This is a genomic window from Alphaproteobacteria bacterium US3C007 (assembly GCA_034423775.1).
Lineage (GTDB): Bacteria > Pseudomonadota > Alphaproteobacteria > Rhodobacterales > Rhodobacteraceae > Thalassovivens > Thalassovivens spotae.
This window is the reverse complement of record CP139918.1, coordinates 2,249,191-2,364,533: the sequence shown is the minus strand read 5'-3', so window position 1 is coordinate 2,364,533 and position 115,343 is coordinate 2,249,191. Positions and strand designations below refer to the sequence as shown.

The window sequence follows — 115,343 nt, the reverse complement described above, 5'->3', positions numbered from 1 at the left end:
TATATCGTAACCGCGCACGCTTAAAAAACCGATCCAAAGCGCGCCGAAGCCAGGTTACAAAGGGGCAATATCTCCTGCCGCCCTCTGAGCATGGAACTCGGCTTCAAAACTCGCAAAACGACCAGCCGCAATAGCCGCACGCATATCGGCCATCAAATCCTGATAATATTGCAGATTATGCCAGGTGAGCAGCATCCCCGAAATCATTTCTTGCGAACGAAAAACATGATGAAGATACGCCCGCGAGTAATTCTTGCAGGCCGGGCAACTGCAGGCGCTGTCAAGCGGGCGCGGATCGTCCTGATGACGGGCGTTTTTGATATTCACCACGCCTTGGCGGGTAAAAGCTTGCCCCGTGCGCCCTGAGCGCGAGGGCAATACGCAATCCATCATATCGATGCCCCGTTTCACCGCGCCCACAATATCATCCGGTTTGCCGACCCCCATCAGATAGCGCGGCTTATCCTGCGGCAACATATCAGGGGCATAATCAAGCACCGAGAACATCGCCTCTTGACCTTCGCCAACCGCGAGCCCGCCAACCGCATAGCCATCAAACCCAATGGCCTTTAAAGCTTCGGCGCTTTCTGCACGCTGCTCAGGGAACACGCTGCCCTGCTGGATACCAAATAAAGCATGCCCCGGGCGATCCCCGAATGCCTCTTTGGAACGCGCCGCCCAGCGCATCGACAATTGCATGCTGTCTAAGGCGGTTTTCTCGTCCGCAGGAAAGGGCGTGCATTCATCAAAACACATCACAATATCGCTGCCCAAAAGGCGTTGGATATCCATCGAGCGTTCAGGAGTAATCTCGTGCTTGGATCCATCAACATGCGATTTGAAGGTAACGCCCCGCTCAGTCAGTTTGCGCAAACCAGCCAAAGACATCACTTGAAACCCGCCACTATCGGTAAGAATTGGGCGCTGCCAATTCATAAAATTGTGCAAGCCCCCCAAAGCATCCACCCGCTCGGCCCCCGGCCGCAGCATCAAATGATAGGTATTGCCAAGCAGAATATCTGCCCCCGTTGCCGCCACGCTTTCCGGCATCATCGCCTTCACCGTGGCCGCCGTGCCCACTGGCATGAAGGCAGGCGTGCGGATTTCGCCTCTCGGAGTCGAAATTTTTCCCGTCCGCGCTTTGCCATCGCTTGCCGCAACCGAATATGAAAACCGATCCGTCATTCTTCTACGTTACCACCTCTTACAGCCATTTGGCCCCAACACCCGCATCCAGCTTTTGGACACTTAGGCCGACCCAATTTTTCAGCCTTCTTAACAAACAAAGCCCACCGCTAATAGGGTGGGCTTTGATACAGATTATCGATAAAATCGAAAAAATCAGTTGTCCTCAAGCGCCTCGACTGCCGCTTGCAACGCATCCTTCGTTACCGTCTTTTCAGTAATTGTTGCTAGTTCAAACACATAATTCACAACTTTATCTTCAAAGATGGGCGCGCGCATCTGTTGCTGCATAGCTTGGTTTTGTTGCACAAATTCAAAAAACTGCCGCTCTTGGCCCGGATATTGTTGGGCCTGTTGCATGATGGCTTGCGACATTTCAGCATCGGTCACTTCGATGCTGGCTTTCATGCCGATATCGGCCAACAGCAAGCCAAGACGCACCCGGCGTTCGGCAAGCGTGTTATGTTCGGCAGTGGCCTCGACTTCGTCATGATCGTGCCCTTCGACCTCAGGGTTGTCTTCATGCCAAAGTTGATGCGCAATTTGTTTTGCCTCGGCTTCGACCAAGGAAGGTGGCAAATCGAAATCTACCATTTTATCAAGCGCGTCCAGCAGGCCCCGTTTGGTAATAGCCCGAGCCGCGCCGGCATATTCATTTTCGAGCCGCTCGGACACTTGGGTCTTCAACGCCTCTAGATCATCGGCTCCAAATTTAGTGGCCAGTTCGTCGTTTATTTCCGCAGCAACCGGCTCTTGCACCGATTTCACTGCGCATTTGAACAATGCGTCTTTGCCAGCCAAATTCTCGGCGCCATAATCGCCCGGGAACGTCACGTTAACGTCTAGTTCTTCACCGGCTTTCGCGCCCACAAGCTGATCTTCAAACCCTGGGATGAAGCTGTTTGAACCCAAAACCAAAGGATAATCTTCGGCAGAGCCACCTTCAAATTCTTCGCCATCCACCGAACCAACGAAATCAAATACCACTTGATCGCCATCTTTGGCTTTCGAGCCTTTTCTACGGTCTTTAAAATTCTGCGATGATGCGGCCAGGTTGCCCAACGCCTCATCGACGCTGTCCGCATCGGCTTTCGCCACCATACGCTCAAGCTCAACCGTTTTGAACTCAAGCTCGGGAATCGTTGGAAGCGCTTCATATTTCAGGTCGACGTGAACATCGTCGCCCTCTTTCCAATCTTCGTTTGACATTTTAACGTCAGGCTGAAGCGCCGGCCGTTCACCGCTATCATCAAAATGCTGGTTCATCGCGCCATCGATGCTTTCCTGCATCGCTTCGCCCAGCAACCGCTTTCCAAACTGCTTTTTCAGCAGCGCGAGCGGCACTTTGCCCTTCCGAAAGCCCTTCAATTCAACTTCGGGCTGCGCTTCTGCCAATTTCTCATTGACCTTCGCATCAAGCTCAGCGGCGCTTACCACGATTGAATATTCGCGTTTAAGGCCTTCTTTGAGGGTCTCAGTGACCTGCATATCTATCTTGTCCTTTTAATATTTGGTGCGGGTGGAGGGACTTGAACCCCCACGCCTCGCGGCGCTAGAACCTAAATCTAGTGCGTCTACCAATTTCGCCACACCCGCAGTATTTTAAGGCTTGATTATGACAAACCCTTGAATTGCGAAACCCTCTATCAAAACATTTAAACAGATGCGAGCAGAAAATGAGCCTTGGTAAGCGACAATCAATTTACAGCTTCAACGAGGGCGAAGATGGCCCATGTTTCAGCCCCCTCGCCGGATGCAGACTTGTCCAAACCAAGACGCACGGAGCTTTGCCGGAATTCATTCAGTTACGGATGGGCGATTCACTTTTGATTAAATTTTAATCACTTTGATTAATTTTTAACCTTTGACTGCCCGATCAGCCCGTCGACGGGCGTGATTGAACGCTCATAGGATTGAGTATGTCGCCGCTCTATGTTCCTAGCAAGCAAACCTATTAGGGAGGCGAACGTGAAAAAAATTGAAGCCATCATAAAACCCTTCAAGCTTGATGAAGTGAAAGAAGCCCTGCAAGATTTGGGCGTCCAAGGGCTGAGCGTGATCGAGGTGAAAGGCTTTGGCCGCCAAAAAGGCCATACGGAATTATACCGCGGAGCCGAATATGTTGTCGATTTCTTGCCCAAGGTGAAAATCGAAGTTGTTTTGGATGACGATCAAGTAGATGGGGCCATTGAAGCCATCGTCCAAGCTGCAAAGACCGATAAGATTGGTGACGGAAAGATATTCGTTAGCCCAATCGAGCAATCCATCCGCATCCGAACCGGTGAAACCGGCTCGGACGCGCTTTAAACCCACTCAAGACAAAAGGAATTAGTGGAATGAGTACTGAAAGCGTTCTCAAAACCATCGCAGATGAAGATATTGAATATGTAGATATTCGATTTACGGATCCGCGAGGCAAGCTGCAGCATGTAACTGTGATGTCGGATCAAGTCGATGCGGACTTCATTGAGGAAGGGTTCATGTTTGATGGCTCTTCGATCGCTGGATGGAAATCAATCGAAGCTTCAGATATGAAATTGATGATGGATACCAACAGCGCGTATGTCGACCCGTTCTATGCAGAAAAAACGCTTTGCGTTCACTGCTCTGTGGTTGAGCCCGATACCGGGGAAGCGTATGATCGTGACCCGCGTGGCACGGCAGAAAAAGCGGAAGCCTATCTGAAATCATCAGGAATTGGTGACGTGGCTTATTTTGGACCGGAAGCCGAGTTTTTCCTATTTGATGATGTGCGGTTTTCAAATTCAATCAACAAAGTATCGTATGAAGTCGATGCGCTAGACGCCTCATGGAACACAGATTCTGAATATGAAGCGGGCAATTCAGGCCATCGCCCTGGCGTTAAAGGCGGGTATTTCCCCGTCAATCCCATCGATGACGGGCAAGACATCCGCTCTGAAATGCTATCGACAATGAAGCGCCTCGGCATGAAAGTTGACAAGCATCACCACGAAGTGGCCAGCTGTCAGCACGAGCTGGGCTTGATTTTTGGCAGCCTCACAGAACAGGCAGACGAGCTGCAGAAATACAAATATGTGATCCACAATGTGGCCCAAGCCTATGGCAAATCAGCCACATTCATGCCGAAACCCATCGCGGGCGACAACGGAACTGGCATGCATTGCAACATGTCGATCTGGAAAGACGGCAAGCCACTCTTCGCAGGCGACAAATACGCAGATCTCAGCGATGAGGCCTTATATTTCATCGGCGGTATTTTGAAGCATGCCAAATCTTTGAATGCGTTTACGAACCCCTCAACCAACAGCTATAAGCGGTTAATTCCAGGCTTTGAGGCGCCAGTTCTGCGCGCTTATTCGGCCAGAAACCGTTCTGGCTGCGTTCGGATCCCATGGACAGAATCGCCAAAGGCGAAACGCGTTGAAGCGCGCTTCCCCGACCCTTCAGCCAACCCTTATCTGTGCTTTGCGGCCCTGCTGATGGCTGGCCTTGACGGCATTAAAAACAAAACGCATCCGGGCGAAGCGATGGATAAGAACCTGTATGATCTTCCAGCAGAAGAGCTGGCCGATATTCCAACAGTGTGCGGATCTTTGCGCGAAGCGATGGAAGAGCTGCAATCAGATCATGATTATTTATTGGCAGGTGACGTGTTCACAAAAGATCAAATCGACGGCTATATTGAGCTGAAGATGGAAGAGATCGAAACCTATGAGCACACGCCGCATCCGGTTGAATTCGGCATGTATTACAGCTGCTAAAATGATGAGTGTATAAGGTCAAGAAGGGCGTCTTTTTTGGCGCCCTTTTTATTTTCAGCGGAATGAAACCGCGCTTACGCTTTATCTGCCTGAAAGGTTTGATTTCGCAAAACAAACGTATGAATGCCAAACACCACGGCACCAGTTTTGGGCAAACGGCATAAGGTTTGGCGTTCGCTGCGAATATAAGGGCCTGCGCCTTCTGACACGCCGCTGCGCGGATCGGCTTCCATGCGTGGATGAAACAGGTCAGGCGCATCATAATGCAGGTAATTGCACCGCCAAAGCGGCCGGCCAACTTGAATTCCATTGAACAAACGCTGCACGCGCTTTGTTATATTGGCATCATAACTCGGCACGGGCACATGGATCCTGGATAAAGGATGCATGAATTTTTCAGCAAGCGTCCAACTGGCGGGAAAACATAATATGGCCCCCGTCAATAGATGTTCTGCACCGCGCGGCTGCAAAAGGCAAAAATCATTTTGCAACGCGCGCGCCAAAGTGGCCAGCGGATCCTGATCATCGATCAAGACCAAGCGACCATCGGGGCAAATAATCCTATCTTTGTGTCTCTCAAATCCCAAATGGGCAGTGGCAAACCCAAGCGCCATCCCCAGCAATTCTTGCGCTGCCGCGAAAGCTTCTGGGGCTAAACGCAACACTTTGTCGCGCTGGTGTTTAAGTAGAGTTTCCCGCAGCTGGATTTGGGCCGAATAAGCCTCATCCACGATCAACCACGCCTCCGGCGCCAAAGGGGAAATCCCCGGTAGGGCGCCGTGATGTGACACGTCATAAGGCAACTCATTTTGTAAAATCTCAGTCATAAGGAACAGTTTTTGCCAAAACTGCGCGCCCTGCAAGTCGCAAACGCACAAACGCGATGTCGTAATTGTTTTTGACCCATTTCAAACCATGATTCAACGTAATGCAGACATTCGTTTTATTTACGCGGGGCTGCAAATGGGAAAGGTTTATCGAGACGGGCGCAAAATTGATCCGGCGCGGGGGGCGGTTTTGGGCGATAATACGCCCAATGATCAAAATCGCGTTGAAATCGGCCCGACGCAACTGGCCTATCAGGAATGGCAGCGGGCCGGATTGATCCTGCCCGATCTGCAAGCCATGCGGCGCTATCGGTGGAACCGCCTCACTCAGCATATCGTGGATCGTGATTACGGCGGGTTACTGATCTTTGATCCCTTAAACATTCGCTATGCAACCGACAGCACCAACATGCAGCTTTGGAACAGCCATAACCCGTTTCGGGCTGTGTTGATTTGCGCAGATGGCTATATGGTGATCTGGGACTACAAAAACGCCCCGTTTTTATCTGAGTTTAACCCGCTGGTGCGCGAGCAGCGCGCTGGCGCTGATTTATTTTATTTTGACCGTGGCGATAAGGTTGATATCGCAGCCGATGCCTTTTCAAATGAAATACGGCAATTGATCAAGCAACACGGGGGTGGCAATCGCCGGTTGGCGGTGGATAAAATCATGCTGCATGGGCTGCGCGCGTTAGAGGCGCAGGGCTTTGAAATAATGGAAGGTGAAGAGCTCACCGAAAAAGCCCGCTCGATCAAAGGTCCGGATGAAATTTTGGCAATGCGCTGCGCCTCGCATTCCTGCGAAACCGCTATCGCGGTGATGGAAAACACCGCGCGCGCAGGGGTGGCACAGCGCCAAATGAGCGAGGATGATATCTGGGCGGTGCTGCATGCTGAGAATATCCGGCGAGGTGGTGAGTGGATTGAAACGCGCTTGCTCACATCGGGCCCGCGCACCAATCCTTGGTTTCAAGAATGCAGCGGACGGATTGTGCAAAATAACGAAATTCTCGCCTTTGATACAGATCTCATTGGATCCTACGGGATCTGCGTTGATATCAGCCGAACATGGTGGATCGGAGATCAGAACCCGCGCCCAGATATGATTTCTGCTATGCAGCACGCCCATGAGCATATCATGCAAAATATGCAAATGCTCAAACCCGGTGTCATGATACCAGCGCTAACGAAGAACGCCCATAAGCTGGCGCCAGAATATCAAAAGGGCAAATATAGCTGCCTGATGCATGGTGTCGGCCTTTGCGATGAATGGCCTTTGATTGCCTATGCTGACACCTTCGTCGAAGGGGCTTACGATTATCCACTTGAAGCGGGTATGGTGCTTTGCGTTGAAGCTTTGGTCAGCCCCGAGGGGGGCGATTTTTCGATTAAGCTGGAAGATCAAGTTTTGATCACACCTGAAGGCTTTGAGAACCTATCGGCCTACCCGTTTGACCCAAGACTGATGGGCATAGCCTAGACAACAGACCGGGCCGAGCCCCGCATTAAAGGCCCGCCTCGCGCGCAAAGCCGCCCCCTTGCCCCGACAAGAAAGCAGCTCTAAAAGAAGCCATCTTTTCTTCAAGCAAGGCTAAATTTTATGATCCCTCGTTACTCCCGCCCAGACATGGTTGCCATCTGGTCACCCGAAAGCAAATTTCGCATCTGGTATGAAATCGAAGCCCATGCCTGTCAGGCTATGGCAGATATTGGAGTGATCCCTCAAGCCAATGCGGATGCGGTTTGGCGGGCCAAAGATGTAGAATTTGATATCGCGCGTATTGATGAAATCGAAGCAGTTACGAAACATGATGTGATCGCATTTCTCACCCATCTGGCAGAGCATATCGGATCTGAAGAAGCCCGTTTCGTACATCAAGGAATGACCAGCTCAGATGTGTTGGACACCTGTCTCAACGTTCAATTGGTACGCGCGGCAGACCTTCTGATTGCGGATGTTCAAGCGCTTCTTGCAGCCCTGAAGCGGCGCGCTTACGAGCATAAAATGACCATCCGCATCGGGCGTAGCCATGGCATCCACGCCGAGCCTACCACGATGGGCCTGACCTTTGCGCGCTTCTACGCTGAAATGGATCGTAACCTTGAGCGGTTGCGCATCGCGCGCGCCGAAATTGCAACGGGCGCAATCTCTGGCGCTGTGGGTACATTTGCCAATATTGATCCGCAGGTGGAAGAGCATGTCTGCACGAAGCTGGGTCTGACACCAGAACCGATCAGCACGCAAGTGATCCCGCGCGATCGCCACGCAGCATTTTTTGCCGCTTTGGGCGTTGTCGGCAGCAGCATCGAGAACATCGCCACTGAAATTCGCCATATGCAGCGCACAGAAGTGCTTGAAGCGGAAGAGTTTTTCTCAAAGGGGCAAAAAGGCAGCTCTGCAATGCCGCATAAACGCAATCCTGTTTTAACGGAAAATCTCACCGGGTTGGCCCGTCTGGTGCGCATGGCCGTGGTGCCCGCGCTGGAAAACGTAACGCTTTGGCATGAACGTGATATTTCGCATAGCTCGGTCGAACGAAATATCGGACCAGACACAACGATCACCTTAGATTTCGCCCTGAACCGCTTGACACAAGTGATTGATAAATTGGTGATCTATCCAGATAACATGCTGGCCAATATGAATAAGTTCCGCGGTCTGGTGATGAGCCAACGGGTGCTTTTGGCGTTGACGCAAGCCGGCGTAAGCCGCGAAGATTCATATCGGTTGGTGCAACGCAACGCGATGAAGGTTTGGGAAGATAATAAAGATTTCAAAACCGAGCTCTTGGCGGATGATGAAGTGCGCGCCGCGCTGAGTGAGGCTGAGATAGAAGAAAAATTTGATCTGGGCTATCACACAAAGCACGTTGATACAATTTTCAACCGCGTATTTGGCGCCGGTTAAAGCCGCAATCAGTCAGGTTGCAAACGCTCTTGGTGCCCGCATTGATCGCAGGATTGGCGCGGGCCAAGCCCGAAACCGGTGGTAAACCGAGTATTTGAACACCGCGGGCTGCGCCAAATCTGTGAGTGGTGATTTGTGGTTTATGGCCGCAAAAGTTAGCGTTCCTTTCACGTTTTCCGGCTAAAACGGGTGCCTAACAATCGATGGGCGCCGCGTGTCAGAACCAACAACAGATAATTCTAACCCGGTGGCGGCGTCATCGCGGGTAATAAGTCAGGCTGAAAAAGCCGCGATCGTGGTCAGCGCGATGCTGCGCAGTGGCTTGGACATACCGGTCGATGACCTCAGTGTCGACGCCCAAGCACAATTGGCAAAAGAATTGGCTAATTTACAATTTGTTGAGCGCAATCTGTTAACAGAAGTGATTGAAGAATTCTCATCCGAAGTCACCTCGATCGGGTTAAATTTGCGCGGCGGTGCGGCGCAAACACTTAACCTGCTGGACGGCAAAATCAGCACTGAAACGGCAGAGCGGTTGCGCAAAGAAGCCGGCGTGCGCAAATTCTCAGACCCTTGGGATCGATTGAATATCAGCGACATCGATGAATTGATCGCCATAATCGAGGCAGAGAGCATAGAGGTCAGCGCAATTATTATTTCAAAGTTGGATGTGTCAAAAGCAGCGGCGCTGCTGGGGAAATTGCCCGGAAAACACGCACGCCAAATCAGCCATGCAATTTCAATGACCCATCATGTCACCCCGCAAGCCATTTCACGGATCGGTCAAAGCCTTTTGGCGCAGCTCGATAACCTTCCTGATCGCGCATTCGCGCTATCGCCGGAAGAGCGGGTGGGATCTATTTTAACCGCAACCACGCAAGTGCTGCGCGATGATGTTCTAGATGGTCTCGATGAAAGCGACCCCGCCTTTGCGCATCGGGTTCGGCAGGTGATGTTTGCCTTTAAAGACATTCACAAGCGGCTCCATCCCAGCGATATTTCCCAGATTACCCGCAGCATAAACACCATCGAGCTTGCAACCGCGCTGGCCTATGCACAAAAAACCGGGCCCAACGCCACGGCAACTTTTATCCTTGAAAACCTACCTCGGCGGATGGCCGAGAACCTATCGGACGATATCGCCCATATGAAGGCAATCCAATATGAACAAGGCGAGGCGGCTTTGAACGCGGTTGTCCAAGCCATCCAAGATTTGGTGACAAGCGGCGTCATCGCCTTTCGGCGCGAAGAGGAAGCCGCAATGTCCAGCGCTCAAACGCGATAATCGCGCAAGTTAAGCTTGCCCCTGCCAAGCGCTTTATGATTTACCCCCCACATGCACAGAGAATAGGGATCGCATGCCAGACAACCCAAAGCACACGGGCAGCTTGGCCGAATGGCTAACAGATTTGGCTATTCGGGTCTTGATCCGCTGCGCACGCACCCTGCCTCTGGCAACGCGATTGCAGTTTATGGGGTGGTTTATGCGCCGTGTTCTGGCCCCCCTCACAGGCTATCAAAAACGGGCTTTGGCCAATTTGGACTACATATATCCGGATAAACCTTCGGATGAAAAACTGAAGATTGCGCGGGGCGCTGCCGATAATGCAGGGCGAACATTTATCGAAAATTATGATATCCTTGCGCTTCGCAACCGCTTGGGACAGGCCAAGATCACCGGTCCAGGATTTGCCGCGGCTCTTGCGGCAAAAGACAGCGGCACGCCAGTTCTTTTTGTCACGGGCCATTACGGAAATTTCGAAGCGCCACGGGCAGCTTTGGTCGCCCAAGGGTTTCAAATTGGGGGCTTATACCGACCGATGGCCAACCCTTATTTCAACAAGCATTATGCCCAAAATATGCATGATTTATCAGGGCCGGTATTCGAGCAAGGCCGCAAAGGCACATTGGGCTTGCTGCGCCACATCCGCCAAGGCGGCATGGCGGTGTTATTATTTGATATTTACGATGGCGCCGGTGCGCCCCTGCCGTTTTTGGGAAAACCCGCGCCAACCGTTACGTCCGTGGCGGATATCGCGTTAAAAGCCCAAGCTGTGGTGATACCGTTTTTTGGCATACGGCGCGCCAATGGCGTTGATTTTGACATCGTGTTTGAAGAGCCCGTCGCGCCAGATGCGCCCATGCAAATGATGCAACAGATTACGCAGCGTTTGGAAAAGCGCATTGAAGAAGATCCCAAGCAATGGTTTTGGATCCACAGGCGCTGGAAGCCAGACCGTCAGCGTGCCCGCGCCGCGGCTAAGACAGCGCCGTGATTTGCCTGCTGCGCCACCACGACAACTTGCGTATCTGTGCGCCGTTGAAAGGTTTTTGACCATACCCCTTTGCCGTTCCAGACACCCAATGGCGTGATCTCAACCACCACATTTGAATAGGTCAACGTCTGCCCAGCATTCTCGCCCGCTTGGATCGCAACTTTTCCTTGTGGTTTATAATAAAATGCAAGCACATCTACAGGGCCGCCGGTTCCATCCACGTTGCTTTTAAGCGTCGCTGTAATAGCAAGCGACGCTTCAACCAATGTAAGCACCACGCGGCGGGGGGTTTGCGCGGCCCGCGCGACCGCATCCTTGATCGCTGTTGCGTTTGAACCAACAACATGATCTTGACCATTCACAATCACCTGTGGTGTGTAAACCGATTTACGCCCCGAGCGCTGCGCGTAGGTTTTTTGTCTGGTGGTAAATTGACGCTTGGCAAAACTGTCTTTCCAGCCAATATAATCCCAATAATCGACGTGCAATGAAAGCGTTAATAGATCTGAACGTTTGCTGAGAACATCGCGAAACAAAGCATCGGCGGCAGGGCAAGAGGAACACCCTTGCGAAGTAAACAGCTCGAGTAAAACGGCTGGCCTATCCTGTGCAACCGCAAAACCTGCGCAGGCCATCCACATCCCAAGCCAGAATTTCAACACTCTTGCGCGCAAAGCAGGCCCCTCTTTTCCAAATTCCACCCACTCAAAATACGGCAGATAAAATCAATTGACCATTGAAACTTGATAACAGCGGATCACCTTTGTGTTTAAATTTGTACACAATTGCATACAAACTATCTTTTGCCCCCTTGAACAGAAGTAAAACTTGGGTCAAAAGCACGGCAGCAAAGTGACCACACCGTCGCAGAAGGGGAAAGAAATGACCATCGTCGTAGGACATGACACCGCCAAAACGCGCAAAACACTCAGTATTAACGGGAAATCAATCTCTTATTACTCAATCCCGGCAGCCGAAAATGCTGGCTTGGGCCAATTTTCCAAACTGCCCGCAGCTTTAAAAGTTGTGTTGGAAAACATGCTGCGCTTCGAGGATGGCAAAACCGTGTCACTAGAAGATATAAAAGCCTTTTCAACATGGGGCGCGAATGGTGGTAAAAACCCGCGCGAAATAGCCTATCGCCCGGCCCGCGTTCTGATGCAGGATTTCACCGGTGTTCCAGCCGTTGTCGATTTGGCCGCGATGCGCGATGGATTGGTGGCTTTGGGCGGCGATGCAGAAAAAATTAATCCGCTGAACCCAGTTGATCTGGTTATCGACCATTCGGTGATGATTGATGAATTTGGCAATCCCCGCGCCTTTCAAATGAACGTGGATCGCGAATATGAACGCAATATGGAGCGTTATACCTTTTTGAAATGGGGCCAAAACGCGTTTAACAATTTCCGCGTTGTTCCCCCCGGAACGGGGATTTGCCATCAGGTAAACCTCGAATATCTGGCCCAAACCGTTTGGAGTGATACTGACCAAAACGGTGATGAAGTCGCCTATCCTGATACATTGGTGGGCACGGATAGCCATACCACGATGGTCAATGGCATGGCGGTGTTAGGCTGGGGTGTTGGCGGTATCGAAGCCGAAGCGGCGATGCTGGGACAGCCCGTCTCGATGCTGATCCCCGAAGTGGTTGGATTTGAATTAACCGGGGCTATGCTGGAAGGTACAACAGGCACTGATTTGGTTCTAAAAGTGGTGGAATTGCTGCGTGCGAAAGGCGTGGTTGGCAAATTTGTTGAGTTTTATGGCGAGGGCCTAAATCGCCTGCCGCTGGCGGATCGGGCAACGATTGCCAATATGGCACCAGAATATGGTGCCACCTGCGGCTTCTTCCCCATCGATGACGAAACTTTACGCTACCTGCGCAATACCGGGCGCGATGAGGATCGTATTGCTTTAGTGGAAGCCTATGCAAAGGAAAACGGGTTTTGGCGCGACGCGGAATACGCACCGATTTATACCGATACGTTGCATTTGGATATGGGCACGATTGTGCCCGCCATTTCAGGGCCCAAACGCCCACAAGATTTTGTGGCGCTGAACGCGGCAAAAGCCGCCTTTAGCTCTGAAATGAAAGACACGTTCCAGCGGCCGATGGATAAAGAAATTGCCGTTGAGGGCGAAGAGTATACCATGCGCTCTGGCAAAGTGGTTATTGCCTCAATCACCTCTTGCACCAACACCTCCAATCCTTACGTGATGATCGGAGCAGGATTGGTGGCCCGCAAAGCGGCGGCTTTGGGACTGAATCGCAAGCCTTGGGTGAAAACATCGCTCGCGCCTGGATCGCAAGTCGTGAGCGCCTATCTGGAAGCGGCAGATCTGCAAAAAGATCTGGATGCAGTTGGGTTTAACTTGGTGGGCTATGGCTGCGCCACCTGCATCGGCAATTCAGGCCCCTTGCAGCCTGAAATCAGCCAAGCCATTGCCGAAGGGGATCTGGTTGCAACTGCGGTCCTCTCAGGAAACCGAAATTTTGAGGGGCGTATTTCGCCAGATGTGCGCGCCAATTACTTGGCCTCACCGCCGCTTGTGGTCGCCTATGCGCTGGCCGGCACGATGGATATCGATTTATCAAGCGAGCCTTTGGGGCAAGATAAAAATGGCCAAGACGTCTTTTTGAAAGATATCTGGCCAAGCTCGCAAGAAGTTGCAGAGCTGGTCGAGCGCACGGTCACGCGTGAGGCCTTCCAATCCAAATATGCAGATGTGTTCAAGGGCGATGAAAAATGGCAGGGCGTAGATACGACGCAAAGCCAAACCTACGATTGGCCCGCCAGTTCAACCTATGTTCAGAACCCGCCCTATTTTCAGGGCATGAGCCCGGAACCAGGCGTGATTACGAATATTGAAAACGCCAAAGTACTTGCAATTTTGGGCGATATGATCACCACCGACCACATCAGTCCGGCGGGCTCGTTCAAAGACACCACCCCCGCCGGTCAATACCTGATCGAACGGCAGGTGCCCGTGCGCGAATTCAACAGCTATGGCTCGCGCCGGGGCAATCATGAAATCATGATGCGCGGCACATTTGCCAATATCCGGATCAAGAATGAAATGCTTGATGGGGTTGAGGGCGGATATACCAAAGGCCCCGATGGTGAGAAAAGCGCTATTTTTGATGCTGCGATGGAATATCAAAATAACGAAACCCCGCTGGTGGTGTTTGGCGGTGAACAATATGGCGCAGGATCAAGCCGCGACTGGGCGGCAAAAGGCACGGCCCTGCTCGGCGTAAAAGCCGTGATTGCGGAAAGCTTTGAGCGTATTCACCGCTCAAACCTGGTTGGTATGGGCGTTATTCCTTTAGAGTTCACCAACGGAGACACGCGCAAATCGCTGGGCTTAACCGGCGAAGAAACCGTTACAATCACAGGGTTGGACAGCGTTGAACCCTTGCAGGAATTACCCTGCCATATCACCTTCGCGGATGGCAGCGTGAAAGAAATTTCGTTGAAATGCCGGATCGATACCGCGATTGAAGTGGAATATATCGAGCATGGCGGCGTGCTGCATTACGTTCTGAGAAACTTGGCGAAAGCCGCTTAAATTTTGTCCGCGGCGGGGCCTTTAGCGCTGCCGCGGGTTTTCCTTGCAATAATCACTAATGACAGCGCGCAAGACCAGCCTCTTTTACTTTGCCTACGAAGTCGGCCGCTTTGGCGCAAACTGGCTTATTGACCCAGCGCCTGCTGCAAGGCGGGCACAAACCGCTGCGCATAATCGCTTCCGACCAAAGGCCCTGCAAAGCGGAACAGCACGGTGCCTTTTGCATCCAAAATAAAGGTTTCTGGCGGCGCGGTGACCCCCCAATCTATCGCAGTGCGCCCCGCAGGATCGAAGGCAACCGCGCGGAACGGATTACCGTCCTTGGCCAGATACGCGGCTGCATTCCCCGCGTCATCCTTGAAATTCACCCCTATTATTGGCATACCGGCCCCCGCCATTTCCAGCAGTTTGGGGTGTTCGGCGCGGCAAGGCGGGCACCAACTGGCCCAGAAATTCACCAAGGTTACGCCACCTGAAACCAGCTGGCTTTGTTCAAATTCTGGAAAATTCGATAAGCGCGCAGGCGTGATTGGCGGCGCAGCTTGGCCAATCAACGTCGAAAGCAAGCGGTTCGGGTCTTCTCGCTGCATTCCGGTGTAAAACAGCAGCGCCAATCCTAAGAAAATCAGCGGCGGCAGAAACAGCAACCAAGGGGTTTTACCCATCGCGCTGACTTTCAGCGGCCTCTAACTCGGCCAAAGCACGCGTATTTCTGCGCAATATTCCAAAGATCAAAAGCGCCAATATACCCAAAGACACCCCATAGGCAGATAACACTGCCGCTGCATATTTTCCAAGCTCCGGCATCACACTGCCTCCTGTCGCGCGCGCAGGGCTTGCGCCCGACGCAATCGAATTTCCGTACGCGTGCCCACCAACACCAAGGCCAAAAACAGCAGAACAAACCCCGCGATTGAAAACAGCAAAGGTTGGTAAAATACATCCGAGACATGCTTTTCTTTATCCAATGACAAAGATGCCCCTTGGTGCAATCCTTGGCTCCAAAAATTAACCGCATATCGGCTTAAAACCGCGAAGACGGATCCCACAATACACAAAACAGAGGTCAGATCAGCCGCGGTATCCGGGCGTTCAATCGCCCGCCACAGCGCCATATAGCCAAGGTAAAACAGGAATAAGGTTAAAAACGAGGTGAGCCGCGGATCCCAAGCCCAATACGTGCCCCACATCGGCTGGCCCCAGATTGCACCGGTGAATAAGGCGATCAACGTCATCGCCACGCCCACCGGCGCTGCCGCTTTGGCGGCCAAAGCGCTTACATGATGACGCCGGACCAACCAAATCAACGAGGCCACAAGCATCATGAACCACGCATTAATCGCCATCAAGGCAGAGGGTACGTGCAAATAAATTATCTTAACCGTCGAGCCTTGGCGATAATCATCCGGCGTGAAGAAAAACCCCCATACCAGCCCAATGCTCAAACAGGCCGCGGCCCCAATCGCAATAAATGGCAGTATTCGCGTTGAGGCACCCAAAAATTTTACGGGGTTCGCATATTCCCAAAGTGACATTTTATTTCCATCCTATCACGGCGGGCTTTATCCCTGTGACGCCGGCACAAGCCGACGGTTTCTGTTTCTTGGCGTTAGCGGCCTGAGAAACCTTAAGATAATTTCAAACCCGCTGCCAGACCCCAATATGAATATCTGATGGCGCATCAAAGCGGAATATTTCAGCAGCGCTGTTTCTTTTGCAAGCCCGCAAAACTATTCATATTGTCAACTTCACCGGCGCAGAATAGCCTAAGGAAAAAAGGAAATAACATGACAATCCGCAGTACAAATGGTCGCGGCCAGCTATATGGTTCTGTTCTGGACACGATCGGCAACACACCTTGCATTCGCATCAATAATTTGGCGCCCGAGGGCGTTACAATTTACGTAAAAGCCGAATTTTTTAACCCGGCAGGATCGGTAAAAGACCGTTTGGCGGTGAATATATTGGAAGCTGCAGAACGCGAAGGCCGGTTGCAACCAGGGCAAACAGTGGTAGAGGCCAGCAGCGGCAATACAGGCATCGGCCTTGCGATGGCCTGCGCCCAAAAGGGATATCCTTTGGTGGTTATCATGGCCGATAGCTTTTCAATTGAGCGACGCAAACTGATGCGCATGCTAGGTGCAAAAGTGGTGCTGACACCGCGAGCACAAAAAGCCATGGGCATGTATAATAAAGCCGCAGAGTTGGCCAAAGCCAATGGCTGGTTCTTAGCGCAGCAATTTGAAACCAAGGCCAACGCCGATATTCACGAGCACACCACCGCCCGCGAAATCATCGCTGATTTTGAAAATGAGCGACTGGATTATTTCGTAACGGGCTATGGCACGGGTGGCACGGTTTCGGGCGTGGCGCGCGGCTTGAGATCCGCCCGGCCCAAAACCAAGATTATCTTAACCGAGCCGGCAAATGCTGCCTTACTGGCCAGCGATATCGCGCAAGAGCGGCACGCAAATGGCGCGCCACAAAACGGCCATCCCGCCTGGGAGCCCCATCCCATTCAAGGCTGGACCCCCGATTTCATTCCACTTGTTCTGCAAGAAACCATAGATAAAAAATCATATGACCAATTGTTGCCCGTGAATGGCGCTGACGGGGTTGCCTGGGCACAAAAACTTGCCAAACAGGAAGGTATTCTTACCGGTATTTCAGGCGGCTCGACCTTCGCCATCACGATGCAAATTGCCCAAAGCGCCAAAGCGGGATCGGTGATTTTATGCATGCTGCCAGATACCGGCGAGCGCTATATGAGCACGCCGCTTTTTGAATCGATTGAAGCAGAAATGAACGCAGAAGAAGAAGCAATTTCCCGCTCTACCCCAACAGCGCAAATGGAGTAGCTAGGTCAAGCAGGTCAATCGGGCTTGCAAAGCCTGCCGGGACTTCCAAGCCTGCCGGGCAGCCTGCCCACGCAACGCGGCGTGGCAAGCTGCCGATAAACAGCTTGTGATTAGCGCAGATTGATACGCAAACACGCCGCCGCCGCGATCGGTAACAATGCCATCGAGACCAACGAAATACCCGCGAGCAGCAGCGCCGGCGTGGCAAGCGGAAGGCCCTCTACCCCGCGCCGCGCCACCTCTGCACCAAAAATCAACGTCGGGACGTAAAGCGGTAAAACCAAAAGTGACAAGAGCAGCCCGCCGCGTTTCAACCCTACGGTCAATGCTGCGCCAAAAGTGCCGATGATACTGAGCGCGGGCGTGCCCAGCAGCAACGAGCCCATCAACCAGGGAAACCCTGCAACCGGCAGATCCAACATCAAACCAAGCAGGGGCGCAATGAATGCCAGTGGCAAGCCGGTGGTCAGCCAATGCGCCAGGGCTTTAACAGCTGCAACGGCCTCTAAGGGAATGGGTGCGGTTGCCAGTAAATCCAAAGACCCATCTTCAAAATCCAAAGCAAAGATGCGATCGAGCGACAGCAAGCAGGCCAATAAAGCCCCAAGCCACAACAATCCGGCTGCCGCTTGCGACAGCAATGCCGGATTTGGCCCAAGCCCAAAGGCAACCAATAGAATCAAAATTAAGAAAAACGCCAAACCAAGCCCAAAACCGCCCCCGGCTCGGATTGATAGCCGAAGATCCCGCAGCAAAAGCGCCTTCATAAAAAAGCCTCATCTGCGCGTTCCAGCGCTGCGCCCTTGGCCTTGAACTGTGCCAAATCCAAGATTTGCGCCCGCGCATCCAAGCCCAGATCGATATGCGTGGCAATAACTGCCGCGCCCCCTGCCTGAAGATGCGCGCCAACCATAGCCGCAAATTGCCCCACCGCCTGTTGATCCAACGAAACGGTCGGCTCGTCTAATAACCACACGCGCCTTTTGGCAAGCCACAGCCGTGACAGCCCAAGGCGGCGTTTCTGCCCCGCGGATAAACTGCCTGCAAGGCGCGTCTGCAGCGCCTCTAATCCGAAAAGCCTCAGGCTATCCGTGATCGTCTGCGTTCCAAAAATATCTGCCCAAAAGCGTAGGTTTTCCGCAACCGATAATGTGGGCTTCAAACCATCCGTATGTCCGGCGTAAACAGCTGTGTCGGGATCCAAATGCACCTGCCCTGACAACACTGGCTGCAAACCAGCAAGGGCGCGCAACAAAGTTGTTTTTCCAAAGCCGTTTGGCGCTTTTAAAATTAAGGCGGCGCCCGGCTGAACAGCAAAGGCTATATGTTTCAACAACAGCTGACCACCACGCGCCACGCTGACATCTTCCACTCGCAAAATAGGATTTTCCGACACCGCCATGGCGCTTAAATCTGATCAGCGGCTTGATCGGCCTTATCCACGGGCAAAAGCGCGGCCGCAATGCGGCGCCCCTCGGACAATAAAATATTATATGTCCGGCAGGCCGACGGGCTGCTCATCACTTCAACCCCAATGCCAACCTCTTCCAAGGGCCTGCGAAAATCGGCCGGGATGTATGAGATTTCTGCCCCTGTCCCAACAAGCAGCACGTCTATTTGACCCGCCAGTGATAGAATTTGAACCACATCTTCGAAACCAGCCCAAGCGCTGGTGCCCGCGCCACTGAGCAAAAGCGCATCATGATGCACCTTGCCGCCAACGCGAAAAAAGCCCGGCCCATACCCATCAATCGGGCTGGCATCATTATAACTGATTTCATTTAACCGCATGGCGCGCCCCTATTCCCAAACTGGCATGCTATGTATGGCAGAAAATGCGATCAGACAAAAGGCTATGATGCGGTAGAGCTTTTCGTATTCGGGATTGAAAATCTTGGCTCCTGCCAAATTGCCCAAAGCGATGGGCGCGGCCAGCATCAGCCCGATGAGAATTGGAACAAACTGCAGATATGCGCCCAAAATCATCACCATCAAGATTAAAACATCAAACGAGAATAGATAAATCAACGTATTGGCCCGCACGCGATCCGCCGCATAAGGGCTGGCCATAAAATAAAAAATCATCGGCGGGCCAGGCAGCCCTGCCAATCCCCCCGTCGCGCCAGAAATAGCTCCCACCATATATAATAGCGGCTTGGGCAGGTTAGCAGGCAAACGCAGCCCACTTAAAAGCAAAGCCAATAAGGCAAGTGTCAAGCCCGAGACCAGATAACGAAATAAAATTGGCTCGCTGCGGCTGAGCACCCAAAGCGCCAGCGGCAGCACAAGCAGCATTGCTGAGATCAAGCGAAATAGATCGGCGCGCATCACCTTCTTGCTCGCGGCGCGCAATAATGGCAAAGGCCCGAATAAATCCATCACCGCCAAAATCGAGAGCGCCCAGATCGGTGATACAAATTGCCCTGCAACCGGAAGAAAAACCATCGCAGAACCAAACCCTGAAAAGCCACGGATCAAACCAGCCAGAAACGCGGCCAAGACCAGCCATATCAACCCATCTAACGCGACCGCCTCGGCGAGCCCGGCGGACAGCATTATTGGGGCACCTGTGTCCCTGCTTCAGCATTGGGTTTAGACCAATCGCGCTTTACCCCAAGGCGCAACAGCATCACAGAGGCCACGAATACCGAGCTGTAAGTGCCCACCAAAACGCCCCAGATCATCGCAAAAACGAACCCACGGATGACATCTCCGCCCAACACAAAAAGCGCGATCAGCGCTAGCAAAGTTGTGACAGAGGTCATCAATGTACGGCTCAGCGTTTCATTTATAGACAGGTTTAAAACGTCTTGCAGAACTTTTTTCTTATATTTACGCAGGTTCTCGCGCACGCGGTCAAACACCACCACCGTATCATTCAGTGAATATCCAACAATGGTGAGCAACGCCGCAATAATCGCCAAATCAAACTTGATCTGAACCACCGAAAATACCCCTATCGTGAGCAACACATCATGCACCAACGCCGCAACAGCGCCCAGCGCAAACTGCCACTCAAAGCGCAACCAAATATAAATCAACACCGCCACGATTGCTAAAATCACTGCCAAAGCGGCTGTTTGAACCAGCTCACCCGACACTTTTGGCCCCACGCTTTCAACCGAAACAAACGCAATATCAGGCGCTTCACCTTGCAACGCTGCCAAGGCATTTTGAATGATATCGGCAGACACGGATTCTTCGCCATCTTGGGCTTGGATGCGGATCATCGCCACGTTTTGATCATCTTGGAAACTGGGATCATAGACTTCAGAGATGGTAACATCGCCCAGGTTCAATTGTCCCAGGGCAGAGCGGTAGGCCGCAACATCTACCATTTGCGCGCTTTGGGTCCGGATCGTTGTGCCACCACGAAAATCGATTCCGAAATTCAATCCTTGCATCAAGAAAGAGATCAAAGAAACAATCAGTAAGATCGCAGACACCGCCAGCGACATTTTGGTTTTCCCGAAAAAATCCCAATTTGTATTTTTAGCAACGAGTCTTAGGCGCATTTTTACACCTCCAATGTTCTGGGTCGACGCCGCTCAAACCACATCACCACCAATAGGCGGGTCACGAAGATTGCGGTGAAGACAGAGGTCAAAATACCCAAGCCAAGCGTGATTGAGAAGCCACGTACCGGACCCGATCCCATCACGAACAAAATGACCGCTGTGATAAAGGTTGTAATATTTGCATCAATGATGGCGCTCAGGGCTTTTTCATAGCCCAATTCAATCGCACGCGCGGGGCCTTTGGCGGATACAAGTTCTTCTCGGATGCGCTCAAAGATCAAAACATTCGCATCTACCGCCATCCCAATGGTCAGCACGATACCCGCAATCCCGGGTAGGGTCAGCGTTGCGCCGACCAGGCTAAGAAGTCCGAAAATCAGACCCACATTCACGATCAAGGCCACATTGGCGAATAAGCCGAACAGCCCATAGCTGAGAACCATGAAGACCAGTACAGCCGCAAACGCAACGATACAAGCGATTTTACCAGCTCGAATACTATCGGCGCCAAGCTCGGGCCCAATCGTGCGTTCCTCTAAAAACTCCAACCCTGCGGGCAGCGCGCCTGCCCTTAATAGCACCGCCAAATTGGTACTTTCTTCAACGGAAAAATTACCCGTGATAATCCCAGAGCCTCCGGATATGTGACTTTGGATCGTTGGCGCACTGATCACTTCGCCGTCTAAAACGATCGCGAAAGGGCTACCAATATTGTCAGCCGTATAATCCCCAAAGCGGCGCCCGCCCGATGGATTGAAACGAAAATTTACCGCAGGACGTCCATTTTGATCAAAGCTAGGCTGCGCATCAACCAGATCTTCACCTGTCACAACAGGGGCCGCTTCAAGCACATAAAACTGGTCGGCATCGGTCAGATCGGGCAGCACCTCATTGCCATATCCTGGATCAACATCAGGATTGCCGCTGCGCGAGATCACCGGCTGGAAGGTCAGTTGCGCGGTTGTCCCAATCAAGTCTTTCAATTCTGACGCCGAGCCGATGCCCGGCACTTGAATTAGCACCCGCCGGGCCCCTTGGCGCTGGATAGTTGGTTCCCGCGTGCCCACTTCATCAACGCGGCGCCGGATGATTTCCAAAGCTTGCTGCAAGGTGCGCTGATCGGTGAGCGCACGCTCGGCCTCGGACAGAGTAACAATCACGGTATCGCCATCGCTGGTGACCTCAAGGTCACGCGCACCGGCATTGCTTAGAGAAACGACGGGTTTGCTCAGTGTCTCTACGGCAGAAACCGCATGGGCAATCTGTTCCGCTTGTGAGATTTTCACCCGCAATTGATCGGCGGCACCTTTTTGCAGACGGATCGTGCCGATCTTTGCCCTTTCAGCGCGCAACACATCGCGCAGTTCCGGCCACAGCGCTTTCATGCGGGCCGCATAGACATCCTCAACCTGAACTTCCGCCAAAAGATGCGCACCGCCGCGTAAATCAAGACCCAAATTCACCAAAGACGCGGGTAAAAAGCTTGGCCAGGCGAAGCTGTCTTGCGCGGACTCGGCAGATATCAACCCAGCTTTGGTATCATTATAGCCTTCAACACGGGTGTAAAACGCATTCGGGAGGGCAAGGAACAAACCGATAATGCAAAGCCCCCAAATAACGATCCGTTTCCACAGATCAATTTGTAACATAGTCGGTTCCCTCTAAACTTTTGCGATCGTCAAACGCTTTATCGGCGCTTAAGCGTCATTCGCGGGCTCTGTTTTGCTGCGCACATCGGCAAGCGTGCTTTGCACAACTCTGACCTTCACACCATCAGCAACTTCAACTTCGAGCTCATTGTCTTCTTTTACTTTTGTCACTTTTCCGATCAAGCCGCCTTGCGTGACCACTTGATCCCCGCGGCGCACGGCACCAACCATCGCCTGATGTTCTTTCACCTTCTTTTGCTGCGGGCGGATCAGCAGAAAATACATGATCGCAAAAATAAGAATTAACGGTACAAATTGAGCAATGGCGTCCATAATGATTTCCTGTCTGGCTGCGTGTTTGGCGGAACCTATGCGCTGGTCCAACGCTTTGCAAGGGATCGGCCCCGCATAAGCGCAAGAACTTGAACAAATACATCCTCAAACCCCTCTACACTTGGCCGCGCAACTGGTGCATAAGAGCGGGCACGCGAGTCACGAACCAAAGGAAGCCTGCCATGCACGATATTCGCACCATCCGTGAAAACCCCAGTGCGTTTGATGCCGCGCTTGCGCGCCGAGGCGATGCACCGGTTTCCTCAGACCTTTTGGCGCTTGACGAGGCGCGGCGCGCAAGAATTCAGGCCGCAGAGAGTGCACAGGCCGAGCAAAACAAAGCCTCAAAAGAGGTGGGCGCTGCAAAGGGCCGCGGCGATGACGCCGAATTTGAGCGCTTGCGGGCCTTGGTTGCCGCCAAAAAGGCCGAGGTTGCCGCGATGCAAAACGCGGCCAAAGATCTAGATGCGCAATTGACCGATCGCTTGGCCCGGATTGCCAATCTGCCCGCCGAGGATGTGCCCGAAGGCCGCGATGAAACCGCGAATGTTGAAATCGCTCGATGGGGCACGCCCACTGCGTTTTCTTTTGCGCCAAAAGAGCATTTCGATATCACCGCGGTTGCCGCAGCTATGGATTTTGAAACAGCGGCGAAAACCAGCGGTAGCCGGTTTGTGAACCTGTCAAAGGGCGTGGCGCGAATTCATCGCGCTCTGGCGCAATTCATGCTCGACACGCATGTGGATCAAAATGGGTTAACCGAAATGCAAACCCCGGTTCTGGTGCGCGATGACGCTATGTATGGCACGGATAAACTGCCCAAATTCGGGGAAGACAGCTATCAAACCACCAATGGCTGGTGGCTGATTCCCACCTCAGAGGTCACCTTAACCTATTCTGTCGCAGGCGATATATTAGATGAAAGTGCGTTGCCGATCCGGATGACAGCGCATACGGCTTGTTTCCGTTCTGAAGCGGGCAGCGCGGGCAAAGACACCTCTGGCATGCTGCGCCAACACCAGTTTGAAAAAGTAGAAATGGTGTCAATCACCCATCCAGAGAGGTCTGATGACGAGCAAAAACGGATGCTGCGCTGCGCCGAAGATCTTCTGGAACAGCTGAATATTCCCTATCGAACCATGCTGCTCTGCACTGGAGATATGGGGTTTGGCGCCAAGCGCACCTATGATATAGAGGCCTGGTTACCGGGGCAAAACACCTATCGCGAAATCAGCTCGATTTCGACGACCGGCGCGTTTCAAGCCCGGCGTATGAACGCAAGGTTCAAACCCGCCGAGGGCGGTAAACCAGCCTTTTTGCACACCTTAAATGGATCTGGACTGGCGGTGGGGCGCTGTTTGATTGCCGTGCTTGAAAATGGCCAGCAAAGCGATGGATCGGTAGCATTGCCGGCGGTGCTGCATCCCTATCTGGGCGGGAAAACAAGTCTAGGTGCTGAAGGCCAACTGATATAGGCGCCGCCAGCGCCAATCGCTACAAATGTTTTTTCAAGCGCGAGGGCGCAGATTTCTTGCGATCTTTATAGGGGTTTTTATCCGCCTGTGAGCGCAAAGTGAGCCGGATCGGCGTTCCGGGCATGTCAAAATCCACGCGCAACGCATTGACCAAATAGCGCGAATAACTTTCCGGCATTTTATCCGGATTCGAGCACATTACGATAAACCCCGGAGGGCGCGTTTTGGCCTGGGTCATATAGCGTAATTTGATCCGGCGCCCATTAGGTGCCGGGGGGGGATGCGCCTCTACCATGCCGCTTAACCAACGGTTAAGGTTCGCGGTGCTGACGCGGCGGTTCCAAACCCGGTGCGCGCTCATGATCGCAGCTTGCAAACGGTCTAAGCCTTTGCCTGTTTTGGCGGATACTGTGATCAAGGGGGCGCCGCGCAATTGAGGCAAAAGGCGCTCAAAGGAGTCTTTCAAATCTTTCAATTTTTGCTGCTTTTGATCTTCGATATCCCATTTGTTGATCGCCACGATCACCGCGCGGCCCTCGCGTTCTGCCAGATCTGCAATCCGCAAATCCTGCTGCTCAAAGGGAATCGCCGCATCCAATAAAACAACCACAACCTCAGCAAATTTCACCGCGCGCAATCCATCGCTCACAGATAGCTTTTCGACCTTATCCTGAACCTTCGCTTTTTTGCGCATGCCAGCGGTATCAAAGACCCGCGTCGGCACGCCGCCCCAAGCAATTTGTAGCGAAATCGCGTCGCGGGTGATGCCAGCCTCTGGGCCGGTTAACAAACGATCTTCTCCCAAAATCTGGTTAATGAGGGTGGATTTTCCAGCATTTGGACGCCCGACAACCGCCACTTGCAACGGCTTGCTCGCTGTGGGGGCGCGATACGCATCCTCAGCGTCAGATTCTTCGATATCAATATCCGTTTCGGCCGCCTCATCCTGCGCGCGCTCTTTGAAGTCATCGGCCAATGGCATCAAACATCTAAGCAGATCGGTCATCCCTTCGCCATGTTCAGCCGATAAGCGCAATGGCTCGCCAAGACCCAAAGCCCAAGCCTCAAGAACACCAGCATCTGCGGCAGAACCTTCGCCTTTATTGGCACCTAAAATCACATGTTTCGCGCGTTTTCGCAGGATATCGGCAAACATTTCATCGGTTTGGGTCACACCAACGCGCGCATCAATCATAAACAAACAGATATCCGCCATATCCACAGCGCGTTCGGTCAAGCGCCGCATACGGCCCTGTAAACTATCGTCGGTCACTTCTTCCAGACCCGCCGTGTCAATCACCGTAAAGCGCAGATCGGCAAGACGCGCTTCGCCTTCGCGCAAATCACGCGTGACCCCGGGTTGATCATCAACCAACGCCAACCGTTTGCCAACAAGGCGATTGAACAGCGTTGATTTACCGACATTGGGTCGGCCAACAATGGCAAGTGAAAAACTCATTTTTTGCTCCAAAAAGCGGCCTGAACGCTGTTACACCACCTAGTGGTTCAGCGATAGGCCCTTAACTTACCATCTCTGCACAAGATATACAGGATACCATCGGCAACAATCGGATTGGCCGTCGCGCCCGATCCAAGGCGGATGGCGCTGCGCTCGGCGCCGGTTTCGGGGTCAAATTGGCGTAACAACCCATCTCCCGAGGCAAGCAGCAACCGCCCACCGGCCAAAACCGGCCCGTGATGCGTCACCACATCTTTACTTTTTCTTTGCGCCAGTGACACAAAGCCAGGTAAATCAACCGACCAAACTTTTGAGCCATCGGTTGCATCCAACCGCATCAATTGACCTAAGTCATTCACAAAGAACAGCGAGCCTCCAGCCGGCCAAAGCGGCGATCTAGCGCCAAAAGGCGCTGTCCACAGGCGCGCACCACTATCAAGGCGCATCGCGGCAATCCGCCCCGAAGTGTTCGCTGCAAAAACTGTCGAACCACTGATCACCGGGCTTGTCGCGATATCATCAATCGTAGCCACCGCGCGGCCACTGCGCCCACCGGCCAAGGTCGCGTTCCAAAGGGTCAGGCCTCCGCCCCGAAAGGCAGCTTGTAAATCCCCCGCACCAAAGCCAAATACTACCAATTTTTCCGATATCGCAGGCCCCGTTGACCCGCTCATATTATTAACATCGTTCAGATGGTCCAATTGCCAGCGAATTCGCCCGGTTGCAGCTTCGATCGCCCAAGCCACCGAATCTTGGCTGACCAAATAGACAACGCCGTCAAAATAACTGGGCCGCCCATTGCCCGAGCCTTTGAGCTCTTGCTTCCACAGCGCGCTGCCGTTCTTGGGATCAAGCGCATGCAGCACCCCATACCCAGTGGACACAAAAACAACACCATCGCCATAAGCAATTCCGCCACCATCAGCATCGCCCGCGCGCTCAGAGGTCGGCGTCAAATCACGCGACCAAAGCCGGCGTCCGGCGGCGGATGTTGCGGTCAACACAGAGAGGCTGTCCAAGGTAAAAACGATGCCTTCGGCCACAATCGGATCTGCTGTGATCCGGTTTCGAGCCCGATCGCCGGTTCCAACACTAAGCGCCCAAAGCGGCTTTGGTGCCGCGGATAAGGCCGCATGAACAACCTGCGTAGATGGGCTTGCGTGGCCTTGCGGCCAAGCCACATTGTTTTTTTGCGTTGGCATCGCGAAGGCTTTGGGGGCCGCTAGGGCGCCGGCACCATCAGTTGCCGATGCCTCTGAGGTTAATATCGGCTCTCGCTTGCCCGGCAAGATGACCTCGCGGTCACTGCAGCCCGCCAACACAATGCTGCACAGAAGCGCTGACATTATACCGAACCTATGGCGGATTACCTGCATCACTGCTCGGCCACCAGTTTAACCGTCCAGTGCGTTAGGGTCTTGCCCCAACGCAACCATCAGTTGGCCTAACCGTTGCCGTAAATTCTGCGTCATCTCCGCATCCTGCAACAAATCTCTTAGCCGCTTTACGGCTGCAGTCTCGTCATTCTCTTGAAGATCCAACAACGCCAATTGCTCTTGCGCAAGCAGCCGCAAAGGATTGCCCGCAGCTGACAATTGCTCAAAACCAGAGCGGCGCGCTGATGCATCCAGTCCACTTCCTTCCAAAAGCAGCTGTTTGAACAGAGCCAAATCGCTATAGTCGCCCGAGATGCTTTCTTGGCCTATGAGTGCGGCCAAGACATCCGAGGCCGCGGCTGGATCTTGCATCATCACCAGCTCGCTCGCCCGAAACAGGCCCACAAGCGCTGAAACCGCGCTGCCTTCGGTTGCAATCTCGCCCAACGCGGCGCTCCGGCTTTCGCCCGTATCCGATTCCAGAGCCTGCAAAATCGCATCGCCCCGCTGCTGCGCAAGCGCCAGATCCGACGCGCGTCGATATTCGTTGAAAGCGGCCCCGCCGACAATAGCCAGAACCGCCACAATAGCAATCCAGCCATACCGGCGCAGCGCAGCATAGAGCCGGTCGCGACGGACCTCTTCGTTCACTTCATCGATAAAACTGTCGGTTTCACTCACAATATGCCTCTTTTTTCTTCACCGCCTCGTCTTACCTTGTCTTCTGGCAACTGCCAAGAGCGAAAGACGGGCGCAAACCTTGCAACATGTATAACAAAGGCCTATTTGCAATCAGAAGGTCTAAATACCGTGTTGCACAGGATATAAACCATGCATTGGCCCTTTTGAGTGTTCTGTATAAGTAGGAGTTTTTGAGTATGCGCGTGATATCATTATTATCCGCTATTATTGTAGCAGGGGCGCTATATCTGCTGGTTTTTGAGCGCGACGCGGTCATTAAAGTCTCAAAAGGGGCCCCAATTGAAACCTTGCTCGATGCAGCCCTTCCCACCGATCAGGCAGAGGTCAACGCCGCCAAGGTGACGCCCGGCGATGAGCTGACAAACATCGCTGAAACCCAACAGCCAGCCACCGCACAAGCGCAGCAAAAGGCGCAAGAGGGTGAAGAAGCCGAGCAGGATCTGGCAATCAAAGTGATTGCAATCAAATCCCAAGCCGTTGAATTAGACAGCGCGGTGATTTTACGCGGGCAAACCGAGGCGGCGCGGCAAGTCGAACTGCGCGCAGAAACCACGGGTCAAATAATTTCGGAGCCGTTACGCAAGGGCAGCCAAATAACCAAAGGCGATATTCTATGTCAACTGGCCCCCGGCACCCGCAACGCGCAGCTCACAGATGCAAAGGCACGGCTGGCCGAGGCGCGCGGCAAGGTTGCGGGCAATCAGGCGAACCTCACCGAAGCACAAGCCAAGCAGCAAGAAGCCGAAATCAACCTTAATGCGGCCGAAAAGCTATCAAAAGGCGGCTTTGCCTCGGAGACCCGTGTTGCGGCAGCAGAAGCCAGTATGCGCACAGCCGAAGCGCGCATCGCGGCAGCCAAGGCGGCGTTCAGCACCACCCGTTCTTTGATTGAAAGCGCCGAAGCTGGCGTGGCGGTCGCCGAGCAAGAGATTGATAAATTAACCTTAAAGGCCCCCTTTGAAGGCCTTCTTGAAACTGATAGTGCCGAGCTGGGCAGTCTGATGCAGCCCGGTGCCTTATGCGCCACGATCATCCAATTGGATCCTATCAAACTGGTCGGATATGTCCCCGAAACCGATATCGCCCGCGTTGCGCTGGGGGCCAAAGCGCGCAGCAAGCTGATTTCGGGTCAAGAGGTGGTAGGCGAAGTGAGCTTTGTATCGCGCTCGGCCGATACGCTCACCCGAACGTTTCGAATTGATATTGATGTTCCCAACCCAAACTTGTCCATAAGCGATGGCCAAACAGCGGAAATTATGGTGGCCTCAGAGGGGACAATGGCGCATTTACTGCCCCAATCTGCCTTGACGCTGAACGATGACGGGCGCCTAGGCGTACGCCTCATCGACGAAAAAAACCGGGCTGATTTCGCCCCCGTCACGTTGTTGCGCGATACCGCTGAAGGGGCTTGGTTGAAAGGCTTGCCAAATCAAGCAACGGTTATTCTGGTGGGCCAGGAATACGTGAATAGCGGCGTTCTTGTCGCGCCAAGCTATCGTGAGGCTCTTCAATGACCGGCCTCGTTGACTGGGCCGCTGAACGCGCCCGCATGATCCTTGCGATGATTGCGTTATCGCTGACGGCGGGCATTTTTGCCTATACCACATTGCCAAAAGAGGGCGAGCCCGACATCGAAATCCCTGTGCTGTTCGTTTCGGTGGTTTTTCCGGGCATTTCCGCCGCCGATAGTGAAGCGCTTTTGGTGCGGCCAATAGAAACCGAATTGGCGGACCTGGACGGGTTAAAAAGAATGACCGCAACCGCCGCGGAAAACTATGCCGGTGTGGCAATCGAATTCGAATTTGGCTGGGATAAAGCCAAAACCATGGCCGATGCCCGCGATGCGATGAATGCGGCGGAAGCTTTGTTTCCCGAAGGCGCCGAAAAATATTCGATCAATGAAATAAATTTTTCTGAATTTCCGATCATTATCGTGAATCTTACCGGCAATGTGCCAGAGCGCACGATGACGCGCATCGCCGAAGATCTACAGGAAGAGATCGAAGGTATGGATGCGGTTCTAGAGGCGGTGATCGCCGGAAATCGCAAGGAAATGATGGAAGTTGTGATCGATCCGTTGCGGTTAGAGGCCTATAATGTCACCGCGGGAGAGCTTATTTCGGTGGTCCGTAACAACAACCAATTGATCGCTGCGGGTGAAGTTGATACCGCGCAAGGTTCGTTTTCGGTCAAGATCCCCTCAAGCTTTGACGAGCCGCGCGATATTTACAATTTGCCCGTCAAAACCAATGGTGACCGCGTCATCACGCTGGGCGATTTGGCGGATATTCGTCTGACCTTTGAAGACCGCGTGGGAACCGCGCGCTATAACGGCGAAACAACCGTGGCGTTGCAAGTGGTGAAACGCAAAGGCTTTAATTTAATCAAAACTGCCGCGGCGATCCGCGCCCTGATTGAAGAAGCAGAGACTACCTGGCCCCCAGAGCTGCGCGCGGCGGTGGATATTGGTAGCTCAAACGATCAATCGCGCGTGGTGGCCAGCATGGTGTCGCAGCTTGAAGGCTCGGTGCTCACGGCCATCGCTTTGGTGATGATCGTGGTGCTGGCATCTTTGGGAACGCGGGCCGCGCTTTTGGTGGGCTTTGCAATACCCACATCGTTTCTACTCTGCTTCGTTCTGCTCGCGGTTATGGGCATTACGATCTCAAACATTGTGATGTTCGGCCTTATTTTGGCGGTGGGCATGCTGGTGGATGGGGCAATCGTCGTGGTGGAATATGCCGATAAGCGCATCACCGAAGGCGAAGGGCCAATGCGCGCCTATGTAGAGGCCGCCAAACGCATGTTCTGGCCGGTGGTCAGTTCAACCGCTACAACCTTATGCGCCTTTTTGCCAATGCTGTTTTGGCCGGGCGTTCCTGGACAATTCATGGGCATGTTACCCGTCACTTTGATCTTTGTTCTTTCAGCATCTTTGATCGTTGCCTTGGTCTATTTGCCGGTGGTCGGGGGGGTGTCAGGGCGTATGGGTCGCGGCTTTGATGGCGCGGCGGCGGTGCTGCGCGCGCGCCTGCCTTGGATCCTGCGCGCGGCTTTGGTGCCTGTGTGCATTTACGCGATGTTCCTTGGCGCGATGCAAACCGTCAATCCAGATTATCTTTTTGGGCTAGACGCGGCCAGTATGGGCGCCCTGGCAGCCTTGCCCGGAGCGCTTATGTTCCTTTTGGCGGCATTTGCCGCCTCGGTCGCCATGGGCGCCGCCAAAATTCACCGCGCAGCAAAAAAGGTACGCTCAGGCTATCGACGTACCAATTTTGGATTTTTGGTTAAGCTGATGGTCGCGAACCCGATAATGCCGCTGGTGATGATCTTCGGCGTGTTTTTCTTTGCCTTTTCGGTCTTTGAGTATTTTGGCGAAAACAATCGAGGGGTGGAATTTTTCGTCGAATCCGAACCCGAGCAAGCGATTGTTTATGTGAAGGCCCGCGGCAACCTGTCTTTACCCGAAAAAGACCGGATTCTCAAAGAAGCTGAAGCAATCGTTCTGGCCCATCCGGGGGTTGAATCGGTCTTTGCCTTCGCCGGGGCGGGTGGGTTAAATCAAAACACCTCGGGCGCTGAAAAGCCCAAAGACACGATTGCGCAAATTCAGCTTGAAACCATCCCATGGGAAAACCGCCGGGATCGCCCCGAGCTTGACGGCAATCTGATCATGAAAGAGCTGATAGCAGCGCTTGAAGAGCTGCCGGGCATCCAAATAGAAGTGCTCGGGATCGAACGCGGACCGGCCAGCAATAAACCGGTGCATTTGCGGCTTACGGGGGATAATTGGCCCGAATTGCTGCGCGTCACCCAAGAAATGCGAAACGTATTTGACCAAACCGAAGGGCTGACTTTGGTGGAAGACACGCGGCCCCTGCCCGGCATTGATTGGCAAATTGACGTCGATGTTGAAAAAGCAGGGCGCTATGGCGCCGATGTGGCCACGGTTGGGGCCATGGTGCAATTGGTCACCCGCGGAATTTTGCTAGATACGATGCGCGTGGAAACCAGCGATGAAGAAATTGAGATCCGCGTGCGCCTTCCCGAAAAAGACCGCGTGCTCAGCACGCTTGACGGTTTAAAATTGCGCACCCGAGAGGGATTGGTGCCCCTGTCGAATTTCATCACCCGCCAGCCGGTTCAAAAACTGGCTGAAATCAATCGCATTGATCAAAAAAGGTATTTTGACATCAAAGCCGGCGTACTGCCCGGATTGTCGCGCAGTGAAACGGACGCCGCTGGGGTTGAAAAAGACATTTTGATCAATGCCAATGAACGGATTGCTTTTCTTACCCGCTATTTAGAGGCCAACCCGCTTCCACCAGGTGTCAGTTGGGAATGGACCGGGGATCAAGAGGATGAAGCCGAAAGCCAAGCGTTTTTATCGAAAGCTTTCATCGCGGCTTTGGCCTTGATGTTCATTATTCTACTGGCGCAGTTCAATAGCTTTTTCAATTCGTTCATCGTGTTGCTGGCCGTGGTGTTATCAACGGTTGGCGTTCTGATTGGGATGCTGGTGATGCAGCAGGCCTTTTCGATCATCATGACCGGTACGGGAATCGTTGCCCTGGCGGGCATCGTTGTGAATAACAACATTGTTTTGATCGACACCTACCAAGAACTCTCTCGTTATATGCCGCGCATCGAAGCCATTATCAGAACCGCCGAACAGCGCATCAGACCTGTTTTGCTCACCACCATCACGACCATGGCCGGATTGGCGCCAATGATGTTTGGGCTGAGCCTTGATTTTATCAATGGCGGCTATTCTATCGACAGCCCGACCGCGCTTTGGTGGAAACAACTGGCCACGGCGGTGGTATTCGGGCTGGGTATCGCGACGGTTCTCACCTTGCTGCTTACCCCCTCTTTGTTGGCCGCGCGCTATTGGGTGGTTACCTATATCGTTTGGATCGCGCGGGCGCTGGCCGTGCTCGGCGTGTCACGGCAAGCCGATATTGCGCGCGACTGGGCGCTTAATCGCATGGCAAAACGCCTCAAACAACCAGAAATTATCTGGGATGACCTCATCGATACGCCCGTCGCCCAAAAGCTTAAAAAAACCGCGACCGGCAAATCAGCTGATGGATTGCAAGCCGCCGAGTAAGGCGGGCTGCACCTGAGCAAGGTGCCTTTAGCATTGCAAACGCCGCTGCTTGGGCAACCAAGCGCGCGTGATCAAGCGGGAACGCTATGTGCAGCTAATTGAGGTATTTTTCGCGCCAAGCCGGTGCGCCGAAATGCCATTCCGTCAGCTTACCCAGCAAAACCGACGCGTGCCTCCGCTCACCCAAGCAGCCTCACGCTTGGGCGCGTTGATCGCTGTCTTGCTCAGCGCTTTGCAACATCCATAAATCATAATAGCGGCCGGCTTTGGCAAGCAATGCCTCATGCCTGCCGGTTTCAACAACCACCCCATTCTCGAGCACAACAATCATATCGGCTTCGGCGACGGTTGACAGACGATGCGCAATCACAATCACCGTGCGTCCAAGGCCCGCTTGCGCCAAAGCGCCTTGAATTTCATGCTCAGTCTCGCTGTCTAACGCGCTTGTGGCTTCATCCAACAATAAAATAGGAGGGTTTTTCAAAAGCGTACGCGCGATCCCTACCCGTTGCTTTTCACCGCCCGACAGCTTCAGCCCGCGCTCTCCTACAACGGTATCATACCCCTCGGGCAAAGATTGGATAAACGCGTGAATCTGGGCATCGCGAGCGGCCTGCTCTACATCCGCGCGGCTGGCCCCATCGCGCCCATAGGCGATGTTGTATAGAATTGTATCATTGAACAGCACCGTGTCTTGCGGCACCACTCCGATCGCGTTTTGCAAACTGCTTTGCGTCACATCGCGCACATCTTGATTGTCGATGCTGAGCGCCCCCCCCGTGACATCGTAAAACCGAAATAAAAGTCGTCCAATGGTTGATTTTCCCGATCCGGATGAGCCCACGATTGCAACGGTCTGACCGGCTGGAATATCGAGCGACACATCGCGCAAAATTTGCCGACCCGCTTCATATGAAAATGCGATATTGCGCAGCGAAATGTTGCCCCCGGTGACCTTCAGATCAGGTGCTCCCGGCTTCGTGGTGATTTCTTTTGGTTGCTCTAAAAGATCAAACATCTGGCCCATATCGACCAAGGCCTGACGTATTTCCCGATACACTGTGCCCAAGAAATTCAACGGCATGGTGATTTGGATCATCACCGCATTGACCATCACAAAATCACCCACGGTGAGCGCACCAGCGCGCACTTGTAAGCCCGCCATCACCATCACAATCGTCAATCCAGCCGTGATCAGAAGCGCTTGACCAAAATTCAACGCCGCCAGCGAATAACTGGTTTTCAACGCAGCGGCTTCATAGCCGGCCATCGCCGCATCATAGCGTTTTGCCTCGCGCGCTTCGGCGCCAAAATATTTAACAGTTTCAAAATTCAACAGGCTGTCGATGGCTTTTTGCGCCGCATCTGTATCCTGTTCGTTCATTTCTCGGCGCAATTTCACCCTGTATTCGGTGACTTTAAAGGTAAACCAAACATAGACCGCAATCGTGCCGAACAGCACCAAAACATACCATAAATCCAGTTTCCACAGCAAAAAGACCGAAAGTAAAACCAGCTCTAACGCCAAGGGACCGATTGAAAACACCAAATAGCGCAGCAGAAACTCAACGCCCTTGACACCCCGTTCGATAATCCGGCTAAGGCCACCCGTGCGCCGCGTGATATGATAGCGCATCGACAGATTGTGAATATGCTGAAATGTTTCCAGCGCCAATGAGCGCAGCGCGCGCTGCGCAACCGGGGCAAATACCACATCGCGCAATTGCTGAAAGCCATTGCTAAGCACCCGCGCCAGTCCATAAGCAACAATCAATCCAATCGCACCAATCACGAATAAGGACGCGTCGGGCGACACCAGACTATCAACCGTATATCCATATAAAAAAGGCGTTCCAGCCGAAATGAGCTTTGCCAGCACCAGCAACAGCATCGATACGATTAAGCGGGTTTTAACCGCTGAATTATCCCGCGGCCACAGATAGGGGCCGACGCGCCGGATGGTGCGCAGAGCCGAGCGCTTTTCTTCCTGATTAAGCTCTCGGTCAGATTTTATGCTGGGTGACATGGAACATATCCTTTAACACGGTTTTGGTGAACCGTTTCTCAACACGTGGTACAGCTCTCACCAGAAGAGGCCTGCCAGACCTATTCGAAACGCCTTAATCGGGGAGATCAAAGACCTGCCCCGGATAGATCAAATCAGGATCACGGATCTTATCACGATTGGCTTCAAACACCCGCACGTATAAAATCCCCCGCCCATAACGTTTGCGCGCTATCGCCCAAAGCGTATATCCAGGCTGCACCGTAACCACATTTATCCGCGCCTCGGTTTTGGTGTCTTGGAGATGGGTAAGAAGCTTTTGCGGGCTTTCCTTTTTGAAAGGTGTTTCAAGTCGCGAAATCACTTTACCCGCCGCATTCACCTGATCAATACGCAGCGTATAAACCCCCGGATCAACGTTGCTGAGCAAGGTTTTCCAGTTGCCATCATCATCCGGGCGCACCAAAAGAACCGGTGCGTTATCAAGATAAATCCTTAGATAAGCCATCGGGTTGCTGCGACCAGACAGCATAACTTGGCCATCCTCATCATAGCTGATCGCATCCAAAGCGATGGCGTCTTGGTCAAGGCTATCATCGGATTGTACAACACGAACGCCGTCTTTATCCGCGATTAAAACTTTGGGCGGCGCAGCGGGATCCGCCGAGCTTTTGGCCGGAGCCTCAGATAGGGGTTGCGCAGACGCAGTTTCTTCAGGCTCAGCATCTACAATTTTTGGCGTTTCCGCAGCCTTTGCGTTGGGTTTGTCAGCGGGTTTTTGCACCTCGGGGCTTTCGAGATCGGCGCGCGCGCTTTCGGTCGTTTCGCCTTCCGAGGCGCTTTGGTTATCGTTGTCCTGACCCTCTACGGCGGACGCCGCGCTGCTGCTTTTGGTTGATAGGCCGCTGAGATCTAAACCGCCTTGCAACGTCTCATTTGCCTGGCTCTGCTCGGATGCGGTCGCCTCAGGGGGTGCCTCTGCGTTTTCGGCAAGCTCGATGTCCGCTTCATCAGGTGTTTCGATCGCCTCTGGCAACGGCGCGGCAATCTGCGTGGGCAAGACCAAAACATCTTGATCGGAAAACACATAGGCCTCAGCGGTCCCAACGCGCAGCCGAATGACGCGCAGTTCACTGCTATAGGGCAAATCAAAAAAACCTGCAAAATTCCCAGATCCATCTGCGTAAAGCGTGAGTAGCGCGACATCATTGACCAGCACATCAACGGCTTGATTGGGGTCGACCAAACCGGCGATCAAAACGGCACCATCTGCCTCAATCCGAATGGTTTCAATTTGGGGCATCCTAGCCAAGGGTTTTTTCTCTTTCGCCGGCAAGTCTGCCGCCTCTTCGGTGGCGGCTTGCGCGGTCTCTTGGCGCGTCTGAGCGGATATTGTCGCACCCACGTCTTCAGCGGCAGGCTGTGTGACGGGCGCCTCTGCTTGATTTGTACCTTCTGCCGCGGGTCGCTTTTGCAGATTCTCAGGTTCGGTTGCCGCATCATCAATGGCGGTTTTCGCCGCGCCAGTTTGTGATCCAGCCGCGCCGGTCGGTTGGAGCGCCTCAGCTTCACCAGCAGCGGCACCTTCTTCGGCAGCACCCTCCGCCTCTTCTCCGGTGGCCTCTGGCGCTTTGGTTGATTCTGTAGCCCGCGTCTCTTCCGCAGCGATTTCAGCTTTGGATTGCGCGGGCGTTAGATCTGTCGGCGAATCGTTGGCTGCCTCAGCCTGCGATTGATCGACCAAGCTGTCGCTGCCCGCAAGGGCGCCACTTTCGAGCGCCGATTCTGTTCCTGGTGGCGTTTCATCCGTATCTATAGCTTGTTTCTCAGGTGCATCCGCTATTTCTTCGGATTGTGCTGCGGGATCCTTCACCGCCTCAATCGCCTTGTTCACAGGCTGCTCAGGCGGCTGCACAGACGCCTCTGGCGGTACGTCAGACGGGCGATTTTGTTGAAAAACCACAAATCCGATAACCGCAATCATGGCCAAAGCGAAAAAAATCCAAGCAGGCAGCCTGGCGCGCGACGTGTTTTCTTGCATATTCACCCTTCGGAGCCCCCAGACCCCAATAAAACATTGAGAGACCATAACACTGCAGGTAAACATGGTCAAAGTGTGACATGCCGCAAAAGGACCCCAAAATGCAATGCTTTTCAGTCTGTGTATACTGCGGCTCGCGCCGCGGTGCGAAGCCGATTTATGCCCAAGAGGCCAGCGCTTTGGGCACCGGGCTTGCAGAGCGGGGCTGGAGACTGGTCTATGGTGCTGGCGATGTTGGCTTGATGGGCAATGTTGCCCGCGCCGCACAAGCCGCAGGTGGCGAAACCTTTGGGGTGATTCCAACGCATCTTTTGCAGCTTGAAGTCGGCAAACAAGATCTCAGCAGCTTTATTGTCACCGAAAATATGCATGAACGTAAAAAAGTGATGTTCATGAATTGCGATGCTGTGGTGCTTATGCCCGGCGGCGCAGGCTCGCTTGATGAATTTTTTGAAGTTCTGACATGGCGTCAATTGGGGCTGCACAGCAAACCCGTTATCATCCTGAACGTGGCTGGCTATTGGGATCCGCTTTTAAAATTGGCCGAGCATTTTATCGCAGAAGAATTTGCAGATCCCAGCATTCGCGATTTTTACACGGTGCAGACTACCGCAACAGACGTTTTGGCTTATTTGGCAGCGTTGCGCGCCGAAAACCCCGACCAGCTATAAATCACCACGGCAACCCAAATGATCGAAAACGCCCCAAAATGCCAATCCGTCATAGGCTCGGCAAAGATCAGTAAAGCTACCAAAAACTGAATGCTGGGATTGATGTACTGCATGATCCCAACGGTCGACATAGAAATCCGGCGCGTTGCATAGGAAAACAAGATCAAGGGCGTTGCGGTCAGCGGGCCGGAGCCCATCAATAAAAACCATATCTGCCAACTATCAGTGCTGTCTTGAATGGGCCAATTTTGGATCAGCAGATAGGGCACCGTCAGCGGCAAGAGCAGCATCACCTCAAGCGTGACGCTGATCACAGGCGATAAATCCAAGCGCTTTTTCAAAACCGAATAGGTTCCAAAGCTCAGCGATAAAACCAAGGCCAACCAAGGCGCGACCCCCAAACCATAGGTCAAAATCAACACGGCAAATACCGCAAGCGCCACGGCAACCCATTGCAGGGCAGAGAGCTTTTCCTTGAAAACAATCAAGCCAAAAACCACAGCGACTAAGGGGAAAATAAAATAACCCAAACTTGCCTCGCTGACGCGATTGATCTGGACCGAATAGATGAAAAAATACCAGTTCACGGCAATGGCACAGGCTGCGGCGAATAAAGTGATCACATGCCCTCGGTTGCCAAGCGCATGGATTAACGCAGAAAACCGGCCCTGCAGCCCCAAAACCAAAGCAAAAAACAAAAAAGACCACAGGGTGCGCTGCGCCAGCAATTCAAGCGGCGGCACCATCGTCAGCAAGTTGTAATACAAAGGCGAGAGCCCCCAAATCACGCAGGCCGCCAGAATAGCAAGAATGCCCTGGGCCGTTCTGTTCATATCACGCAGCCTCGTCGTTTTCTTGTGATCATGCTCAGGGCATTGCAGGCTTGCGCTTTTGCACCGCCTTGTCTGTGTCAACCCTCATGAAAAAACCTGCCAAACAAAGATTTGGCAGGTTTCTATCTTATTTATGCGCGTTGCCTTACATGCGGCTGGCTACATTTTCCCAATTCACCAGATTATCGAGGAAGTTTGTCAGATAGACCGGACGTTTATTGCGGAAATCGATATAATAGGAATGTTCCCACACATCGCAGCCCAATAAAGCCGTTTGGCCAAAACAAAGCGGGTTCACGCCATTTTCGGTCTTGGTCACTTTCAATCCGCCATCCGCATCTTTGACAAGCCAGCACCATCCGGCGCCGAATTGACCAGCGCCCGCAGCTGCAAATTCCGATTTAAACGCATCAACACTTCCAAAGCTATCGCTGATTGCCGCATCCAGTTCTGAGGGCATGGCAGCGCCGCCTGGCCCCATCATTTCCCAAAACTGATTGTGGTTCCAATGCTGGCTCGCATTGTTGAAAATACCGTTTTGCGCCACCGCACCCGCTTGATAGGTGCCCCGGATAATATCTTCGAGCGATTGGTTTTCCCACTCGGTGCCGGCAATCAGTTTATTGCCATTATCAACATAGGCTTTGTGATGCAGATCGTGATGATATTCCAACGTTTCCTTGGACATACCTTTATCGGCAAGCGCATCATGGGCATAGGGAAGATCAGGAAGTTCAAAAGCCATAGAAGGCCCCCTTTCAAATTTACAAATTCACCAAGCACAAATGGTAGGGTTCCCCCTGCGAGGTCAAGCCCTAACCCGATAAAAAACAATAATTTGGGATCCGTTCAAGCCCTTAAAGAAAAAAGCGCCCGCAGCGGGGGGATTACCAATCGCCAACCTCTGCCCCAATAGCAGCCGCAACGCATAGTTGTTTGAACATAAAACGAGCCACCGAACGAAAGCAAATCACTCTGATTTCAGCTTCAGCTGGCAGCCACATCGCAGCTGCAATTTGGCCAAACCGAGTGCGCCTTATTTCGGCAATTGGAAAGCCACTTACGCGCATATCTACCGGCGCCAGTTTCGCCGCCACGCTGCGCGCCGCCCCGCCCGAAATTGCGAAAACCGCCCGCGCATCTGACACGTCAACCACCATGGCATGGCAATTTTTCAACGCCGCTTCAAGCAAGGGCAAAACCTCAGACACCTCGTCTTCGGGGCCGATCAAAAGCGCCTCATCGGGTGACATCCAGGCAAGAGACAGCCCACCGGCCTGCTCAATTTGCCGCGGCACCGGCAGTGATAGGCGCGTGGTCTTTTTCAGCCCGGCTTGAAATTTTTTATCCGAAAAATCACCGCGCAAAGTCAGCATGCCCAAGCCTGACACCTGAGAAATTCGAGCAATGCCCTCAAAATCTGCGGGTTTATCCTGTGTCTGCAGCTTAGACATTTTGTCTATCTCCATTCTTGTCATAAAACACCGGATCAACCAGCTTTACCTTCACCTCATTGCCCGAAAGATCAGGGAAATTCAAAATCTCTCCCATGCGATCAGGCCCCTGCGCAACCAACCCCATGGCGATGCCGCGATTCAGCGTTGGCGAGAAATAAGTGGAGGTCACGCGGCCAATCGTATTGCGCTGACCATTTGCGTTTTCGCCCTCACCCACAGCATAAGCCCCATCTGGCAGAACGCTGCCATCCAGCGTTTCCAATCCGACAAGTTTCCACCGGTCTGGATCTACCATATGGCTGCGCTCTTGCGCGCGCTTGCCTAGAAAATCGCTTTTCTTTTTTGAAATCGCCCAATGTAATCCCAAATCCTGCGGAATAACCGTACCATCCGTTTCATCGCCGATCATAATAAACCCTTTTTCGGCCCGCATCACGTGCAGCGCCTCGGTGCCATAGGGCATGATCCCAAATTCTTCTCCGGCCGCGCAGAGCGCCTGCCAAAACGCCAGCCCCTGCCCCGCAGGTACGGCGATTTCGTAAGAAAGCTCGCCCGAAAAGGAAATCCGAAAGGCACGCACGTCAAAAGCGCCCAGCCGCCCCTCGGCATATTCCATAAAACCCAGCGCCTCTTTGCTTACATCTAGACCGCCCAGCTTTTCCAAGACGTCGCGCGCTTTCGGTCCCACCACACCCACTTGCGCATATTGTTCGGTTAGATTGGCTACATAGACGTTCCAATCCCACCATTCGGTTTGCAGCCATTCTTCCATATGCGCATGAATATGCTCGGCCCCGCCAGAAGTGGTGTGGCAAAGAAATGATTGCTCATCAAGGCGTACCACGACCCCATCATCCATCAAAAAGCCGTTTTCCGAACACATCAACCCATAGCGGCATTTTCCGATTTTCAACGTGCTCATCATATTGGTGTAGAGCATATCCAAAAACTTTGCGGCATCTGGTCCCTGTACCAAAAGCTTGCCCAAAGTAGAGGCATCCAACAGCCCCACCGAATTTCTTGTTTGGCGAATTTCACGCGCAACCGCGTCTTGATGGGTTTCATCGGCCCGAGGATAGCAATAGGGGCGGCGCCATTGCCCCACCGGTTCCATGTAGGCCCCCTGTTCCACATGCCAGTCATGTATCGGTGTTTGCCGTACCGGTTGAAAAATTTCATCGCGCGCCGCGCCCGCAATCGCACCCATGGAGATCGGCGTGTAAGGTGGGCGAAAGGTGGTTGTACCCACCGCTGGAATGTCGGCATTCAAAGCCCCAGCGAGCACCGCCAAACCATTAATATTCGACAATTTCCCCTGATCCGTCGCCATGCCCAATGTGGTGTAGCGTTTGGCATGTTCGACGCTTTCAAACCCCTCTTGCGCCGCCAATTGCACATCGCTGACCTTGACGTCATTTTGGAAATCCAGCCATGCTTTTGAACGTAGTTTTATACCCGCACCCTGCGGCATCATCCAGACCGCTTCCATCGCAGCTTCCGCCGTTTGATCGATCTCAGGCAGGGGCTGTGCAGCCGCTGTTACACCCGCGGCCTCTGCGCCTTGCTGCAGCGCATCTTGCATCACTGCGCCCAAAGAAAAATGCCCATTGGCCGCGCCAGCCGCCAAAACAAACCCCTCGCCCTTTTGGTCACGCGGAGCTTTTTCAGGATCTGGCCGAAACATGGCCAAAGCCTGATCCCAGATCAGTTTGCCCCCGCAATGCGACCATAAATGAACCACCGGAGACCAACCCCCCGACATCGCCAAACAATCACATGCGATTTCTTCCAAAACCGTGCCCTGCCCCGCTTGATCGCAAATGGCCACGCCCGTCACCGCCCCGCGCCCCTTCACGAACGCCACGGCTTTGCCCGTTTCCACGCGAATGCCCAACTTTTTTGCCGCCTCGGCCAAGGCGCCACCACCTGCGCTGCGCGCATCCAAAATAACCGGCACATCAAGCCCCGCAGCTTTCAAGGCTATGGCCGTACGATACGCATCATCATTATTGGTTAGAACGACCGTGCGATCGCCCATAGACACGCCGAAATTCTCAACGTAATCGCGCAAAGCCGAGGCCAAAATCACCCCCGGAAGATCATTGCCCGCAAAAGAAAGCGGCCGCTCAATCGCGCCCGTCGCGGTCAGGATTTTTGCCGCTCTGATCCGCCATAAACGATGCCGTGGGCCTGGCTCTGATGGTGCATGATCCCGCAGCCGCTCATATCCCAAAAGATAGCCGTGATCATAGACACCTGCGCCCATTAAACGGGTGCGCATTGTTACGTTTGGCTGGGCCGTCAGCTCTGCAACCAGATCCTGGATAAAATATTCGGGATCTTTGCCGTTAATCTGATCGGGCTCCACCACGCAGCGCCCCCCCCAATGTGCGCTTTGCTCCATGATCAAGATCTGTGCGCCCGAACTTGCAGCTGCTTTCGCGGCCATCAATCCGGCAATACCGCCCCCAATAATGACCAAATCATAAAAGGCATAAAAATGTTCGTAGGTATCGCCATCGCGCATTTTGGGCGCTTTGCCCAAACCGGCCGAGCGGCGAATAAAGGGCTCATACACATGTTTCCAAAGCGGGCGTGGGTGAATGAACATTTTATAATAGAACCCGGCCGGCAGGAAACGCGCCAATTTGCTATTGATCGCGCCAATGTCAAATTCCAAACTGGGCCAATGGTTTTGCGATTCAGCCACGAGGCCGTCAAATAATTCGGTCGTCGTTGCGCGCTGGTTGGGCTCAAACCGGGTGCCCTCGCCCATATTAATCAGAGCATTCGGTTCTTCAGCGCCGCTGCTGACAACGCCGCGCGGGCGGTGATATTTAAAAGAGCGGCCCATCAGCATTTGATTATTCGCCAGCAAGGCCGAGGCCAAGGTATCGCCTTCATAGCCCTGCATTTTGCGGCCGTTAAACGTAAAATTCAAAGGGACGTCTTTATTCAAAAGACGACCGCCCGTTTGCAAACGCGTACTCATTGCATGCTGCCTTTTAAAACGAAGGGTTGGGGCGCTGACTTGCAGCGTTTAAAATTGCGGCAAAAAAACATTACGAAAACTCCCGCCACGACCAGCCAGGGCGCTTTGCAGAAATGGCGTTTTTAATATCTTCAGGAGGGGCCAAACTTTGCGCCGAATAGGTTCCAAACACTTCCAAACTCATAGTGCAGCGCGCGGCATGAAACCATTTTCCACAGCCAAAGCTATGCCGCCAACGTTCAAAATGTAGGCCTTTGGGGTTTTCGCGTTGGAACAAATAGGCTTCAAATTCATCATCACTTGACCCGACGCTAAAACGCTTCAGATGCGCCTCGCCGCCCGGGCTTAGCTCGGTTTCTTCGGCTTCAACGCCGCAATAGGGGCATGTCATCACCAACATATTAAGCCATCCTTTCGGAACACAATTTTGCGCAAAAAACTCCAGTGCGCCGTAAAATCTAAGATTTCGCGCGCGATCACAGCGCCGCCCTGCGTCTGAGCCGAGCCGGCAATCTGCCCAGTGCTTGGAGCATATGCAGCATCGAAAAATTCAGCCTGCGCCATCAATGGGCCACCCCGGCCGCCACGCTTTCATCGATAAATTTGCCTTCTTTGAAGCGCCACATCGAGAACTCATCAGTCAGCGAAGAGGCGCCTTTTGCGATCAACTCAGCCATGCCAAAACCCGAGCCGGGAATGGCTTTGAAGCCGCCGGTTCCCCAACCACAATTGATAAAGCAATTGTCTAAAGGCGTTTTTGACAGAATCGGTGAGCGATCCCCCGTCATATCCACTATACCGCCCCACCAGCGCAGCATCTTAAGCCGTGAAATCATTGGGAAGGTTTCAACCAAGGCCCGAACAGTTTCTTCGGCGTGATGAAAGCTTCCACGTTGGGTGTAATTGTTAAATCCATCCGCGCCGCCCCCAATCACCATCTCACCCTTATCCGATTGGCTCATATATCCATGCACGGTATTGGCCATGACCACTACATCCATGCAAGGCTTGATTGGTTCGGACACCAGCGCCTGTAAGGCCACCGATTCTACCGGCAGGCGAAATCCGGCCATCTCGGCCAAAACGCCCGAATGCCCGGCGACCACAATGCCCAGCTTATCGCAGGCAATCGCGCCCTTGCTCGTTTCCACCCCCGTCACCTGCCCTGCGGCTTGGGTTACCCCGGTGACTTCGCATTGTTGAATGATATCCATACCCATATCCGAGCAGGCGCGCGCATAGCCCCAAGCCACTGCATCGTGACGTGCGGTGCCCGCCCGCGATTGCCACAAAGCGCCCAGCACTGGATAGCGCGGCCCGTCGATATTGATAATCGGGCATAATTCTTTCACGCGCTCAGGTCCGACAAATTCGGTTTTCACCCCTTGCAGCGCATTTGCATAGGCGGTTCTTTGGTAGCCACGCACTTCATGATGGGTTTGCGCCAACATCATCACGCCGCGCGGGCTGAACATAATGTTATAATTCAAATCTTGGCTCAGCGTCTCATAGAGGCTGCGCGCCTTTTCATATATCGCAGCAGAGGGATCCTGAAGATAATTTGACCGGATAATTGTAGTGTTGCGGCCCGTGTTACCGCCCCCTAACCAGCCCTTTTCGATAATGGCAACGTTTTTAATTCCAAAATTCTTACCCAAGTAATAGGCCGTTGCCAATCCATGCCCCCCCGCGCCAACGATCACAACATCATATTTGGCTTTGGGCGTTGGGCTGCGCCAAGCCCGCTCCCAACCGCTATGGTAACGCATCGCTTCGCGCGCAATTGAAAATGCAGAATAACGCTTCATGAGTGGACTTTCAGAATAGCTTAGACAGTGCCGCCTTATGGCAAGATGCTAAAAACTACCACACCCTCAGAGCGTCACAACATTTATCGCTTGCGACATCTGGTGCAAATCGACGCATTGCCCCTTTTGTCGGGGCGTCAGGAAGGCTAGATAAGAGAAAGGTGGGAGACAGCGCTATGATGTTTTGGATTATCAGCACAGGGTTATCAGCAGTGGTCGCTGCGTTTTTCCTAGCCGTCATGCGGGCGCAATCTGCGCAACCAGACACCACGGCGCCGGCATTGCTGATTTATACACAGCAGTTGCAAGAGGTTGAAAAAGACGTCGCCAAAGGGCTCTTGGCTGCAGAAGAGGCAGACCGACTGAAAATCGAAATCTCGCGACGAATTTTAGCGCTTGATGCCACCAGCCCCGCGCAAACCCGTAGGGATACACCTGCCTCACTTGCCCTGACAGCTGGGCTGATCACGGTGATTCTTTTGGGCGGAACATTTTTAATGTACCGCGAATACGGTGCGCCTGGTTATGAAAACCTTTCGCAAAAACAACGCATTGCCAATGCTCAACGGTCATTGGAAACGCGCCCCAGTTTGGAAGAATTTGCCGCTGCAATTCCCGCCCAACCCGAAGTTTTTGCGCCCAGCGCCGATTACACGGATTTGGTAAAAAAGCTTCGCAAAACAGTTGCCGACCGACCAGAGGATCTAGAAGGTCATGTGCTTTTGGCCAATGTTGAAGCCGGTTTGCAAAATTTTGCGGCCGCCGCTGAGGCGCAACAGTCGGTCTTAAAGCTTAAAGGTGAAGCCGCTGACGTTTCAGATTTCTTTGACCATGCCGAATTGCTGATCCTCTCGGTGCAAGGCTATGTCGCACCCGAGGCCGAGGCTATTTTGCGCGATATTCTCAAGCAAGAGCCCACGCATGAGGGTGCCACCTATTATATTGGCCTAATGATGGCGCAGAATGACCGCCCTGACCAAGCTTTCCGGCTTTGGCGCGCGCTGTTAGAAAAAGGGCCAGCAGACGCGCCGTGGATCACACCGATTCGGGACCAAATTGAAGAAGTGGCGGTTTATGCGGGGATCAATGATTATGTTCTGCCCGATGTAGACCAAGCCGCCGCCACCGCGCAACTGGCTGGGCCGACGCAAAGCGATATTGATGCCGCGGGTGATCTAAGCGCCGATGAGCGGATGATGATGATCGAAGGCATGGTTGCGCAATTGGCCGAGCGCCTCGGCGCGGAAGGTGGCTCATCCGCGGAATGGGCCCGTCTGATTGGTGCTCTAAGCGTTTTGGGCCGTATCGATGAAGCGCAAGAGATTTGGCGTGAGGCGCAACTGGTCTTTGCAGATTCAGCCATGGATCTTGAAACCTTGCAACGAACCGCAGAAGAGATTGGGTTGATCCAATGATTATGGATAGGATTGAAGAATTTGCGCAGGCGCTTCCGGCAACCGGCGCGCTTATTGGCTTGGATCTGGGTACCAAGACGATCGGCGTGGCGATTTCGGATGGGCTACGCTCGGTGGCGACCCCGGTTGAAACCATCAAACGCGCGAAATTCAACCTCGACCGCCAACAGCTTGAAGCGCATATTCACACGCGCGATATCAAAGGGTTAATTTTGGGTCTGCCGCGCAATATGGATGGCAGTGAAGGACCACGCTGCCAGTCTACGCGCGCTTTTGCGCGCAATTTGAGCAGCCATATTACTATTCCAATCGGCTTTTGGGATGAACGTTTATCAACCGTCGCGGCTGAAAAAGCTTTATTAGAGGCCGATACATCCCGTCGCCGGCGCGCGGAAGTGATCGACCATGTGGCTGCCTCCTATATTTTACAGGGTGTTTTAGACAGGCTGTGCCATATTCATGCGCAAAATGCAGCGGTAACAAGATGACAGAAAAAGATCTCTGGAAGCGCAATGAACCAGATTCGCCCTGCGTAAAAATCTGTATGATTCACCCTAAAGAACGGCTCTGTACGGGGTGCCTACGCAGCATCGAAGAGATTTCCATTTGGTCGCAACTAAGCCCCGAAGCCCGCAGAACACTCATGCAAGAGCTGCCCGCCCGGCAGGCCGCTTTCAAAAAGCGCCAAGGCGGGCGCGCGGCCCGGCTCAAAAAAACGTAATCCAACCCCGGCACGAAACGTTAGCGTTCCTCGGGGCTAAACGCGCGCAGCTTTTCGACCATTTCCTCAATTTCAGGCCGCGCAAATTTTGAAACGCGCCGCGTTTGCGAGGCAGGATGCACCGATAAGCCAAGCTCGGGATTTGCCCGCCAAGAATTTTTGGGGCGGATCGGGCGGGCGCTCAAGCCTCCTCCGCAGGTTGCGCAGACATTAAAAAGCACAGTTTCAACGCAATCAGCGCAATAGGTACATTCATATGAGCAAATGCGGGCCTCTACACTATCGGGTGGCAAATCTTTATCGCAAAGCTCGCAATTCGGGCGCAATTCTAACATCTCAGCTCTCCTTATCTCGGGACAAACCAGCCAGCAGTCCCGAACGCTCATAGGTTTGGCCACTCCACAATATCATTCAATTCTGGCCGAAAATAGGCAATCATGCGGCCGTCGCTGGGGGCACGGGCACCTGCCTGCCATGGGGCAATCCCATGTAAGGCCAGCCTATGGATCGCATAGGCTTCGCCGGGCTCGGCATGAACAGCCACGCGGCGGCAGTTTGCAAACGCGTCTCGGCGCGCCGCATGATAGACATCGCTCAGATCAATGTCGGACCATTGCGATGCAGGATAGGGGCTGAGCGCGGCCTGAAACGCTTTGTGCATAATCAGATGCGAGCCTTCCCAGACAACCATCGGGCTGGCTTTGATATCGCAGGCGTTCAAGGGCAAACCAAGCACATAGGCATGGGGCTCGCGCAACATGCGGCGGCGCTCTGCGCCGACGGGCAAAAGCCCGTCCACATGCGCCGCGTCCCGCGTCTGCCGATAGGCAAACCCAGCCTTGGTTTCGCCCTGCCTTGGTTTTGGATATCCCGGATAAAGAATTGAGACCTGCGCGGGGTGCAGAGGCTTTGTGGCCACGCTTTGAATTAACTCTGAAGCAGGTCCGGCCAGCTCAATGCCCTCAAACCGCCCGTCTTCATCCGAAGGCAAGACGTCTACGCCAACATACCAAGTGCCTTCGCATTGCAACCATTTTTCTTTCAAGGCGGGGGTTTGCGCGGCGCCACTGGCAAATTTTCGTGCCGCGTTCGCCCATCTTTTGATTTCGTCATGGGCTTTGAACCGACGCCAACCTGTTGTTCCAAACATGCCTATCCCAGTGGTTTGTTGTCTTCGCATATTGACGCATCAGAGATTAAAAAGACAATTAGACTTCACGCCCCGCGCCCAGGCCTCTCAATTAGGCCTGATCGTTTGCCTGCCAAGGATAACACCCTCATTTTGCAAACCGGCATCAGCGCCTGCAAGCCACAAAAAACGCAATGACCGGTCAATACGACAGCGCAAAACCCGATTGAGCCGACCAGATCTGCCCCTCACGCAGCGGCCTTCACCTTGCCAGGCAAAAGTTCAGAATGATCAAGCAGGCTGAATCGTTCATAAGCATGGAAATCAACTCACCTATCAAACATATATCCAAAATGGTTGAATCTGGGGTTTTAGGATATAATTTGAGACGAAACTTGACAGGGACACCAAGCTAACGCACGGTTTTGGAATTCAAGATTGATATTTTCAACTTTCTAATTCGGCTCGCACACCTATCGCAGACTTATTTGAACGTCTGCTCAACTAGAGTAAAAAATTCATAAACCCGCCTACGGGCATTTTATTTTAAGATTAAGAAAAATTTACGCGTGACATATATTATCACATTCGCCAGTTCAAAAGGTGGATCAGGAAAATCCACATTTTGCGTCAACCTCGCAGCCTATTTCGGGATGCGCGGCCGCAACGTCATAATTCTTGATACCGACTTTCAAAAATCAAGCCATGACTGGGTGCGCGAAAGCTCAGATAAATGTTTAGCGAACGTTCAAACCTATGTGGCCAATGAAGAAAACAGTATAAGACAATATATCAAGCAAAGCCGCTGTGATATTTTATGCGTTGACAGTCAGGGCGCCGTCTCGCGGGAATTGGCCGCCTGTTTGGAAGCCTCAGATTTGATCATTACCCCCTGCCGCCCCTCGCGCGATGATTTGGTAGGCTTGGGTTGGGTGGCCGCGTTTGCGCGACGCGTCAATCCAAAATTTGCAACATCCTCAGATCGCTTATTGCCCGTTTTGAACGCGGTTAACAAACATTCCGTCGCCTTCCAACACGCCCGACAACAGCTTATGGCAGATGGGTATAAAGCCGCGGATACCGCGATTTCTCAACGCGTTTCGCAGGCCGAGGCGAATTTTAACCGCTGCTCGATTTTCCACCAAAACAGCCGCGCCGCGCAAGAGTTTCGCGCGCTGGGTTGGGAGGTGATGGAGCGCATCACGCAGCATAAATCGGAGGCCGCTGCATGAGCAAAGCTTTAAAGCCCGTTTCAGCGACGAAAACAGCAGAAACCCAGCTTGAAGATTTAATGCAAGTCCTGCCCGAAAACCGCTTGGAAGATCTGTCCTTGCAGACCCAAGCGATCGATATGGCTGATAAAGCCGCGCCGGTAACAGAGGCAGAGGTCGAGGCAGAGGTCGAGCAATCCCAACAGCGCGATGCACAGCCTGACACCCGCCGGCGCGCTAAAGCGGGAGAAGAGCCACAAGCAACCGCAACAGAGGCGCCGCACGTCGCGCTTTCACCGCTTGCAGAAACCGATGAAGCCTTTTCTGAATATTCAAAATTATTTATTTTCGAACGCCATAATACGCAATTCGGCGTGCCCGTGAAATATGTAGTGGAAGTTGTACGCGATTTTGCACCAATCGAACCGTTAACCTTGAATCTGCGCAGCTGTATTGGCACTGTGGTCTATCGCAACCGTTTGCTTCCAGTTTTCGAATGTGGCGATTTAACGCCCGTAACCTCACAAAATCAGGCGGCCAACGCCCCGCAATCGATTGTTAAATTAGACGTGAATGGCACGTTGCTCTGCCTGTCAATGGACCGTCATGTGGCCGTTTTGTCATGCACTGATGACATTTTGGATCCGCGCAACCGAATATTAACCGATGCAGCACGCGCCTTTTTCATCTTAGACGTGATCGGCTATCAAAGCTCCAATTTAACCCTGATTTCACCACAGCGTTTGGCGCAAGAGGCCACTGTTAAAATTGGCAGTCAAACCGTGATTGAGGGCAAAGAGGACATTACGCAAGGCCGGCAGGTCAAAACGTTTGGCACAACCAGTGAATTTATTCATGCGCGCATTTCCAATGTGCATTTTGTGGTTCCGGTCGAGAACGTAATCGAAATTATAGAGGGCTATGAAGTCACGCCTATTTACGGAGATGGAAATTTTTTGCGGGGCTTAATCAATCTACGGGGGCAGGTTTTATCCTGCCTCGATATTTCAAAAGATCTAAGCTTGATGCCGCGGGCTTTGGATGAACGTAACAAATACATGGTCTTGCAAGAAAATGGCAAAGATTTGGTGCTCTGCGTGGATGACGTGTTAGGCATGATGACGGTTGATATACGCAGCTTTCGCAACAGCACAGAAATCCTGTCAGAGCCCGTTTCAGACCTGTTCCAAGGCATTAGCGAAATCGGCGAACTCACCATCATGCGCCTGTCATTGCCCGACCTGATAGGTTCCGAAAATTTGAATGAATACCGCGAAAAAAGAAATTTTATTTAATCCCAGACTAAGATCAAGCGTCTGTTTTTAGGCGCCAATGACCAAGACCGCTTATTAAAACCAATTTTTTTAAAACTAGGAGCTGACATGAAAACCTCGATGAGCCTGTCTGCCAAAATCATATCGCTAATCCTTTTATTTTGTCTAACCAGCCTCGCTTCCGGGCTCTATTCAATATCTTCGATGGCCTCGATTGGTAAAAAAATCCACAATCTATCAACAGTCGAAATTCCTTTGCAAAATCACGTCACAAAGCTTGCAGAATATCAATTGATCCAAGAGATCGAGTTAACCACGGCTGCACTGGATTTAGAGTTAAATGAAATCGAAGAATACAAAAAGCGCATACACCATTTTGAACAGGCGAATGAGATAACGATTAAAGAGTTAAAGATCGCGGAAAGCCTGCTGCGCGGTGTCATCGGGTTATCAAATTCTGAAGATAGCAATATCGATAGCGCTGCGCTGTCCCGCTTGGAAGATGAAATCGGGCAGATTGCAACAGTTTACATTGATATTTTAACGCGCTTCGAAGAAATCAAAACTCTACACAAGATTTACAACGACCTTGGGTTGAGTTTTATTTCAATATTAGAAAACAAAAATGAGGCAACAGAGGCCGGAGGGTCGCAGCCGAGCAATATACCTCAACCCACTTCGCATGGGGCGCATGGGGCGCATGGGGCAACAACGTCCAAAAGCTCTGGCGTTTCGCCACAGACCAGTGCTGGCGCCTCATTGCAAAAAACCACCGCTGCATCCTCTTATGAGGAAAGGCGAAATGATATTTTGGTCGAGCTAGACGAGGTGCAAAATCAATTAAACGGCCAGCTGGATGCATTGTTGAGAAAAGTTCAAAATATATCGTTTCAGGCGGTGATCGAAGCTGAAGAAACGGAAAAATCTGCTCTTAGGATAACCGTTCTGATCATCAGTTCTTCGCTTATCATCTCGCTTAGCATCGGCATTTGGATCGCGATGGATATCCGGCGCCGTTTGCGCGAAACAATCATAGCTGTCGATCAAATTTCTGACGGCAACCTCACCGTGAAAAATGATTTGTCTTCCAATGACGAAATCGGTTTGGTCATGCGCGCAATCTCAAAAATGCAGGAAAATCTCACGAATATTGTGGCCTCACTGCTTGAGGTTTCGCGCCAGGTCACCGAGCAATCAGAGCAAATGCAATCCGGTGCACAGCAAGTCTCGGATGGCACCACCGAACAAGCCAATTCAGTTCAAGAAACCGCAACGGCGATGGAGCAGATGACCACATCCATCCGCGAAAATGCTGATGGCGCGGTCGAAACCGATCGCAAAGCCACAATTTTGGCGGAAGACGCGCAGGTCTGCGCGCAAGCTATGGAAAAAACCGCGGGATCTATGAAAGATATCGCAGAAAAAATTACGATTGTGGAAGAAATCACCCGCAAAATTGAACTTTTGGCCCTGAATGCTTCGGTCGAGGCGGCCCGCGCTGGCGAGCATGGCAAAGGCTTTGCTGTGGTAGCCTCAGAAGTGTCAAAACTGGCCGAATTAAGCAAGCAAGCCGCCTCTGATATTCAAGTCTCGTCTGGCGAGGGCAAAGAGCTGGCTGAAAAAACCAACCAGATGCTTAATGCTTTGTTGCCTGAAATTGAAAAAACCAAAGATCTTGTACAAAATATCAGCGCCTCTTCGGAAGAACAATCTACCGGAGCCGCGCAAATAAACACTTCGGTGCAAGTGTTGGACGGGGTTATTCAAAGCAATGCCTCAGCCGCGCAACAATTGTTTCAAACCGCGCAAACGGTTTCGGCTCTGGCCCCTCGTTTGAAGGCATTGGTCGCCCGCTTTAAAACCGACCACCCCTCTGAAGAGGCGAGCCTTCAGCAATCGATGCCCGCGCCCTCATCGCGACCACCGGCACCATCCTCGGACCCAATTCAATCAAATAATTTTGAAAACTATTAATCGCTGGCGGCGCCAAAGGCGTCGGCCACCGGCCTTTTTGGATAAAATATGCAGATGTATGATCCAGCAATCTTAACGGTTGATATCCCCGAAAAAAACGTCACAAACCCCCATCTTGACGCGTCGAATATGGCGCTGTTGGAGAAATTAATTCAAACCACCGAGCAGGCTTACGCAGATCTTTTGACGTTGATAAAAGTCAAACCTGACACCCCTCAAGAGGCCTATGATATGGCCTATCGCAGGGGCTATCTGATCTTTGGCATCCTGGATGTGTTGCGGATCATGCAACCAAGGCAGTTGATGCAAATCATCGTGTTTATTTTGGATTATGGTCGATATCACCACAGTTTTACCCATCATTCGATGGATTACCTGCTGCAGCTTCTATTTGAAAACACGCTGACGCTTTTAAAAGACTGGGAAGAGTTTGAAGACGGCAAAGCGGATATCAGCGATATTATCCGCGAAGCAGAGGGATATTTGCGCCTTGCCTTAACTGAGTTCAACGAAACCCTCACGCAGGATCAAGCGGCAGATGTAAAACGAAGAAATACCGAAGAGCCCGAGCGTCATGAGGATGCTCAGAGCCGTAATGTAGAGCCAGCCACCTTGGCGCAAACCTCTGAAGCGCTGATCAGACGGCTCGACGCGCTGGATAGCGAACCCGAGGCACTGTTGATCGGCGCGGATAAACGCGACTTAATCCCAGTGTTTACACAAGAGGCGCAGGATAATGTGGATGCGATCGAACTTTCACTGATCGAGTTGGAAACAACGCAAAGCCCGCTTGAGGTTATCAACCAAATTTTTCGCGCTGTGCATACGATAAAGGGCGGCGCACGCTTGCTCGAGATCAAAAAGATAGAAACCCTTGCGCATGAGGTCGAAACTATTCTGGATGAAATGCGCTCAAAGCGATTAAACATTTCATCCAACCTGATCGATGGATTGATGTTAGCAGTTGCAGGTTTGGGGCATTTGATCCGACAGGTAATTGAAGAACGGCCGCTGGATACGCCGATCAGACCGCTTATCCAACATCTATATGCCTCAACGGATCCCGCCAAACCGACGATCCAACCTTATGCAGAGCCACAGATAAATGCAGAGCCAAATTCCGAGCCAGCGCCGGCAGGTATACAGCCCGTTGGCACTGTCACACCGGGCATTCCACAAGATGAAACCATTCGCATCCCCGCGCAAAAGCTGGATGATGTGCTGAACACCGCCTCAGAGGTATTTATCACGCGTATCCGGCTGCAAAACGATCTGCATGTTTTAACGCAATCCTTTTACAATTTGGAAAAACTGACTGGAACCGCAAAATTCCATTTGGTATTTGAAGCCGTGGAAAGCTTAAAGCAAAAGGTGCTTGATCTGGATAATGATCTGATCGAACCTACGGGCCGCCAAGGTCAATCACGCATCTCTGGCCTTTCCTCTGAACGGGCCAGTTTGAAAAAAATCAAAGATATTTTAGACAGCGAAATTTTGCGGAATTTAGAGTTTTTTCCGGAAGAATTCCGTCTAACGATGTTGCGCATAGACGATACCCGCAAACAATTACAAAAAAATATCGAAGATCTTGAGGGGTTGAGCGGGCGTTTGCAAACCGGCGCAATGAGCTTTCGCATGGTGCCGGTGGCGCAATTGTTCAATCGCTTTCCCGCGCAGGTTCGAGATATGGCGCGAAAGACGGGCAAAAAGGCGAATTTGATCCTCTCTGGCGCCAGCACAGAGCTTGATAAACTTTTGATCAATCAATTGGCCGATCCTCTGCTCCATATTATCCGCAACTCTTTGGATCACGGCTTTGAATCCCCCGAAGAGCGCCTGAGCCAAGGCAAATCAGAAATCGGCAAAATCGAACTCTCAGCCTATTATCAGGGCTCAAATGCGGTGATCGAAATCAAAGATGATGGCCGCGGAATCAACCTCGAGACCATTTTGGCCAAGGCCTTGGAACGCGAATTGGTGCTGCCTGCCGCGGCCGAAAGTTTTAGCGAAAAAGACATCTTAGATCTGACGTTTCATCCGGGCCTGTCTTCTGCAGAAAACGTCACCGAGCTTTCAGGGCGCGGCGTTGGAATGGACGTGGTGAAAACTGCCATCACGCAAGTGCAAGGCACGGTTGATATCGAAACTGAAAAAGGGAAAGGCACAAAAATCACTCTGCGTTTGCCGTTAACACTGGCAATTGTGGGCATTTTATTGGCCAGCGAAAACGGCCATCAATTCGCGTTTCCAGTATCGAATGTTGTAGAAATTCTTACCGTGTCAAAAAGCGGATTACGCCGTGTGGGCGGCGGCTTGGTGTTTAATTATCGCGGGATGACGGTCACGGTGAGCACTCTTTCGCGCCTGTTAAACTTTCCGCCCAGCGCCTTCAATCAGGTAGAAAAAACGATCATCGTTTTGGCGGATGGCGACCGTTATATCGGCATCCTGGTGGATGAGGTGAAGGGCCGTCAAGATGTGTTAATCAAACAATTTGGATCCTTGGTTTCAAAAATTAAATTTATGATGGGATGCACAATCCTGTCAGATAGTAATTTGGTGCTTATCCTCAATGTGGGGGAAATCTTAACCGAGGACCTGCACGCTCAAGCGCCGTTAAACGATATCACAACCGATGCCGCAACGCTACAACGGGCCGATCATACGATCCTTGTGGTGGATGATTCAGCGCTCCAACGCAACCGTTTAAGCGCCTTGTTAACGCGGGCAGGTTATCAAGTTGAAAGCGCCACAGATGGCCATGATGCGCTTTCAAAAGCTGCTGCGCGCCATATCTCTGCCTTTTGCGTGGATATCGTTATGCCCTTAATGGATGGCTATGAATTTGTTGAGCGTTTGCGCGAGCAGCCCGGGTTGAGCGCAGCACCCGTTTTCATGATCACCGGCAAAAAAATAAGCGACGGCCCGGAAAAACGCCGTTTGGCTGCGTTAAACGCAACCGAGTTTTTCGAAAAGCCCATCAATGAAGATGACATCATCGCCGCGTTGGACAAGGCCTGCCTTGCCCCAACCGCGCCCTGAGCTCTGCCTAAGGATTTGGATTAACCATGCCCCAGAATTTGCACATGCCCCCCCCCTCCGAGCTGATGGCCCAAACACAGGCACGGGACACCGTTTTGCTTTGCCTCGAAAATGACCTTTATTCCACATACTTAAAAACCTGTTTGCAAGATCAAGACTTTGATTTCGAGCTGATTGCAAAAAACCATATTGTGACGAAGGTTTCAGAAAACCCCAAAACCACTTTGGTGCTGCAATCGGACACGAATGAACAGGAATTGATCAATGTGGCTTTTCGATTAAAGCGCCTGTTTCAAACCGATTTGCGGATTTTATTTTTATCCTTGGATTATGCGCTTGCCCCCGATGTGGTGGGGATTTGCGATGGTTTTCTGCAGTTTCCAGTCGCTGGCGAAGATCTTGTTGCGGCGATTGAAAAGGCAAATACGCGGCGCAATAAAGTTCTCTTGATCGACGATTCGGCTTTGGTGCATAAAACAATTGTTGGGCCGTTGCAGCAGGCAGGCTTTGAGGTGGCGCAAGCTTTTGATGGCGAGGAAGGCTATCAGATGGCCCGAACTCTGCAACCAAACTTGATCATTTGTGATATCGAAATGCCGAAAATGAACGGCTATGAAACCTGCGCTGCGCTGAAAAATGACCCCCTCACCGCCGAGGCCACCTTAATCATGTCAAGCACGCTTTCCTCCGCTACTGACCAACGCAAGGGCTTTGACGTGGGCGTCGATGCTTTCATTGGAAAACCGGTGCATGTTGAAGGGTTGATAGAAAAGGTCAGTGCCATGCTCGAAAGGTTTCGAGGTGCCCGCGAAAGCATTGTCATTTTGCAAGGCCCTGAAACCAGTGACCAAGATATTGCAGCGGTTTTGAACCTGCAGGGATTTCGTACAAAACGCGTGCCCACCATCGCCGCCTTTCTCAGAGCCGTTCAGCGCAGCACCTGCGATTTGGTGATTTGTGAATTTGAGCCAAGCGATGGTACGATCGTTGACCTGTTTAATGGGTTAAACACAAGCGATCTGCCCAGCACCCCGGAGGTGATCGTTCTTTTGCCCGATACCAATGAGGCAAATATCCGGATGGCCTTGAATGCCGGCGCCAAGGCCGCGGTTACCACAGGCTTTGGCGTACATGATTTGGTTGCAAAAGTTGAAAAAACACTCGCGGACCGGCGCACCAAAGACGAACAAGCTCAATTGCAACGTTATGTCTCCAAAGCCTCGTTGAAGGTGGCGCTGGAAAAGGCGGTTTGGGGCGCTGGACAAACTGCCCCGCGCGCCGATCGAAAAACCGTAACCGTGACGTTTATCGACATCATGAATTTTACCCCTCGATGCGAAGCCTATGCCCCAGATGATGTTGTGGAACAGGTGAATAAGCTGTTCAGCTTGGTGACCCGGGCGATCATTAAGCATGGCGGTGATATAGATAAATTCATCGGCGATGCCTGCATGGCCTTTTGGATTCATGAGCAAAACAACAACGCACAAAAAGCGCTGCTTGACACAATGCTTGAGATTAAGGCCTGCCTCAAGACATTGAACGAAAGTGATCCGCGGTTAAAAACTGACCCTTTCGCCCTTAGAATTGGCGCGCATTCAGGCCCGGCAATCCTCTGCGATCTTGGGGCAGCTGAAGCCCGGATCGACCTAACCGTCATCGGTGATACGGTCAATACAGCAGCCCGACTTGAAGCTGCTGCGAAACTATATGGCCTGCAAAACTTGCTGGGAGAAAGCATTATCAGCGCTCATCAAGACCGATATTGCACGCGCATGATCGACCGCGTGACCGTGAAAGGTAAATCGCAATCTCTGGCCTGTTTTGAACTTATGGATCGCTGGGACGCGGCGTCTGACACGCAAAAAAGATTGGCTGAAACTTTCAACGAGGGATTTTCAAAATACACCAAGGCGGATTTTAAAGCTGCGCATAGCTGCTTTGAAGCCGCCCAAGAGCATGAACCAAAAGGTTTGAACGCCTCGCTCACCCCGTCCAGTTTGTTTTTAAAACGCTGTCAGAACCTGATGGCCAAGCCCCCCAAAACTTGGACAGGCATATGGGACTGGAACGCGTAATAACCCCCATGCAAGACCTAAGCACGCATGACTATGCGCTGATCAAAGCGCTGTTCTTGAACCTGTTTGGCTTGGTGCTGCCCAAAACCATTCCCCCTGTTGCAAAAACGCGCAGTTTGCAGTTTTTCAATGAGCACGGGGTTACCGATCTGGCGCGCACAATATCGCGTTGGCAAGAAACAAAAGCCACCAGCGCTTTCCAACCTCTGACCGATATTTTTACCGTGAACCATACATCATTTTTTCGCGAAAACGCCCATTTCACCTATTTATCCCAAACCGCCTTGCCCGCCATCGCGCCCGTTCAGCTGCCCCGCCCAGACCGTCAGCTGCGCATGTGGAGCGCGGCAGCCGCGTCTGGCGAAGAGGCATTTTCGCTCTTATTTGCAGCGCATCAATATTATGGAGATCCATTCTGGGAGATGCAGGCGGGCGTGCTGGCCACTGATATTTCAAGCGAAATGCTGCGCAAAGGTTATTCGGGGCAATTTCAAAATGAACGTTTGCAAAAAATAGCCCCGCAGATTCTTCAATCTTACACCCATAAACAAGGCGAAGACAGGTTCCAGTTTATCAAAAAGGTGCGGGAAAAAATCTTATTCCGCTGGTTTAATCTCGCCAGTGCAAAATTTCCATTCAAGCAGCGTTTCCACATCATTTTCTGCCGAAATGTGATCTTATACTTCAGCGAAGCAAGTCGCGTAACGCTTTTGGAAAACATTTTTAACGCGTTAGAGCCGGGGGGGTTTCTTTTTATTGGCCTGTCTGAAGTGAATATAAAAATGCCAAAGGGCCTGCAACAAGTTGCACCGGCGGTCTTTCGAAAACATCCAGATCTTCCTTAGGGCCTGAATTTTTATGAAGCTCGTTATCATCGCCTCTGACGCGATCATCCGCAAAGCCCTGAGCCAATATTTTTCATCGACCGGCTTGATAGAGGCGACGGCAATGCCTTGCAATGCCAGCCGCGTGCTGCGCTATTTTGCAAAACGCACGCCCGATGTTATTTTGTTAAATCTCGACGTTCACACGCTTGATATTATCTCTGCCCTCGACAAAGCCAAAGGCGAAACAAAAATTCCAACGCTATTCTTGCTGGCCCCCGAACTGCTATCAACGCTTGCCAATAGAAATCTATCGTTAAAATCGCGGCATTCTGATTATGTGATCAAACCAGAGCGCAACCTGATGCGAAATATTCGGTTTTTATTGCCTCAAATTGAAGAAAAAATATGGTTTTTATCGCATGCTCCAACCCAGCTATCACGGGCAAAACCCACCGCCGCTTCGCCGATAGTGGAACAGGATCCGGTGCCAATACGCCCTTCCGCTCTGCCGTCCATCCCCGAACCGCAAACGATGCCCAAACCGCCGCGCGGCACAGTTTCCTCAAAAAATCAAAAAAATTTGGTCGCCATTGGCACTTCAACGGGGGGAACCAGCGCCTTGATGAGCGTTTTATCCGCCTTGCCCAGAACCTGCCCCGGCATCGTTGCCGTAGTGCATATGCCATCAAGCTTTACCAAAGCCTTTGCAGACCGGTTGGACACATTGTGCAGCATCGATGTTTTAGAAGCCACCGATCATCTACCGGTGCGCCAAGGGCAGGCCATTATCGCCTGTGGCGGCAAGCATCTTGAGGTGCAAAAAAGGGGCGCAGGCTATTGGGTTAAGGTCACGCAAGGCGATTTGGTGAATGGGCATTGCCCGTCGGTGGATAGGTTATTTTTTTCTGTCGCAACTGCCGCTAAGCAACATGCAATGGGCATTTTAATGACCGGAATGGGACGGGATGGGGCAAAAGGCTTGTTGCAAATCAAAGATGCAGGTGGGAAAACAGTTGCGCAGGATGAAACCACATCCGTGGTATTTGGCATGCCAAAAGCCGCGATTGATCTTGGCGCCAGTGATAAAGTTGTGAAGCTGCAAGATATTGCCGCAGAAATTTTGCACCCCTAGACGCTGCGAAGAGTGGCTTAGTGATGTTGGATCAGCCCCCTTTGTGACGGCGAAATGATGAATGTCCACCCCGCTTTATCATGCGGCGTTTTCGAGGGAATGAAAGCCCAATGCAACCGAACAGGCCGCCCCCTTAGCGATGCGCGGGCAAGCCCAAAGATGCCACTATCAGAGCGAACTCATTCTGTTTGCTTGTGTTTCTATGTCTGCGCCACAGTGAGGATGCTAAGCGGCAGTTCTCCCACCAAAGCCACAGCTTTTGTCAATCGTTGAGATCAATCTGCTTTGATGACAGGGAGAAACCTGCAGACACGCGCGGCGAAATCGTTGAAAACCCTTGCCCTTGCGAGACAAGGCACATCTTACCTCTCGCATCGGTCACGGAAGCAAACCAAGCACGCGATTTATTGTTTTGATAAATTTCAACCAATGTCCCCTGGCTCGACAAACCCCAGAACAGCAGTTTGAAATCGGGCGTCTTGTGCAGAAATGACGATCGGTGTTCACAGGCAAAACCGGGGCTGACAAGCAAGAACAGGGCGATGAGATATTTCATGCAAACCTCCTAAAACGGGCTGGGGCTTGAATAAAGAAAACCTCTCACTCATTCCTAATGCCCCCGTACGCTGTTGCGCCTGGACCCGCGATCACCACGCTATTGCGCCCTTGGGGGTATTTTCCCCAAATCCAAGAAAAGGCCTTTATGAGGTTTCGAAAATCTTAATATCCGATCGCTTTGCGCAGCATGTTCAATGCCACGGCGCAAATGAATATTGCAAAAATACGGCGCAATTTTGCAGCGTCTAACCTATGCGCCAAGCGTACGCCCAAAGGCGTGGTGATCAACGTCATGGCAATGATCAATCCAAAGGCCACAAGGTTCACTGCCCCCAGCGAATAGGGAGGGCGTGAGCCCGCCTCAATATCAACAAAGAAGAAAGACACCACCGACGGCGCTGCAATCAACAAACCAAAGCCGGATGAGGTGGCAACGGCTTGATGAATGGTTTTTCCATGAAGCGTCATCAGCGGCACGCCCAGACTGCCACCACCAATGCCCATCAAAACTGATATGAATCCAATCATCGGCGATAAAAGCGCCCGCGCCCATCCCGATGGCATCTTCGCACCAAGGCTCCAATCTGAGCGGCCAAAAACCATATAAAATCCAATAAGCAAACCAAAACCGCCAAAAATCCACTGCAAGGTGATCGACCTCAATTGCGTTGCAAACAGCACCCCGAACACGGCCCCCAGCGCGATCCCCGGGGCCCAAAGTTTCAGCAGCTCCCAGTCAACTCCAGCCTGGCGATGGTGGCTGATCAAAGAACGCAATGAGGTAACGACGATCGTCGCCAAAGACGTGGCCAAGCACACCTGCATCGTGTCAGCGCCCGCATAACCAAGGCCGGTGAAACTGTAAAAAAACGCCGGCACCAGAACCATGCCACCGCCCACGCCAAATAATCCAGCCAGCAGGCCCGCAAAGGCACCCACCACCGACAGCAAGATAAACATTTCCAGCATAGTTAAAAATTTTCTTTTAATACCCGAGGCTTGGAACGCTTACCCTCAAAACCCCTCCGGTGACAGCGAAAATTTAAGCCCGCTGGGCATTTGGTGCATGTTTAAACAAAATAAATGCTTTGCCTTGCAGTCTTTACTTTGCGCGTTATCTTCCTGAGAGTTGAGATCACAAGCGACAAGCCGGAGCCGATATGACCCTACAAGAAATGCTCGCATCAGCGCCAGGTGCATCCCCAGCCTTAGGTGCGCCAAATCGCCCTTGGATGCAGTTTGGCGAATTGAGAAAGCTGTCCCAAACCATTGGAGCCCAGCTTGCAGGTTTTGGGCTTGGACGCGGAGATCGCGTGGCGATCGTGCTGCCAAACGGCCCCGAAATGGCCTCGGCGTTTGTGACCATCGCGCAATGGTGCGTAACCGCACCGCTGAACCCGGCCTATAAACGGGATGAATACGCCTTCTATATGGATGATCTGAAGGCAAAAGCCTTGGTCGTCATGGCCGATGAAGACGGGCCGGCCGTTCAAGCCGCCGACGAACTTGGAATTAAAATCCTTCGTCTGCACAGTTCTGATGCCAGCCCAGCCGGCGTTTTCTCTTTACGCGGCTCTGCGCTAGCCAGCGCAACTGCTGCGCCGGAAGCAGTGCCCGCCCAAGCCGATGATATTGCTTTGATCCTGCACACATCGGGCACCACCTCGCGGCCAAAAATTGTGCCTTTGCTTCACCGCAACCTGACCGCCAGCGGGCACCATATTGCCAGCTCGCTTGCATTAAGCGGCGCGGATCGCTGCTTGAACGTTATGCCGCTGTTCCACATCCATGGTCTGGTTGCTGCTGTTACTGCATCGCTTTGCGCGGGCGCCAGCGTCAGCTGTACAGCCGGGTTTGACGCTTTGAAATTCTTTGGGTTGATGAAAGAGGTTCAACCAACATGGTACACGGCGGTTCCCACGATGCACCAAGCGATCCTGTCACGCGCGGCGCGCAACGCAGAGGTGATTACCGAGGTTGGCCTCAGGTTTCTACGCTCATCCTCTGCCTCCTTGCCGCCGCAAGTTTTTGACGAATTGGTCAAAACCTTCAACGCGCCGGTTATCGAAGGCTATGGAATGACCGAGGCAGCCCATCAAATGTGTTCAAACCCGTTGCCACCGCGCGCGCAGAAACCGGGATGCGTGGGCATCGCAGCGGGCCCGATGGTGCGCATTGCCTCGGAAAACGAAGATCATTTAATCGATGATCTGGGAGAAATCGTAATTTCCGGACCCAATGTCACCCCCGGATATGAAAGCAACCCCGACGCCAATGCCAAAAGCTTTTTTGAAGCTGAGGGCCATCGCTGGTTTCGCACCGGCGATCAAGGTCATTTAGACGCAGAGGGATATTTATGGCTGACCGGCCGGTTAAAAGAAATCATCAATCGCGGTGGAGAAAAGATTTCGCCCCGCGAAGTAGATGAGGTTTTAATGGACCATCCGGCCGTTGCGCAGGCGGTTACTTTTGCGCTGCCACATGCAAAACTTGGCGAGGATGTGGCCGCTGCAGTGGTGCTGCGCGACGGTGCTGATATTGAAGTGGCAGAGATCCGCAAATTCACGCAAGAAAGGCTGGCCGCGTTTAAAGTGCCCCGCAAGATATTGATCTTGGATGAGATTCCAAAAGGCGCAACCGGTAAATTGCAACGGATCGGACTGCATGAAAAGCTTGGATTGGCTGAGAGCGCATGACGAAAATATGCATATTCGGTGCCGGCGCCATCGGCGGCTACATGGCCCATGCGTTGATCAAAGCTGGTGCTGATGTCTCGCTGATTGCCAGAGGCCCGCATCTTGAAGGGTTGCGTGACAAAGGTCTTACCCTGATAAAAGAGGGCAGCGCCGAAACGCTCCCTGTGAAGGCCACCAACACACCCGAAGAGCTCGGCCCCCAAGATTATGTGATCAGCGCTCTGAAGGCGCATTCCGTCGCCCCCGTAATCGACCGGTTCAAACCTTTGCTGGCGGAGCACACCGCGCTGGTGCCGGCGGTAAATGGCATACCTTGGTGGTATTTTTACAAAGCGGGCAGCAACAGTGCGATGGAAAATCGGTGGCTGGAAACCTCGGATCCCGGGGGCGTACAATGGGCTGCCTTTGGCCCTGAGCGGGCGATTGGATGCGTGGTCTATCCCGCCTGTGAAATTTCGGCGCCAGGCCAAATCACATTAAAATCAGGCGATCGCTTCACCTTAGGCGAACCTGATGGGCAGCGCAGCGATCGCGTGATGAAACTATCAGAGCTTTTACGCGCGGGGGGATTGCGCGCGCCGGTAAAGCCCAGATTGCGCGATGAAATCTGGATCAAGCTCTGGGGCAATTGCTCTTTTAACCCGGTCTCAGCGCTAACCGGCGCCAGTTTGGATCTGATTGGCAATGATCCTGCCAGCCGCGCGGTGATCCGCGATGCGATGATCGAATGCCGCAAAGTGGGCTTGGCCGTCGGCGCACGATTCAATGTGGATATTGAGCGGCGCATTCAAGGCGGCGCCGATATTATCGGCCATAAACCATCAACCCGGCATGATGTTGAATTGGGGCGCCCGATGGAATTGGATGCGCTGACCAGCACGGTGCTTGAATTGGCCCGCCGCCTAGAAATAGAAACCCCAACCTTGAACGCGATCAGTGCGTTGGTGCGCCTGCAAGGCAGCGTGCTGGGGCTTTATGACAAGCAAGACTCGATAGAAACTGCGATCAATAGCCCCTATGCGCCAGCCAAAGGCGCGTAAGCCCGTTCAGCATTTTTTCATGCGCTCGGCCGGCGGGTGAATGGCTGCTAAGCCGCTTCGGGCTCGATCACCCGTTGCAGCGCTTCTAAAACCAGCTCAGGACCATCGCAATGCGCGCGCTCGGATAAAACCCGCCGCCATCCACGGGCGCCTGGGCGGCCTGTAAATAGTCCCAACATATGCCGTGTTATTTGGTTAAGCCGCCCGCCATTTTCGATATGAGCATGGATATAAGGCATCATCTGATGCACAATATTGACCGGGTTTATTGCCCGATCCTGCCCGAAAATAACAGCATCCGCATTGGCGAGAAGATCGGTTGGCTGATGATAGGCCGCACGGCCAATCATCACCCCATCCATCCCCGAATCTAAGAAGTTTTGCGCCTGATCCAACGCTGTCACACCGCCATTGATCGACAGATGCAGCGCCGGAAATAGGCCTTTCATTTGCAACACCAAGCCATAATCAAGCGGAGGGATATCGCGGTTTTCTTTCGGGCTAAGGCCCTCTAGCCAAGCTTTACGCGCATGGATGATAAAGCGCCCAATACCCGCCGCCGAAACACGCGCCAAGAACTCGGGCAGTATCTGCTCGGGAATTTGATCATCAACGCCAATCCGGCATTTGACCGTAACCTCAATATCCACAGCAGAGCGCATGGCCGCGCAGCATTCGGCCACAAGCCCGGGTTCGCGCATCAAAACAGCGCCAAAGCGACCCGATTGTACCCGGTCAGAGGGACATCCAACATTGAGGTTGATTTCATCATATCCGGCCTCGGCGCCCAGTTTGGCCGCCTCGGCCAATTCAGCAGGGTCCGACCCGCCCAATTGCAACGCCACTGGATGTTCAGCCGGATGGTAATCGAGCAAATGCAAGGCCCGTCCGCGCACCAATGCAGGCGCCGTCACCATTTCGGTATAGAGCAGCGCATTCTGGCATAACAAACGATGCAAGTAGCGGCAATGCCGATCCGTCCAATCCATCATCGGCGCAACGCTGAGCCGGGCCGCGTGATGCAAATTCTGCGAAGAGGCCGTGGGGCGCGTAAGCATAAAGAGACATCCTAGGGTTTGCGTGGCATCCTCCTAACGCAGGAATGCGCCTTTTTGCAAGCAAAGCCCTACCCCGGCTTTTAATGCGGATTTCAGGCAATAGCCGCGCCGATCTGCCACGCTGTCAGAAGCTCTTGCATAATCAGGGCACCATATCCCCACGTATCGGCGTGCCCGCTGCCGCCAATCCACACAGCGCGTTTGCAACACATCCCCTCGAATAGTGCTAGGCTGCCTCGCTAAGCGCTTGGCGGCGCAGCGCATAAATACCCGATGCCACTATAATCAACGTCCCGATTGCAGTCCAAAAATCGGGGATCTGCGCGAATACCAAATATCCATAGAAGGTGCTCCAGATAATCAAACTATATTGCACCGGCGCCACCACAACAGCTTGCGCAAGGCTCAGCGCTTTGATCACCGAAAATTCACCCAAAGCGGCCAGAATGCTCATCGCCACCAATAACAGCCCATCGCGCGAAAAATCCGGCATCCGCCATACGAAGGGCAACATCAACGTGATCAAACTCATGCTGGTAATCGCCGTATAGGCCACTGTCGTGGATACTGGATCCGCATGGCTTAAAAACCGCGATAGCACCTGCCGGCAGGCGAAGAAAAACGCAGCGCCCACCACCAAAAACACCGCAGGATGCAAGACATCCTGCCCCGGGCGGATCACAACCAACGTTCCCACAAAACCCAAAACCACCGAAATCCAGCGGCGCAGCCCAACTTTTTCTTTCAGAACACTCACCCCCAATACGATCACGATAAAAGGGGCGACGAAGCTGACCGCCGCAGCATCAGCAAGCGGAACGTAGCGCAAAGCCATTACGAATAAACAGGCCGATCCTGCTGCTGTTGCCCCGCGCATCACCTGCAATAACGGCTGCTTCGACACCAAAAAAGCCGGGCCGCGTAATAGCAAAAATACAACGACGCCGCATAGCAGCCCCAATTGGCGAAACCAAACGATCTGAATCGGGTGCATGCCATCAGATAAAAACTTTGCCATCGTATCCACAGCCGAAAACAAAAACATGCCCAAAGCCATAAAACAGATGCCCATGAAACTGTCAGAGCGCATATTCCGCGCTCCGATCTTGCTTTGTGGCATGCCGGCAATTGCGCGGATCACGAAGCGCCGCGCCATATGAAAAAGCGATCGCAATTTCAGCCCGGGCATTGCGCGCCCGGCGTGCCGCACGGTTTGCCAAACCCGCAGTTCGATCATCATGTGTGAGGACCACAGACATTGTTGGACCTTTTCAAACAAAGATATGGATGAACAGCCTGTACCCATATAAACGCTGTATCGCCAGTTGCCTCCTCCCAAAAGACAACCGGCGATACCGGCACTCTCGTATTGGCTACAGGTGCTGAGGGCGGAGTGTACACAAAGCGGTCGGAAAAGAAAGCCCCTAGTCAAGCATCGGTTTTTTGACGGTCTAAGATAACCCCGGCCAAATGCGCCGCATGTTAGGAAACGTAAGCAGCCAATAAGGTACTGCGCTTTCAAGCTTGATCAAACACCGATGGCCTGCCCAAAAACATCAGCAGCAAGACTTTACGGCTATGCGCAATGAAAAACGTGAAAAAAACCTTTATTTAAAATCGATTACATTGTTTAAAAGTTTTACAACGATATTGATATGAGGGTCCAATGAAACAGATTGATTTAGCCTATCTCCCCGTTATTGGTCGCGGAGAACAGATAAACCTAATCTGCGCTCTGCATGGCATTGAGGTAAATTATCTTCTTTCCAGCCCGATGGGGGAAGATTTCGACAAAGACACGCAAGCGCCCTTTGGAATAATTCCTTGGATGAAGGATATGTCGAACGGGTTGGAATTGAACGACTCGATGGCGATCGTGCAATATTTGGTCGCCCAATATCCCGGCCCGTTAACGCCCAAAAACAATGAAACGGCTGCCCGCATCAACATGTATTGGGCTTGGGTGCAGGATTACTATTCCTTTGTTTTATCGCCCTTCCACGATATTATTACGGGGCATAATGAAACGTTTTGGAGAAATCTGCGTTTAACTGACAGCCTGGCTGATGGTGGCAAAGATGCGGGTATCGCCAATCTGACTAGGCTGCATAAAAGCCGCTTTGAATTTCTTGAAAAGCATTTGAGCGCGCAAAAAGCAGGGCCGTTTTTAACTGGAGACACCTGCTCTTATGCCGATATCTTTCTCTATACCTGCGTACGCGCCGTTCAAGAAACCGGGGGTTTTGGTATGTTAAGAGAGGCCTGTGGCGGCGACCCATTTGCCGAATTCCCAACCGTTCTCAGCATAACAGAGGCAGTCGGCGCGCTCAGCACCGTAAAAGACAGCGCCGCCAAATTTGCGCAATGTCCCATTTAAGGCGGCGTCTGTAAAAAACGCCAAAGAAACGATCCAGCTCGTCCGAAATGGCAGCAGCTTGCGCTGATCCCAAACTTTAGAACCAGCAAGCCTTCGGTCAGACCGCTGTGAACGTGATACGGTTTCACGGCGGTCGCTTCTGTGTTTCAAATAGCACAGAACAAGCGCCTCCAGCGCTGCGGCGCGCGTTAGGCTTACGCAGCAACGCTTATGATGGCAGCGGGCGCAGGCAAGGCACGCCCCTCAAATAAGAGTGATAAATCGGATCCACATCCACACGAGCACTGCCGTTGACGGAATCCAAATCATCGCGCGCATTGGAAATCCACCATTGATCGCCAAGTGGTTGAAGAATATATGATAAAAGGAATGAATTGTGCGGAGGTAAAAATACCAATAGGCCAATTGCACGAAATATGCATCACCCGTATTCGTCACAAATATCGAAATGCAGACCGTGTAAAACAAAACTGGAAACTCAAATAAATTTGTAAGGTTTCTCTGAGAGTTGCGTAACACCACGCTTCCATTATCAAAGGGAGGATGGCGGTGCTCTTCTCCATCAACAGATGCATCGCTCGAAGTAAGATAGATTTCTTTAAGCCTGATACCTGTGGAAAATAAAAACACGGTGGCCGTCAAACACATCATGTAGAACATGGGCACAAATATTTCTGTCATTTTTAAGACACTCCACTGGGCTGATCGATGGCCGTTTCACGACCCTCGATGTGTTAAAGCTTAGGTACAAACTGGGTAAATATTCTGACGGGTTTGCGGCGATCCATGTTTCTTTATCCTTTAGGCCACTGCTGCTTAAAACAAAGCAACATGGCGCAGATTTTCTGCGTAGAAATTGCTTCTTATATCCTCAAAATGATCTTCCCATCCGGTATAAAGGTATCATCAAAAGATTGCTGTTTTGACAGCTCGGTTTTGTAGAAAACTTCCTTACATTTTTCGCGCAACGCTTCCAAAAAGTAACCGTCTTCCTTATCCAGAAGGCCGTTTTTGCGCAGGCTAACATCGCGCAGCTTCGTTATGCGCGCCAAGTTGGTTTCCAAAAACTCAATTTGATCTTCATCTGCGCTTTCTTGCGCCAAACCCAACGTAAATTCGCCAAAATGCATGCATTGATACAGCAGCGTTTGATGCGTTTGAAACAATTTTGCTATTCCAAAACCAAACATGAATTTCCTTATCATATCCCAATATAGCGATGCGCCAATGACAAGCATCCGCATGGTTAAACTACCATACCGAAAGTATTTTATCTGGGAAGGGTTTTTTAACAACCCAACTGGCTCTCTGATTGGCGTTTTATTTGAACGGCGTATCTGCAAGCCTTACCCCCCTAACCCGCAAATCCTCGATAATACTGAACACGCTTTGCCCTGCCCGCCACAAAACGCGCCAATCCAATCAGCGCTACGCCAAGTGAAAAAGCAAAGCAGAGTTTGGGTTTGCCCTTAATTGAATATGACCTACGGCTAAGGCGCGAAAAAAAAACGTAGACATCTAGACCTGCGCGCGCGGGGGGCATAGACCAGTGGCAAGACGAATAGCCGCTGGGGTTTTCGCGGCGGCTGGCGGGAAAGGCAAGATATGCATATTTTTATCACGGGTATCGCAGGGTTTATTGGTGCAAACGCTGCCGAGCAATTGTTGAAGGCTGGGCACCGCGTAACGGGTATTGATAATTTAAACGATTATTATGACCCCCAATTGAAGCAGGCGCGGCTTGCCCCGTTGAACAAAAACCCCAATTTTCGGTTTCATCACGCCGCTATTGAAGACCCGGATGTGCTGAAAAACCTATTTGAAGCCAATGGTTTTGATGCGGTGATCCATTTGGCTGCGCAGGCCGGCGTGCGCTATTCAATCGAAAACCCCCGCAGTTACCTAAACAGCAATTTGATTGGTACGTTCGAACTGTTAGAGGCCGCCCGCGCGCATCCGCCCAAACATATGTTGCTGGCCTCCACCTCTTCTGCCTATGGCGCAAATGAGGCGATGCCCTATCAAGAAACGCAGCGCGCCGATCATCAAATGTCGTTTTACGCCGCCACCAAAAAATCAACCGAGGCAATGGCTCATTCATACGCGCATCTATACCAATTACCGATCACGATGTTTCGGTTCTTTACCGTCTACGGTCCTTGGGGGCGCCCCGATATGGCGCCTTTTAAATTCACCGATGCTATTTTGAACGATCGACCCATTGATGTGTATAACCATGGCAATATGCGCCGCGATTTCACCTATGTGGATGATTTGGTGCAAGCGCTGATACTTTTGATCGAAACCCCTCCTTCAGACACGCCAGTAACGACAGAGGACAGCCTGTCACCCGTTGCGCCGCATCGGGTGCTCAATATTGGCAACAATGCGCCCGTCGCATTGGAAGAATTTATTGCTGCGATCGAAACCGCCACCGGCCGCTCTGCAACGCGGAATTTGATGGATATGCAAGCAGGCGACGTGCCCGCAACCTGGGCCGATACAAGCCTTTTGCAAGCCCTCACAGGGTACCAACCAAAAACAGACATTCAGACCGGTGTCCGAAAATTTGTTGACTGGTATAACAGCTATTACAGTTAGGGTTTGAACGGCGCGGCAAAGCGCCGTAAAACACTGCGAACTTTAAGGATGAAACACCATGCCAGATCCCGCCGCGAGCAGTATCCTGCAACATGCGCAGCGCGTCTTAGACACCGAAGCCGCCGCCCTGACCAAACTGGCGAGGCATTTACCACCTGATTTTCAGGCCGCAACCCAGGCTATGCTGGCCTGCAAAGGGCGGGTGATCGTTTCAGGCGTCGGGAAATCTGGCCATATCGGGCGCAAAATTGCGGCCACATTTGCCAGCACCGGCACACCCTCTTATTTCATCCATGCAACCGAAGCCAGCCATGGTGACCTTGGGATGATTGGCCCGCAGGATCTATGCCTGCTGATTTCCAATTCCGGCGAAACCGCCGAGCTGAAAGATATGATCGCGCATACGCGGCGGTTTTCAATTCCAATGGCCGCGATTTCCTCGAATGGTGGGAGCACGCTGAGCAAAGCCGCAACCTTCAAGCTCACGCTGCCCGATGCGCCCGAAGCCTGCCCGATTGGCCTGGCCCCAACCACCTCAACCACTTTAGCATTGGCCTTGGGCGATGCCCTCGCGGTTGCCTTGATGCAGCAGCGCAACTTTCGCACCGAAAACTTTCAAACCTTCCATCCCGGTGGCAAGCTGGGTGCACAAATGATGCGCGCGGGCCAGCTGATGCATGGTCCGGAAAAACTGCCGATTGTCTCAGCCAAAAGCTCGATGGCGGACACGTTGCTGGAAATGACATCAAAAGGCTTTGGCGTGGCCGCTTTAATTGAAAATAATACGCTCGCCGGGCTGATATCAGATGGGGATTTGCGCCGCCACATGCAGGGGTTGATGGATAAAACCGCAGCTGACATTGCCAGCCCAGCCCCGATCACAATCGCCAAAGATGATTTTGCAGCCGATGCTCTGCGGATAATGAACACGCATAAAATCTCGGTCCTTATCGTGGTGGATGACATTGGAACAGCCTGTGGAATATTGCATATCCACGATTTATTGCGCGCGGGCGTGGCATGAAAACCAGCATTATCATTCCCGCCCGCTATGCCAGCTCTCGTTTTCCCGGAAAACCGCTGGTGCAACTGAAACTGCCCAATGGCACGCAAAAATCACTGATCGAGCTCAGTTGGCAGGCAGCCCAAGCCGTTAAGGGCGTTGAGGATGTGTTTATCGCCACGGATGATCGCCGCATCGCCGAGGCTGCAGACATGTTTGGGGCCAAGGTTATCATGACATCAGAGCAATGCGCGAATGGCACCGAACGCTGCGCGGAAGCGGTGGAAAGGGCAAAATTGACCTCAGACCTGATCGTCAACTTGCAAGGTGATGCGCCGCTCACACCGGCTTGGTTTGTTGAAAAGCTCATCAAGGCGATGCAAGCCGATCCAACCGCAGAAATGGCCACGCCGGTTTTGCGCCTTGATCGTTTGACGCATGGGCATTTCTTGGAAGACCGCCGCAACGGGCGGGTGGGCGGTACCACCGTGGTTTTCGATAACAACCAGCACGCGCTGTATTTTTCAAAAGAGGTGTTGCCCTTTATCGATCTCAGCGCCCTGGCAAGCACAACCCCCCTGCCCGCCTTTCACCATGTGGGCGTTTACGCCTATCGGCCCAGCGCCTTGGGAGAGTATTTAACATGGCCGCAAGGTCCTTTAGAAGCTCTGGAAGGGTTGGAGCAGCTGCGCTTTTTGGAAAATGGGCGCAAGGTCAAATGCGTCGAAGTTGACGCGCGCGGCAAAGTGTTTTGGGAATTAAACAACCCTGAAGACGTGGGGCGGATAGAAAGCGTGATAGAGGGTTAATATGCAGGAAAAAATCATAACAGTGGGCGATATTGCCATTGGCGGCACCAACCCTTTCGCGCTGATCACAGGCCCCTGCCAGTTGGAAAGCCGTGATCACGCGTTCATGATGGCCGAAAAAATTGCCGAAGCCTGTGCAAAAAGTGGTACGCAATTCATCTTCAAAGCGAGCTATGATAAAGCCAATAGATCCTCAATAAACACGCAGCGAGGCCTTGGAATTGAAGAAGGTTTGCGGATCCTGAGCGATATACGCGCGGCATTTGGCTGCCCCATTCTAACCGATGTGCATGAGGCAGCGCAGTGCCAAACCGCCGGCACCGTGGTGGATATTTTGCAAATCCCCGCATTTTTATGCCGGCAAACCGATTTGCTTTTGGCGGCGGGAAAAACAGGCCGCGCAATCAACGTGAAAAAAGGCCAGTTTTTGGCGCCTTGGGATATGCAGAATGTCGCCGATAAAATCGCCAGCACCGGCAATGATCAAATTTTGCTCTGCGACCGGGGCACCTCGTTTGGCTATAACACCTTGGTCAGCGATTTTCGTGGTCTGCCGATTATGGCCAATACTGGTTATCCGGTTGTGTTTGACGCCACGCATTCGGTTCAACAACCGGGCGGGCAAGGTAATACATCAGGGGGTCAACGCGAATTCGCACCGGTTCTGGCCAGAGCCGCCTGCGCGGTTGGCATCGCTGCGCTGTTTATCGAAACCCATCAAGACCCGGACACCGCGCCAAGCGATGGCCCAAATATGATCCCTATTGATCAAATGGGTGATTTGATCAAAGAATTACGCGGGTTTGATGCGCTACGCAAAAGCCTTTTGAAAGCCTAAACCACTCTCTCTACGAGGCCAGAGATGGAAGCCAAAGCACGATAGAGGGAAAGCTGACCAAAAGCGCAATCGTCACCGCATCGGCAAGGAAAAACGGCATAACCCCTTTGAACACATCCTGAACGCTCAAATCATCGCGCACACCTGCCACCACAAAGCAGTTCAAACCGATAGGCGGCGTGATCAAGCAAAACTCGGCCATTTTTACCACCAGAATTCCAAACCAAATCGCGCACATCGTGCCAGACATGCCAAAGGCGCTATCTGCCGCAGAGACCATTTCCCCGCCATTCAGCGCCATCACCGCCGGATACACAACCGGCAAGGTCAGCAATAACATACCAATCGCATCCATAAACATGCCCAGCACCGCATAGGCCAATAAGATGCAGATCAAAATCAACATGGGCGCCATGTCCAACGATGTAATCCAATCCGAAAACGCATCGGGCAGTTTGGCAAAGCCCAAAAACCGCACGTAAATCAAAACACCCCAGATGATGGTGAAAATCATCACCGTCAGCTTTGCGGTTTCCAACAAGGCTTCACCCAACTGCTTCCAGCGCATCCCTCGATAGAGCGCCATCACAAACACGATAAACGCACCGACCGCGCCGCCTTCCGTGGGGGTGCCCCAAGCCTCGCCAAACGGGTTGTAAACGAAGAAAATAATGATCACCACAACGGCCACAATCGGCAGCGCCGGCGGTAGGCTTTCGAAGCGTTGGCGCCATGTGAACCCGGATACCGGCGGCCCCACGGTTTTAAAACTCACCGCGATCCCAATGATTAAAGTGGCATAGATGATGGCCGAAAAAGCGCCCGGAATGAAGCCCGCAAGCAACAGCTTGCCCACATCTTGCTCAACGATAATCGCATAGATCACCAGAATGGCAGAGGGCGGGATCAACGAGGCTAGCGTTCCCCCAGCGGCCACAACACCCGCCGCAAATTGCTTATTATAGCCAATTTTCAACATTTCCGGAATGGCGATCCGCGCAAACACCGCCGCCGTGGCAACCGAGGCGCCCGATACAGCCGCAAAGCCCGCAGTTGCAAACACCGTTGAGACCGCCAAGCCACCGGGCACCCAGGCAATCCAACGTTTAGCAGCTTCGAACAACGCCACGGTCAATTTTGCATAATAGGCCAGATAACCGATCAATATGAATACCGGAATTAGGCTTAAAACCTGCGCACTTACTTTTGAATGCGGCGTCAATCCCGCCACTTTCACGCTGATTTGTAAGGCTTTCCCGAACCGAGCAGGATCATAATCAAACCCATTCCACCGCAGCCAAACCAAGCCAACAAACCCCGCCATACCTGCCGCGAATGCCACGCGCATCCCCAGCAAAACCATAACCAGCATGCCTGCGCTGACATAGAGGCCGATCGTAATATTATCCATCAATCCGCCCCTTCCAGCGCCTGCGCTTCAAGCTTTGCCTGCTCGGCCACGCTTAGGCTCAAAGGAACGGCAACCGGGTTTTCCAAGCCAAAGATCAAAGCCCGGCCATAGCCAACCGCCTGCAACAGCAACCGTAGACACAACACCGCAAAGGCCACAGGAACAATAAGCTTCGAGGGCCAGACCGGAATGCCGATATCGACGGAGCTGTCACGGCTACACAACGGGCGGGCGCAGTCAAAAGAGCGGTCAAAATGCTCCCATGCTCCCCAAGTGAGAGCCATCATCAAGACCAAAATCATCAACACAGATAGCAGCTCAAACAGCCAAAGCACGCGCCCTTTTAAGGCCGAGACCACCATATCCATGCGTATATGGGTACCATCGCGTTGCACGTAAGAGACGCCCATTATCGCGATGACGGGCATTGCTGCTTCGATATAATCAACATAGCCCGCTAAAGGAGAGGCGAAAAATTTGCGACCTGTTACCGAATAAACGGCCAAAAACATCAATGAAAAAATCGCCAGTCCACTGATCAAGGCGCAAAATCGCTCAACCGGAAGCAAAGCGCGATCAAGCCGGCTCAGAAGGCTTGAATCTTCTAATACCGCAGCAGATCCTGCCATTTCACCCTCCGATCTTTTAGATATAAGCAGACCGCCCCTATCCGGGGCGGCCCAACATTGTTTTAAATCGGCTTAATTAGCCGCTTTGGCCTCTGCCAGAGTGGACATCACCAGATCATAGAGCTCTTGACCCGGCAGCCCTTGCGCTTCCATGTCAGCGATCCAAGTATCACGGATCGGATCTGCTGCTTTGGCGCGAAATGCATCGATCACATCGGCACTAATCTCAACTTTTGTCACGCCTTTCTCAGCCAAAACGGAATCCCATTTGGCCAGCAACTCACCATAATTGGCGACATAATGATCAAGCGCTTCCTGCACAGATCCATCCAACGCTTCGCGATGCGCATCTGACAAAGACTCATAGGCATCAATATTGACCACGACGGGGCAATTCACCGTACCCGGGTTCAAATTCGCCGTCCACCAATCGGCTTGGTTGATTGTGCCGAAGGACAAATGCGCGTGCTGCGCAAAGGCCACCGTATCAACAAGGCCAGATTCCATCGCTTGATAGGCTTCTGTTGCCGTCACCGATGTGGGAACGCTGCCCGCCGCAGCAAAGGCTTTTCCCAAACCGCCAGTGGCGCGCACCCGCATACCTTCAAAATCACTCAGCGTGGTTCTGGGCTCGCCTGTGCCAACCAAATTATATTGTGGCATCGGTGAGGTCATCAGCAGCTTCGCATTCCACTGCGCCATTTCTTTGGCGGCGGCGGGATGCGCATAAACCGCAGCAGAAACCGCCACTTCTTGCGCTAGATTTTCAACGCCCAAAAAGGGCAGTTCCAAAACGGTCACAACGCGGTTTTTATCGGCATGATAACCGGCACAGAACTGCGCCATTTCAAAAGCGCCAATGCTAATCCCATCAAGGTTTTCTCTGTTTTTGGACAAACCACCATAGCTGATATTCAGCGTAAATTCGCCGTTTGTCTTTTGCTCGAGCAATTCGCCCAATTTATGGACATGCTCTGTAAAGGCGCGGCGTTTTCCCCACACCGATACGTTCCATTCTTCTGCCAATGTTTCCGTTGCCAGCGCGCCCGCGATGGCAAAGACAAATAATTTAGGCATTAACGTTTTCATGATTTTCTCCCATTCTCACGTGCTCGTTAGCTGTAGCTAATAATCAATGCCTTCACAACCAGAACAAGCGTCACCTGGTTGCGCAAAGGCAGGGCACCCGCCTTTCGGCTAAAAAAATGAGCGTTGGTTAAAACGAGGCTGAAAAAATACTTTGATGGATCAGGTCAAACCACACGAAGCATAGGCACCGCTCTAAAGACCCCAAGAATATCGCAGCTGCACTGTTTCTAAACCGAAATTGGTTGCATAGATCCCCGCGTTCGAGCGGTGATCATAGCTCACTGCAAGCCGGCCTGCAGATCCAAAATCGTATCCGACTTCGATCCCTGAGCGAAATTCAACAGGGCCGCCCAGATCCTCGCCTGCGCCGCGTGCATAAAGCCCAGACATCAGGTGAAGCTGCGCAAAGATCGGCGCAGTTTTGCTGGCTGCTTCATAAAGCACACCCACGCCGGCCCAATAATCACGTCTCTGCGTTGCCGAGGCGCCATAGACCATACGCCATGGCCCGTAGGCCCGCCCTGTCTGTTTGCGAAGATAGACTTCTGTATCGACTTGATCCAATTGATAATAGACTTGGCCCGCAGAGATACTGATCCGCTGCGGCACTTGCGACTCGGCATAACAATTGGGCTTGCAGTCCGAAATTGAGATATCTGCAAACCCAGCGAGCAAGGTCAATACTGCAAAAGTTCCGTCCATAATATAGCCCACATCCAACTGGTATCTTCTACACCAGACAAGATTTACGCTGCTAGCGCAACGGAGTAAACCCAAAGTGATAAAAAACCTCTAGAGCGGGTTTAGAGGTTAAGAAATCCGCAAATGTGTCTGCCGCCTGAGTTGAATTTTGAGACAAAAGACCGATCGTGTAAATGATAGGCTCATGCGCTTCTTCGGGCACTGACGCCACTTTATGTACCGTGGTTTGCGCAACCAAATCTGAGGCGTAGACGATCGCAAGCCGTGCCTCATTCACCTGTGCCAGCCGCAACGCGGCGCGTACGTGATCGACCTGTAGGATCTGTGGTGCTAAATCGTTCCAGAGATCAAAATAGCTTAACGCCTGATGGGCATAGAGGCCCGCGGGCACGGAGCCCACATGCCCCACCGCCAAATAGCCGTCTGCTAAAGCGGCTTTGAAGGTTTCGCGGCGGGTAAAGTCAATATTTTGCTCAGGCTCAACGCTGCTGGCCACCACAAGTTGGTTTGAAAACGCGGGCCGCGCCCGTTTGATGAGGCCTTCTTTCTCAAGCAAACTGACCCAAGCGCGATTCGCAGAAATGATAAGATCTGCGGGCGCGCCAAATTGGATTTGCCGCGCCAAGGCACCGCTACTTGCCAGCGAAATAAGAACTGGCGGCCCCTCATGCGCCGCCGCATGCAGCGCCACAACCTCTTCTAACGCATCTTTTAAACTGGCAGCGGCGAAGATAACCAGAGGTTTTTGCGCCTGTTCCGCCACCGCTATGGCCGCTTTTAAACACAATAAAAAAACCAGAAAACCCAGGTGAAGATGAGGAATTCGAATACTCATTCGGGTTTTGCGGGCAGCTCCAAATCTGACCAATATTGGGAAAACTTTGGAAAATTCCACGTCATATGATAATGGCGCGACGTCACGGGCGTGCCAATTTTCATATCTTTCACCAATGAGGGCTTTAGGGCATGCCCCGAAAAGGTCAGCGCGACCTGTGATTTTCTGCGCGCCTGTACCCAAGGCAAGCGGCATATGAAACCAGAATAATCCCATCCCACGGTCATATATTCGGTGGTAAATTTACTGGCCAATGCACGCGGAAACACCCGCGTTTTTCCGCGGGCAAAATAACTGATAAACCGTTCATCCATTTTACAAATACGATCAAGAGGCCATTTATGGGTGATGCCACGCCAGCGCACATAGCCAAATTCTTTCTTAAACGCGTCGGGCAAGCCTGCAAATTCTCTTGGGTAGAAGGCCATAATCGGACTATTGCCGTAATAGTAATAATTCTTCGCGAGCAGCCGCGCCAAAGGCATGGCCCGCCACCAAGGAATATAATGCCCACGGCACATATACATCCCGCCGGTTTTTTCCACATCGGCAACTAATTTTGCCACATCGCCCAAAATCATCGTGTCCAAATCAAAAAATACGGTCGGCAGATCCGGACTTAAAACGCCCGGAACGAAAACAGACAGCTTCAGCCGACAGCCTTTTTTCATAGTTTCATACCAATCTCCCCAATCGGGAAAGGGTTGCACATCAATGAAATCACCCAATCCCTCTGGATCATCGGTCACGCATATAAACCGCACGTTTCGCGATGCCATTTTCTGCAGAGTTAAAAGCGTGTTGTTCACATGGTTCGCAGAATAACGATCGCCCCATTTCACCACCACAACCTGCATCATACTGAAACCTCTTTTTGTTTATCGCCTACATTCGCGCCGCCCATAATACCAACGGGCACGCGCTCTGTGCATAAAACGTTGCTCACCGCGCTGTCTAGCCCTAATCAATGTAACCCGTGCTCGCCAAGATACAGACCAGGATTCAGCCCAGAGCGTGGCTTTGTAAATCCACCCTGCCCGATTGACAGGGCTTAAGCCCGCGCACCCGGCCCATAGCATGCTGTCAACCTGTTGGCTCCACGCCTTTAGAGGCCGGTTTTACAACGCGGGTTTCTATCCAAATATTCATATAATTTGCACCAAAAATTACCAAAGCTCCGAGCACCACATAGATGTCAATCACCTCACCATATAGGCTAAAGCCCACCAACATGATCACCGGCAAACGCAATAAATCCACCGGCACCACAACGGTGGCCGGGGCTAAAGACAAGGCGCTGGTCAGGCATAGATGGGCAAATAATCCAGCGCAGGCAATCAGCACGACCCAAGGCATGTTGCTTAAAGATGGCAATGCGATATCGCCGTCAGCGCCCGCGCAAACGGCCCCAAAGACCAGCTGCATCAACGTCATGTAAAACAACACCGTCCAAATGGTTTCGCTGCGCGTCAATCGTTTTGTCGCCATAATGGATCCGGCAAATCCGATCGCGGCGATCGCACCGGCCACCACCCCCCAACTTAGCGTATCGGGCGTTGGGCGGGTGACCAGCAGCACCCCAAGCAACCCCAAAGCACCAGCCAATATGCGGGTTTTGCTCAATCGTTCGCCAAGCACCAAGGGAGCCAAGAGTAAAACCCATAAGGGCGCGGTGAACTCTAAGGCAAACACCTCGGCCAACGGCACCACAGTAATGGCAAAAAACCATAAATTCTGACCGGTGAAATGGCAGATATTACGCACCAGATGAACGGGTAGGTGCCGCGTTGAGATCGCCCTGATTTGGCCGAAATACAGACCAAAGGCCAACACCAAAGCCGCCCCGACCGCACTGCGAAACAGCATGATTTCAAACGTATCAAGTTGGAAGCTAACAGCGCGCCCGGCAACCGCCATGGCTGTAAAGCTTGCAATCGCCCCGAACATATAAATCGTGGCACGCAGCAAATGCGAGTTTTGAGTTGTCACCAGTTTCCACCTTCCTTTTGCCTTGCCAGACGGGCCAGGTTGTCTTGGCTTTGCAAACCCGTAGCGCTCTATCAGAACCCACCCTGCTAGAGGGAAGCGTCCGCGTTGTACAGACAAAACAAGGGCCTGCGCTGGTGCAAGGGGCGCATCGGGCGCGCCAGATTCAATTTGACCTTGGGCGCTGCACTGTCTACCTAGCTGAAAGATCTCGAGAGGCCCAACCGATGATATATTCTTCTGCAGAGCAATGGCAAAACGCGCCGCATAAACGGGTGGTACTTTTTGGCATGTCAGGTTTGGGCAAAACCTATATGTCCAATATTTTGCGCGACACCGGCAGTTGGTTTCACTATTCGGTCGATTATCGGATCGGCACGCATTACATGGGCGATTACATTACCGATAGCATCAAGCGCAAAGCGATGGATGTGCCCTATCTGCGCGAGCTTCTATTGTCTGACTCGATCTATCTGGCCTCAAACATCACCTTTGAGAACCTGGCCCCGCTATCCACTTACATGGGCAAACCGGGCGCTGAGGCAAATGGCGGCGTGCCGTTTCAAGAGTATCGCAAACGTCAAGAACAGCATCGCCGCTCGGAAATCGCCGCGTTACTCGACACGCCAGAATTTATCGGCCGTGCCGAAGATATATATCAATATGATCATTTTATCTGCGATTGCAGCGGCTCAATCTGCGAAGTTGTTGACCCATTTGATCGCGATGACCCTGTGCTAAAATCGCTTAGTGAAACTGCGCTTTTGGTTTGGATCAAGGGCAACGCAGCGCATACGCAAGAACTCGTTCAGCGTTTTGATAAAGCCCCCAAACCCATGTATTACCATCCTGATTTTCTTGTTGAAAAATGGACCCAATATCTTGCCGACCAAACCCTGCAAGAGCACCAAGTAAATCCAGATAGTTTCATTCGGTGGATATATGCCGAGGCTTTGGCGCATCGCCAGCCGCGCTATGAGGCAATGGCCAATTGGGGCGTTGCCGTTGACGCCTCTGAGGTTGCGCGCGCCAAAAGCGAAGAAGATTTTAGCGCTTTAATCGGCCAAGCGCTGGCCGCCAAAGCTGCCCGTTAACGGGTCTAGGAAAAATCTTTGTAAAGTAATTTGGGTATCAGAAAGACAAACAATGCCACTTAAAATTCCAGCGAACCTACCTGCCTTTCAAGTTTTGAAGCAAGAGGGCGTGATGGTGATGAGCGATGATGACGCTGCCCGACAAGATATCCGCCCCTTAAACATCGGTTTGCTGAATTTGATGCCCAAAAAAATTCAAACCGAAAACCAGTTTTCGCGCTTGATTGGCGCAACACCGCTGCAAATTAATCTATCTTTGATCCGGATGAGCGAACATCATACCAAAAACACCGCGGCAGAACATATGAGCAGCTTTTATCGTGCCTTCCAAGACGTCAAAGCAAGCGGTGAAAAATTTGATGGCCTGATCATCACCGGCGCGCCAATTGAGCATCTGCCCTTTGAGCAGGTGACCTATTGGGATGAGCTTCAAGAGGTGTTTGAGTGGACGCAATCGCATGTGCACGCAACCTTTGCCGTCTGTTGGGGTGCAATGGCGATGCTCAACCATTTTTATAAAATTCCCAAATATGATTTAACCGCAAAGGCTTTTGGATGCTTTGCACAAACTAATTTGGATCCTACCTCCCCTTTTCTGAGGGGGTTTTCAGATCAATGCGTTATCCCAGTGAGCCGCTGGACCGAAATCAGCCAAACCGATATCGATCACCATTCCGGCTTGACCACGCTTTTGGGTAGCCCCGAAGTTGGCCCCTGTTTGGTGCAAGATCCCGCTCGTCGCGCGTTGCACATTTTCAATCATTTTGAATATGACAGCGACACCCTGAAACAAGAATATGACCGCGATGTTGCGTCGGCGACAGATATCAACGTGCCGATCAATTATTATCCAAATAATGATCCGAGCAAAGCGCCGCAAAACCGATGGCGCAGCCATGCGCATTTACTTTACGGCAATTGGATCAATGAAATATATCAAACAACACCTTTTGATCCTGCCCAAATCGGTCAGCCCCCTTCAGACCAGCGTTAATTTTGCGCCTTTTGAGATAAGCGCCACGTATCGGGATCAATGGCTAGACAGGCCTCAACGGCCGCATTTGCAATCACTGAAACCGTTCCGTTTTCGGGATCAGTCACATTCATACCGCCTTTTACAATCGTTACATTTGCCCGCCCGCGGGGCAGCGATGCGGCAACCACCTGCGCATCCACACGCTCTGGGCACATGGCTGCAATGGTCACATTCACCTGCATCTCTGCATGATCCAACGCTAGACTGCGAAACAAAACCAGTGAACTGTGATGCAGCGCATCTTGTACCGCCCGACACGCCGCTTTCGTGTAATCTTCGCCGTAAAGATCATTGCCGCTGCCCATTTCCAGAATAATACGTTTCATTGCTGCAGCTCCAAATCAAAATAAACCAATATCGCGGCATTTGCGATGATCGTCGCCGGCCCGTCGGGCTGGTTTGGTCGCGGTATTTCCAACCCGCCAACAGCCCCTTTGATTGAAACGTGCCCATAAGGAAATAGAGCCTGTAAAGCCTTAAAATCCAAGGCATCGGGGTTTGGCACCGCGATTTCAACATCGATCAACATGGCTTCTTTTGGGAATCCGAACGCCTCCGCAAGACTGACTGAATTATGCCATAAGGCGTTTTCTATCGCCCGTTGCGCGGCCTTGGTGGAACTGCCGCTGCGCAGGGCCGTTCCCATCCCAAGTTCCATAAGCATTCGTTTCTTCGCCAATTTTATCCAACCTCTACCTGTGGAAACCCGTCTTCTTTTACCCAAGGCCCTCGGGTAAATTATCGCAAGTCTTTCACAGGCCCTCAGGAATGGAAAGCGCCAAAGGCAGCCATATTTTAAAAGCAAATGTCCAATTACGACACAGCGTCGCAAATAAGCCAGACTATGAGGCTACAAGCTTCAAAACTTGACCCACAGGTTCAAGGATTTGGCATATGCAAGCTGAAGCTTCGATTATTCAACTGATCTGCTGCACCATTGGCGCGGAACGCGGCCGAGCGGCCCGCGGTGCTCCGATCAGTTAGACGCAACCCGCGCCATTTCAAGTTGACAAATCACTTTTCGGACGAAGCTATGACAGAACAAATTATCCGCCGTGCAGGAGGGCGCTCTGCCCGAAGATCTGCGCGCAATGCCCCCCTCGCAGATCACTTGCGCCCCGTACGCGCCGGCCTTGAAGGCGGGCGATTTAACCCGCTGAGCCCACAAGCTGAAGACCGCATACACGCAGCTGTGCTTGACGCTTTGGAACAAATCGGCTTGGCCGACGCCCCCCCCAGCGGCATCGAATATATGAGGAATGCCGGCGCAATTTTAGGCAATGATGGCCGCCTTCGCTTCCCGCGCAGTTTGATCGAAGACACCATCGCGCGGGCAAACCGCTCGATCACGCTTTACGGGCGGGATCCAAAACATGATCTGGAATTATCGGGAAGTCGGGTGCATTATGGAACCGCGGGGGCTGCGGTCCATGTGGTCGATGTCGATGGGCGCGCTTATCGCGAAAGCACGGTGCAAGATTTATTTGATGCAGCCCGGATAACCGACACGCTCGACAATATTCATTTTCTGCAACGCCCGATGGTGTGCCGTGATATCCCCGATAACAGAGAGTTGGATCTCAACACCGTGTATGCCTGTAGCGCAGGCACAACCAAACATATCGGAACCTCTTTCACAGAACCTAGTTTTGCCGCAGATGCGTTGGAGATGTTGCATCTGATCGCAGGCGGAGAAGACGCGTGGCGCGCGCGTCCCTTCATGTCAAATTCAAACTGCTTTGTGGTTCCGCCGATGAAATTTGCCACCGAAAGCTGCCTGGTGATGGAACGCTGCATCGCGGGCGGCATGCCAATTTTATTGCTCAGCGCTGGGCAAGCCGGGGCCACAGCGCCGGCCCCTATTGCGGGTGCTATCGTGCAAGCGGTTGCCGAATGCCTGGCCGGGTTGGTCTATGTAAACGCGGTACAACCTGGGCATCCGGCGATATTTGGAACCTGGCCGTTTGTGTCAGATTTGCGCACAGGCGCAATGTCTGGGGGCAGCGGCGAACAGGCGCTTCTCAGCGCAGGATGCGCGCAAATGCATCGGTATTACGACTTGCCCGGCGGCGCTGCGGCGGGGATCGCGGATGCAAAACTTCCCGATATGCAAGCCGGCTGGGAGCAGGCGACGTCAAATGTAATGGCTGGCTTATCGGGGCTGAATATGGTCTATGAAGCCGCTGGAATGCACGCATCGCTTTTAGGCTTCTGCCTGGAATCGCTTATTTTGGGCGATGATTTGATCGGCCAAGCTTTGCGCTGCGTGCGCGGTATCGAGGTCACAGAAGACACGGTCAGCGTTGACGTGATCCGCGCCACCTGTTTGGAGGGGCCCGGCCATTACCTCGGCTCTGATCAGACCTTGGCCTTGATGCAAACCGAATATATTTATCCCGCGTTAGGCGATCGGACCTCGCCAAAAGAATGGGAAGAATTGGGTAAGCCAGATCTGCTTCAAAAAGCCACGGCGCGCAAAAGTGAAATTTTATCGCGCCCTTCCGCGGCCCGCTTTGACCCCGCGATCGACAGCGTCATACGCGATAGGTTTAAGATCCACCTGCCCGCTTAGCGCCTGCAGAATATCAGGGAAATCGCAATCGGGGCTTGATCCAGCGCTGTAATCCTATTTTTCGCCCAATTGGGCCCTATCTGCTCTGGCCTTTTGGGGCCAGAGCAGATAGGCGAGCCGCAACTAAAGATACAAAAGGGCACCAAATATGGATCTTCGCAATATTGCGATCATCGCGCATGTTGATCATGGCAAAACCACCCTCGTGGATGAATTGCTGAAACAGTCGGGCGCTTTTCGCGCCAATCAAGCCGTGGCCGAGCGCGCCATGGACAGCAATGATCTGGAACGCGAGCGCGGCATCACCATTTTGGCCAAAGCCACGTCGGTGGAATGGAAAACCACCCGGATCAACATCGTTGACACGCCTGGCCACGCCGATTTTGGCGGTGAAGTTGAACGCATTCTCAGCATGGTCGATGGTGTGGTTCTGCTCGTCGATGCGGCAGAGGGTCCAATGCCGCAAACCAAATTCGTTACGGCCAAAGCTTTGGCTTTGGGCCTGCGCCCGATCGTTGTGCTCAACAAGGTGGATAAACCCGACGCCGAGCCCGATCGTGCGTTGGATGAATGTTTTGATTTATTCGCCTCGCTTGGCGCCAATGATGATCAGCTTGATTTTCCCCATATGTACGCCTCTGGCCGCGCGGGTTGGGCAGATCATGAGCTTGATGGCCCGCGTAAAGATCTCTCAGCCCTGTTTGATCTGGTTGTGAACCACGTATATGCGCCCAAACAAACCGCTCAAATCGGCAATGATTTTCAAATGCTGGCCACCACATTGGGCAATGACCCTTTTGTTGGGCGCATTTTGACCGGCCGGGTAGAGAGCGGCAGCTTGAAGGTTGGCGCCACCATCCAAGCGCTGACCCGGTTGGGCCAAAAAATCGAACAATTCCGCGTTACGCGCATACAAGCCTTCCGCGGCCTTGCGCCGCAAGATATTGAACTGGCCGAGGCCGGCGATATCGTCTCGCTGGCCGGTATGAGCAAAGCCACGGTTTCAGATACGCTCTGCGCCTTAGCCGTTGATACGCCGCTGCATGCCCAGCCCATCGACCCGCCAACGATCACGGTCACCTTTGGCATCAATGACAGCCCACTTGCCGGACGCGAAGGCAAGAAAGTGCAAAGCCGCGTGATCCGCGAGCGCTTGCTGAAAGAAGCCGAAAGCAATGTTGCAATCAAAATCAGTGAAACCCCCGGGGGAGAGGCGTTTGAAGTCGCCGGTCGCGGCGAATTGCAAATGGGTGTTTTGATCGAGAATATGCGCCGCGAAGGCTTCGAATTATCAATCTCACGCCCACAAGTTTTGATGCGCGAAGGCGAAAACGGCGAGCGCCTTGAGCCAATTGAAGAAGTGACGATCGATGTAGATGATGAATATTCCGGCACTGTGATCGAAAAAATCACCGGCACGCGCAAAGGCGATCTGGCGGAAATGAACCAGACGGGCAATGGCAAAACGCGGATTATCGCCCATGTTCCTTCACGCGGATTGATCGGATATTATGGCGAGTTCTTAACCGACACCCGCGGAACGGGCGTGTTGAACCGGGTGTTCCACGAATGGGCACCGTTTCGCGGAACTATACCCGGGCGCCGCGCCGGTGTGTTGATTTCTATGGAAAACGGCGTCTCCGTTGCTTATGCACTCTGGAATCTAGAAGAGCGGGGCCGTATGTTTATCGGCGCTCAAGCGCCTATTTATCAGGGCATGATTATCGGAGAACATAGCCGAGATAATGACCTTGAGGTAAACCCGCTTAAGGGCAAAAAGCTCACCAATGTCCGTGCGTCGGGAACCGATGATGCGGTCAGGCTGACCACGCCGATTCAAATGTCGTTGGAAGAGGCCATTGCCTATATTGATGATGATGAGTTGGTCGAGGTGACGCCCCAGTCCATCCGCCTGCGCAAACGGTATCTAGATCCGCATGAGCGCAAACGGATGTCAAAAACAAAATAAATGAAAGGGCGTGCAATGCACGCCCTTTATCGTTAGGCCTCTGCGCCGCCGTTAAGCCTGTAATAAGGCTTCAACCGCCTCAACCGCCTGCGCGGCATTGCTGATATCGCTGCCACCGCCTTGCGCCATATCGGGGCGACCACCGCCGCCTTTGCCGCCCAAAAACGGCACCGCAGCTTTGACCATATCAACCGCCGAGATGCGACCGAGCAAATCGCTTGAAACGCCCGCGCACACCGCCACTTTACCCCCTAGATCTGCGATCAAAAGCACCGCGACCGATCCGATTGACGCCTTGTGGCTGTCAATCAGAGCCGGCAAATCTTTGCCCGAAACGCCGCTGACAACTTGCCCTAAAAACGCAACCCCATTCACCTCTTTGGCCTGCGGCGCATCCGCTTGGCCCGCCCCGCCGGCCAATGCAAGTTCACGGCGCAATTGTGCCACTTCATTCGCAAGCGTTTTGCGTTCCTCCAGCAACGCCGCCACGCGACCCTCCAAATCGGGCATCGGTGCTTTCAACGCGCTTGCCAGCCCTGAAACGACCGCGCTTTGCTGGGCAAGATGCGCGGATGCCGCGGCCCCTGTCAACGCCTCAACGCGGCGCACGCCGGCGCTGCTGGCGCTATCGGATAATATCACAAACCCGCCAATATCACCGGTTTGCGCAACATGCGTGCCTCCACAAAGCTCTAAAGAATAGGTTGTTTGATCAATGCCTTTGCCAGATTCTTTGGCCTGGCCCATCGACACAACGCGCACCTCATCACCATATTTTTCCCCAAACAGCGCTTGTGCGCCGATGGCACGGGCATCATCAGGTGTCATGATGCGGGTGGTAACAGCGCTATTTTGCCGGATATACGCATTCACTTCGGTTTCTACGATTTGCAACTCTTGCGCCGTTAAGGCCTTGGCATGGCTGAAATCAAACCGCAAACGATCGGCAGCATTTAGTGAGCCGCGCTGTGCAACATGCGCGCCCAAATGGCCGCGCAACGCCTCGTGCAGCAAATGCGTGGCGGAATGGTTTCCGCGGATCGCGCTGCGCCGCTCGTGATCCACTGCCACCGAGCAGCCGATCCCGGGTTGCAAATGCCCGCTGGTAATTTCTGCATAATGCAGGAAAACACCCGCCACTTTCTTGGTATCGGTGATCCTCGCGGTGCCGGTTTCACAGCTTAGCACCCCTTGGTCACCCACCTGACCACCGCTTTCGGCGTAAAACGGCGATTGATTTAACACCACAAGAACGCTTTCGCCGATTTGCGCCTGCGCAAGGTTTTTACCATCGCTCACAAGGTTCAAAATTTGCGCCTCGGCGCTTTCGGTATCATAACCCAGAAAATCGGTGGTGCCATATTGCTCAGCAATATCGAACCAAAGGCTTGAATCTGCAGCCTCGCCCGTGCCCGACCAAGCGGCGCGCGCTTTTGCCTTTTGATCGGCCATAGCGGCCTCAAACCCCGGCAAATCAACGCTTCTGCCTTTTTCGCGCAAAGCATCTTGGGTTAAATCAAGCGGAAACCCATAGGTATCGTAGAGTTTAAACGCTGCTTGGCCAGACAATTCAGCGGCTTGCGGCAAACCGGCCACCTCATCATCTAACAGCTTCAAGCCGCGCTCTAACGTTTGCCGGAAGCGGGTTTCTTCTAACTGCAAGGTTTCTTCTATCAACGCTTGAGCTTGCACCAATTCAGGATAAGCGGCGCCCATTTGCGACACCAGCGCCGGAACCAACCGATGCATCATCGGGTCTTTCACCCCCAGAAGATGCACATGCCGCATCGCGCGGCGCATAATACGGCGCAACACATAGCCGCGCCCATCATTCGAGGGCATAACGCCATCAGCCATTAGAAAGGAAGTCGAGCGTAAATGATCGGCAATGACCCTGTGATGGGTTTTCCCCGGCCCATCGGGATCATTGCTCGACGCATCGGCGCTGGCTTCAATCAACGCGCGCATCAGATCCGTATCATAATTATCATGCTTACCTTGCAGCAGCGCCGCAATCCGCTCAAGCCCCATCCCGGTATCAATCGATTGTTGATCCAGCGCCGTCATCGATCCATCTTCAAATTGTTCATTCTGCATGAAGACCAAGTTCCAGATCTCGATAAAGCGGTCACCGTCTTCTTCGGGGCTGCCGGGAGGCCCCCCCCAAATGTGATCGCCGTGATCATAAAAAATCTCAGTGCACGGGCCGCAGGGCCCCGTGGGACCCATCATCCAAAAATTATCATTCGTGGCAATGCGGATAATCCTATCATCGCCTAAGCCCGCAACTTTCTTCCAGATTGCGGCAGCCTCTTCATCGGTATGATAAACCGTGACCAGCAGCTTGGATTTATCGATGTCAAACTCTTTTGTTAACAGCTCCCACGCGAAAGGGATCGCCTCGGTTTTAAAATAATCGCCGAAACTAAAATTTCCCAGCATTTCAAAAAATGTATGATGGCGGGCGGTGTAGCCCACATTATCAAGATCGTTGTGTTTGCCCCCAGCGCGAACGCATTTCTGCGAAGTCGTTGCCCTCTGGTAATCGCGCTTTTCAACGCCAGTAAATAGGTTTTTGAACTGCACCATACCGGAATTTGCGAACATCAATGTCGGGTCATTGCGCGGCACCAACGGGCTGGAGGCCACAACCGCGTGATCATTTTTGGCAAAGTAATTCAAAAACGTACTTCGGATATCATTCATCGTGGCCATAAGCTGCCCTTTTCATTGCGCATTCTCTGCCGCACCCTCTAGCCTTTTGCCCAGATTTTGTCCACCGGTCCTGCTGTACTCGTAGGGGTATATTCCAAATAAAAAAGGCCGCTGGCGCGCGCCAACAGCCTAACTTACCTTTGGTTCTAATTGGGCCCTAGCCTTCTAAGACGCTGTCTCCACCATCGCTGAGCGAATTATCGGCTAAATTTTTCTCTAAATCAAAATCAAGCCCATGCGCAGCGCGAATTTTATCTTCAATCTCAAACGCTATTGCTTTGTTTTCGGATAAAAACACTTTTGCATTTTCGCGACCTTGGCCAATACGCTCATCCCCGAAACTATACCAAGCCCCAGATTTATCAACGATTCCAGCTTTCACGCCCAAATCCAGCAATTCCCCATTCTTGGAGATGCCCTCGCCGTACATAATATCAAATTCAACTTGTTTGAACGGAGGCGCAACTTTATTTTTAACAACTTTGACCCGCGTGGCGTTTCCAACCACTTCATCACGGTCTTTGATCGCGCCAATGCGGCGAATATCCAGCCGCACTGAACTGTAAAATTTCAACGCATTGCCGCCCGTGGTGGTTTCAGGGCTGCCAAACATCACGCCGATTTTCATCCGAATTTGGTTGATAAAAATCACCATGCAATTGCTGCGGCTGATGGATCCCGTTAATTTGCGCATCGCTTGACTCATCAAACGCGCTTGAACGCCAACGCTGCTATCCCCCATATCGCCCTCTAATTCTGATTTGGGCGTTAAAGCCGCCACAGAATCAACAACAACCATATTCACCGCCCCAGAGCGCACCAGCGTATCGGTGATTTCCAACGCTTGCTCGCCTGTATCGGGCTGGCTGATCAATAATTCATCAAGATCAACGCCAAGCTTTTTTGCATATTGGGGATCCAACGCGTGTTCCGCATCGACAAAGGCGCAAACGCCACCTTTTTTCTGTTCTTCTGCAACGCAATGCAAGGTTAACGTGGTTTTCCCCGAGCTTTCAGGACCATAAATCTCAATGATCCGGCCTTTGGGCAAGCCCCCGATACCAAGCCCAATATCCAGCCCAAGCGAGCCGGTTGATGTGCTTTCAATCTGTTGTATTGCGTTTTCGCCGCCCAACTTCATGATCGAGCCTTTGCCAAACTGACGCTCAATTTGGCTTAATGCGCTGTCTAATGCTTTTTGTTTGTCATCATTTTTTTTATTGGTCATGGAAAGTAAATCTGCCATATCGTTTACGCCTTTTCCGGTTATTTCACAGCCAAGGCCCCACGGCAATCACTGCTTTGTTCTGCTCATGTTCCTATATGGGGGTAAAAAGAGAACATTTCAACAGTTTTCTCAGTGAGGGTCTCGCAAAAGGGTTAATCAACCCTTTATATTTTATCAAAAACTTTTTGCGCTTTCGGCAGTTTTAGCCGAAATTTAGGGCCTTAATGAACCTATGCGCAGCGCAACCCTTCGCCGGCCCTCCCAAAAATTTGGCAAAGCAATCAGCACTTGCGACAGGCGCAGGTGGGCTATTTGGCAAATCACGGCATTTGCGATTCAACCGCAGAGGCCAATTGAGTCAGAGAAAATGGCTTTGCTAAAAAAATTGAATTTGGCACGGATGATTGATCGGCCGTTAACTTATCTTCTGCATATCCTGACATGAAAATAATTCGTATATGAGGGCGGGTTTGCAAAGCCTCGCGCACCCAACTGGGCCCGCCACGCCCCGGCATCACGACATCTGTGACAAAAAGATCCAATTTTACGGTTGGGTTTTGCGCAATCTCTAACGCCCTTTCACCCGATTCAGCAACCAAAACGGAATACCCGCATAAACGCAGGGCTCGGGCCGCAAACGTCCGCACAGTGGCTTCATCCTCCACCAATAAGACGGCGCCGCCCTCCGGCCTATTTGCAACCAGTTTGATGTCCGAAGGCGGGGAGGCCGCTTTTTGAGATGGCAAATCACTGGCTGGCAAAAGTAAAGTGAAGATCGTACCCTGCCCAACGCTGCTATCCACGAAAATATAGCCCCCCGTTTGCTTAACAATCCCATAGACGGTCGACAAACCTAACCCGGTGCCTTCGCCGGTGCGTTTGGTCGTGTAGAACGGTTCAAAAATTTTTTGTAATTTATCAGAGGCAATCCCACAGCCTTTGTCTTGAATGGAAATACTCACATAAGCGCCCTTGGGAACCGCCACGCGATCACGCAGCATGGGTTCGCAAATCTCTGTACCGGCTGTTGAAATTAATATTTCACCACCCTCTGGCATCGAATCCCGAGCATTCACAACAAGGTTCATAACAACCTGTTCTAACTGACGTTTATCGGCCCGCACGGCGCGTTTCACTGGATCATATTCCAACCGTAACTGCACTTTCTCTCCAACAAGCCGGTCTAACAAATGCGTCAGATCAGACAGCGTTTCCCGAATTTCAAGGTTTTGCGGCCGCAAGGTTTGCTTGCGGGAAAACGCCAAAAGCTGGGAAACAAGTGCCGCAGCGCGATTGGCGTTTTGATTGATTTGCAACAAATCATCGTAATCCTGATCCGTTTTTTTGTGGCGCAAGAGCAGCAAATCGCAATGCCCAGTAATCGCGGTTAATAAATTGTTAAAATCATGCGCCACGCCGCCTGCCAATTGACCGATCGCTTGCATTTTTTGACTTTGAACAAATTGCGCCTCCAGCGATTTAAGTTCGGTTGCATCGGTAAACACAGCGGTCAAACTGGACCGCCGATTGGCCATGTCTTTATGCAACGACACTTGCACAAAGGTTTCACGCTCAGGTCTCGACAGACGCAGAAACTCGGGTTGCTTCAAACCTCGGCCCAAGGTGGCATCGCGCAGCCAATCCGCCAAAGCCCGCCCCAGCCCCTCCATCACCTCTTCAATCGTAGGCGTTTCACCGGCCCGCAGCCCCAATAGCCTCGAAGCTTGAGAATTGGCGCGAATGATCACGCCCTGAGGCGATAATTCTGCCATGGGAACGGGAACCCGCTCAAAATCATCATGAGGGGTCGGTGCGACCCCTTCTTTCATCCAGTTTGGCACCAAAAAAACTTCATGCTCCCCAGTCTCCAACCGGTTTTGCAAAAAGCGAAATGTACCAGAGCAGCCATTCAAGTTCAGCGTCTTGGGGAAGAGAGGCGCGCGCTTTAAGGCCTGTGTAATCTCTGTTTGGCTGTGAGCCTGTTTCAAAAGCTTGGTTGCCGCCAGATTGCTAAAAAGCACCTGCCCGTTTTCATCAAGACGAAAAAAAGGAAGACAATCACCGATCAAGTGGCAGCGGCGAGCATGAAAGCTGCTGGCCGAGGGCGTGGAAGTCGAGGCAAAATGCCCGAGGGTAAATTTTCTGCGCAGCCAGGTAAAAATATCCGCGATCTTATGCCAAGACATTTTAAAAATCGCTTATATCCTTAAAATGAAACTGGTTCTGCCGCCCTCTCATTGAAGCGTGCAGAATAAGAGCCACAAAGCCTGCACCACCCCGCTGCGCAAAGCGATTATGAGGCCTGGCAAAATCTGCTTTCGAACAACTTTGGCCCAATGGTTTGCACGCGCCCAAAGATGGGATGCGGCCTCTGATTTGCGGCTTGCCTTGATGGAGGCTTTTTAACGCTGCAGAAAAATAGGCCAAGCTTACCCAAAAGGGCGAAGATGCGCGAAGGCGGATCCTAAACAGACGCGGCCCAATATCCCACACGCCCTGAGCGGCGCGGGTTGTTTCTTGCGCACCATAGGACGGCACGAATAGCGCAAGCGTCAGCTCATACATCTTTGCCCCAAAAAACCAACTGGGCGATAAAAATACCGGTGATGCCATATTTCAACATGGCAGAAATGTCTTTAATTTATGTAAAGACTATAGCCGAGATATGTCACTCCGTACAAATCAATCTTTCTGTAATACAGCGTAATAGAAACCATCGCCCTGATTTGACGGAAAAAATTGCTTCGAATTCAGGCAAGACCAAGACGGATTCCCCGCGATAAAGCTTTCAATTTGATCGCTGTTTTCGCGCTTTAATACGGAACATGTCGCATAAAGCAGCATACCACCCGATGCCACCAAAGCACTGGCTTGCCCTAAAATTTCGCTTTGCAGGTTTTGTAAATCGCGCAGACGGGCTGCCGTTAACGTCCATTTCCCAGAGGGATCACGGCGCCAGACCCCACTACCAGAACAGGGCATATCGCAAAAAACAAGGTTTTGAGCGGGACCATCTGCAAATGGCGGCTGATCGAGCAGCACCACCTCAGCTTGCGCGCGCGCTGCCCGGATTGGCAGATCGCGCATGCGCTCACCTGCGCTATCAAAGGCGAAAATTGGTTGTTTCAACCACGCGGCCAAGGCCAGCGTTTTACCGCCTCCTCCCGCGCAATAATCCAGCACAGGGCCCGCTGTTTCGCGCGGCAAAACCGTGATGCTCGCCTGGCTGGACGCATCCTGCAACTCTACCAAACCGGCTTCATAAGCCTGCGAGGTTTTGATTTTGCGCGCACCCTCCAAAACCTGCAGCGCGGTTTCGACAAAGGCGTGTGAAGCGGTAATAATCTTTTCTTTGCGCAACGCCTCTGCCGCCTCATCCCGGGTGGTTAGGGTTAGGTTCACACGTAGAAACACGGGCGCACGCGCGCGCAAATTTTCTGCTATCGAGGCGGCGTCTTCCCCAAGATCCTGCTGCCAGATAGGCCATAACCAATCCGGCAAATCCGCTTGCTCAGCGGCAGAAATATGCGCCTTAGCCTTGCCCTCTTCGGCCGCTAACAGCGATGGTGCATAGCCTTGTGCAGTGAAATAATCCTGCGGGTCCAAATTCTGCCGTCGCAAGGCTGCAATCAGCAACGCGCGGCCCGTCTCGGCTCCACCCCAAGCCGCGTAAGAGCGCCGACAGCGCAAAGCATCATACACCCAATCACGAATCGCCGCGCGATCCTTTGAGCCTGCATAGCGGTTTTGACGCCCCCAACGGGTCAAAGTTTTTTCAGCGCTCTCCCCCGACAAGATCAAATCAAGCAGGGTAATTGCAGCCTGAACGCGCGCAGCGGGAGTCATTTTTAACTACATAACTCGGTAATTGGGGCTTTCACGGGTGATTTGAACGTCATGCACATGACTTTCCTTCAAACCGGCCCCCGTGATTTTTACAAAGCTGCAATTGCGTCGCATTTCGGCAACCGTAGCGCAACCGGTATATCCCATCGCGGCGCGCAATCCCCCCACCATTTGATGGATCACTGTATTTGCAGAACCTTTGTAAGGCACTTGCCCTTCGATCCCTTCGGGAACCAGCTTATCGCTGGCCGCATCCTTTTGAAAATAGCGATCCGCAGAGCCGCGCGCCATCGCTCCAAGCGAGCCCATCCCGCGATAGGATTTGAAAGAGCGGCCCTGATAAAGGATCACATCACCGGGGCTTTCATCAGTGCCCGCGATCATACTGCCCACCATCGCGCAAGACGCCCCCGCGGCAATCGCCTTGGCAAAATCACCAGAAAATTTTATGCCCCCATCCGCGATGACCGGAATATCGCCGGCCGCGCCCGCGCAATCTAAAATGGCCGTCAATTGCGGCACACCAACCCCCGCCACCATCCGGGTTGTACAAATGGACCCCGGCCCAATACCCACTTTTACCGCATCTGCACCGGCGCCAATCAACGCTTTGGTGGCTTCTGCGGTGGCCACGTTGCCCGCAACCACTTGCACCGCGTTTGATAATTTCTTGATCCGTTCAACCGCGTGGGCCACGCCTTCTGAATGACCATGCGCGGTGTCAATCACGACCATATCCACACCGGCATCGATCAAGGCCTGCGTGCGATCAAACCCAGCATCGCCTACCGTAGAGGCAGCGGCAACGCGCAACCGCCCCAGATCATCTTTACAGGCTGTGGGATTCAAAACGGCTTGTTCAGTGTCTTTTAACGTAAGAAGACCCGTCAACCGGCCTTGGCCATCTGTCACCAGAAGCTTTTCAATCCGCCGTGATTTCATCAGGCTGATCGCCTCTTGCCGATCTGCTGGCTCGCGCAAAATCGCCAGATTTTCCGAACTCATCATCGTTGCCACGGGCGTGGCATCATCGCTGGCAAAGCGCATATCACGATTGGTGACGATCCCAACCAACAAGCCGGCTTGGTTCACAACGGGAAAACCGGTCACGTTATAGCGCTCTTGCAGCGCTTTGGCATCAGCCAAGGTCTGATCGGGTGTCAGCGTAATAGGGTTATAAACAATGCCGCTTTCAAACCGCTTCACGCGGCGCACCTGACGGGCCTGTTCCTCGGGGTCAAAATTGCGATGGATTACACCCATTCCCCCGGCCTGTGCCAGCGTAATCGCCATGCGCGCTTCTGTCACTGTATCCATGGCCGAGCTGAGCAGTGGAATGTTCAGCGCAATCGCCGACGTCACGCGGGTGCGCGTATCGGCTGTGTTTGGCAAGACGTTAGACGCCGCTGGAACCAACAAAACATCGTCAAAGGTAAGTGCCTCGCGAATCTGCATAAGATCATCCTTTTATTGCAGGTATCGTTTGACAGGTTGCTATTCCATGATCCGGCCGAAAAGGAAAGAGGCTTTCGAGAGAAGTTTCAAACCCAAAAGATTATGATGTTTAATTTCGCGCAAAAACCCTCTAGCAACGACGCGCAGAGGAAGCGCGCGCGCCAGCCAGTTGCGCGCCTTGAAACCATAAGGAACCGACATGAGCACACATGGCTATGAAAGCGGGCGCTTGGACCTTCCATTTGTTGGCATATCCACCTTTGGAAAGCGCCCATATCAGCCCGATTGGAGCAATCTTGAGGCAGATATTGCAATTTTAGGCGCACCGTTTGATGCGGGCACGCAATGGCGCTCTGGGGCGCGCTTCGGGCCACGCGGCGTTCGCGACGCGTCAACCTTGTTCAGTTTTGGGCATGCCGGCGCCTATGATCACGAAGACAATCGTGTGTATCTGCCGGGATCTGTGCGTATGGTCGATATGGGCGATGCGGATATTATCCATACCGATACGCAAAAAAGCCATGCCAATATCGAAATGGGCGTGCGCGCAGCGCTTGCGGCAAATGCCTTACCCGTCACCATCGGTGGCGACCACTCGGTAAATATTCCTTGTATCAACGCGTTTGACGATCAGGGCGATTTTCATATCCTGCAGATTGATGCGCATCTCGATTTTGTCGATGAACGCCATGGTGTGCGCGTCGGCCACGGCAACCCGATGCGTCGCGCCGCTGAGAAACCCTATGTGACCGGGCTAACCCAGATGGGCATTCGCAATGTCAGCTCAACCGCCAAAGAAGGCTATGAGGCGGCGCGGGCGATGGGATCGGATATTATATCGGTGCGCCAAGCGCGGGCTTTGGGCCCAAGCTCTCTCGTCGCACGGCTGCCGAAGGCGGCGGCGCTTTATATTACCATCGATATTGATGCATTTTGCCCCTCGATCGCCTCGGGAACCGGCACTCCCAGCCATGGCGGTTTTCTCTATTATGAGGTGCTCGAAGTGCTGCAAGAAGTCAGCAAGACGCATCGGATTATCGGCATTGATCTGGTCGAAGTCGCCCCCGATTACGATCCCAGCGGATCCACCAGCATATTGGCGGCGCAACTGCTGCTAAATCTGCTTGGGTTTATTTTTGATGCCCGTCAAAGCCCCGCAGCCCCATGACGCACAAAAACATTTTAATGACGTTTGCGGCCGATTTTTCGACCAAAAATCACGATAGATTCGCGTCAAGGTTTGAACTTTTTGAATAGGCCCGTTTGAATGACCAAAGACCCTCTTGTTGTTTTCACCCCCTCTGGAAAACGTGGCACATTTCCCAAAGGAACGCCCGTCCTAAGCGCAGCGCGCGCATTGGGCGTGGATCTCGACAGCGTTTGCGGTGCCCGCGGCATTTGCAGCAAATGCCAAATTTCGCCCGCCTATGGTGAATTTCCCAAACATGGCGTGAGCGTGGCAGATACTGCGTTGTCAGAATGGAATTCTGTTGAACAACGCTATCAAGAGAAACGCGGGCTTAAACCTGGCCGGCGCTTGGGGTGCCAAGCCCAAATTCAGAGCGATATCGTGATTGATGTCCCACCCGAAAGCCAAGTGCATAAACAAGTGGTGCGAAAAGCTGCAAGCGATCGCGCAATCGAAATGGAGCCTGCCACCAAATTATATTTTGTTGAGGTTGAGGCACCCGACATGCATGAGCCTACGGGCGATCTTGAACGGCTGGAACGGGCGCTGAGCGCGCAATGGAGCATCGCGGGCATCCAGATGGAGCTGACGGTTCTGCAACAGCTTCAGCCAGCTTTGCGCAAAGGCAATTGGCAGGTAACTGTGGCCCTTTATCAGGATCATACAAGCCCCAAAGCACAGGTTCTTCAGGTTTGGCCCGGGCTGCACGAAGACGGTATATTTGGTTTGGCCATTGATCTTGGTTCAACCACCGTTGCGGCGCATCTCACCGATTTACAAACGGGCGCAGTCGTGGCCAGTTCGGGCGTAATGAACCCTCAAATTCGTTTTGGCGAAGACCTGATGAGCCGGGTCAGCTATGCCATGATGAATTCTGGTGGCGATCAGGAAATGACAGCTGCCGTGCGCGAGGCGATCAATGCATTGGCCGATGATTTGGCAAAACAGCTGGGCTGCAGCACGGCCCAGCTGTTAGAAGTTGTGTTCGTATGCAATCCTGTCATGCATCATTTGCTTTTGGGAATTGACCCTGTGGAATTGGGCCAAGCGCCGTTTGCATTGGCAACATCAGACTCTCTGAGCCTAAAAGCCGCTGATTTGGACCTCACCGCGCTTAATCCGGCTGCGCGCTGTTACATATTGCCCTGCATTGCAGGGCATGTTGGGGCGGATGCTGCGGCGGTGGCTTTGTCGGAAGAGCCGGGAAATTCAGAGGATCTGGTTCTGATCGTTGATGTTGGAACCAACGCCGAAATTCTTCTGGGCAATCAGCAGCGGGTTTTGGCCTGCTCATCCCCCACGGGGCCCGCCTTTGAAGGGGCGCAAATCAGCTCGGGGCAGCGCGCGGCCCCCGGCGCGATCGAAAAAATTGAAATTGATCCGATCACAAAAGATCCGCGGTTTCGCGTGATTGGCTGTGATCTTTGGTCGGATGAGCCCGGCTTTGCGGAACAAAACCCCAGCGGCATTACCGGAATTTGCGGGTCGGGCATCATCGAAGCGGTTGCTGAATTGCGTCTGGCAGGCTTGCTGGATGAAAGCGGCTTGCTTGGCTCGGCCGAGGCAACGCAAACCGCCCGAATGGTGCCGGAAGGGCGCACGCATTCCTACGTGATTTTTGACGGCAGCGCCGATGATGGGCCGGTGATTAGCGTGACCCAAGGCGATATTCGCGCCATCCAACTGGCCAAATCGGCGCTTTACGCCGGTGCTCGCCTATTGATGGATGAAATGGGCGTTGAGAAGGTAGATCGGGTGGTTTTGGCCGGCGCGTTTGGCGCGCATATTTCGAGCAAACACGCAATGGTTTTAGGCATGATACCCGATGTGCCGCTAGAGAAAGTATTTTCCGCCGGCAATGCGGCTGGAACCGGAGCCCGCATCGCTTTGAGTAATCTTTCCGCCCGTAGAAAAATCGAAGCAACGGTGCGCAAGATCACCAAAGTGGAAACCGCGATTGAACCGAAATTTCAAGAACATTTCGTTGCCGCGAACGCCATTCCCCACAAAACCGATCCCTTTCCCGAACTCAACGCGGTGGTCGACTTGCCCAAAGTCTCGTTCAACGCGGGCAGTGGCGAAGGCCAAGGCGGGCGCAGGCGGCGGGCGCGCAAACCCGCCCTGTGAGCCCCGCAAAAAAGGCTTTTGAAGCTCAGGCCTTGGGCAGCGCTGAGACCCGATGCGCAAAACAGATCGCCCGATTGCCGCGCAGCTTTGACCACGCTGCCGCACGCGGCCAAAACCTGCTCGGCCGCGCTTCTTTCGGCCCAGTTCAAAACGAAAATGGCGTAATGCAGCCGCATGATATGCCTTCAGGTTTAACGCCCCAGAACCAGTTTTCAAAAAGAATAAGCGCAGGGTCGCGAGCAGCAGCTGGTTCCCAAGGCGAAACCGACAACAGCGGCGCAAAGCTTAAAGAGACAGCAAAGCTTGTAAGCGCATAAATCTCTAAGCGGGGTTAAAACCGAAGGCTATTTATCGGGCTTAGAGGCACAAAAAACCGCTAAAAACCCGCGAATTGTAAATGGTTGGGCAACATAAAAACGCCATTTATTGCCGCTAGACTTGCAGTTAAACCTGCCTTAGAGCACTGTAAGCACAGATAAAAGGGGTGCGTAAATGGCCTTAGCCAACAAGGTTCAATTAACATATTGGGGCGCAGCAGCGGCAATCAGCGGAGTGGTGTTTTGGGTGCTGGGGGATATGCTATTACCCTTCTTAATCGGGATCGCAATTGCCTATTTTCTTGATCCCGCGGCGGATACACTTGAACGCTGGGGCTTGTCGCGCAGCCTGGCCGTACTGGCGATCACGCTGGCAAGCCTGGTTATTCTTTTGCCCGTTTTGCTCTTCATCACAACGACGCTGATCGGACAGTTAAGCGCATTGAACAATCTTTCCTTCTCTGAAGAAAAAATCATCGAAATCGAAGCGCAGCTTAAATCGATCCTGCCCGCTGCGATTGGAGAAAGCCTTGATCTGCGCGCCCTCTTTCATAAGGTAAGCGCTTTTATCAGCGCGCGCGCCACACAATTGCTGGATGGCTTTGCGCAGCAGATGTTTGGCGCATTGGTCTCTTCAGCGGCTTCTTTGATCAACTTGGCCGTGCTGTTTTTGGTGGTGCCCGTGGTGGCTGTTTACATGCTGCTCGATTGGGATCGAATGACCGCGCATTTGAAAGGGCTGCTTCCCCGCGATCACGAAGGTACCATTTGCATGCTGGCAAGTGAAATCGACCGGACATTGGCGGCCTTTATCCGCGGTATGGGCTCTGTGAGCCTTATTTTAGGCAGTTATTACGCGCTTGGTTTATGGGCCATCGGTTTGGATTTTGGATTGGCGATTGGTGCTTTCGCTGGTTTGGTTACATTTATCCCATATCTCGGCGCCATTATCGGCGGCGGTTTGGCGCTTGGCTTTGGGGTTTTTGAATTCTGGGGAGACTGGTCAAAACTTTGGTTTGTTGCAGGAATATTTATATCCGGCCAAATCATTGAGGGCAATTTTCTAACCCCCAAACTGGTTGGCACGTCAATCGGCCTACACCCGGTTTGGCTGTTATTCGCCCTATCCGTATTTGGCGGCTTATTTGGATTTGTGGGTTTGTTAATCGCTCTGCCGGTAGCGGCAAGCGTTGGCGTTTTGGTACGGTTTTTTACCGGCGAATATCAAAAAAGTCGCCTCTATAAAGGCAAAAGTGACCTCTCGTGAGCAAGCCCCTTTCTGCACAACTTAGCTTTGATCTTCCCAGCCGGCCCTCTTTGCAGCGCGGAGATTTCTTTATTAGCCCAAGCAATGCGCTGGCCTTGTCCATGCTTGAAGAATGGCCTTCCTGGCCCAATAATTGCCATATTCTAAGCGGCCCGGAAGGCGCCGGAAAAACCCATCTTGCTCATGTATGGGCCGCCACCAGCGGTGCCCAAATTATAAATGCCAACGATCTGCCAAACCAAGAGATTGCAACGCTTTCTCAAACCTCAATAGTGGTCGAAAATATTCCAAATATCAGCGGTGATCGCGCCGCCGAAGAGGCTTTATTCCATCTCTTAAACCTTATTAAATCTGGGCCGGGCTGGTTGCTGATGACCGGGCGTGAAAACGCGCTTTTTTGGGGGATTAAACTGCCCGATCTAGCCTCTCGACTGGCCGGAGCCCGCAGCGCTGAATTACACGCTCCAGACGATATTTTATTCGCAGCACTCCTGGTGAAACTCTTTGCAGACCGGCAGCTATTTCCCAGCCCCGATGCCATTCAATATCTGGTCACGCGTATCGAACGCTCGTTCAAATCCGCGCAGATAATCGTAGCGCAAATCGACCGTATCGCACTGAGCAAACAACAGGCTGTTACGCGCAGTCTGATAGGCAAAATTTTGGCTTCTGCGGACCATTCAAGCGATTGACCTAGCGCATTCTGGCCGCCATAAAGCGAGACAGATAAACCACCCGCGGGGGGCCTTGTAATCGTGTCAAACTATGCGCCTTCCAAACAGGAGCAGGCAAACTTTGACTCGCGCCTGCGCAAAAAAGGCGATCTGGTCGCGCTGTCGAAAGTGGGTGTTGTCGATATCGGGTCAAACTCGGTGCGTTTGGTGGTGTTTGACGGGGCTGCGCGTTCGCCCGCCTATTATTACAATGAAAAAATAATGTGTGCCTTGGGGGCGGGGCTGGCAGAAACCGGGTGCTTGAATCCCGAGGGCCGCGCGCGCGCGGTGGCGGCGATTTTGCGCTTTACTTATTTGGCAAAAGCCATGGGCATACCGCGCTTGATCGCGGTGGCTACAGCGGCGGTGCGTGACGCGCAAGACGGCGCCGCTTTCGTTCAAGAGCTAAAGGAGAAAACCGGTCAGGCGGTCTTGGTGATCAAGGGCAAAGAAGAGGCCCGCTTATCTGCACAAGGCGTGTTACTGGGCTGGCCCGGCGCCTATGGATTGATTTGTGATTTGGGCGGTTCCTCGATGGAGCTGGCCGAAATCGGCGACGGCAAAGTGGGCAAGCGCATCAGCGCAAGAATTGGCCCGTTGAAGTTGCGCGAGCTTCAAGGCGGTGCAGCGGCGCGCCAGCAGTTGATTGCCCGCAACATGGCCAAGTTAACGGAGAAAATGGGGCCGCAACATAACCGTTTGTTTCTGGTGGGTGGATCCTGGCGCGCGCTGGCGCGTATCGACATGGAGCGCCGTGCCTACCCGTTACACGTGATTCATGAATACCGCATGGATAAAGACGCAGTACAAAAAACGGCCGCTTTCCTACGCCAATCGGATCCTGAGAAATTGCGGATCAAATGCGGCATCTCGGGGGCACGCATGGCGCTGCTACCTTACGCGATTGAAGTTCTTGATGCGCTGGTTGAGAGTTTTACACCGATAGATATTGCCCTCTCCAGCTATGGTATACGCGAAGGGCTTTTATACGAACAAATGTCAAAAAAACTGCGCAAAAAAGATCCGCTGATTGAAGCCTGCGCCTTCGCAGAAATGAAAGATGCGCGCGCCCCCGGCTTTGGCTTGCAATTGTTCAAATTTGTTTTGCCGCTTTTCCCTACCGCGGATGACGAGGCAGCGCGCCTGATCAAAGCCGCCTGCCATCTGCATGATGTAAGTTGGCGGGGTCATCCTGATTATCGCGCCGAAATTTGCTTTGACAACGCTACACGGGCCAATTTGGGCGGGTTGAAACATGCCGAAAGAGTATTCCTGGGGCTTTCGTTGATGCACCGCTATCGCAATCAACGCAAAGGCCATAAATTCGAAAACCTGTTTTCTTTATTGTCTCAGGAGCAGATGCGTATGGCAGAAATTTTGGGTAAAGCGATGCGGCTTGGCGCCATGATGTGGGTGAATAAAGAGGAAACCAACGCTAAATTATTTTGGGCCCCGGATGCCAAAGCCTTGCAGCTGGTTTTGGAAGGCGATGCCGTAAGCCTTTATGGTGAGGTGGCCGAAGCCCGCTTGAAATCGCTTGCGCGCGCGATGAATGCCAGCTTTGCCTTCCAGGCAAAATAATCTATCCCCAAAAAGCATTGCGGCACTTGCGCAGAGGCGCTTTTTGCATCGCTTAAACCACCGCGCGCCGCTGACAGGAAAGGCTCGGCGCGAGCTGCCCAGAAAGGTTCAGCTTCACCGGCCTGCCTTCGAAGGAGAGGCGACCGGCAACGCGCAAGCTATGCCACCCGCTGAGGCACTGTGAAACACTTTATCTTCTCTGATTTGGGCAGATCCGGGCTGCGCGCTGATGATTGCGGGTGCCGCAAAGGCAAGGGGGGCCGATCAGCTTTTGGCGTTTTTAATTTTCTCAAAGGCTTCATTCACCCGGATCAAGCGTTTTTCGGCTAATTTCACGGCTTCTGCGGGTACCCCGCGCGCGATCATCAGATCGGGGTGGCTATCGCGCACCAGCGCCTGCCATTTGGCCTTTATTATGGGAAAGGCCTCCTCCTGAGATGCCCCCAAAATTGTGTAGGGATCCGCAGCATAGCCGCTCACGCAGCGGGCGCGAATGGATTGAAATTGCATCCCCTCAAGCCCGAATAAATCAGCCACTTTTTCTAAAAAGACGTTTTCTTTCGGGTGATAATCGTCATCAGCAGTCGCAATGTGAAACAGCCCTTCCAGCAAATCCTCTAAAATTTTACTACCGCTGCCAAACATAGCGCCAATCCGCCCAGCGTAATGTTCATACCCCGAAACATCCTGTCGCGCCAAATCGAAAACCCGCGCGGCTTGTTCAAGCGCCTCGGGGGGAATATGGAACACTTGTCGAAACGCCTGCACCTCTGAGCGCGTGACATGCCCATCGGCCTTTGCCATTTTTGCACCCAGCGCAATCACGGCAATGGTAAAGGCCACGGTTTGCTCGGGCGGCTTGCTCCAACGTGCAAAGACTTCGGACAAAGGCGCACCCTTTGCCAAAGCCGAAAGAACTTCAGAGATACGAGACCAAAGCGACATAGAGCTTGAATACCCTTCCCGATTTGAAATGTCAGCTTCTGTTCACAAAATTTTTTGCATCAATATCAAATCCAGCCAAGTTTTAAACTTATACCCCACCTCGGGAAGCCGGGCTCTTTCTTGAAAGCCCAACGCTTTGTGAAACTTCAAGCCTGCTAAATTTGCAGCGCTGACCCCGGCCCAAAGGCTATGCACCCCATTATTGGACGCATGGCGGCAGAGCCGCTCCATCAACTGACGCCCGATCCCTTGGCGCATCGCCCTTGGGGCCAAAATAATGCTATGCTCCATCGTATGGCGATAGCCTGGTCCCCCGCGAAACTGAAAATAGGTGCAAAACCCCAACAGACCAACCGCATCCTCGGCGATAAAATACCCACGGTTTTCCAAGCCTGCAGCAGAAATTGCTGTTTCAAGCGCAATGATGGTTTTTTCTTCAGTGGTGAAGGTGTTTAGCGTATCGCGAATAATAGGGTTCCAAAGATCAGCGATTGCAGGGGCATCCTGCACATTGGCGTCGCGCAGTCTCATTCCAACACCACCTCTCCGGTTGGCGTTGTCAGGCAAACGCTGAGCTGTGGTTGATCAGCCTTTTCGATCAAAACCCGATCATCCTGCAGCTGCGCAGCCAAATAAGCCGCAAGCAACTCAGCTTGGGGATGCGCAATTTTCAGCTGCCTCAAGCGACAGCCCCGATCAGGCAGCTTTTGGGCGGGTGCGGGATTGCCCAGCCAATCGATCAAAGCCGGGGCCATATTATCAAGCGGCAAAATACCGGTCTCGGGTACGCTTATCAACCAGTTCAGATCGCCGCGGCTGACCGCCACACTGGGGCCCGTTTGGGGCAGCGCAGCCTTCAAAGCCGGGCCCATCGCCTCGGTGCGGCAAATCCAGTTGGTGGGTCTGGGGCGACCGGAAAACCGATCTAGATCGAACCAACGGGGCGCAAACGGGGCTTCGGCCTGCGGGTCGATCGCGATAACCTCCAAATATAGCTCGCCCAGATTCAGCAGCCGATTATGGGTTCCAAAGCGCAAATGACGCCCGCCAGCTTCTAAGGGCACGCCCAGAGCGGCCTCAACATACTCAACGCCCTCTTGCAAACGGCCGGCGCTGATTGCGATATGATCTATACCAAGCACCATAGGTACCATCTCACGCTTGCTTTTCAGGTCACAAAACCCGTTTCTGTTGCATCATTGCCTTAGATCAGCGCCGATTGGCGCGGATTAAGCTCAAAATATCTTGCGCCGCCGAGGGTATATTGGTGCCCGGGCCAAAAATCGCCTTCACGCCGGCATTTTTCAAAAAATCATAATCCTGTTGGGGAATAACCCCCCCACAAATCACCAAGATATCGCCCGCGTCGCGGGCTGCTAAGATTTTAATCAGTTCCGGAGCCAACGTTTTATGCCCCGCCGCCTGGCTGGATATACCGATCACGTGCACATCATTGTCAATCGCATCTTGCGCGGCTTCCTCTGGGGTTTGAAACAAGGGGCCCACATCGACATCAAAGCCGATATCGGCAAAGGCGGTGGCGATCACTTTGGCGCCTCGGTCATGGCCATCCTGCCCCATCTTTACCACCAGCATACGCGGTCGCCGGCCTTCTTCCTCGGCAAAGGCTTCTATATCCCGCTGAATGGCGGCAAAGCCTTCGTCATTCTCATAGGCTTTGCCATAAACGCCGGCCAAGGTTTTAACCTCGGCGCGGTGACGACCAAATATTTTCTCCATTGCCATACTGATCTCTCCAACAGAGGCGCGGGCGCGGGCAGCCTCAACCGCAGCTTCCAAAAGATTGCCACCCGCTTGCGCCCGCCGTTCTAATTCTGCCAACGCCGCGTCGCAGGCCGCCTCATCACGGGCTTCGCGGATCTGCTTCAAACGGGTTACTTGCGCCTCGCGCACGGCTTCATTGTCAATATCCAATATATCAATCGGATCTTCCTCAGGCAGCCGGTATTTATTCACCCCAACAATCACCTGATCGCCACGGTCAATATCGGCTTGACGGCGCGCCGCGGTTTCTTCGATGCGCAGCTTGGGCAAACCACTGGCCACGGCCTTGGTCATCCCGCCCATATCATCCACCTCTTCGATCAATTTCCAGGCGGCCTCAGCCAAATCCGAGGTCAACTTTTCCACATAATAAGAGCCGGCCAGTGGATCGACCACATTGGTCACTCCGGTTTCTTCTTGCAAGATCAATTGGGTATTGCGCGCGATACGGGCGGCAAATTCGGTGGGAAGGGCAATCGCCTCATCCAAAGCATTGGTATGCAGCGATTGCGTCCCCCCCAAAACCGCGCTCATCGCCTCATAGGCGGTGCGCACAACATTATTATAAGGATCTTGTTCCTGCAAACTGACGCCCGAGGTCTGGCAATGGGTTCGCAGCATTTTGGATTTTGGCGTTTTGGCACCAAGCTCTTCCATAATACGATGCCATAACAGCCGCGCGGCCCGCAACTTCGCCGCTTCCATGAAGAAATTCATCCCAATGGCAAAAAAGAAAGACAAGCGCGGCGCGAATTGATCAATATCCATCCCACGCGCCATCGCAGTTTTCACGTATTCTTTGCCATCCGCCAACGTATAGGCCAGCTCTTGCACCAAATTCGCCCCGGCTTCCTGCATATGATAGCCCGAAATCGAAATCGAATTGAACTTGGGCATATTGGACGACGTATATTCGATAATATCCGCGATAATGCGCATCGAAGGCTCGGGCGGATAAATATAGGTGTTGCGCACCATAAATTCTTTGAGAATATCGTTTTGAATAGTGCCCGAAAGCACCTGGCAATCATGGCCCTGCTCTTCACCTGTGACGATGAAATTGGCCAAAATCGGGATCACCGCACCGTTCATCGTCATCGAGACGGATACTTTATCAAGCGGGATTCCTTCAAAAAGGATTTTCATATCCTCAACGCTGTCAATCGCAACGCCGGCTTTGCCCACATCGCCTATAACGCGCGGGTGATCGCTGTCATAGCCGCGATGCGTGGCCAAATCAAACGCCACGGAAACGCCCTGCTGCCCCGCAGCCAAGGCTTTGCGATAAAATGCATTGGAGGCTTCCGCTGTGGAAAATCCCGCATATTGGCGGATTGTCCAAGGGCGTCCAGCATACATCGTGGCCTTAACGCCTCGGGTAAAGGGTTCTTGCCCTGGCAGCCCCTCTAAATGGGTAAGCCCCTGCAGATCATCCGCCGTGTAAATGGGATCCACGGCAATACCTTCTAACGTATTCCAGGTTAAATTTGCCGGATCACGGCCGCGCAATTCTTTCGCCGCGATCTCTTGCCATATCGCTTTTTTCTGGGTCATTTTTCATCGCCCTCGCATTTTTCGCCGCGCCAAACACGCAGAGTTGAGTGAAAATTTTTAACGATCATAGCGAACCCCTCTTCGCAAACGCTTTCAAGAGACCTATATCAAACTTAAAGGGAGTCATCATGAAATCATTGATCGCTGTAATTTGTGTTGCCGCGCTGCCCAATTTGGGAGGCGCAGAAAGCCTTAAAAACATCTTCGTAGACGTCACAAACGAAACCACGATCGACGGATATTTATGGCTAAAACGGCCGGTGATTGTTTTTGCCAATACCGATTTGGATGTAAATTTCCAAACCCAGATGAAATCTTTGCACCAAGGCGCAGAGGAATTGGCCGCACGCGATGTGGTGGTATTGGTCGATGCAAATCCCGCCGAAGAAACCGCCCTGCGCAAAAAGTTCCGGCCACGCGGATTCGCGGTGCTGCTGATGGGCAAAGACGGGCAAATAAAATTGCGCAAACCATTTCCTTGGGATGCTAGAGAATTAAGCCGCAGCATCGATAAAATGCCTATGCGCCAGCAAGAAATGCGTTCAAAATAAACCAGCCATATGGGCCCGCCGTGCTGGGCTGACCCCTGCAGGCCCAAGCGTGGTAATCTACAGATAATTGCCCTCGGCCTTGGGCAATCAATTATATGTGAATGCGTCGGGCTCAACGGATTACTCGAACTCAATGATAACGTCATCCACGGCCAAACTGTCTCCGACCAGGGCGTTCACTTTTTGAACCACACCTTTGCGCTCGGCGCGCAGAATATTCTCCATTTTCATCGCCTCAATCGTGCATAAAGCTTGCCCCTCTTGAACCTCTTCACCTTCTTCAACACTGATCTTCACGAGCATTCCAGGCATCGGGCACAGCAACAGCTTTGAGGTATCAGGCGGCAGTTTCTCGGGCATCAACAGCGCCAATTCTGCGTGGCGGGGGCTGCGGATTGTGACCTTTAAATCCGCGCCGCGCGTGCGCAAGCGAAAACCACCTGATATCTCATCGACCTTCATCACCAACGGCGTCTTATCCACCAGCATATCGGCCAATTTTATACCCGGCGTCCAGGCTCCAATTACATAATGCGCCGCGCCATCCTCAAAGGTGACCAAAGCCCCATTTGGATCCGCCGCTACGGTTACAGCATGCGTTTCCCCCTGCAAGCACACCACCCAGTGATCGCCAACTTTGCGCGCATGATTGTCGAGGCGTCCAGAAATCTGAGCCCGCCGTATTTCGCCAACGCGGTACATCGCAGCGCTGGCCGCAACAACCCGTCGCAAAGCCGCAGCTGGCAGCGTAACCCCTTCAAAACCGTCCGGGTATTCTTCTGCGATAAACGCCGTTGTCATATCACCAGAGGTGAATTTTGGATGATCCATCACCGCGCTGAGAAAGGGCAAATTATGGCCAATACCTTCAACTTCGAACCGGTCAAGCGCCAAGCGCATATGTTCAATCGCCCCGGCCCGGCTTGGCGCCCAGCTGCACAGCTTTGCGATCATCGGATCATAATACATACTGATCTCGCCGCCCTCATACACCCCCGTATCGTTTCGGATAATATGATCATCTGAGGCTGTTTCGGCAGGCGGACGATAGCGGGTAAGCCGGCCAATAGAGGGCAAGAAGTTTCGATAAGGATCTTCTGCGTATAGTCGGTTTTCAATAGACCATCCATTGATCTGAACCGCGTCTTGGGTTAGGCCAAGCGGCTTGCCCGCCGCCACATTGATCATTTGCTCCACCAGATCGATGCCGGTGATCAGCTCGGTCACCGGATGTTCAACCTGCAAGCGCGTATTCATTTCCAAAAAGTAAAAATTTTGCGCGCTATCGACGATAAATTCCACGGTACCGGCGCTTTGATAGCCCACAGCTTGCGCCAAAGCGCAGGCTTGTTTGCCCATCGCGGCCCGGGTTTCTGGCGTTAAAAATGGGCTCGGCGCTTCTTCCACAACTTTTTGATTGCGCCGCTGGATCGAGCATTCGCGTTCGTTTAGATAAATGCAATTGCCATGGCTATCCGCCAAAATCTGAATTTCAATATGGCGGGGTTGGGTGACGAATTTTTCAATAAAAATGCGATCATCCCCAAAGCTGCTGGCAGCTTCATTCTTAGAAGATTGAAAGCCTTCGCGTGCCTCATCATCCGTCCAGGCGATGCGCATGCCCTTGCCGCCGCCCCCGGCCGAGGCTTTTATCATCACCGGATAACCAATTTGTTGCGAGATTTTAACCGCCTCTTCGGCATCGTTGATCAAGCCCATATATCCAGGCACGGTTGAAACGCCGGCCTCTTGGGCAATTTTCTTCGAGGTGATTTTATCGCCCATTTGCTCAATCGCGGCGACAGGGGGGCCAATAAAAGCCACATTCGCCGCCGCCAAAGCTTGCGCGAACCGGCTGTTTTCAGACAGAAACCCATAGCCGGGATGTACCGCCTGCGCCCCTGAACTTGCAATCGCCTTCATCACATTTTCAATCACGATATAGGATTGATTGGCCGGAGATGGGCCAATATGCACGGCTTCATCAGCCATTTGCACATGCAGCGCCTGACGGTCAGCATCCGAATAGATTGCAACTGTTTTGATTCCCATTTTGCGGGCAGTTTTGATGACGCGGCAGGCTATTTCACCGCGGTTGGCTATCAGAATTTTCTCAAACATCGGAACAGTCCTTTTTATTCTGGATCAAACGCATCAGCAAAATTGGCGTGGATCAAATTCAAATCGAGGATCAGCTTGGCCCCATAACAGGCTGGATCAAACGGATCATCATAGGGTTTCACTTCGCGCTCGAACAGCCAATTGAGCCGCCCTGCATCCAGATTTCCCCGCTCAAAGGGCTGATCCCAAAAATGTTCAAGCAGCGCGCGCACGAAGCCCGTATCGGCCCGCCGATCCGGGGGGCGACGGTCTTTAAAGCGCTCAAGCCGTTTCAAAGGCGTCACGCCTTTGGGGTTGGGCCGGCGAATGGTGAATTGAAAATCTGTACCCGGCAAACGCCCCGGGAAGCCACGATGTTTTAGCATGATGGGAGAGCCTTTTGTTTATGGCAATGCGGGCCGCGCGCTGCTGCAAAGGCCGCCCAGCGACGCTGGTTATCTCGATTGCTCAAGACATCAAAGATCCACTCGCCAGAGCGCTCAAATGGCGCTGGGCATGCCAACTCGCCCCCGGCCCGTATGTGTAAATGCGCCCCGCAATCAGTGATTTCAACCACCGGCAAAAACCCCCTAATCGATTGCAGTTTGCGCCAAATATCTTGCCGAATTTGGCGCGCCAAACGCGGCGCAGACATCAGGGGCATAGAAATCTCGCGGCTGATATCAAACCGCGCTGGAAGCCGGCGCGCCAATGTGAAACATGGTCCATCATAGATTTCGAACCAATTGCCGCGCTTGATGGTTTTCTGGTGCATGCTCAGCTCACATCACTACTAAAAATCAAAGCAAAACCTTTTTACAATGGTATATTATCATGCTTTTTCCACGGATTTTTCAGCTGCTTACCGCGCAGGGATGCAAAAGCCCTCGAGACCCGTTTGCGGGTTGATTTGGGTTGAATAACCTCATCTATAAAGCCCAGCTCTGCGGCCACGAACGGATTGGCAAACCGGTCTTCGTAATCGGCTGTATGTTGCGCGATTTTATCTGCATCGCCCAAATCGGCGCGATGAATAATCTCGGTTGCGCCCTTGGCCCCCATCACAGCAATCTCGGCGGTGGGCCAGGCATAGTTAAAATCACCCCGTAAATGTTTTGAGGACATCACATCATAGGCTCCGCCATAGGCTTTGCGGGTGATCACGGTTACTTTTGGCACCGTAGCTTCGCCATAAGCAAAGAGCAATTTCGCACCATGCTTGATCACCCCACCATATTCTTGCGAGGTGCCGGGCAGGAACCCCGGCACATCCACAAGCGTCAGAATTGGGATTTCAAACGCATCGCAAAACCGCACGAACCGGGCCGCTTTGCGCGAACTGTCAATATCAAGGCATCCCGCGAGCACCATGGGTTGGTTCGCCACGATACCGACGCTTTGCCCCTCTAATCGAATAAACCCAGTTAAGATGTTCTTTGCAAAATCTTCCTGAATTTCAAAAAAATCACCTTCATCGGCGATTTTAAAAACCAATTCTTTCATATCATAAGGGGTGTTGGGATTATCAGGGATCAAAGTATCCAATGACGCCTCAATGCGGCCCGGCTCATCAAAAAACGGGCGTATGGGTGGCTTTTCACGGTTGTTCAAAGGCAGAAAATCAACCAAACGACGGGCCTCGCTCAACGCAACGATATCATTCTCATACGCCGCATCCGCAACAGATGATTTCTTGGTATGCGTCGCGGCGCCGCCCAATTCTTCGGCCGTGACCACCTCATTGGTCACCGTTTTGACCACATCGGGCCCCGTGACGAACATATAAGAGCTGTCTTTGACCATCAGAATGAAATCGGTCATCGCGGGGGAATAGACCGCGCCACCGGCGCAAGGACCCATGATCAAGCTGATTTGCGGCACCACGCCAGAGGCCAAAATATTACGCTGGAACACTTCAGCATATCCTGCAAGCGAGGCAACCCCCTCTTGGATACGTGCTCCACCAGAATCGTTTATGCCAATCACCGGCGCGCCATTTTGCAACGCCATATCCATGATTTTACAAATTTTTTGGGCATGCGTCTCAGAGAGCGAGCCCCCGAACACGGTGAAATCTTGCGAGAAAACATAAACCATTCGGCCATTGATCGTGCCCCAACCGGTGATCACACCATCGCCGGGCGGGCGCTGTTTTTCCATACCAAAATCAGTGCAGCGATGCGCAACAAACATGTCAAACTCTTCGAAACTGTCTTCATCCAACAGCAGCTCAACCCGCTCGCGCGCGGTTAATTTACCCTTGGCATGCTGCGCCTCTATGCGCTTGCTGCCGCCGCCTTGGCGCGCAACGTCGCGGCGCTGCTCAAGCTGTTGCAAAATATCTTTCATCTTGACTCCTTCGGCAATCTGCCGCTTCTGCTATACTGCTTGCGGTGTAACGCAAAGAAGATTTATGCAAATTTGCAAATAAATCTGCGGATTAAAGTGCTAATTTGTTAATTTGCTAACTTTATTTTAGCCAGCAAAGAGATAACCCCATCCGCCTTCTTCTGGATGGTTAAGGAGCGTATATGATCGAAAGACCCAAGGCCCAGTTTCTTAACCGGCAAACCCAGCCGCATATGGCCACGCTGATTTTGATGGTCAGCATTTCGGCGCTGGCGATGAATATCTTTTTACCAAGCCTCCCGCGCATGGCGGATGAGTTTGGCACCAGCGCCGCCATTTTAGGGTTGTCAGTGAGCGTATATCTGGCGATCAGCGCACTGGTTCAGTTATTCTCGGGGCCGCTTTCGGACATGCAGGGGCGCCGTCACGTCACTCTTTGGTCGATTGCCCTGTTCACGGCGGTCAGCATCGCCATTACCTTTTGTCAAAGCACCGAGTCATTTTTGATTTTGCGCGCAATCCAATCTGTCATCGCAAGCGTTTTTGTGATTTCGCGCGCCATCGTACGCGACACCACCGATACCGCAAGTTCGGGCTCTCGGATCGCCTATATCATGATGGGTATGGCGCTGGTGCCGATGTTCGGGCCAGCTTTGGGCGGGGTGATTGATGCCTATTTTGGCTGGCGCGCTAATTTTTGGATTCTAAGCCTGCTGGGGGTGGCGCTTTGGCTCAATTGCTTTTTTGACCTTGGCGAAACCGCGCCAACGGCAGATGTGAAATTCCAAGCGCATTTTGCGCTCTACCCCGATCTTTTGCGTTCAAAACGGTTTTGGGGGTATTGCTTCACCTCCGCATTGGGATCAGGCGCCTTCTTCGCCTATCTGGGCGGGGCCCCTTTTGTTGGCTCTGAAATATTCAACTTAAGCCCAGAGGCGCTCGGGCTATTCTTCGGCGCACCGGCAGCGGGATATTTTTTGGGAAACTTTTTCACCGGGCGGTTTTCGTCGCGGATCGGCCTTGATGCGATGATTTTTTGGGGGCTGGCCTTGAACTTATTTGGCCTCACCGCCTCTTTGGCCGTATTCTACAACGGCATGGGGTCAGCAATCAGCTTTTTTGGCTTCATGACCTTTGTCGGATTTGGCAATGGATTAAGCATTCCCAACGCCACGGCCGGCATGCTCGCCATACGCCCAGATCTTGCCGGCGCCGCCTCAGGGCTTGGCAGCGCCATTATGATTGCGGGCGGGGCGGCCTTATCCGCCCTTGCCGGCGCCGTTTTAACGCCAACCAGCGGCGCCACGCCCCTGCTATGGTTGATGTGGAGCTCGGTTGCCGCAGGGGTGATCTGCATGATCTATGTCAAAAAACGCCACCGCAGTATTCAAACCTCTTGACGCCTCTACCATAATTAGCAAGCTTAGCAGATCATTTTTGAAAATTTGCAAATCGGGGTAACAATGGCCGTTCAAAAGCTCTATGCCGGCGCCAAGCTGCGCGATCTACGCCGTAAGCTGAGCCTGACACAAAAGGAATTTGCCGCGCGGCTGGGCGTGTCGCTGCCCTATTTGAATCAGATTGAAAACAACAACCGGCCCGTTTCCAGTTCTATTCTCTTGGCATTGGCCCAAGAATTCGGCTTTGACATCACAGAATTATCAAGCGGAGAAAGCGAGCGGCTTATCAGCGATCTGCGCGAAGTTCTGGTGGACCCGATTTTTAGCGAAGCGCAACCCTCGCTTGGCGATCTGCGGCTGGTGGCGTTTAATGCCCCGGCCTTTAGCCGCGCATTTCTGGATCTACACCGCGCGTATAAAAACACCCAAGAACGCATGATGTCATTTGATGAAGCCTTGGGTTGGCAAGACGGGCATATGCAGCCCAACCCATGGGAAGAGGTACGTGATTTCTTTCATTATTGCGACAATTACCTGGATGCGGTGGATAAAGCGGCCGAACGTTTCGCGCATGGGTGGCAGGGGCCCAACTGGCTGCGTGGAAACGTTGAAAAGGCGCTTGCAGGCTTAGGAATACGCGTGGAATTAAGCGACCAAACCCCATTGCGGCACTATGATAAAACCCAAAACCGGCTGAGCTTGAGCGCCCATGCCAGCCCACCAACGCAAATTTTTCAACTCTGCCTGCAATTTGCCCTGATCACAGAAGAGCCTTTGCTCGAGGCCACATTGGATTTGGCGCGGTTTCAAACACCTCAAGCCCGCGATATTGCAAAAATTGGTCTGGCCAATTATTTCGCCGGCGCCGTGATGATGCCCTACAGAATATTTTTGCAGGCAGCCCAAGACGAGCGCCATGACCTAGAGCGGTTGGCCCGCCACTTTGGAGCGTCGTTAGAACAAGTCGCGCATCGGCTCTCTACGCTGCAAAGGCCCGGCGCAAAAGGTATTCCCTTTTTCTTCGTGCGCGTCGACCAAGCAGGCAACATCACCAAACGCCATTCTGCGACGCGGCTGCAATTTGCGCGCTTTGGCGGCGCGTGCCCGCTGTGGAATGTGCATCGCGCCTTTGAAACACCGGGGCGATTTTTGCGGCAATTGGCCGAAACGCCAGATGGAGCGCGTTACATTTCGCTTGCCCATGATGTGTCAAAAACCGGGGGCGCGTTTGGGGCTCCGGCGCACCGCTATGCCATTGCGCTGGGCTGCGAAGTGAAACATGCCGCGACCATGGTCTATGCCGATGGAATGGACCTTGACACCCCGCATGCCTATGAACCTATTGGCGTTTCATGCCGGGTCTGTGATCGGCGCGCCTGCCACCAACGCGCGCTGCCCCCGTTAGATAAAGAGCTTAGCATTGATCATGATCTACGCGAAAACCTTCCCTATTCCATCCAGTGATCGCTGAAAATCGCCGCGCTGTTTAAGACCCGCTTCTTTAGCGCTGGCTGGTCTGCCAATCCGGCGCCAACCAGGGCTGTGAATTGGCGCGCGCAAGCGGCGTTTTACCCAAAATAAGATCACTGGCTTTCTCGCCAACCATGATCGAAGGCCCGTTTAAATTGCCATTGGTGATTTGTGGAAAAATGCTGCTATCAACCACGCGCAGCCCCTTAACACCAATCACATTTGTTTGCGGATCGACCACCGCCAAAGGATCATCCACCGCCCCCATTTTACAGGTACCGCAGGGATGATAGGCGCTTTCGGCATGGGCGCGGATAAATCCGTCAATCTGGGCATCGGTTTGCAACGCAACGCCGGGTTGAATTTCGTGTTTTACAAACGGCCGAAAGGCCTCTTGCGCGAAGATCTCTCGCGTGAGGCGAATACCGCGGCGGAAATCTATCCAATCTTTTTCGGTAGACATATAGTTAAAGGTAATTTTTGGGCTGTCTTCCGGCTTGGCCGACCGCAAAGTAACCGCCCCGCGAGACGGGCTGCGCATCGGGCCTATATGGGCTTGAAATCCGTGCCCCTCTGAGGCTGCCTGGCCATCATAGCGCACCGCGATGGGCAAAAAATGAAATTGCAAATCGGGATATTCTACCCCCGCGGCCGAACGAATAAATCCGGCGCTTTCAAATTGATTAGACGCGCCAGGGCCGCTGCGCGTCAACGCCCATTGCAGCCCAACCCGCGCCTTTCCAAGCAGGTTCCAATATTTAAACAGGCTCACCGGTTGGCTGGCGGCCATTTGAATATAGACCTCCAAATGATCCTGAAGATTTTGGCCAACGCCAGGGCGGTCCGCCA

99 protein-coding genes and 1 tRNA gene (2 of these 100 only partly in view) are annotated in these 115,343 nt (G+C 52.7%); 42 read left to right on the top strand and 58 right to left on the bottom strand.

What is annotated here, in order from left to right; genetic code table 11:
- A protein-coding gene (locus UM181_11290; protein WQC61916.1) for a methyltransferase domain-containing protein crosses the window boundary here: on the top strand, window positions 1-24 show its 3' portion. The gene continues 825 nt to the left of window position 1, outside the view; only the last 24 of its 849 coding nucleotides appear in the window; the start codon falls outside the window, past its left edge; its stop codon occupies window positions 22-24.
- A gap of 30 nt (window positions 25-54) precedes the next feature.
- On the opposite strand, the gene tgt is transcribed toward UM181_11290, so the two are convergent.
- The 3 genes from tgt to UM181_11275 all read right to left on the bottom strand — a co-directional run bounded on the left by tgt (window position 55) and on the right by UM181_11275 (window position 2,781).
- Window positions 55-1,185, bottom strand: coding sequence for a tRNA guanosine(34) transglycosylase Tgt (tgt, locus tag UM181_11285; protein WQC61915.1), 1,131 nt, complete (start codon window positions 1,183-1,185; stop codon window positions 55-57).
- A gap of 156 nt (window positions 1,186-1,341) precedes the next feature.
- On the bottom strand, window positions 1,342-2,673 hold the full coding sequence (gene tig / locus UM181_11280) for a trigger factor (GenBank protein ID WQC61914.1): 1,332 nt from the start codon (window positions 2,671-2,673) through the stop codon (window positions 1,342-1,344).
- 23 nt (window positions 2,674-2,696) lie between these two features.
- Window positions 2,697-2,781, bottom strand: a tRNA-Leu gene (locus UM181_11275).
- A gap of 372 nt (window positions 2,782-3,153) precedes the next feature.
- Between UM181_11275 and UM181_11270 the strand changes: the two genes are divergently transcribed.
- Together UM181_11270 and glnA are read left to right on the top strand one after the other, a co-directional pair.
- On the top strand, window positions 3,154-3,492 hold the full coding sequence (locus UM181_11270; GenBank protein ID WQC61913.1) for a P-II family nitrogen regulator: 339 nt from the start codon (window positions 3,154-3,156) through the stop codon (window positions 3,490-3,492).
- 29 nt (window positions 3,493-3,521) lie between these two features.
- Window positions 3,522-4,928, top strand: coding sequence for a type I glutamate--ammonia ligase (gene glnA, locus UM181_11265; GenBank protein WQC61912.1), 1,407 nt, complete (start codon window positions 3,522-3,524; stop codon window positions 4,926-4,928).
- 74 nt (window positions 4,929-5,002) lie between these two features.
- On the opposite strand, the gene UM181_11260 is transcribed toward glnA, so the two are convergent.
- The gene (locus UM181_11260) at window positions 5,003-5,755 is read right to left on the bottom strand and encodes a DUF3445 domain-containing protein (GenBank protein ID WQC61911.1); all 753 of its coding nucleotides are present in this window, start codon (window positions 5,753-5,755) and stop codon (window positions 5,003-5,005) included.
- 136 nt (window positions 5,756-5,891) lie between these two features.
- Between UM181_11260 and dddP the strand changes: the two genes are divergently transcribed.
- The 4 genes from dddP to UM181_11240 all read left to right on the top strand — a co-directional run bounded on the left by dddP (window position 5,892) and on the right by UM181_11240 (window position 10,939).
- Window positions 5,892-7,235 (top strand): dimethylsulfonioproprionate lyase DddP, encoded by a 1,344-nt coding sequence (gene dddP, locus UM181_11255; GenBank protein ID WQC61910.1) that lies wholly within the window; start codon window positions 5,892-5,894, stop codon window positions 7,233-7,235.
- A 120-nt stretch (window positions 7,236-7,355) separates the two neighbouring features.
- Window positions 7,356-8,663, top strand: a complete 1,308-nt coding sequence (gene purB, locus UM181_11250) for an adenylosuccinate lyase (GenBank protein ID WQC61909.1) — start codon at window positions 7,356-7,358, stop codon at window positions 8,661-8,663.
- 214 nt (window positions 8,664-8,877) lie between these two features.
- Window positions 8,878-9,948: a FliG C-terminal domain-containing protein gene (locus UM181_11245; GenBank protein WQC61908.1), complete on the top strand. Its 1,071-nt coding sequence runs from the start codon at window positions 8,878-8,880 to the stop codon at window positions 9,946-9,948.
- A 73-nt stretch (window positions 9,949-10,021) separates the two neighbouring features.
- Window positions 10,022-10,939, top strand: coding sequence for a lysophospholipid acyltransferase family protein (locus UM181_11240; protein WQC61907.1), 918 nt, complete (start codon window positions 10,022-10,024; stop codon window positions 10,937-10,939).
- On the opposite strand, the gene UM181_11235 is transcribed toward UM181_11240, so the two are convergent.
- Window positions 10,903-11,613, bottom strand: a complete 711-nt coding sequence (locus UM181_11235; GenBank protein ID WQC61906.1) for a DUF1223 domain-containing protein — start codon at window positions 11,611-11,613, stop codon at window positions 10,903-10,905. The two genes, UM181_11240 and UM181_11235, sit on opposite strands and share 37 nt — an antisense overlap.
- A 208-nt stretch (window positions 11,614-11,821) precedes the next feature.
- On the opposite strand from UM181_11235, the gene acnA reads away from it, so the two are divergent.
- On the top strand, window positions 11,822-14,509 hold the full coding sequence (gene acnA / locus UM181_11230; protein WQC61905.1) for an aconitate hydratase AcnA: 2,688 nt from the start codon (window positions 11,822-11,824) through the stop codon (window positions 14,507-14,509).
- A 125-nt stretch (window positions 14,510-14,634) separates the two neighbouring features.
- Here acnA and UM181_11225 read toward each other — a convergent pair whose 3' ends face one another.
- The 3 genes from UM181_11225 to UM181_11215 are packed head-to-tail and all read right to left on the bottom strand — an operon-like array spanning window position 14,635 to window position 16,044.
- Complete coding sequence (locus tag UM181_11225; protein WQC61904.1) at window positions 14,635-15,174, bottom strand: DsbE family thiol:disulfide interchange protein; 540 nt, start codon at window positions 15,172-15,174, stop codon at window positions 14,635-14,637.
- A complete protein-coding gene (gene ccmD, locus UM181_11220; GenBank protein WQC61903.1) occupies window positions 15,167-15,316 on the bottom strand; it encodes a heme exporter protein CcmD in 150 nt (49 codons plus the stop codon). The genes UM181_11225 and ccmD overlap by 8 nt, the downstream gene beginning before the upstream one ends.
- Window positions 15,316-16,044: a heme ABC transporter permease gene (locus tag UM181_11215; GenBank protein WQC61902.1), complete on the bottom strand. Its 729-nt coding sequence runs from the start codon at window positions 16,042-16,044 to the stop codon at window positions 15,316-15,318. The genes ccmD and UM181_11215 overlap by 1 nt, the downstream gene beginning before the upstream one ends.
- 252 nt (window positions 16,045-16,296) lie before the next feature.
- Between UM181_11215 and UM181_11210 the strand changes: the two genes are divergently transcribed.
- The gene (locus tag UM181_11210) at window positions 16,297-17,367 is read left to right on the top strand and encodes a PLP-dependent cysteine synthase family protein (protein WQC61901.1); all 1,071 of its coding nucleotides are present in this window, start codon (window positions 16,297-16,299) and stop codon (window positions 17,365-17,367) included.
- 110 nt (window positions 17,368-17,477) lie between these two features.
- Here the strand turns inward: UM181_11210 and ccmB are convergent, their stop codons facing one another.
- From ccmB to yajC, 7 genes are read right to left on the bottom strand one after another with little or no spacing between them, the layout of a single operon-like run.
- The gene (gene ccmB, locus UM181_11205) at window positions 17,478-18,134 is read right to left on the bottom strand and encodes a heme exporter protein CcmB (GenBank protein ID WQC61900.1); all 657 of its coding nucleotides are present in this window, start codon (window positions 18,132-18,134) and stop codon (window positions 17,478-17,480) included.
- Window positions 18,131-18,769, bottom strand: coding sequence for a heme ABC exporter ATP-binding protein CcmA (gene ccmA / locus UM181_11200; protein WQC61899.1), 639 nt, complete (start codon window positions 18,767-18,769; stop codon window positions 18,131-18,133). The genes ccmB and ccmA overlap by 4 nt, the downstream gene beginning before the upstream one ends.
- 5 nt (window positions 18,770-18,774) lie before the next feature.
- Window positions 18,775-19,158 (bottom strand): Mth938-like domain-containing protein, encoded by a 384-nt coding sequence (locus UM181_11195; GenBank protein WQC61898.1) that lies wholly within the window; start codon window positions 19,156-19,158, stop codon window positions 18,775-18,777.
- Between the two features lie 9 nt (window positions 19,159-19,167).
- A complete protein-coding gene (locus tag UM181_11190; GenBank protein ID WQC61897.1) occupies window positions 19,168-19,923 on the bottom strand; it encodes a sulfite exporter TauE/SafE family protein in 756 nt (251 codons plus the stop codon).
- A complete protein-coding gene (gene secF, locus UM181_11185; GenBank protein WQC61896.1) occupies window positions 19,923-20,882 on the bottom strand; it encodes a protein translocase subunit SecF in 960 nt (319 codons plus the stop codon). The genes UM181_11190 and secF overlap by 1 nt, the downstream gene beginning before the upstream one ends.
- A gap of 2 nt (window positions 20,883-20,884) precedes the next feature.
- Window positions 20,885-22,534, bottom strand: coding sequence for a protein translocase subunit SecD (secD, locus tag UM181_11180; GenBank protein WQC61895.1), 1,650 nt, complete (start codon window positions 22,532-22,534; stop codon window positions 20,885-20,887).
- Between the two features lie 48 nt (window positions 22,535-22,582).
- Window positions 22,583-22,867, bottom strand: a complete 285-nt coding sequence (gene yajC, locus UM181_11175; GenBank protein WQC61894.1) for a preprotein translocase subunit YajC — start codon at window positions 22,865-22,867, stop codon at window positions 22,583-22,585.
- Between the two features lie 182 nt (window positions 22,868-23,049).
- Here yajC and serS point away from each other — a divergent pair, with 182 nt between their 5' ends.
- Entirely contained in the window at window positions 23,050-24,342 is a 1,293-nt protein-coding gene (gene serS / locus UM181_11170) for a serine--tRNA ligase (GenBank protein ID WQC61893.1), read from the top strand.
- Between the two features lie 19 nt (window positions 24,343-24,361).
- On the opposite strand, the gene der is transcribed toward serS, so the two are convergent.
- Genes der through UM181_11155 form a run of 3 tightly spaced genes read right to left on the bottom strand, consistent with a single transcriptional unit; the run spans window position 24,362 to window position 27,858 of the window.
- Entirely contained in the window at window positions 24,362-25,801 is a 1,440-nt protein-coding gene (der, locus tag UM181_11165; GenBank protein WQC61892.1) for a ribosome biogenesis GTPase Der, read from the bottom strand.
- A gap of 47 nt (window positions 25,802-25,848) precedes the next feature.
- Window positions 25,849-27,147: a PQQ-binding-like beta-propeller repeat protein gene (locus tag UM181_11160; protein ID WQC61891.1), complete on the bottom strand. Its 1,299-nt coding sequence runs from the start codon at window positions 27,145-27,147 to the stop codon at window positions 25,849-25,851.
- Between the two features lie 48 nt (window positions 27,148-27,195).
- A complete protein-coding gene (locus UM181_11155; protein ID WQC61890.1) occupies window positions 27,196-27,858 on the bottom strand; it encodes a hypothetical protein in 663 nt (220 codons plus the stop codon).
- 197 nt (window positions 27,859-28,055) lie between these two features.
- Between UM181_11155 and UM181_11150 the strand changes: the two genes are divergently transcribed.
- Both UM181_11150 and UM181_11145 read left to right on the top strand, forming a co-directional pair.
- Window positions 28,056-29,393, top strand: coding sequence for an efflux RND transporter periplasmic adaptor subunit (locus UM181_11150; GenBank protein WQC61889.1), 1,338 nt, complete (start codon window positions 28,056-28,058; stop codon window positions 29,391-29,393).
- Window positions 29,390-32,989, top strand: a complete 3,600-nt coding sequence (locus tag UM181_11145; protein ID WQC61888.1) for an efflux RND transporter permease subunit — start codon at window positions 29,390-29,392, stop codon at window positions 32,987-32,989. The genes UM181_11150 and UM181_11145 overlap by 4 nt, the downstream gene beginning before the upstream one ends.
- A gap of 193 nt (window positions 32,990-33,182) precedes the next feature.
- Here the strand turns inward: UM181_11145 and UM181_11140 are convergent, their stop codons facing one another.
- Together UM181_11140 and UM181_11135 are read right to left on the bottom strand one after the other, a co-directional pair.
- The gene (locus UM181_11140) at window positions 33,183-35,015 is read right to left on the bottom strand and encodes an ABC transporter ATP-binding protein/permease (GenBank protein ID WQC61887.1); all 1,833 of its coding nucleotides are present in this window, start codon (window positions 35,013-35,015) and stop codon (window positions 33,183-33,185) included.
- A 94-nt stretch (window positions 35,016-35,109) separates the two neighbouring features.
- Window positions 35,110-37,035 carry a LysM peptidoglycan-binding domain-containing protein gene (locus UM181_11135; protein WQC61886.1) on the bottom strand — a complete coding sequence of 642 codons (1,926 nt, stop codon included), beginning with the start codon at window positions 37,033-37,035 and terminating at the stop codon, window positions 35,110-35,112.
- Window positions 37,036-37,136: 101 nt separating this feature from the next.
- Between UM181_11135 and UM181_11130 the strand changes: the two genes are divergently transcribed.
- Complete coding sequence (locus UM181_11130; GenBank protein WQC61885.1) at window positions 37,137-37,706, top strand: TIGR00730 family Rossman fold protein; 570 nt, start codon at window positions 37,137-37,139, stop codon at window positions 37,704-37,706.
- Here the strand turns inward: UM181_11130 and rarD are convergent.
- The 6 genes from rarD to UM181_11100 form a co-directional block, all read right to left on the bottom strand.
- Entirely contained in the window at window positions 37,664-38,539 is an 876-nt protein-coding gene (rarD, locus tag UM181_11125; GenBank protein WQC61884.1) for an EamA family transporter RarD, read from the bottom strand. The genes UM181_11130 and rarD overlap by 43 nt on opposite strands.
- A gap of 145 nt (window positions 38,540-38,684) precedes the next feature.
- A complete protein-coding gene (locus UM181_11120) occupies window positions 38,685-39,284 on the bottom strand; it encodes a superoxide dismutase (protein WQC61883.1) in 600 nt (199 codons plus the stop codon).
- 142 nt (window positions 39,285-39,426) lie between these two features.
- On the bottom strand, window positions 39,427-39,993 hold the full coding sequence (locus UM181_11115) for a sarcosine oxidase subunit gamma family protein (GenBank protein WQC61882.1): 567 nt from the start codon (window positions 39,991-39,993) through the stop codon (window positions 39,427-39,429).
- Window positions 39,986-42,988 carry a sarcosine oxidase subunit alpha family protein gene (locus tag UM181_11110; GenBank protein ID WQC61881.1) on the bottom strand — a complete coding sequence of 1,001 codons (3,003 nt, stop codon included), beginning with the start codon at window positions 42,986-42,988 and terminating at the stop codon, window positions 39,986-39,988. The genes UM181_11115 and UM181_11110 overlap by 8 nt, the downstream gene beginning before the upstream one ends.
- A 70-nt stretch (window positions 42,989-43,058) precedes the next feature.
- Window positions 43,059-43,388, bottom strand: a complete 330-nt coding sequence (locus tag UM181_11105) for a sarcosine oxidase subunit delta (protein WQC61880.1) — start codon at window positions 43,386-43,388, stop codon at window positions 43,059-43,061.
- Between the two features lie 163 nt (window positions 43,389-43,551).
- Window positions 43,552-44,796, bottom strand: a complete 1,245-nt coding sequence (locus UM181_11100; GenBank protein ID WQC61879.1) for a sarcosine oxidase subunit beta family protein — start codon at window positions 44,794-44,796, stop codon at window positions 43,552-43,554.
- 176 nt (window positions 44,797-44,972) lie between these two features.
- On the opposite strand from UM181_11100, the gene ccmI reads away from it, so the two are divergent.
- From ccmI to UM181_11085, 3 genes are read left to right on the top strand one after another with little or no spacing between them, the layout of a single operon-like run.
- Complete coding sequence (gene ccmI, locus UM181_11095) at window positions 44,973-46,211, top strand: c-type cytochrome biogenesis protein CcmI (GenBank protein WQC61878.1); 1,239 nt, start codon at window positions 44,973-44,975, stop codon at window positions 46,209-46,211.
- Window positions 46,208-46,699 (top strand): Holliday junction resolvase RuvX, encoded by a 492-nt coding sequence (gene ruvX / locus UM181_11090; GenBank protein ID WQC61877.1) that lies wholly within the window; start codon window positions 46,208-46,210, stop codon window positions 46,697-46,699. The genes ccmI and ruvX overlap by 4 nt, the downstream gene beginning before the upstream one ends.
- Window positions 46,696-46,932 (top strand): DUF1289 domain-containing protein, encoded by a 237-nt coding sequence (locus UM181_11085; GenBank protein WQC61876.1) that lies wholly within the window; start codon window positions 46,696-46,698, stop codon window positions 46,930-46,932. The genes ruvX and UM181_11085 overlap by 4 nt, the downstream gene beginning before the upstream one ends.
- Before the next feature lie 20 nt (window positions 46,933-46,952).
- Here UM181_11085 and UM181_11080 read toward each other — a convergent pair whose 3' ends face one another.
- On the bottom strand, window positions 46,953-47,267 hold the full coding sequence (locus tag UM181_11080) for a DUF1272 domain-containing protein (GenBank protein WQC61875.1): 315 nt from the start codon (window positions 47,265-47,267) through the stop codon (window positions 46,953-46,955).
- A gap of 47 nt (window positions 47,268-47,314) precedes the next feature.
- Window positions 47,315-48,082 (bottom strand): hypothetical protein, encoded by a 768-nt coding sequence (locus UM181_11075; GenBank protein WQC61874.1) that lies wholly within the window; start codon window positions 48,080-48,082, stop codon window positions 47,315-47,317.
- A gap of 548 nt (window positions 48,083-48,630) precedes the next feature.
- Between UM181_11075 and UM181_11070 the strand changes: the two genes are divergently transcribed.
- The 7 genes from UM181_11070 (at window position 48,631) to UM181_11040 (ending at window position 59,599) form a co-directional block, all read left to right on the top strand.
- Window positions 48,631-49,293 carry a ParA family protein gene (locus UM181_11070; protein ID WQC61873.1) on the top strand — a complete coding sequence of 221 codons (663 nt, stop codon included), beginning with the start codon at window positions 48,631-48,633 and terminating at the stop codon, window positions 49,291-49,293.
- Window positions 49,290-50,567, top strand: a complete 1,278-nt coding sequence (locus UM181_11065; GenBank protein ID WQC61872.1) for a chemotaxis protein CheW — start codon at window positions 49,290-49,292, stop codon at window positions 50,565-50,567. Before UM181_11070 ends, UM181_11065 begins: the two co-directional genes overlap by 4 nt.
- Window positions 50,568-50,654: 87 nt before the next feature.
- Window positions 50,655-52,520, top strand: coding sequence for a methyl-accepting chemotaxis protein (locus tag UM181_11060; GenBank protein WQC61871.1), 1,866 nt, complete (start codon window positions 50,655-50,657; stop codon window positions 52,518-52,520).
- 48 nt (window positions 52,521-52,568) lie between these two features.
- Entirely contained in the window at window positions 52,569-55,562 is a 2,994-nt protein-coding gene (locus UM181_11055) for a hybrid sensor histidine kinase/response regulator (protein ID WQC61870.1), read from the top strand.
- A 26-nt stretch (window positions 55,563-55,588) separates the two neighbouring features.
- Entirely contained in the window at window positions 55,589-57,640 is a 2,052-nt protein-coding gene (locus UM181_11050; GenBank protein WQC61869.1) for a response regulator, read from the top strand.
- On the top strand, window positions 57,622-58,485 hold the full coding sequence (locus UM181_11045; GenBank protein WQC61868.1) for a CheR family methyltransferase: 864 nt from the start codon (window positions 57,622-57,624) through the stop codon (window positions 58,483-58,485). The genes UM181_11050 and UM181_11045 overlap by 19 nt, the downstream gene beginning before the upstream one ends.
- A gap of 13 nt (window positions 58,486-58,498) precedes the next feature.
- On the top strand, window positions 58,499-59,599 hold the full coding sequence (locus UM181_11040; GenBank protein ID WQC61867.1) for a chemotaxis protein CheB: 1,101 nt from the start codon (window positions 58,499-58,501) through the stop codon (window positions 59,597-59,599).
- Between the two features lie 262 nt (window positions 59,600-59,861).
- Here the strand turns inward: UM181_11040 and UM181_11035 are convergent, their stop codons facing one another.
- Entirely contained in the window at window positions 59,862-60,155 is a 294-nt protein-coding gene (locus tag UM181_11035) for a hypothetical protein (protein WQC61866.1), read from the bottom strand.
- Window positions 60,156-60,319: 164 nt separating this feature from the next.
- Entirely contained in the window at window positions 60,320-61,126 is an 807-nt protein-coding gene (locus UM181_11030; protein WQC61865.1) for a sulfite exporter TauE/SafE family protein, read from the bottom strand.
- A 191-nt stretch (window positions 61,127-61,317) separates the two neighbouring features.
- Between UM181_11030 and UM181_11025 the strand changes: the two genes are divergently transcribed.
- Window positions 61,318-62,853, top strand: coding sequence for an acyl--CoA ligase (locus UM181_11025; GenBank protein ID WQC61864.1), 1,536 nt, complete (start codon window positions 61,318-61,320; stop codon window positions 62,851-62,853).
- Complete coding sequence (locus UM181_11020; protein WQC61863.1) at window positions 62,850-63,893, top strand: 2-dehydropantoate 2-reductase; 1,044 nt, start codon at window positions 62,850-62,852, stop codon at window positions 63,891-63,893. Before UM181_11025 ends, UM181_11020 begins: the two co-directional genes overlap by 4 nt.
- 47 nt (window positions 63,894-63,940) lie before the next feature.
- Here UM181_11020 and dusA read toward each other — a convergent pair whose 3' ends face one another.
- Both dusA and UM181_11010 read right to left on the bottom strand, forming a co-directional pair.
- The gene (gene dusA, locus UM181_11015) at window positions 63,941-64,951 is read right to left on the bottom strand and encodes a tRNA dihydrouridine(20/20a) synthase DusA (protein ID WQC61862.1); all 1,011 of its coding nucleotides are present in this window, start codon (window positions 64,949-64,951) and stop codon (window positions 63,941-63,943) included.
- A gap of 226 nt (window positions 64,952-65,177) precedes the next feature.
- Window positions 65,178-66,191 (bottom strand): DMT family transporter, encoded by a 1,014-nt coding sequence (locus tag UM181_11010; GenBank protein WQC61861.1) that lies wholly within the window; start codon window positions 66,189-66,191, stop codon window positions 65,178-65,180.
- 426 nt (window positions 66,192-66,617) lie between these two features.
- On the opposite strand from UM181_11010, the gene UM181_11005 reads away from it, so the two are divergent.
- Window positions 66,618-67,328, top strand: a complete 711-nt coding sequence (locus tag UM181_11005; protein ID WQC61860.1) for a glutathione S-transferase family protein — start codon at window positions 66,618-66,620, stop codon at window positions 67,326-67,328.
- 243 nt (window positions 67,329-67,571) lie between these two features.
- Here UM181_11005 and UM181_11000 read toward each other — a convergent pair whose 3' ends face one another.
- Together UM181_11000 and UM181_10995 are read right to left on the bottom strand one after the other, a co-directional pair.
- On the bottom strand, window positions 67,572-68,009 hold the full coding sequence (locus tag UM181_11000) for an MAPEG family protein (GenBank protein WQC61859.1): 438 nt from the start codon (window positions 68,007-68,009) through the stop codon (window positions 67,572-67,574).
- 182 nt (window positions 68,010-68,191) lie between these two features.
- Window positions 68,192-68,518: a hypothetical protein gene (locus UM181_10995; GenBank protein WQC61858.1), complete on the bottom strand. Its 327-nt coding sequence runs from the start codon at window positions 68,516-68,518 to the stop codon at window positions 68,192-68,194.
- Window positions 68,519-68,933: 415 nt separating this feature from the next.
- Here UM181_10995 and UM181_10990 point away from each other — a divergent pair, with 415 nt between their 5' ends.
- The 4 genes from UM181_10990 to kdsA are packed head-to-tail and all read left to right on the top strand — an operon-like array spanning window position 68,934 to window position 72,579.
- Window positions 68,934-69,929: a GDP-mannose 4,6-dehydratase gene (locus tag UM181_10990; protein ID WQC61857.1), complete on the top strand. Its 996-nt coding sequence runs from the start codon at window positions 68,934-68,936 to the stop codon at window positions 69,927-69,929.
- Between the two features lie 58 nt (window positions 69,930-69,987).
- Window positions 69,988-70,953: a KpsF/GutQ family sugar-phosphate isomerase gene (locus UM181_10985; GenBank protein ID WQC61856.1), complete on the top strand. Its 966-nt coding sequence runs from the start codon at window positions 69,988-69,990 to the stop codon at window positions 70,951-70,953.
- Window positions 70,950-71,741: a manno-octulosonate cytidylyltransferase gene (locus UM181_10980; GenBank protein ID WQC61855.1), complete on the top strand. Its 792-nt coding sequence runs from the start codon at window positions 70,950-70,952 to the stop codon at window positions 71,739-71,741. Before UM181_10985 ends, UM181_10980 begins: the two co-directional genes overlap by 4 nt.
- Before the next feature lies 1 nt (window position 71,742).
- Window positions 71,743-72,579 (top strand): 3-deoxy-8-phosphooctulonate synthase, encoded by an 837-nt coding sequence (kdsA, locus tag UM181_10975; GenBank protein ID WQC61854.1) that lies wholly within the window; start codon window positions 71,743-71,745, stop codon window positions 72,577-72,579.
- Between the two features lie 10 nt (window positions 72,580-72,589).
- On the opposite strand, the gene UM181_10970 is transcribed toward kdsA, so the two are convergent.
- The 7 genes from UM181_10970 to UM181_10940 form a co-directional block, all read right to left on the bottom strand.
- Entirely contained in the window at window positions 72,590-73,990 is a 1,401-nt protein-coding gene (locus UM181_10970; GenBank protein WQC61853.1) for a TRAP transporter large permease, read from the bottom strand.
- Window positions 73,990-74,619, bottom strand: coding sequence for a TRAP transporter small permease (locus UM181_10965; GenBank protein WQC61852.1), 630 nt, complete (start codon window positions 74,617-74,619; stop codon window positions 73,990-73,992). The genes UM181_10970 and UM181_10965 overlap by 1 nt, the downstream gene beginning before the upstream one ends.
- A 72-nt stretch (window positions 74,620-74,691) precedes the next feature.
- The gene (gene dctP, locus UM181_10960) at window positions 74,692-75,708 is read right to left on the bottom strand and encodes a TRAP transporter substrate-binding protein DctP (GenBank protein WQC61851.1); all 1,017 of its coding nucleotides are present in this window, start codon (window positions 75,706-75,708) and stop codon (window positions 74,692-74,694) included.
- Window positions 75,709-75,900: 192 nt separating this feature from the next.
- Window positions 75,901-76,410: an acyloxyacyl hydrolase gene (locus tag UM181_10955; GenBank protein ID WQC61850.1), complete on the bottom strand. Its 510-nt coding sequence runs from the start codon at window positions 76,408-76,410 to the stop codon at window positions 75,901-75,903.
- Between the two features lie 52 nt (window positions 76,411-76,462).
- Entirely contained in the window at window positions 76,463-77,245 is a 783-nt protein-coding gene (modA, locus tag UM181_10950) for a molybdate ABC transporter substrate-binding protein (GenBank protein WQC61849.1), read from the bottom strand.
- Window positions 77,242-78,105, bottom strand: coding sequence for a hypothetical protein (locus UM181_10945; protein ID WQC61848.1), 864 nt, complete (start codon window positions 78,103-78,105; stop codon window positions 77,242-77,244). Before UM181_10945 ends, modA begins: the two co-directional genes overlap by 4 nt.
- Window positions 78,106-78,328: 223 nt before the next feature.
- Window positions 78,329-79,192, bottom strand: coding sequence for a DMT family transporter (locus UM181_10940; protein ID WQC64738.1), 864 nt, complete (start codon window positions 79,190-79,192; stop codon window positions 78,329-78,331).
- 266 nt (window positions 79,193-79,458) lie between these two features.
- Here UM181_10940 and UM181_10935 point away from each other — a divergent pair, with 266 nt between their 5' ends.
- Both UM181_10935 and metA read left to right on the top strand, forming a co-directional pair.
- On the top strand, window positions 79,459-80,325 hold the full coding sequence (locus UM181_10935) for an ATPase (GenBank protein ID WQC61847.1): 867 nt from the start codon (window positions 79,459-79,461) through the stop codon (window positions 80,323-80,325).
- Between the two features lie 52 nt (window positions 80,326-80,377).
- A complete protein-coding gene (gene metA / locus UM181_10930) occupies window positions 80,378-81,319 on the top strand; it encodes a homoserine O-succinyltransferase (GenBank protein ID WQC61846.1) in 942 nt (313 codons plus the stop codon).
- Here the strand turns inward: metA and UM181_10925 are convergent.
- On the bottom strand, window positions 81,316-81,687 hold the full coding sequence (locus UM181_10925) for a Lin0512 family protein (GenBank protein ID WQC61845.1): 372 nt from the start codon (window positions 81,685-81,687) through the stop codon (window positions 81,316-81,318). The two genes, metA and UM181_10925, sit on opposite strands and share 4 nt — an antisense overlap.
- Window positions 81,684-82,025, bottom strand: a complete 342-nt coding sequence (locus UM181_10920; protein ID WQC61844.1) for a Lin0512 family protein — start codon at window positions 82,023-82,025, stop codon at window positions 81,684-81,686. Before UM181_10920 ends, UM181_10925 begins: the two co-directional genes overlap by 4 nt.
- Window positions 82,026-82,394: 369 nt before the next feature.
- Here UM181_10920 and UM181_10915 point away from each other — a divergent pair, with 369 nt between their 5' ends.
- Entirely contained in the window at window positions 82,395-83,933 is a 1,539-nt protein-coding gene (locus tag UM181_10915) for a trimethylamine methyltransferase family protein (GenBank protein ID WQC61843.1), read from the top strand.
- A gap of 148 nt (window positions 83,934-84,081) precedes the next feature.
- Window positions 84,082-85,902: a translational GTPase TypA gene (gene typA, locus UM181_10910; GenBank protein WQC61842.1), complete on the top strand. Its 1,821-nt coding sequence runs from the start codon at window positions 84,082-84,084 to the stop codon at window positions 85,900-85,902.
- Between the two features lie 51 nt (window positions 85,903-85,953).
- Here the strand turns inward: typA and alaS are convergent, their stop codons facing one another.
- The 6 genes from alaS to guaB all read right to left on the bottom strand — a co-directional run bounded on the left by alaS (window position 85,954) and on the right by guaB (window position 95,146).
- On the bottom strand, window positions 85,954-88,617 hold the full coding sequence (gene alaS, locus UM181_10905) for an alanine--tRNA ligase (protein WQC61841.1): 2,664 nt from the start codon (window positions 88,615-88,617) through the stop codon (window positions 85,954-85,956).
- Window positions 88,618-88,774: 157 nt separating this feature from the next.
- Window positions 88,775-89,863, bottom strand: coding sequence for a recombinase RecA (recA, locus tag UM181_10900; protein ID WQC61840.1), 1,089 nt, complete (start codon window positions 89,861-89,863; stop codon window positions 88,775-88,777).
- Window positions 89,864-90,165: 302 nt separating this feature from the next.
- Window positions 90,166-92,031: an ATP-binding protein gene (locus UM181_10895; protein WQC61839.1), complete on the bottom strand. Its 1,866-nt coding sequence runs from the start codon at window positions 92,029-92,031 to the stop codon at window positions 90,166-90,168.
- A 1-nt stretch (window position 92,032) separates the two neighbouring features.
- The gene (locus UM181_10890; protein ID WQC61838.1) at window positions 92,033-92,458 is read right to left on the bottom strand and encodes a hypothetical protein; all 426 of its coding nucleotides are present in this window, start codon (window positions 92,456-92,458) and stop codon (window positions 92,033-92,035) included.
- A 69-nt stretch (window positions 92,459-92,527) separates the two neighbouring features.
- The gene (locus tag UM181_10885) at window positions 92,528-93,691 is read right to left on the bottom strand and encodes an RsmB/NOP family class I SAM-dependent RNA methyltransferase (protein WQC61837.1); all 1,164 of its coding nucleotides are present in this window, start codon (window positions 93,689-93,691) and stop codon (window positions 92,528-92,530) included.
- A 6-nt stretch (window positions 93,692-93,697) separates the two neighbouring features.
- Window positions 93,698-95,146: an IMP dehydrogenase gene (guaB, locus tag UM181_10880; protein WQC61836.1), complete on the bottom strand. Its 1,449-nt coding sequence runs from the start codon at window positions 95,144-95,146 to the stop codon at window positions 93,698-93,700.
- A gap of 199 nt (window positions 95,147-95,345) precedes the next feature.
- On the opposite strand from guaB, the gene UM181_10875 reads away from it, so the two are divergent.
- The 5 genes from UM181_10875 (at window position 95,346) to UM181_10855 (ending at window position 102,340) form a co-directional block, all read left to right on the top strand.
- Window positions 95,346-96,314 carry an agmatinase gene (locus UM181_10875; protein WQC61835.1) on the top strand — a complete coding sequence of 323 codons (969 nt, stop codon included), beginning with the start codon at window positions 95,346-95,348 and terminating at the stop codon, window positions 96,312-96,314.
- A 99-nt stretch (window positions 96,315-96,413) separates the two neighbouring features.
- Complete coding sequence (locus UM181_10870; protein WQC61834.1) at window positions 96,414-98,462, top strand: ASKHA domain-containing protein; 2,049 nt, start codon at window positions 96,414-96,416, stop codon at window positions 98,460-98,462.
- Between the two features lie 492 nt (window positions 98,463-98,954).
- Window positions 98,955-100,046 carry an AI-2E family transporter gene (locus UM181_10865; protein WQC61833.1) on the top strand — a complete coding sequence of 364 codons (1,092 nt, stop codon included), beginning with the start codon at window positions 98,955-98,957 and terminating at the stop codon, window positions 100,044-100,046.
- Window positions 100,043-100,738, top strand: coding sequence for a chromosomal replication initiator DnaA (locus UM181_10860; GenBank protein ID WQC61832.1), 696 nt, complete (start codon window positions 100,043-100,045; stop codon window positions 100,736-100,738). The genes UM181_10865 and UM181_10860 overlap by 4 nt, the downstream gene beginning before the upstream one ends.
- Before the next feature lie 114 nt (window positions 100,739-100,852).
- The gene (locus tag UM181_10855) at window positions 100,853-102,340 is read left to right on the top strand and encodes a Ppx/GppA family phosphatase (GenBank protein ID WQC64737.1); all 1,488 of its coding nucleotides are present in this window, start codon (window positions 100,853-100,855) and stop codon (window positions 102,338-102,340) included.
- Between the two features lie 264 nt (window positions 102,341-102,604).
- Here the strand turns inward: UM181_10855 and UM181_10850 are convergent, their stop codons facing one another.
- From UM181_10850 to scpA, 4 genes are read right to left on the bottom strand one after another with little or no spacing between them, the layout of a single operon-like run.
- A complete protein-coding gene (locus UM181_10850; protein WQC61831.1) occupies window positions 102,605-103,285 on the bottom strand; it encodes a TerB family tellurite resistance protein in 681 nt (226 codons plus the stop codon).
- A gap of 42 nt (window positions 103,286-103,327) precedes the next feature.
- Window positions 103,328-103,816, bottom strand: a complete 489-nt coding sequence (locus UM181_10845; GenBank protein WQC61830.1) for an N-acetyltransferase family protein — start codon at window positions 103,814-103,816, stop codon at window positions 103,328-103,330.
- Window positions 103,813-104,439, bottom strand: coding sequence for a VOC family protein (locus UM181_10840; GenBank protein WQC61829.1), 627 nt, complete (start codon window positions 104,437-104,439; stop codon window positions 103,813-103,815). Before UM181_10840 ends, UM181_10845 begins: the two co-directional genes overlap by 4 nt.
- Before the next feature lie 55 nt (window positions 104,440-104,494).
- On the bottom strand, window positions 104,495-106,624 hold the full coding sequence (scpA, locus tag UM181_10835) for a methylmalonyl-CoA mutase (protein WQC61828.1): 2,130 nt from the start codon (window positions 106,622-106,624) through the stop codon (window positions 104,495-104,497).
- Window positions 106,625-106,752: 128 nt separating this feature from the next.
- Here scpA and UM181_10830 point away from each other — a divergent pair, with 128 nt between their 5' ends.
- Entirely contained in the window at window positions 106,753-107,175 is a 423-nt protein-coding gene (locus UM181_10830; GenBank protein ID WQC61827.1) for a DUF4174 domain-containing protein, read from the top strand.
- 120 nt (window positions 107,176-107,295) lie between these two features.
- Here UM181_10830 and UM181_10825 read toward each other — a convergent pair whose 3' ends face one another.
- From UM181_10825 to UM181_10810, 4 genes are read right to left on the bottom strand one after another with little or no spacing between them, the layout of a single operon-like run.
- On the bottom strand, window positions 107,296-109,296 hold the full coding sequence (locus tag UM181_10825) for an acetyl/propionyl/methylcrotonyl-CoA carboxylase subunit alpha (GenBank protein WQC61826.1): 2,001 nt from the start codon (window positions 109,294-109,296) through the stop codon (window positions 107,296-107,298).
- A 14-nt stretch (window positions 109,297-109,310) separates the two neighbouring features.
- Window positions 109,311-109,661: a hypothetical protein gene (locus tag UM181_10820; GenBank protein WQC61825.1), complete on the bottom strand. Its 351-nt coding sequence runs from the start codon at window positions 109,659-109,661 to the stop codon at window positions 109,311-109,313.
- A complete protein-coding gene (locus UM181_10815; protein WQC61824.1) occupies window positions 109,655-110,050 on the bottom strand; it encodes a hypothetical protein in 396 nt (131 codons plus the stop codon). Before UM181_10815 ends, UM181_10820 begins: the two co-directional genes overlap by 7 nt.
- Before the next feature lie 41 nt (window positions 110,051-110,091).
- A complete protein-coding gene (locus UM181_10810) occupies window positions 110,092-111,624 on the bottom strand; it encodes an acyl-CoA carboxylase subunit beta (protein ID WQC61823.1) in 1,533 nt (510 codons plus the stop codon).
- A 182-nt stretch (window positions 111,625-111,806) separates the two neighbouring features.
- Here UM181_10810 and UM181_10805 point away from each other — a divergent pair, with 182 nt between their 5' ends.
- Together UM181_10805 and UM181_10800 are read left to right on the top strand one after the other, a co-directional pair.
- Window positions 111,807-113,024: a multidrug effflux MFS transporter gene (locus UM181_10805; protein ID WQC61822.1), complete on the top strand. Its 1,218-nt coding sequence runs from the start codon at window positions 111,807-111,809 to the stop codon at window positions 113,022-113,024.
- Between the two features lie 63 nt (window positions 113,025-113,087).
- On the top strand, window positions 113,088-114,488 hold the full coding sequence (locus UM181_10800; GenBank protein WQC61821.1) for a short-chain fatty acyl-CoA regulator family protein: 1,401 nt from the start codon (window positions 113,088-113,090) through the stop codon (window positions 114,486-114,488).
- A 37-nt stretch (window positions 114,489-114,525) separates the two neighbouring features.
- Here UM181_10800 and betA read toward each other — a convergent pair whose 3' ends face one another.
- A protein-coding gene (gene betA / locus UM181_10795; GenBank protein WQC61820.1) for a choline dehydrogenase crosses the window boundary here: on the bottom strand, window positions 114,526-115,343 show its 3' portion. Its footprint extends 850 nt past the window's final position; the window shows 818 of its 1,668 coding nt (coding positions 851-1,668); its start codon lies beyond the right edge, outside the window; its stop codon occupies window positions 114,526-114,528.

What these genes read in the sequence shown, in the direction of transcription:
- tgt (WQC61915.1), bottom strand. Translation starts at nt 1,185, where the DNA reads ATGACGGATCGGTTTTCATATTCGGTTGCGGCAAGCGATGGCAAAGCG.
- tig (WQC61914.1), bottom strand. Translation starts at nt 2,673, where the DNA reads ATGCAGGTCACTGAGACCCTCAAAGAAGGCCTTAAACGCGAATATTCA.
- glnA (WQC61912.1), top strand. Translation starts at nt 3,522, where the DNA reads ATGAGTACTGAAAGCGTTCTCAAAACCATCGCAGATGAAGATATTGAA.
- UM181_11260 (WQC61911.1), bottom strand. Translation starts at nt 5,755, where the DNA reads ATGACTGAGATTTTACAAAATGAGTTGCCTTATGACGTGTCACATCAC.
- dddP (WQC61910.1), top strand. Translation starts at nt 5,892, where the DNA reads ATGGGAAAGGTTTATCGAGACGGGCGCAAAATTGATCCGGCGCGGGGG.
- purB (WQC61909.1), top strand. Translation starts at nt 7,356, where the DNA reads ATGATCCCTCGTTACTCCCGCCCAGACATGGTTGCCATCTGGTCACCC.
- UM181_11240 (WQC61907.1), top strand. Translation starts at nt 10,022, where the DNA reads ATGCCAGACAACCCAAAGCACACGGGCAGCTTGGCCGAATGGCTAACA.
- acnA (WQC61905.1), top strand. Translation starts at nt 11,822, where the DNA reads ATGACCATCGTCGTAGGACATGACACCGCCAAAACGCGCAAAACACTC.
- UM181_11225 (WQC61904.1), bottom strand. Translation starts at nt 15,174, where the DNA reads ATGGGTAAAACCCCTTGGTTGCTGTTTCTGCCGCCGCTGATTTTCTTA.
- ccmD (WQC61903.1), bottom strand. Translation starts at nt 15,316, where the DNA reads ATGCCGGAGCTTGGAAAATATGCAGCGGCAGTGTTATCTGCCTATGGG.
- UM181_11215 (WQC61902.1), bottom strand. Translation starts at nt 16,044, where the DNA reads ATGTCACTTTGGGAATATGCGAACCCCGTAAAATTTTTGGGTGCCTCA.
- UM181_11210 (WQC61901.1), top strand. Translation starts at nt 16,297, where the DNA reads ATGACAATCCGCAGTACAAATGGTCGCGGCCAGCTATATGGTTCTGTT.
- ccmB (WQC61900.1), bottom strand. Translation starts at nt 18,134, where the DNA reads ATGAAGGCGCTTTTGCTGCGGGATCTTCGGCTATCAATCCGAGCCGGG.
- ccmA (WQC61899.1), bottom strand. Translation starts at nt 18,769, where the DNA reads ATGGCGGTGTCGGAAAATCCTATTTTGCGAGTGGAAGATGTCAGCGTG.
- UM181_11195 (WQC61898.1), bottom strand. Translation starts at nt 19,158, where the DNA reads ATGCGGTTAAATGAAATCAGTTATAATGATGCCAGCCCGATTGATGGG.
- UM181_11190 (WQC61897.1), bottom strand. Translation starts at nt 19,923, where the DNA reads ATGCTGTCCGCCGGGCTCGCCGAGGCGGTCGCGTTAGATGGGTTGATA.
- secF (WQC61896.1), bottom strand. Translation starts at nt 20,882, where the DNA reads ATGCGCCTAAGACTCGTTGCTAAAAATACAAATTGGGATTTTTTCGGG.
- secD (WQC61895.1), bottom strand. Translation starts at nt 22,534, where the DNA reads ATGTTACAAATTGATCTGTGGAAACGGATCGTTATTTGGGGGCTTTGC.
- yajC (WQC61894.1), bottom strand. Translation starts at nt 22,867, where the DNA reads ATGGACGCCATTGCTCAATTTGTACCGTTAATTCTTATTTTTGCGATC.
- serS (WQC61893.1), top strand. Translation starts at nt 23,050, where the DNA reads ATGCACGATATTCGCACCATCCGTGAAAACCCCAGTGCGTTTGATGCC.
- der (WQC61892.1), bottom strand. Translation starts at nt 25,801, where the DNA reads ATGAGTTTTTCACTTGCCATTGTTGGCCGACCCAATGTCGGTAAATCA.
- UM181_11160 (WQC61891.1), bottom strand. Translation starts at nt 27,147, where the DNA reads ATGTCAGCGCTTCTGTGCAGCATTGTGTTGGCGGGCTGCAGTGACCGC.
- UM181_11150 (WQC61889.1), top strand. Translation starts at nt 28,056, where the DNA reads ATGCGCGTGATATCATTATTATCCGCTATTATTGTAGCAGGGGCGCTA.
- UM181_11145 (WQC61888.1), top strand. Translation starts at nt 29,390, where the DNA reads ATGACCGGCCTCGTTGACTGGGCCGCTGAACGCGCCCGCATGATCCTT.
- UM181_11140 (WQC61887.1), bottom strand. Translation starts at nt 35,015, where the DNA reads ATGTCACCCAGCATAAAATCTGACCGAGAGCTTAATCAGGAAGAAAAG.
- UM181_11135 (WQC61886.1), bottom strand. Translation starts at nt 37,035, where the DNA reads ATGCAAGAAAACACGTCGCGCGCCAGGCTGCCTGCTTGGATTTTTTTC.
- UM181_11130 (WQC61885.1), top strand. Translation starts at nt 37,137, where the DNA reads ATGCAATGCTTTTCAGTCTGTGTATACTGCGGCTCGCGCCGCGGTGCG.
- rarD (WQC61884.1), bottom strand. Translation starts at nt 38,539, where the DNA reads ATGAACAGAACGGCCCAGGGCATTCTTGCTATTCTGGCGGCCTGCGTG.
- UM181_11120 (WQC61883.1), bottom strand. Translation starts at nt 39,284, where the DNA reads ATGGCTTTTGAACTTCCTGATCTTCCCTATGCCCATGATGCGCTTGCC.
- UM181_11115 (WQC61882.1), bottom strand. Translation starts at nt 39,993, where the DNA reads ATGTCTAAGCTGCAGACACAGGATAAACCCGCAGATTTTGAGGGCATT.
- UM181_11110 (WQC61881.1), bottom strand. Translation starts at nt 42,988, where the DNA reads ATGAGTACGCGTTTGCAAACGGGCGGTCGTCTTTTGAATAAAGACGTC.
- UM181_11105 (WQC61880.1), bottom strand. Translation starts at nt 43,388, where the DNA reads ATGTTGGTGATGACATGCCCCTATTGCGGCGTTGAAGCCGAAGAAACC.
- UM181_11100 (WQC61879.1), bottom strand. Translation starts at nt 44,796, where the DNA reads ATGAAGCGTTATTCTGCATTTTCAATTGCGCGCGAAGCGATGCGTTAC.
- ccmI (WQC61878.1), top strand. Translation starts at nt 44,973, where the DNA reads ATGATGTTTTGGATTATCAGCACAGGGTTATCAGCAGTGGTCGCTGCG.
- ruvX (WQC61877.1), top strand. Translation starts at nt 46,208, where the DNA reads ATGATTATGGATAGGATTGAAGAATTTGCGCAGGCGCTTCCGGCAACC.
- UM181_11085 (WQC61876.1), top strand. Translation starts at nt 46,696, where the DNA reads ATGACAGAAAAAGATCTCTGGAAGCGCAATGAACCAGATTCGCCCTGC.
- UM181_11080 (WQC61875.1), bottom strand. Translation starts at nt 47,267, where the DNA reads ATGTTAGAATTGCGCCCGAATTGCGAGCTTTGCGATAAAGATTTGCCA.
- UM181_11075 (WQC61874.1), bottom strand. Translation starts at nt 48,082, where the DNA reads ATGTTTGGAACAACAGGTTGGCGTCGGTTCAAAGCCCATGACGAAATC.
- UM181_11065 (WQC61872.1), top strand. Translation starts at nt 49,290, where the DNA reads ATGAGCAAAGCTTTAAAGCCCGTTTCAGCGACGAAAACAGCAGAAACC.
- UM181_11060 (WQC61871.1), top strand. Translation starts at nt 50,655, where the DNA reads ATGAAAACCTCGATGAGCCTGTCTGCCAAAATCATATCGCTAATCCTT.
- UM181_11055 (WQC61870.1), top strand. Translation starts at nt 52,569, where the DNA reads ATGCAGATGTATGATCCAGCAATCTTAACGGTTGATATCCCCGAAAAA.
- UM181_11050 (WQC61869.1), top strand. Translation starts at nt 55,589, where the DNA reads ATGCCCCAGAATTTGCACATGCCCCCCCCCTCCGAGCTGATGGCCCAA.
- UM181_11045 (WQC61868.1), top strand. Translation starts at nt 57,622, where the DNA reads ATGGGACTGGAACGCGTAATAACCCCCATGCAAGACCTAAGCACGCAT.
- UM181_11040 (WQC61867.1), top strand. Translation starts at nt 58,499, where the DNA reads ATGAAGCTCGTTATCATCGCCTCTGACGCGATCATCCGCAAAGCCCTG.
- UM181_11035 (WQC61866.1), bottom strand. Translation starts at nt 60,155, where the DNA reads ATGAAATATCTCATCGCCCTGTTCTTGCTTGTCAGCCCCGGTTTTGCC.
- UM181_11030 (WQC61865.1), bottom strand. Translation starts at nt 61,126, where the DNA reads ATGCTGGAAATGTTTATCTTGCTGTCGGTGGTGGGTGCCTTTGCGGGC.
- UM181_11025 (WQC61864.1), top strand. Translation starts at nt 61,318, where the DNA reads ATGACCCTACAAGAAATGCTCGCATCAGCGCCAGGTGCATCCCCAGCC.
- UM181_11020 (WQC61863.1), top strand. Translation starts at nt 62,850, where the DNA reads ATGACGAAAATATGCATATTCGGTGCCGGCGCCATCGGCGGCTACATG.
- dusA (WQC61862.1), bottom strand. Translation starts at nt 64,951, where the DNA reads ATGCTTACGCGCCCCACGGCCTCTTCGCAGAATTTGCATCACGCGGCC.
- UM181_11010 (WQC61861.1), bottom strand. Translation starts at nt 66,191, where the DNA reads ATGATGATCGAACTGCGGGTTTGGCAAACCGTGCGGCACGCCGGGCGC.
- UM181_11005 (WQC61860.1), top strand. Translation starts at nt 66,618, where the DNA reads ATGAAACAGATTGATTTAGCCTATCTCCCCGTTATTGGTCGCGGAGAA.
- UM181_11000 (WQC61859.1), bottom strand. Translation starts at nt 68,009, where the DNA reads ATGACAGAAATATTTGTGCCCATGTTCTACATGATGTGTTTGACGGCC.
- UM181_10995 (WQC61858.1), bottom strand. Translation starts at nt 68,518, where the DNA reads ATGTTTGGTTTTGGAATAGCAAAATTGTTTCAAACGCATCAAACGCTG.
- UM181_10990 (WQC61857.1), top strand. Translation starts at nt 68,934, where the DNA reads ATGCATATTTTTATCACGGGTATCGCAGGGTTTATTGGTGCAAACGCT.
- UM181_10985 (WQC61856.1), top strand. Translation starts at nt 69,988, where the DNA reads ATGCCAGATCCCGCCGCGAGCAGTATCCTGCAACATGCGCAGCGCGTC.
- UM181_10980 (WQC61855.1), top strand. Translation starts at nt 70,950, where the DNA reads ATGAAAACCAGCATTATCATTCCCGCCCGCTATGCCAGCTCTCGTTTT.
- kdsA (WQC61854.1), top strand. Translation starts at nt 71,743, where the DNA reads ATGCAGGAAAAAATCATAACAGTGGGCGATATTGCCATTGGCGGCACC.
- UM181_10970 (WQC61853.1), bottom strand. Translation starts at nt 73,990, where the DNA reads ATGGATAATATTACGATCGGCCTCTATGTCAGCGCAGGCATGCTGGTT.
- UM181_10965 (WQC61852.1), bottom strand. Translation starts at nt 74,619, where the DNA reads ATGGCAGGATCTGCTGCGGTATTAGAAGATTCAAGCCTTCTGAGCCGG.
- dctP (WQC61851.1), bottom strand. Translation starts at nt 75,708, where the DNA reads ATGAAAACGTTAATGCCTAAATTATTTGTCTTTGCCATCGCGGGCGCG.
- UM181_10955 (WQC61850.1), bottom strand. Translation starts at nt 76,410, where the DNA reads ATGGACGGAACTTTTGCAGTATTGACCTTGCTCGCTGGGTTTGCAGAT.
- modA (WQC61849.1), bottom strand. Translation starts at nt 77,245, where the DNA reads ATGAGTATTCGAATTCCTCATCTTCACCTGGGTTTTCTGGTTTTTTTA.
- UM181_10945 (WQC61848.1), bottom strand. Translation starts at nt 78,105, where the DNA reads ATGATGCAGGTTGTGGTGGTGAAATGGGGCGATCGTTATTCTGCGAAC.
- UM181_10940 (WQC64738.1), bottom strand. Translation starts at nt 79,192, where the DNA reads ATGTTCGGGGCGATTGCAAGCTTTACAGCCATGGCGGTTGCCGGGCGC.
- UM181_10935 (WQC61847.1), top strand. Translation starts at nt 79,459, where the DNA reads ATGATATATTCTTCTGCAGAGCAATGGCAAAACGCGCCGCATAAACGG.
- metA (WQC61846.1), top strand. Translation starts at nt 80,378, where the DNA reads ATGCCACTTAAAATTCCAGCGAACCTACCTGCCTTTCAAGTTTTGAAG.
- UM181_10925 (WQC61845.1), bottom strand. Translation starts at nt 81,687, where the DNA reads ATGAAACGTATTATTCTGGAAATGGGCAGCGGCAATGATCTTTACGGC.
- UM181_10920 (WQC61844.1), bottom strand. Translation starts at nt 82,025, where the DNA reads ATGCTTATGGAACTTGGGATGGGAACGGCCCTGCGCAGCGGCAGTTCC.
- UM181_10915 (WQC61843.1), top strand. Translation starts at nt 82,395, where the DNA reads ATGACAGAACAAATTATCCGCCGTGCAGGAGGGCGCTCTGCCCGAAGA.
- typA (WQC61842.1), top strand. Translation starts at nt 84,082, where the DNA reads ATGGATCTTCGCAATATTGCGATCATCGCGCATGTTGATCATGGCAAA.
- alaS (WQC61841.1), bottom strand. Translation starts at nt 88,617, where the DNA reads ATGGCCACGATGAATGATATCCGAAGTACGTTTTTGAATTACTTTGCC.
- recA (WQC61840.1), bottom strand. Translation starts at nt 89,863, where the DNA reads ATGGCAGATTTACTTTCCATGACCAATAAAAAAAATGATGACAAACAA.
- UM181_10895 (WQC61839.1), bottom strand. Translation starts at nt 92,031, where the DNA reads ATGTCTTGGCATAAGATCGCGGATATTTTTACCTGGCTGCGCAGAAAA.
- UM181_10890 (WQC61838.1), bottom strand. Translation starts at nt 92,458, where the DNA reads ATGGCATCACCGGTATTTTTATCGCCCAGTTGGTTTTTTGGGGCAAAG.
- UM181_10885 (WQC61837.1), bottom strand. Translation starts at nt 93,691, where the DNA reads ATGACTCCCGCTGCGCGCGTTCAGGCTGCAATTACCCTGCTTGATTTG.
- guaB (WQC61836.1), bottom strand. Translation starts at nt 95,146, where the DNA reads ATGCAGATTCGCGAGGCACTTACCTTTGACGATGTTTTGTTGGTTCCA.
- UM181_10875 (WQC61835.1), top strand. Translation starts at nt 95,346, where the DNA reads ATGAGCACACATGGCTATGAAAGCGGGCGCTTGGACCTTCCATTTGTT.
- UM181_10870 (WQC61834.1), top strand. Translation starts at nt 96,414, where the DNA reads ATGACCAAAGACCCTCTTGTTGTTTTCACCCCCTCTGGAAAACGTGGC.
- UM181_10865 (WQC61833.1), top strand. Translation starts at nt 98,955, where the DNA reads ATGGCCTTAGCCAACAAGGTTCAATTAACATATTGGGGCGCAGCAGCG.
- UM181_10850 (WQC61831.1), bottom strand. Translation starts at nt 103,285, where the DNA reads ATGTCGCTTTGGTCTCGTATCTCTGAAGTTCTTTCGGCTTTGGCAAAG.
- UM181_10845 (WQC61830.1), bottom strand. Translation starts at nt 103,816, where the DNA reads ATGAGACTGCGCGACGCCAATGTGCAGGATGCCCCTGCAATCGCTGAT.
- UM181_10840 (WQC61829.1), bottom strand. Translation starts at nt 104,439, where the DNA reads ATGGTACCTATGGTGCTTGGTATAGATCATATCGCAATCAGCGCCGGC.
- scpA (WQC61828.1), bottom strand. Translation starts at nt 106,624, where the DNA reads ATGACCCAGAAAAAAGCGATATGGCAAGAGATCGCGGCGAAAGAATTG.
- UM181_10830 (WQC61827.1), top strand. Translation starts at nt 106,753, where the DNA reads ATGAAATCATTGATCGCTGTAATTTGTGTTGCCGCGCTGCCCAATTTG.
- UM181_10825 (WQC61826.1), bottom strand. Translation starts at nt 109,296, where the DNA reads ATGTTTGAGAAAATTCTGATAGCCAACCGCGGTGAAATAGCCTGCCGC.
- UM181_10820 (WQC61825.1), bottom strand. Translation starts at nt 109,661, where the DNA reads ATGCTAAAACATCGTGGCTTCCCGGGGCGTTTGCCGGGTACAGATTTT.
- UM181_10815 (WQC61824.1), bottom strand. Translation starts at nt 110,050, where the DNA reads ATGCACCAGAAAACCATCAAGCGCGGCAATTGGTTCGAAATCTATGAT.
- UM181_10810 (WQC61823.1), bottom strand. Translation starts at nt 111,624, where the DNA reads ATGAAAGATATTTTGCAACAGCTTGAGCAGCGCCGCGACGTTGCGCGC.
- UM181_10805 (WQC61822.1), top strand. Translation starts at nt 111,807, where the DNA reads ATGATCGAAAGACCCAAGGCCCAGTTTCTTAACCGGCAAACCCAGCCG.
- UM181_10800 (WQC61821.1), top strand. Translation starts at nt 113,088, where the DNA reads ATGGCCGTTCAAAAGCTCTATGCCGGCGCCAAGCTGCGCGATCTACGC.